Consider the following 112063-nt stretch of genomic DNA (forward strand, 5'->3'; position numbering starts at 1 on the left):
ATCGGCCGAGATCACGGTTGCCAGCTTGGGATAGCCCCCCGTGGTCTGGCAATCGCGCATCAGCACGATCGGTTGCCCGTCGGGCGGCACCTGGATCGAGCCTGGCAGCACCCCGTCTGACACCATGGACCCCGCGCGCGGGATCAGACGGGGCCCGGCCAGAAAGCGGCCCATCCGGTCGGATCGCGCATCGACCTGCCAGTCGGCCCCGGCCAGCAGCTCCAGCGACTCGGGGCTGAACCAGTCGTCCTGCGGGCCGGGCATGAAGCGGATCGGCCCGGTTGCATGGTCCGGCACCCGGTCCAGCGCCAAGGGCGCCAGCGCGCCGCCCGCCACCGGCAGCCGCATGCCCGGGGTCAGCATCGCACCGCCGATGCCCGATCGCAGGTGAAAGGCGCGGCTGCCCATCTCGGGCCGCAGATCGACCCCGCCAGCGACGGCCAGATAGCCATAGACCCCGCCGCGCATGGCGGAAAGCTCGAGCAGATCGCCATCTTCGGCGCGGGCCGACACGCCGGGGGCCAGGGTGCGGCCATCGACGGTCAGCACCACGCCCGGCCCCGAGGCCGCCACCAGCACCGGCCCGCCGACCACCCGGAACCGGGCGCCAGCAAGGGTCAGTTCGACCGCCGCCGCATCGGCCGGATTGCCGACCAGCGCATTCGCCACCGCCAGGGCCAGCCGGTCCATCGCGCCTGCCGTTGCAATGCCATAGCGTCGCCAGCCGACGCGGCCCCCATCTTGCACCGAGGCGCCGGGGGCGCAGCGATCGACCACCAGCGCGCTCATGCGATCCGCTCCGCCACCTGCGCGCCATCTGCGGCAGCCGACGACAGGCTGCGCCATTCGGCATCGGATATGGGCGCAAAGACGATTTCGTCCCCCGCGCCGAACAGGAACACCGGATCGCGGTGCAGCACAAAGGGCAGCGCCGGGGTGCGCCCGATCAGGTGCCAACCGCTTGGCCCCGCGACGCTGCCGATGGCCGTCTGCGCCCCGCCAATGCTGACGGACGAGGCCGGAACCCGCGCGCGCGGGGTATCGCGGCGCGGGCGGGCCAGGCGCGGATCCAGCCCGCCCAGATAGGAAAAGCCGGGCATGAAGCCGATCATCATCACGGTATAGACCGGGGCGGCATGAGCCTCGACAAAGGCGGGCGGTGTCAGCCCGGCAAAGGCGGCGATGTCGTCCAGATCCTCGCCCTGCGCGCCGCCATAGGCCACCGGCACCCGCCAGCGCCGGGGCGCGGCGGGTTCGGCCGCGTCATGGGTCGCAAGGTCCAGCACATGGGCACACAGGGCCTCGACATCGGTCGCAAGCGGGTCGAACAGGATCATCAGCGCGCGATAGGTCGGGACCGTCTCGACCACCCCGGGCACCGGATCGGCGGCCAGAGCACGATCCAGCGCCATCACGCGGCCATTGACGGCTAGGTCGATGACATTGCCGAAATCGACACTGATCGCCGCATCGCCGCACGGCAGGACACGCGGCGGGGCGCTCATCGGCCCAAGGCCTCCAGCACGGCGCGGGCCACGGCCTGTGCGGTCACGGCCAGGGCGCGGCCGGTGTTCCCGCCGACATGTGGCGCAAGGGTCAGGTTGGGGCAGGTCAACAAAGGGCTGTCCATCGGCAAGGGTTCGTCCCGCGTGACATCCAGCGCGGCCGCCCCAAGGTGCCCCGAATGCAGCGCAAGGGCCAGTGCCTGTTCGTCGATCAACGCCCCACGCGCGGTATTGACCAGAATGGCCCCTGGCCGCAGTGCCGCCAGTTCCACCGCGCCGATCACCGGGCGCGGGCCGGGCACGCCGTGCAGCGACAGCACATCGGCCTGCGCCAGCAGATCGGCGGCGTCCACCGCCCGCTCGGCCCCCAGCGCGGCCAGTTCGGCGGGATCGGCATGGGCGGACAGCACCAGAACCCGCATCCCCAGCCCCCGCGCCATCGGCACCAGCGCACGAGAGACATGGCCCCAGCCCCAAAGCCCAAGGCACCTGCCACCCAGGCCCAGACCACGGTTGCGCTGCCGCCAGCCGCCATCGCCCGACCGCACCGAGGCATCGGCCGCCACCAGCTGCCGCGCCGCTGCCAGCATCAGGCCCAGTGCCAGTTCCGCCACATCCGGCGCATTGGCGCCCGGTGTGTTCACCACAGTGATCCCGCGCGCCCGCGCACCGGCAAGGTCCACCCGGTCCATGCCGGTGCCGTGAACGCCGATCACCTTCAGACGCGGTGCCAGCGCCAGTGCGGCGGACGGAAAACCCCAGTTGCGGGTGATCGCCACATCGGCATCGGCCAGCAGCGGCGCCAGCACCTTGTGCCCGGTGTCGGGCGCGGCCAGAACCTCGATCCCGGCGGCTTGCAGGACGGCCACGCCCGAGGCGTCGATCGGCTGGACCAGCAGGCAGCGCGTCATGTCCGGGCGGGCATCTCTTGCAGGCAGAAGGCCGACAGAACCTGTGCGGCGACGGCAAAATCCTCGATTTCCATCGCCTCGTCAGGGTTGTGGCTGCCATTGCGGTTGCGGATGAAGATCATGCCGGTCGGCACCCCCATCTGCGCAAAGACCGCCGCATCGTGGCCGGCGCCGCAGGGCATGATCTCGGCCCCCTGCGCGGCCGCGATTCCTGCCAGATCGGCGATGATCCGGCGATCCATCAGCGCAGGTTCGCTGGTGGTTTCCTTGCCCAGATCAAAGCGGACACGGGAGCGCGATTCCACCTCGGCCAGCGCCTGCCGCAGCTCGGCCCGCATCAGATCCAGCGTCGCATGGCTTTGACTGCGCACATCAAGGGAAAAATCGACCCGGCCCGCGACCTTGGAAAACGCCGCCTCGTTCGGATCGGTTGCCATCTGCCCGAAGGTCACGGTCAGGTCATGGCCCTGCGCGGCCAGCCGTTCCCACGCATCGTCCAGCCGCACGGCCAGCCGGGCGACGGCCATGGCCGCATCCTGACGCACCTCGCGCGGGGTGGCACCGGAATGGGCATAGGCCCCAAGGCAGGCGGCGTGACGGTGGCGAAAGCTGCCGCGAATGCCGGTGACGATGCCGATGGGGCGGTCCCGCGCCACAAGAACCGGCCCCTGTTCGATATGCGGCTCGATGAAACAGGCGATCTGCGCGGGGTCGATCTGCGGCACACCTGCGCGCAGCTGCGCCGACTCGCCCCCAGCCGCGTCGATGGCGCGGCCCAGCGCCACGCGGTCGCCCGCCCGCAACACGCCATCCAGTTCCGCCCCCGACAGCCGGCCAAAGGCCGCGCGGCTGCCGATGTAGGATGCGCTGAACCAGGTGCTTTCCTCGGCCCGGATCGCCACCACGGTCAGATCCTGCGGCGGCAGCACCCCGGCCGCACGATACCCGGCCGCCACGGCCAGCCCGGCCAGCACCCCGGCCGCACCATCGAAATTCCCGCCCATCGGCACCGAATCGAGATGCGAGCCGACCATGACCGCAGGCCCGCGCCGCTGGCCGCGCAGGGTCATGTACAGGTTGCAGCCCGCGTCGATGCGGCAATCCATCCCCAGCTTGCGCGCCTCGCGCCGCACCATGTCATGGGCGATCTGCTCGCCCAGCCCATACGAGGCCCGGGTGATCCCGCGCGCCGCGCCCGTGCGCAACCGCAGTTCCGTGAACAGCCGCACCGCAAGCGCGATGTCGGGCCGGGGATCGCAGGCGACCGGATCAGGCGCGATGGACAGGGCAGGGGTCATAGACGGGCCAATCGGTTGATGATGCTGTCGCGCACGCGGGACAGGTGGGCGGCCATGGCCTGGGCCGCAGCCTCGCCATTCCCGGCCTCGACCGCATCGAGAATTTCCAGATGTTCGCGGCAGGTATCTTCCAGCCGCTCGGGCACGGCGCGCAGGTCGAACATCTGCGTCTGGCGCCGCATGGTGCGGATGATCGACGAAAGCTGCTGGTTTTCCACCGCATCCGAGATGGCGCCGTGCAGCCCTTCGTCGATGTCGCGGACAAGGGCGCGGTCGGCGGGCTGGCCGGGCGCCTGGGCCAGCGCCTCGGCGATCTGCTCGCGCAGCGCGGCGATGGTCGCGGCGGGCAGCTTGCCAGCGGCCATCCGGGCCACCGCAGGCTCCAGCAGCAGACGCACCTGAAGCGCGTCCATGTAATCCTCGATCCGCATCTGCTTGACCTGAAGGCCCCGGCTGCCCTGGCGCAGCAGCAGCCCCTCGCCCTCCAGCATCAGCAGCGCATCGCGCACCGGCGTGCGCGACATGTTCAGCGCATCGGCCAGCCGCCGTTCGTTGACCAGCTCGCCCGGCTTGGCACTGCCACCCAGGATCAGCTCGAGGATCTGCTCATAGGCTTGCAGGGCAAGGCGTTTGTCAGGGGCGTTCAGCATCCGGTCTCCTCTGGGTCCGCAGCCGGGGCGGGGCTTGGGATCGCCTGCATCTTCATCGAACGGAACGTGCAAACACAAGGCCAATCCCAAATGACATGCAGGGTATATTCCGATGGTTGACTGTTGGTATACCAAGTTCTACGGTTGCCGCAACCTTGTCGTGCCGTTGCGCCGCAGCGTAACGCCCGGCCCCAACCGAAAGGACGATGCATGGCGCCTCAACCCGGCTCGATGCTGCCCTTCCCCCGCGTCGAACATATGGCCCGTCAGGCCCGGCTGCGCGCAACGCTGCGCGCCAGGGGCGCCGATGCGATGCTGGTCTTTTCGCAGGAAAGCCTGTTCTGGCTGACCGGCTACGACACCGGCGGGTTCGTGTTCTTCCAATGCGCGGTGGTCACGGCGGATGACCGGCCCATCGTGCTGCTGACCCGCCGCCCCGACCTGTTGCAGGCGCGCACGACATCGACCATCGAGGATATCCGCATCTGGTGGGATGCCGACGATGCGAACCCGGCGCAGGATCTGAAAGGCATCCTCGAGGACCTTGGCCTGAAAGGCAGCCGCCTGCTGATCGAGCTGAACACCCACGGGCTGACCGGCTGGAACCTGTGGCGCTGCCAGACCACATTCGGCGACTGGTGCCGGCTGGAAAACGACGATCACCTGATCCGCAAGCTGCGGGTCGTGAAATCGCCGTCAGAGATCGAGGTGATGCGCAAGGCGGGCGAAATCTGCGACCGCTCGCTGAAGGCCGTGATCGAGGCGGCGCGGCCCGGACTGCTGGATAGCGACCTCAAGGCGGTCTACCTGGCCTCGATCCTTGGCGACGGGGCGGACATGCCGCCGAACGCGCCGCTGTTCAATTCGGGTGAACGCGCGGTCTATGGCCGGGGCGTGACCAACCCGCGGCGGCTGGAAACGCAGGACCAGATCCTGGTGGAATACCCGGTCACCTACCGCCATTACAACGTCAAGACCGAATGGATGATCCTGTTCGGCAAGGTGCCCGACCGCCAGCGCCACATGTATGATGTCGCCGTCGACACGCTGTGGAAGATGACCGACCTGGCCCGCCCCGGCACTACGCTGGGCGAGATCTTCGACTGCTACGCCAATGGCCTTGATGCTGGCGGCTATGCGGCCTCGCGCTATGGCGCCACGGGCTATTCGGTGGGCATTTCCTTTGCGCCCACGTCCATGGACGTGCCGCCGATGATCTATTCCGGCAATGCCACCGTCTGCGAACCCGGCATGACGCTGTTTTATCATGTGATGAACGGCGACGGCGATTCAGGGCTCGCCATGGGGGTGGGCCATACGCTGCTGGTCACCGAAGGCGCGCCCGAGGTGCTGACCTGGTTGCCTGACGAGTTGACCGTCATTTCCTGACCGACCCCGACGACCAAAACCAAAGACAAGGCCCAAGGCCGCACCCAACACGGAGACCTTCTCATGACAGATTTGACCCTCAAACGCCGCCACGTCCTGATGGGCATGGGCGCCATCGGCACGCTGGCGACATTTGGCCTGCCGCAAGGCGCCATGGCGCAGACGCCCAAGGCGGGCGGCACGCTGCGCATCAGCCATTCCACCCGCATCGCCACGCTGAACGTGCTGTCGCTGTCGGGCCCGGCGGAATATCCCTGCATCGACATGATCTATTCCGGCCTGACCCGCATCGGGCTGGACAGCAAGGTTCATCCCGACCTTGCGAAAAGCTGGGATGCTTCGGCCGATGCCAAGGAATTCACCTTTCACCTGCGCGAGGGCGTGAAGTTCCACGACGGCACCCCCTTTACCGCCGAGGATGTGGTCGCGACCTACACCGCCATCCTGAACCCCGACATTCCCAGCTCGGCCCGCTCGGTGCTGACCATGGTGGAAAAGATCGAGGCGGTGGACCCGCTGACGGTGAAATTCACCCTGAAGACGCCCTTTGCCGACCTGCCGGTCTCGACCGCCCATGCCAATGCGCGGATCCTCTCCAAGGCCGCGCTGGCCGGCCCGCTGACCGATCTGGACACCAAGGCGAACGGCACCGGCCCGTTCAAGCTGGATGTCTATGACAGCGCGCGCATGGTGCGGCTGGTCAAGAACCCCGACTATTACCAGCCCGGCAAGCCCTATCTTGACGCGGTCGAGATGATGCTGTTCCCCGATCTGGCCGCCGAAACCGCGAACTTCCTGTCCGGCGCGACCGATGTGATGCTGACCGTGCAGCAGGCCGAATTCGCCCGCATCGCCGCCCAGCCGGGGATCGAGGCCAAGCGCGTTGCATCGGGCCGCTATGTCTGCATCGTGATGCGCCAGGACCAGAAGCCGTGGGACGATGTGCGCGTGCGCCGCGCACTGGCGCTGGCGACCGACCGCGAACTGCTGGTCGACGTGATCCTTGAAGGGCTGGGCCGCCCGGCCGCCGACAGCATCGTGCCGCCGGAACTGGCCTTTGCCACCGACAAGCCGGCGATCCCCTATGATCCCGAAGCCGCGAAAAAGCTGCTGGCCGAAGCGGGCTATCCCGACGGGCTCAAGGCGACGCTGGTTGCCTCGGACCGTCCGGCGATCCGCGCGCAGACCGCCATCGCGCTGAAACAGTCGGCCGCCGCCGGCGGGTTCGACCTGACCATCGAGACCATGCCGCACGATACCTATCTGGCGAATGTCTGGATGAAGGGCGCCTTCTACATCGGCTACTGGGGGATGCAGCCCACCATCGACGCGACCTACCGCCTGCTGCTGACCTCGGATGCGTCCTATCAGGACACCGAGTGGAAGAATGCCGAATTCGACGCCCTGATCGAGGAAGGCCGCGCCACCGTGGACGAGGCGAAGCGCGCCGAAATCTACGCCAAGGCCCAGGCGATGGAGGCCGAGGACGTGCCCTATATCGTCCCGTTCTTCGAAGATGTCCTGACCGCCAGCAGCACCAAGACCGCAAGCTGGGAAGTGGCGCCGATCTCGCGCTATTTCTATGTCGAGGATGTCTGGCTGGACAAGGCCTGAGGACGGCGCATGACCCTTGCCTACCTCCTCCGCAGGCTCGGGGCGATCGTCGTGGTTCTGGCGATCGTCACCGTGGCAGTGTTCGGCATCACCATGGTGTTGCCGGGCAATGCTGCCCTGATGATCCTTGGCGAACATGCCACCCCCGAAAACCTTGTCGCCATGGAGCGTCAGCTGGGTCTCGACCGACCCGTCTGGGTGCAATACGGCACCTGGGTCTGGGGCGTGCTGCATGGCGACTTCGGCATGTCGCTGCGGCTGTCGCTGCCGGTAGCGCAGGTGGTGGGCGAGGCGTTCTGGAATTCGGCCTGGCTGGCGCTGATGGCGCTGGCCGGGGTCACCGTCATCGCGATCCCGCTGGGCGCGCTGGCGGCGCTGAAACGCGGCTCGGTCTGGGATCTGGTGATCGGGCTGTTTTCCTATGTCGGCACGGCGATGCCGGAATTCGTCACCGCCACGCTGCTGCTGATCCTGTTCGCATCCCCGGAATGGCCGGTGATGCCCGCGGGCGGCTATGTCGCCCCGTCCGAGGATTTCCTGGGCTTCTTGCGCCATGCCATTCTGCCTGCGGGCACGCTGGGGCTGATCCTGATGGCGCATATCTCGCGTCAGGTGCGGTCCGAAATGTCCGAGGTGCTGTCGTCCGACTATATCCGCGCCGCCCGGCTGAAGGGGCTGCGCGGGCGCCGGGTGGTCTGGCGCCATGCGCTGCCGAACTCGCTGGCGCCGGCGGTGGCGGTGATTTCGCTGGATGTGGGCTATCTGCTGGGCGGCATCATCGTGGTCGAGGAAATCTTTGCCTGGCCCGGATTGGGCCGGACGCTGATCTATGCGCTGCAAAACCGCGATCTGCCGGTGATCCAGGCGATCACCCTGCTGCTGGCCGTGGTCTATGCGCTGTCGAACCTGATCGCGGACATCATCATCGCCTGGCTGGACCCGCGGGTGCGCCATGCGTGATTTCCTGCGAAACCCGGCCGGGCTGGTCGGCCTGTGCCTTTTGTCCATCGTCATCGGCGCGGCGCTGTTCGGGCCATGGCTTGCCCCCTATGACCCGCAGCAATTTCACCCCAAGACGCGCCTTCAGGGGCCAAGCTGGGATTTCTGGCTGGGCACCGACCAGTATGGCCGCGATCTGCTGTCGCGCATCCTGAACGGCGCGCCTTCGACCGTGTTCTTCGGCATCGGGTCCACCGCCCTTGGGGTCGGGGTCGGATCGGTCATCGGCGTGATCGCGGGCGTCGCGGGCGGGCGCACGGACAGCGTGATCATGCGGGTTCTGGATGGCCTGCTGGCCATGCCCGAGCTGCTGTTCACCCTGCTGATCGTCACCTTTCTGGGCGGCGGCACCACACAGGCGATGCTGGCCGTCGCCGTGACCTTTGCCCCCGGCATGGCGCGGATCGCGCGCAGCTCGGTCCTGTCGGTGCGCACGCGGGAATATGTGATGGCCGCCACCGCGCGCGGCGAATCCCGCGCCTGGATCGTCGGGCGCGAGGTGCTGCCGAACGCCCTGGGCCCGATCATCGTCGAGGCGACGATCCGCGTGTCCTTTGCCATCATGATCGGCGCGACGCTGGGCTTTCTGGGCCTTGGCGCGCAGCCGCCTTCGACCGAATGGGGGCTGATGGTGGCCGAGGCGCGGCAGTTCATGTTCCGCAACCCGTGGTGCGTGGCCGTGCCCGGCCTGGCCATCGCGTTCACCGCCATGGGCTTCAACCTGTTCGGCGACGCGCTGCGCGATGCCTTCGACCCGAAAAGGAGCCGGTGATGACAACGCGCCCCGTGCTCGACGTGCAGGACTATTCCCTGGCCTATGACACGCCCGAAGGCGAGGTCATGGCGCTGAAATCCGTCTCGCTGGCGATCCGCCCGGGCGAGACCCATGCCCTGGTGGGCGAAAGCGGATCGGGCAAGTCGACGCTGGCCTGGGCGATCATGCGCTATCTGCCGGACAATGCGCGCGATGTGTCGGGCCGGATCGCGCTGTCGGGCGAGCCGCTGCTGGGCAAGACCCTGCCGCAGATGGAGGCGCTGCGGGGCAAGCGCATCGCCATGGTGTTCCAGGACCCCAGTTCCTCGCTGAACCCCACGATGCGGATGGGCGAGCAGATCGCCGAGGTGCTGATGCGCCATCGCGGCATGGACAAGGCCGCCGCCTGGACCGAGGCCGAAGCCGCGCTGGCCCGCACCGGCATCCAGCGCCCAGCCGAAATGATGCAGCGCTTCCCGCACGAGGCCTCGGGCGGCGAAAAGCAGCGCGTCGTCATTGCCACCGCCTTTGCCTGCAACCCGGAACTGATCATCTTCGACGAACCCACCACGGCGCTGGACATCCTGACCGCGCAGCAGATCCTCGATCTGTTCCTCCGCCTGCGGCAGGAAACCGGGGTCGCGGCGCTGTATATCTCGCACGATCTGGGGCTGGTGGCACGGATCGCCGATACCGTCTCGGTGATCCATCAGGGCGAGATCGTCGAAAGCGGCCCGGTGCATCAGGTGTTCCGGGCGCCGAAGGATGCCTATACCCGCGCGCTGATGGCCGCCGTGCCGCGCCCGGACGAACGGATCGCGGTGCCCGAACCTGCGCCGGCCCGGCCATTGTTGCAGGTGCAGGGCATTTCCGTCCGCTATGGCGCCGATGGCTGGCTGACCCGCCTGCTGGGCAAGGAAAGCGTGCCATTCTATGGCGCCCGCGATGTGTCGTTCCAGGTGCATCCGGGCGAGTTGCTGGGGCTGGTGGGCGCCAGCGGTTCGGGCAAGTCGACCATGGCGCAGGTGGTGTCGGGCCTGCGCGACTTTACCGGCACCGTGCAGTTCGGCGGGCGCGATTTCACCGCGCGCGGCGATTTTGACCGCGCCTATCGCCGCGATGTGCAGATCGTGTTCCAGCATCCCGATTCCAGCCTGAACCCGCGCCAGACCATCGGCACCATCCTGTCGCGGCCCTTGCGGCTTTACCGCCTGTGCCCGCCCGCCAAGGTGGCGGACCGCGTGCGCGAGCTGCTGGAGATGGTGCTGCTGCCGCCCGAGTTCGCGTCCCGCTATCCGCACCAGCTTTCGGGCGGGCAAAAGCAGCGCGTCGCCATCGCCCGCGCCTTTGCCGCCGAGCCCAGGCTGGTGATCTGCGACGAGATCACCGCGGCGCTGGATGTGTCGGTGCAGGCGGCGGTCGCGCGCCTTCTGACCGATCTGCAACGCAAATCCGGCGCGGCCTGCCTGTTCATCACCCACGATCTGAACCTGATCCGCCAGCTGGCCCACCGCATCGCCGTGATGCAGCGCGGCCAGGTGGTCGACAGTTTCGACGTGGCCGATGCGAACAGCCCCGACCGCCACCCCTATACCCGCGCCCTTCTGGACGCGGTGCCGCTGGCCGAGGAATTTCAGGGAGTGACCGCATGAAAACCCCGCTGCAACTGGCGCAATCCGTCAACGAACAGGCCAGCCTTGATACCCTGGCCGAGATGGTCCGCCACAAAAGCTATTCCGAAACCCCGGGCGAGCGGGTGCTGGCCGAACGCATGGTCGAGATCATGCAGGGCATGGGCCTTGAGACGCAGCTGATGCCGGTCGAGGGCGAGCGGGTGAACGCCATCGGCATCTGGCGCGGAACGGGGGGCGGCAAGAGCCTGATGTTCAACGGCCATCTTGACACTAACCCGGCAACCGAGGGCTGGACGGTCGATCCTTGGGGCGGGCTGGTGGACGACAAGTTCATCTATGGCATCGGCGTGTCCAACATGAAGGCGGGCGATGCGTCCTACCTGTGTGCCGTGCGCACGCTGATCGAAAATGGCGTCCGGCTGAAGGGCGACGTGATCCTGACCTTCGTGATCGGTGAACTGCAGGGCGGCATCGGCACCTACAAGATGGTCGAATCCGGGCTGCGGGCGGATTACTTCATCAACTCGGAACCCTCGGACCTCAAGGCGATCACCATGCACGCCGAGGCCTTCACCTTTGTGATCGAGCTTCAGGGCATCACGCGCCATCTGTCGAAACGCGAAGAGGCGGTCGATGCGATCCGCGCCGCCTGCGATCTGGTGCCGGAACTGACAGAGCTGAAATTCTCGGACGCGCCGGATGACGATCACCGTTCCATCAACCGGGTGCATGTCGGCACCATCCGCGGCGCGCTGGGGCGCGAGTTCCACGAATGGCGCCCGCCGCAGGTGGCTGATGTGGTGCGCCTGACCGGGTCGGGCCGCTATGGCCCCGCCCAGACCGAGGAAAACGCCCTTGCCGATCTGCGCCGGGTGCTGGACGGGCTGATGGCGCGCTGGCCGGGGCTGAAAGCGTCGGTCCATATCCAGAAATCGCCGGGCCGCCCGGTGATGCCGGCCTTTCAGGTCGACCGCAACAGCCGCATCGTCACCGCGATCAACGCCGCCTATGAAGCGATCCGGCACGAGCCGCAGCCGACCGGCCCGATCACACCCACCGGCTTTTACGGCACCGATGCAGGGCATCTTTACAAGCATGGCGGCATGGAGGGCGTCGTCTGCGGCCCCGGCGGGCGCTACAACACCATGCCGGACGAGCGGGTCGATATTCCCGACTATCTGGACATGATCCGCATCTACCTGCTGACCATCTGCGACATCTGCGAGCTGCAATGATCGACCTTGCCCGTGAATACCCTGGCCAGACCCTTTCGGGCCGCACCGTTGCCCTGCGGTTTCCCCAGGCCGAATACCGCGCCCGCCTTGCCCGCACCCGCGCCGTCCTGCGCGAACGGGGGCTGGATGCGCTGCTGGTCTTTGCGCAGGAAAGCCATTTCTATCTGACCGGGTTCGACACGGCGGGCTATGTGTTCTTCCAGGTCGGCATCGTCACCGCCGACGATGGCCCCGTGACCCTGCTGACCCGCACCCCGGACAAGCGGCAGGCGGAAACCAACTCGCTTTACGACGAGGTGCGCATCTGGCTGAACGCCGAGGATGCGAACCCCGCTGTCGATCTGCGCGGCATCCTTGCGGAAAAGGGGCTGGCGGGGGGCAAGATCGGTGTCGAATTCGCCACCTATGGCCTGACCGCCGCCAATGGCCGCATGGTCGAGGCAGCGCTGAGCGGCTTTTGCACGCTGGAAGATGCGTCGGACATCGTGCGCGGGCAGCGGCTGGTGAAATCCCCGGCCGAACTGGAACTGGTTCGCGCCGCCGGCCAGCTGGCCGATGCCGCGACGATGGCAGCCATCGAAACCGCGAAACCGGGGGTGTTCGACACGGCGCTTTCTGGTGCGGCGGTCACGGCGATGCTGGCGGCGGGGGGTGATCTGCCCTCGGGCGGGCCTTTGGTCAATGTCGGCCCGCGCGCGCTGTTCGGGCGCGGCATTGGCGGGGCGCGGCGGATCGAGCCGCAGGACCAGGTGCTGATCGAACTGGCAGGATCGGCCTGCCGCTATCATGTGGTGATCGAACACACCGTCGCCGTCGGCGCCCTGGACCCCCGGCAAGACCGCCAGATGCAGGTTGCCATCGAGGCGCTGGAGCGGATCAAGCAGGCCGCCGTTCCGGGCGAGCGCCTTGGCAAGCTGGACGACATTCACCGCGCCACGCTGGACGGCGCCGGCTTTGCCCATGCCCGCTATGCGGCCTGCGGCTATGCGCTTGGCTGCACCTTCAAGCCGACATGGATGGATGTGCCGCCCATGATCTACACCGGCAACCCGCTGGTGCTGGAACCGGGCATGGTGTTCTTTGTCCATATCATGATCCCTGACGCCACCACCGGGCTGGTGGCCGGCGTCGGCCAGACCTTTGCCGTCGGCGAAAGCGGCGTCGAGACATTCTCGGCCTTGCCCTTGCAACTCTGGAAGGTCTGACGCTACCACCCTCTGGCCGCGTGGCAGACGCACACGAACCGAAAGGAAACCCCTCATGCCGTTGCTGACCGCCGACGCCAAAGGCGTCTATGTCATCTCGGTCACGCCGTTCCACCCCGACGGGCGCATCGACTTTGACAGCCTTGACCGGGTGACGGATTTCTATCTGGAAAAAGGCGCCACCGGCCTGACCATCCTTGGCATCATGGGCGAGGCGAACAAGCTGACCCAGGCAGAATCGCGCGAGGTGGCGCAGCGCGTCATCGCCCGGGCCAATGTGCCGGTCGTGGTCGGCGTGTCGGCCCCGGGTCTGGCCGCGATCACCGAACTTAGCGCCTCGGTCATGGACATGGGCGCGGCGGGCGTGATGATCGCCCCGCCCGGCAATCTGCGCACCGACACCCAGATCGTCACCTATTACACCCAGGCCTGCGCGGCGGCAGGCGAGGGCGTGCCGGTCGTCCTGCAGGATTTCCCGCTGACCACCGGCGTGCAGATCGACCCCGGCACGATCCGCCGCATCGTTGATGCGCTGCCGCAGATCGTCATGCTCAAGCATGAGGATTGGCCGGGGCTGGCCAAGATCACCGCGCTGCGCAAGGCCGAGGCAGCGGGCGGGCGCCGGATTGCCATCCTGTGCGGCAACGGCGGGCTGTTCCTGCCCGAGGAAATGGGCCGGGGCGCCGACGGGGCGATGACCGGCTTTGCCTATCCCGAAATGCTGGCGCAGGTCGTGGGGCTGTGCGCGGCGGGTCAGGCGGAACGGGCGCAGGACATCTTTGATGCCCACCTGCCGCTGGTGCGCTATGAACAGCAGCCGGGTGCGGGGCTGGCGGTGCGCAAATATGTGCTGGCCAAACGTGGAGCCATCGCCTCCGAGGCGCAGCGCAACCCCGGCGCCAATCTGCCTGCCGAGGCCCGGGCCGAGGTGGACCGCATGATCGCCCGTCTGGAGATCCGCCTGAAGGAGCTTGGCTGATGGATTTCGGAATCGCTGGCAAACGCGCCCTTGTGCTGGGCGCCAGCCGTGGCCTTGGCGCCGCCTGTGCCGAGGCGCTGGTGGCCGAGGGTGTGCAGGTCATCGCGCTGTCCCGTTCAGGCAATGTGCCCCCCGCCTTGCAAGGCAAGGTGACGGCCAAGGCGCTGGATCTGTCCGATGCCGCCGCAACGGCTGCCTTTTGCGAGGAATTGCGCGCAGGCCCGGTGGACATTCTGGTCAACAACTGCGGCGGCCCCAAGGCCGGCCCCGCGCGCGGCCAGTCGGCCGAGGCCTGGCGCGCGGCCTTTGACGCCATGGCAACGCCGGTCTTTGCCCTGACCGATGCGGCGCTGGAGGGGATGGCGGCCGCGAAATGGGGCCGGATCGTCACCATCGGCTCGTCGGGCGTTCAGGCGCCGATCCCCGGCCTTGCGCTGTCGAACGGCGTGCGCGGGGCAATGGCGGGCTGGTCCAAGACGCTGGCGGCCGAGGTCGCGCCGCTGGGGATCACCGTCAACATGGTGCTGCCCGGCCGCATCGCCACCGACCGGGTGGCCGAGCTGGACGCGATCAAGGCCAAGGCGACGGGGCAGGAGTTCGAGGCGGTTCAGGCCGCCTCGCGCGCGACGATCCCGGCAGGGCGCTATGGCACCCCGGCGGAATTCGCAGCGATGGTCGCGTTCCTGTGCTCGCAGCAGGCAGGCTATGTCACCGGCGCGATGATGCGCGTCGATGGCGGAATGATCCGCGGACTTTGACCGACCCCGCGCCCCGGTGCCGCTGGCATCGGGGCCCGGCACCTTCGGCGCGCCCTAAAGCCGCGGCACTGCGCCCGGCGTGCGGCGCTGATCCTCGATGGCCATGCGCAACGAACGGGCGATGCGCTCTGCCCGCTCGACCAGATGCGCGGCGCCCGAAGGCGTGCAGACCGCCCGCGCCGTTTCCCCGAACAGGGCCAGCCAGCGATCGAAATGCGCCTGCCCCACCGGCAGCCCCAGATGGGCCGGCACCGGCGCCCCGCTATACCGCCCCGTCATCAACGCGACCGAGGACCAGAAGGCAACCATCCGGTCCAGATGCGGCCCCCAATCCGTGATGCGCGCGGCAAACACCGGGCCCAGCAGCGGATCGGCCCGCACCCGGTCATAGAAGCGGTGGACAAGTTCGGTCAGTCGGGCATCGTCCAGCCCGGTCTTGGCCATCAGCGCCGCCGTCACCTCGGGCCGGACCGAATTGAGCACACGCGGAATATCGGGGGTCATGCCACCCTCCTTTCGCCGGGGTTGCCCCGAAGATAGGCCCGGACCCGGCGGCGCGAAAGCCGCCGCGACCCTGCGCCGCGGTCAGGCGCCGCGCTGAACACCCAGAATGGTCAGCTCGCGCGCCTCGCCAGCGCGGGTCTGCCAGTCAAACCGCGCCCCGGCCTGAAGACCAATCAGCGCAACCCCGATCGGGGTCAGCACCGAAATCCGGCCAGCGGCAATATCGGCATTCTCGGGCAGGACAAGCGTGACATCCTGATCCTTGCCTGTCGCCTCGTCGCGAAACGCCACGCGATCGCCCAAGCCCGCCACATCGGCAGGCAGCGCGCCAGGCGCGACGATCCGGGCGCGGGAAAGTTCGCCCAGCAGCCGGTCGGCCAGATCGGGGTTGCGCGACAGCGCGCCTTCGGCCAGCCGCTCCAGCGTCTCCAGCTGGTCGCGGGCAATCGTCACCTTGGGGCGGGCAGGTTTGCGGGCCATGATCGTATCCTTTGTGAAATGATGTCCAGGCCTTGCCCGGCACATGCGGCCCCCGTCTGTGGCAGGCCATGATGATGGTGATGAAAGGTGACCCCGGACCTCAGGCCAGACGCGGCAAAGCCAGTGCCCGGGGCATCTGGCGCGTCAGCAGCGATCCGGCAGTCATGCGGAACCTGCGCTGGAGGGCGACGTTGGTCATGCACCACAGATAGGGAGCCATCCGAGCAATGTCGAGCCTTGCGGATTTTCCCATATGGACCCTGCGCTGCAGACCGCCCATGGTTGTGCCCGACCGCATCACGAAGGAACGCCCCATGATACCGACCGACCCGCGCAGCGCCGCCCTGGATCTTGCCGGCGGCATGGTCGCCTCGGGCCGGTTCCGGGGCGATCTGGCCGACCTGGTGGCACACCGGACCGAAAGCCAGAACCCCACACAGGCCATCGAGCTGATGCGCTATCTGACCGAGGCGCTGGTGCCCCGGCTGGAGGCGATGGGATTCACCTGCCGGATGCACGCGAACCCCGAGCCGGGCGGCGGCCCCCTGCTGACCGCCACCCGATTCGAAGCCGAGGGCCTTCCTACGGTCCTGGGCTATGGCCATGGCGACGTGATCCACGGGCAGGACGACCAGTGGCGCGACGGGCTGACGCCGTTCCAGCTGACCGAGGATCAGGGCCGCTACTGGGGCCGGGGCGTTGCCGACAACAAGGGCCAGCACCTGATCAACCTGCTGGCGATGGAAGCCGTGATCGCCACCCGCGGCAGCCTTGGGTTCAACGCCAAGCTGCTGTTCGAGATGTCCGAGGAAACCGGCTCGCGCGGGCTGTATGCCTTTTGTCAGGCGAACCGCGATCTGCTGGCGGCGGATGTGCTGATCGCCTCGGACGGGCCAAGGTTGCAGCCGGAAAAGCCCACGCTGTTCATGGGCTCGCGCGGGGCGCTGAATTTCGATCTGGTGGTCGATCTGCGCAAGGGGGCGCATCATTCGGGCAACTGGGGCGGTCTGCTGGCGGATCCGGCGATCCTGCTGGTGCAGGCGATTGCCAGCATCACCGATGCGCGCGGGCAGATCCGCATTCCCGAATGGCGCCCGACCAGCCTGACCCCCGAGGTGCGCGCGGCCCTGGCCGGCCTGCCGCTGGAGGGCGAAGGCCCCGCCATCGACCCCGACTGGGGCGAGGCATCGCTGACGCCGGCCGAACGTGCCTTTGGCTGGAACTCCTTTGCCGTGCTGGCGATGAAATCGGGGGTGCCAGAGGCGCCGGTGAACGCGATCTCGGGCCATGCGCGGGCCACCTGCCAGCTGCGGTTCGTCGTGGGCACCGACAGCGGCGCGCTGATCCCGGCCCTGCGCCGGCATCTGGATGCCCAGGGCCTGCAAGCCGTGCAGATCGTGATGGACGAAGGCATCTTTCCCGCGACCCGCCTTGCCCCAGATCACCCCTGGGTGCGCCGCGTGGCGGCGTCCGTCCAGCGCACGACCGGGGCCGCGCCGCATATCCTGCCAAACCTTGCCGGCAGCCTGCCGAACGACTGCTTTTCCGATGTCCTTGGCCTGCCGACCATCTGGGTGCCGCATTCCTGGCGCGGCTGCTGCCAGCACGCCCCGGACGAGCACATGCCCATCGCGCTGGCCCAGAGTGCATTGCGTGTCATGACAGGGCTTTACTGGGACATCGGATCGGGCAAAGTCTCGGGGATGGCAAAGGGGGAGACCGCGCAATGATGTTCACCAGAACCGCCGTGCTGGGGGCCGGCACCATCGGGGCCAGCTGGGCCGCGTTGTTTGCCGCCAGCGGGCGCGAGGTCACGGTCTATGACCCTGCCCCCGATGCCGAAGCCCGCGTGGCCCGCATGGTCGAGGCAGCCGCCGGCCCGCTGGCCGATCTGGGCTGGGCGGATGCCGGCGACATGTCGCGGCTGCGCTTCACCGCCGATCCGGCGGATGCGGTGGTCGGCGCCGGGTTCATCCAGGAAAGCGTGCCCGAACGGCTGGACATCAAGCACGCGCTTTATGCCCGGATCGAACCCGCGCTTGAACCCGGGGCGATCATCGGCAGCTCGACCTCGGGCCTGATGCTGGGGCAGATGCAGGACGGCTTTGCAAATCCCGGCCGGCTGGTGCTGGCCCATCCGTTCAACCCGCCGCACCTGATCCCGCTGGTCGAGCTGATGGCGAATGCCCGCACCGATGCCGATGTGCTGGATACTGCGCAAAAGTTCTATGAATCGCTCGGCAAGGTCTGCATCCGCCTGAACAAGGAAGTGCCGGGCCACGTTGCCAACCGTCTCCAGGCTGCCCTGTGGCGCGAGGCGATCCACCTCGCCTCCGAAGGCGTCGCCAGCGTCAAGGACATCGACCTTGCCATCGCCCATGGGCCAGGCCTGCGGTGGGCGATCATGGGGCCCAGCCTGCTGTTCCATCTGGCGGGCGGCGATGCCGGCATGCGCGGCCTCTGCGCCCATCTTGGCCCGGCGTTCGAAACCTGGTGGGCCGATCTTGGCACCGCCCATATGACCCCCGACGTCGTTGAGATGCTGGTCAAGGGTGTCGAGGACGAGGCGGCCGGGCAAAGCGTTGCAGATCTTGCCAGCCAGCGCGACAAGCTGCTCATCGGCTATCTCAAGGCCCGCGCCGAACGCGGATAGGCGGCCCCCTTTCGCCTTGACGCAAATATCCTCGGGGGGAGTCTGCCGGGAACCGGCAGACCGGGGGGCAGACAGCCCCCCATGCGACGGCTGCCACGGGGCCTTACGGTCCGCCGATCAGCCCCGCCGCACCGCATGGGCGGTCTCGGCACTGGCGCGCTTGATGACCTTGGTCAGCAACGCCTTAAGCCGGGCCCCCTCGGCCTCGGTCAGGCAGGCGGCGATGAACTCGGCCTCATGCACCCGTGCGCGGGCCACCATGGTATCGGCCAGCTCGCGGCCCGCATCGCTCAGCCAGACATGGACCAGCCGCCGATCCTCGGCGCCCCGCTCGCGCCGGACAAGGCCGCGCGCGTCCATCCGGTCCACCACCTTGGTCAGGCGCGACTGTTCCATCTGCGCCAGCCGGGCGATTTCGGTGATCGTGTTGCCGTCGCGGTCCCACAGACAGGCCAGCACGCGCCATTCCGCCACCGGCAGACCTGCCTCGGCGGCCTGCTGGTGAAAGCCGTGGCTGGCCAGACCGCTGGCCGTGGACAGCAGGAATTGCAGGTAATTCGCAAGAAAGCCGTTGTCGGGCGCAGGAGGCATGTCGAGACTCATGCCCCCTATTCACTACATCGAATTCGGAATGACCAGTGCCAACCACGGCGCCAGCACCAGAAGCGTCAGCCGCACCAGATCCATCACCACAAAGGGCGTGACCCCGGCAAAGATCTGCCCGACCGGCACATCCCGCGCCACCACCCGCAGCACGAAGACATTCATCCCCATCGGCGGCGTGATATAGCTGAGTTCGGCGGCAACAACGATGAAGATGCCGAACCAGATCGCATCGAACCCCAGCTGGGTGACGATCGGGAACAGCACCGGCACCACCAGCATCACCATCGACAGGCTTTCCAGCAGCGCCCCCAGGATCAGCAGCATCACCCCGATCAGCACGATCACGCCCAAAGGCGGCAGATGCAGCCCCAGAATGAACCCGCGCATGTCGGTCGAAAGCCCCGACAGGTTGACGTAGTTCATGAAGTAAAGCGCACCCATCAGGATGAAGAACATCGCCGCCGTCGTCTTGCCGGTGTCGAACAGCGTGGTCAGCGTGGCGCGCAGCGTCAGCTTGCGGCGCAGGGCGGTCAGCACGATGGCACCTGCCGCCCCCATGCCGGCTGCCTCGGTCGCGGTGAAGACGCCCAGATAGATCCCGCCCAGCACAAAGGCGAACAGCACCAGCGCGGGGAACACCCCCCTCAGCGCCGCGATCCGATCGCGCAGCGGCAGGCGCGGCTCGCTGACCAGTTGCTCGGGGCGCATCCACAGCGACAGGCGCACGGCGATCATGTAGCCGATCACCCCCAGCAGGCCGGGGATCAGCCCGGCCAGGAACAGCTTGCCGATGTCCTGCTGGGTCAGGATGCCATAGATCACCAGAATGACCGAGGGCGGAATGATGATCCCCAACGTCCCGCCTGCCGCGATGGATCCGGTCGCCAGACTGTCGGAATAGCCATGCCGGCGCATCGCGGGCAGCGCGATCCGCCCCATGGTGGCTGCCGTCGCCAGCGACGATCCGCAGACCGAACTGAACCCGCCGCAGGCTGCGATGGTCGCCATGGCAAGGCCCCCCTTGCGGTGGCGCAGCCAGGCATAGGCGGCGTCGTAAATCTCGTCCGCCACCCCCGATTGCACGATGAAATTGCCCATCAGCAGGAACAGCGGCACCACCGACAGCGTGTAGCTGCGCGCGGTGTCAAAGAACACCTGACTCAGCATCGCCATGGCGGGGTCAAAGCCGATGATCGCCGTCACGCCCAGCACGCCGACGATGATCAGCGCAAAGCTGATCGGAATGCCCGCGAACAGCAGGACGAACAAAATCACCAGACCGATCGGCCAGTCCATGTTTCCTCCGGGGGTTTGGGTGGGGGCGCGCTATTTCGCGCGCTCGACCCGCATCACGATCATCGCCAGCACCAGCAGCGCCGAGACGCCGCAGATCACGCTGGCGGCCTGCGCCACCGGGCCAAGCGGGACCTTCAGGAACACCGTGGTCTGGCCATAGCCCGCCAGACGCAGCCCGATCTTCCACAGCTGCCAGGCCGCCAGCCCCAGCACCGCCGCCGAGGCCAGCCGCGCCAGGAACAGCTGCACCACCAGCGCCCGCGGCCCCAGCCGCTGGGTGACCAGATCGGCGGTGATATGCCCGTCATCCAGACACAGCGCCGGCAGGCCGCCAAAGACCACGGCCATCACCAGAAGCTCGGTCAGTTCAGGCCCGCCGGGCAGCGGGGCGCTGAACAGATACCGCCCGACAACATCGGTGAAGGTCACCGCGGTCAGCGCCAGCAGCAGAATGCCCAGCACGACCGCGGTTCCCGAATAGCAGGCGGCGCGCAGGCGCCCAAAGGTCATTCGGCCTGCACCTTGGCCAGTTCCGCCTTGTACATTTCCAGCGCCTTGTCGAAGTCGACGCCCTTGGCCTCATACTTCTTGCGCACCTCGGCGTAGATCGACTCGGATGCCTTTTGCAGCGCCGCCATGTCGTCGGGGGTGGCCTGCATGAAGGTCACCTTGCCTTCCAGCGCCTTCATGCCCTTGGCATCGGCCTCGTCCCAGGCCTTGCCGGCCATGCGCGCCAGCGCCTCGCCCGACACCTTGTCGATCGCGGCGCGGTCTGCCTCGGGCAGGGCGTCGAACTTGGCCTGGTTCATGGCGAAGAAGAAGGTGACGTTGTACATGCCGCCATCCACCGCCAGCGCGCTGGTCACGGTATCGGTCAGCTTGAAGAAGGCGATGGATTCGGGCGGGAACACGATGCCATCGGCAATCCCGTTGTGCAGGATTTCATAGGTTTCCGACGACGGCGCCTGAATCGAGGACATGCCAAGGTTCGTCACCAGCTGGTTGGTGATATCGCCCGCGATGCGGATCTTGGACCCTTTCAGATCGGCCAGCGGGCTTGCGGGCTTCTTGCCCATGAACAGCATCCCCGGCCCATGCCCCCACAGGCCCAGCACCTTGACGCCGGCATGTTCGCCCTTTTCCTTGAGCATCGCATCCCAGGTGCGCCAGAAGGCGACCGAGGCGGCGGTGGAATTCGGCGTCAGGAAGGGCAGCTCGCCAATGCCGGTCAGGCCAAAGCGGCCCGGCGTATAGGCATGGGTCGCAAAGCCGATATCGGCGATTCCATTGGCCACCAGATCGAAATGCGCGGGCGGCGGCCCAAGCGGGGCGTCCAGCAGCACAACCTCGACCCGGCCTTCGGTCGCGGCCTTCACATTGTCGGCCCAGGGCAGGATGATGTCCTTGACGATCGGGTGCGACACCGGCAGCCAGTTCGACACCCGCAGGGTCACATCGGCGGCAAAGGACGGCAGGGCAGTCGTGCAGACAAGCGCGGCAGCGGCAGCGAACTGCCTGAAAACATGGCTCATTTCTAGGCTCCCGGTTGATGGATGCGGTCGGTTCAGCCCGACTCGTTTATGTCGAGAATCTGGCATCGGATTTCTCGATCCGTCAAGATAAATATGAAAAGTCATATTTTCGATCTTCAATATTGACAGGTTGATCCATGATAATTCATGCTTCACGGCAAGGAACCGCAGGCCGGGAAACGGCCTGTCATGCGAACAGGAAGGATCACGCGATGTCGCACCCCGGCCAGCCGGGCGATGACGCGCAAGCCATCGCGCTTGAGGTCGTCACCGCCACCGAGATTGCCGATCCCATCCGGGAACTGGTTCTGCGCCCCGTCAACGGCGCGGCTTTGCCTGCCTTCACCCCTGGCGCGCATCTGCGGTTCCAGGTGGCCGATGGCCAGTGGAATGCCTATTCGCTGATCACCCTGCCGGGCGAGGCCGCCACCTGCCGCATCGCCGTGCGGCGCGAGGATGCGGGGGCGGGCGGGTCACGCTTCATGCATGGGTTGAAACCGGGCGACCGGGTATGGGCCCAGCCGCCCCGCAACGATTTCGCGCTGGATGACGGCGCGGGCCCCGCGCTGCTGATCGCAGGCGGAATCGGGCTGACGCCGCTGATCTCCATGGCGACAGACCTTGCGGCGCGGGGGCGTGACTTCCGACTGGTGCTGGCCGCGCGCAACCGGGCGGCGGCGGCCTATGCCGACCGGCTGGCCGACCTGTTCCCCGGCCGCGTCACGCTGCATCTGGACGATGTGGCAGGCGGCCCCCTGCCGGTCGCCGCGCTGATCGCGGATGCTGCGCCCGGCACCCATGTCTATGTCTGCGGCCCCCGCCCGATGATCGAGGCAACCCGCGCCGCCTGGGCCGCCCGCGCCCTGCCCGATGCGCAATTCCACACCGAGCTGTTCGATGCCCCGCAAGCCGAAGCCGGCGATCAGCCCTTCGAGGTCGAAATCGCCTCGACCGGACAGGTGTTCACCGTGCCCCCCGGCAAGACCATCATCGAGGTTCTGGAATCGGGCGGCGTCGATCTGGTCTACGATTGCCAGCGCGGCGATTGCGGGATCTGCCAGACCGGCGTGCTGGAGGGCATCCCCGACCACCGCGACGTGGTGCTGTCACCTGCCGAACGCGAGGCCGGCACGCTGATCCACATCTGCGTCAGCCGCGCGAAAAGCCCGCGCCTGAAACTCGATCTCTGAATCGGAAGGGAGTAGCCCCATGCCTCACGACCCCGACCTTCACGCAACCATCGAGCGCCTGATCCAGCCACAACAGGTGCACCGCGACGTCTATACCAGCCCCGAGATCTACCGGCTGGAAATGAAGCACCTGTTCCGCAACGCCTGGGTCTATATCGGCCATGAAAGCCAGGTGGCGAAACCGGGCGACTACATCACCGCCCAGATCGGCGACCAGCCACTGCTGATGGTTCGCCACAGCGACAACCAGATCAAGGTTCTCTACAACCGCTGCCCGCACAAGGGCACCAAGATCGTGATCGACAGGGCGGGCAACACCGGCAAGTTCTTCCGCTGCCCCTATCATGCCTGGTCGTTCAAGACCGACGGCTGCCTTTTGGCGATCCCGCTGAAAAAGGGCTACGAGGGCACCGGGCTGGACCAGACCGAGGCCGCCCGCGGCCTGGCCCCCGTGGGCGACTGGCACAATTACCGCGGCTTTGTCTTTGCGCGCCTCGCGCCCGAAGGGATCGGGTTTGACGACTTCTTTGGCGATTCGCTGTCGTCCTTTGACAACATGGTCGACCGATCGCCCACCGGCAAGCTGCGGGTGGCAGGGGCGCCGCTGCGCTACATGCACAAGTGCAACTGGAAGATGCTGGTCGAAAACCAGACCGACACCTGCCACCCGATGGTGGCGCACGAATCCAGCGCCGGCACCGCGGTCAAGATCTGGGAATCGATGGACCACCCCGAGGGCGCGCCCAAGCCCCCCGCCATGGAAATCATCGCCCCCTTCATGTCGCCCTATGAATTCTTCGAGGGCATGGGCATCCGCACCTGGCCCAATGGCCACGGCCACACCGGGGTGCATCATTCGATCCACTCGGACTATTCCGCGATCCCCGGCTATTGGGAGGCGATGGTCGCCGCCCATGGCGAAGACCGCGCCCGCGCCATTCTGGGCGAGAACCGGCACAACACCGTCTATTTCCCCAACATCATGATCAAGGGTCCGATCCAGCAGCTGCGCAACTTCATCCCGCTGGGGCCCGACAGGACGCTGGTGGAAAGCTGGATCTTTGCGCTGGACGGCGCGCCCTCGGAACTGACGGCGCGGACAGCGATGTACAACCGCATGATCAACGCGCCCACCTCGATGGTGGGGCATGACGATCTGGAAATGTATGAACGCGCACAAGAAGGGCTGATGGCCGACGGCCTTGAATGGGTCAACATCCAGCGCCTTTATGAAGACGCCGAGGATTTCAGCGCCGAGGCCGTGCTGAACGGCACCACCGAACGCCAGATGCGCAACCAGTTCGACGCCTGGAAACGGTTCATGCTGTGGGGGGCCGCGTGATGCTGACGACCGACGCCATCATCGACTTCATCCATGACGAGGCCTGGATGCTGGATCAGGGCCAGTATCAGGACTGGCTCTCGCTCTGGCTGCCCGAGGCGATCTACTGGATGCCGCTGAACTGGAATCAGCAGGATCCGGTCAATGAAACCTCGCTGCTGTATGAAGACAACTTCATGCTGCGCCTGCGGGTCGAACGGCTGCACGGCGCGCGCACCTTCAGCCAGAAGCCGAAAAGCCGCTGTCACCATGTGCTGAACCGGCCGCGGATCGAAACGCTGACGGCCGATACAGCACAGACCGCGACCCAGATGCATTACGTCGAAACCCGGCTGGATGATCAGATGCTGCTGGCGCTGACCGTGCGGCATCAGCTGCGGCTGGTCGACGGCGCGATCCGCATCGCGGGCAAGCGGGTCGACATCCTCAACTGCGATGCCGCCTTCGGCAACATCCAGCTTTTGCCATAGGGGGCAGCATGGCCGATTATACCGCCGTCATCACCGGGGGCAGCAAGGGCATCGGCGCCGATCTGGCGCAGGCGATGCGCGCGCGCGGCTGGCATGTCATCTCGCTCGCGCGCCAATCCACCGGCGCCGAGGCGGTCGAGGAGATCGAGGTCGATCTGACCGATCCCGCCGCCGTCGCCCGCGTGGCGGCCGATATCGCCGCGCGCCATCAGGTGACCCATCTGGTCCACAATGCCGGGATCATCCGCCCCAATCTGGTCGAACAGGCGCAGGTCGAGGATTTGCAGATGCTGACCCAGCTGCACCTTGGCGCCGCGCTGCAACTGCTTCAGGCCTTTTTGCCCGCAATGAAGGCGCGCGGCTTCGGACGCGTCCTGTTCAACGCCTCACGCGCGGCGCTGGGAGCCAAGACGCGCACCGCCTATTCCGCGACCAAGGCGGGCATGATCGGCATGGCCCGCACCTGGGCGCTGGAGCTGGCGCCGCATGGCATCACCGTCAACGTGGTCGCCCCCGGCCCGATCCTGACCGACAATTTCTGGGGCATCATCCCCAAGGGCAGCGCGCAGGAAACCGATCTGGCCAGCCGCCTGCCGGTCGGCCGCCTTGGCACCTCGGCCGATGTGACGCGGGCCTTCCTGTTCTTTGCCGACCCCGAGGCCGGGTTCGTCACCGGCCAGACCCTCTATGTCTGCGGCGGGGCCAGCATCGGCGGCGTGCCGATCTGACGGCGGGCCACCCCGGCGTTTTCATCTGTCCTCAAATATCCCGGGGGTGAATTGGCGCGGCACGCGCCAAGAGGGGGCTGGCCCCCTCTCGACCCATCCTACCGCTGGAACACATAGCTTCCTGGCGCGTCGCACATCGGCACATAGCCGGCGCCTGCCGCCCCCATCATCGGGGGCTTCACCCGCGCCCCGGAATGCTTGTCCAGCCAGTCGCTCCAGGCTGGCCACCACGACCCCGGCACCGCCTCGTGCGAGGCCAGCCAGTCGCCCGCCGCCTGCAACGGCGCATCATGCGCGCGGGTCCCGATCCGGTAGCGCGCCCGCGGATTGCCCGGCGCACTGACGATCCCCGCATTATGCCCGCCCGAGGCCAGCACAAAGGTGATGCTGGAATCGTTGAACTGCTGCAGCTTGTAGACCGATCTCCACGGCGCCACATGGTCGCGTTCCGTGCCGATCACGAAGAACGGCACATGGATGTTCTGCAAGGCCGCCGGGCGGTCATCGACCATGAACCGCCCTGCCGCAAGTTCGTTGTCCAGATACAGCCGTTGCAGATATTCCGCATGCATCCGCCAGGGCATCCGGGTGCTGTCAGCATTCCAGGCCATCAGGTCGATCATCGGCGCCCGTTCGCCCATCATGTATTCGCGCACCATCCGCGACCAGATCAGATCGTTCGAGCGCAGCATCTGGAACGCCCCCGCCATCTGGTCCGCCGACAGATAGCCCCGGTTCCACATCATGCTGTCCAGCATGTGCATCTGGCTGGGGTCGATGAACAGCGCCAGCTCGCCTGGCTCGGTGAAATCCACCTGCGCGGCCATCAGCGTGATCGAGGCCAGACGCTCGGCCGCCTTTACGCCCATGCCCGCCGCCGCAATGGTCAGCATGGTGCCACCCAGACAATAGCCCGCCGCATGGACCTTTTGCCCCGGCACGATGCTGTTCACCGCGTCCAGCGCCGCCAGCACGCCCTTGCGCCGGTAATCATCCATGGTCAGGTCGCGATCCTCGGCCACCGGATTGTGCCAGGAAATCGCAAAGACCGTGTAGCCCTGCCCGACAAGCCAGCGGATCATCGAATTTTCCGCCGACAGATCAAGGATATAGTATTTCATGATCCAGGCGGGCACGATCAGCACGGGCTCGGGGTGAACCGTCTCTGTGCTGGGCGCATACTGGATCAGCTCGATCAGGTGGTTGCGATAGACCACCTTGCCCGGCGTCACCGCAACGCTTGCGCCCGGCTCGAACGCCTCGGCCCCCACCGGGGGGCGCCCGGTCATCTGGCGCGAGACATCTTCCAGCCAGTTCTGCCAGCCCTGCACGAAATTCATGCCCCCCGTCTCGCGCGTGCGCTCCAGGATCTCGGGGTTCAGGAACGGGTTGTTCGAGGGCGAGAACATGTCCAGCCATTGCCGGGCCGCAAAGGACACCATGTCCTCGGCGTGTTTCGTCACGCCGGGCACCTCGTGGGTGACATTGTGCAGCCACTGCTGACCCAGCAGGAAGGATTGCGCCAGCCAGGAGAACGGCGGCTTCTGCCAGCCCTCGTGCCGGAACCGCGCGTCACCGGGCAGCGGCGCAATCACCGGCGGGGTCTGCGGGTCGATGGCCGAGGCCAGCAGATAGCCCATCAGCCGCCTGCCCTTGCGCGCGCCTTTCCAGACCAGCTCGGCCCGCTTGCCGGGGGCGTTGGCCAGATGCATCCCCCAGTCAAAGGCCGCCAGCGCCGCCGATTCCGGCGAGATGCCGCCGGTCAGCTGGCCGCCCAGCGCCTCGCGCATCCGGTCAATGGCCTGAAAGGCGGCCAGCCCAAGCGCGTCATCCTGGATGCGGGCGGCAGGTGGCAGATGCGGGCGGACGACAGCGGGCAGATGCACAGGTTCGGTCATTGGCGCTCTCCGGAACTGGACGCCCGCCCAGGATACCCCCTGTCGCCGCACCGTCCAAGGGCGGTGCGGCACTGCAGCGCAGTCAGCGCAGCGACAGCGGCAGATCCAGCGCCAGGCTCGGAAACACCAGCACCAGCGCCAGCGCCATCAGTTGCAGCACCACAAAGGGGATCACCCCGCGATAGATGGTCGAAATCGGCAGATCCGGCGCAATCCCGCGCAGATAGAACAGCGCATAGCCAAAAGGCGGCGTCAGAAAGCTGGTCTGCAGGTTCACGGCAAGCGCGATGGCAAACCAGATCAGCACATGTTCGGTCGGCATCCCGAAATCCAGATGGCCCAGGATCGGCGCCACGATCGGCACCACGACCAGCGTGATTTCCACCCATTCCAGAAAGAAGCCCAGCAGGAAAATCAGCGCCATGATGGTCAGCATGACCCCCATCGGGCTGGAGCCTTCGTCCAGGAACAGATCGGCCAGCATGGCATCGCCGCCCAGCCGGCGGAACACCACCGAAAAGATCGACGCGCCGATCATCACGAAAACGATCATCGCCGTGGTCGATGTGGTGTCATACAGCGACTCGCGCAGCGCCTTCATCCGCAGATTGCCCGAGGCCAGCGCCAGAACCATCGCCCCCGCCGCGCCGATGGCGGCGGATTCGGTGGGCGTGGCGATCCCGGCCACGATGGTGCCCAGCACCGAAAAGATCAGGATCATCGGCGCCAGCAGATCGCGCGTCAGCTGCCAAAGGGCGCGGGAAAAGGGCAGCGGATCGGCCTTGGTCGCTGGCGGCATCCGCTGCGGCTGCAAGATCGCCACCGCCAGCAGATAGGCCACATACAGCACGCCAAGCAGCAGCCCCGGCACGATGGCGCCCATGAACAGATCGCCCACCGACAGCCGCAACTGATCGCCCAGGATGATCAGCATGATCGACGGCGGGATCAGAATGCCCAGCGTTCCGCTGGATGCGATCAGCCCCGAGGCCAGCCGCATGTCATAGCGGTTTTCCTTCATCGCCGGCAGCGCCATCATGCCCATCAGCACGACCGAGGCCCCGATGATCCCGGTCGAGGCCGCCATGACCACCCCGATGATCGCCACGGCAAAGGCATAGGCCCCCGGCATACCCCGGAACACCGAGGCAAGGGATCGCAGCAACCGCTCGGCAATGCCGGACCGTTCCAGCATCAGCCCCATGAAGACGAACAGCGGGATCGCCACCAGCAGCCAGTTGGCCAGCACGCCCGAAAAGATGCGCCCGACCCCCAGCGACAGAAAGATGATCGGGATCCCGTTCAGGAACGCGAACAGGATGCCGATGCCTGCCAGCACAAAGGCCACCGGATAGCCGGAAAAGATGCCGGCCATCAGCCCCAGCAGCATCAGGATGGGCCACAGATGTTCCATCTCAGCGCCCCCGAACCAGCGTAATGATGCCGGAAATGCCCCGCACCACGCCCGCAGCCGTCAGCAGCGCAAAGGCCAGCGGCAACATTGCCTTGATCAGCCAGCGATCCATCAGCCCGCCCTGCGTGGATCCCTCGCCCGTGGTATAGGCGGTCATGGCATAGGCATGGCCATACCAGGCGATGATCGCACAGAACGGCGCCAGAAACAGCAGATCGCCCAGCACCCGGATCAGCAGCCGCCCCCGTGGCGGCAGGTTCAGCGCGATGGTTTCCACCGCGACATGGCGATCGTTGCGATAGGCCATGATGCCGCCAAACAGCACCAGCAGCGCAAAGACATACCACTGGATGTCCAGCAGCGAATTCACGGTGATCGCGCGGCCCAGCACCGGCAGGGGCTGCGACCAGGAAACCAGCGTGTTCTGCCCCATCTTGGCCAGAACCACCGCCGCCAGGATCGAGGCGATCAGCGGCAGGGTCAACCAGCTGACCCATTTCGCGGGCAGGCACAAAAGATCAAGAAGGCGATCTGCAAGGCGCATGACGGTCCTATCGTGGTGAAAGGGCGGCCCCTTGCAGGGCCGCCCGTCCGGTCATTCGCGCGGCAGCGCCTGAAGGTGCGCCCACTCGCCCACGCTGTCCATGTAGGCGGTCAGCGAGGCCAGCGCCTCGGCAAAGATCGGATCGTTCTTCGCCTCTTCTGCCAGCACTTCCTTGGAGGTGGCATACATCGCCTTCAGCACGTCATCGGGGAAGCGGCGCACATCGACGCCTGCATCCCGGATGGTCTTGATCGCTGCGGCCTGGGCGTTGACCTGATCGGCCAGGTTCCAGGCGATGTTGGCAAAGCAGGCTTCCTTCATCACCTGCTGGGTATCGGCGCCCAGCCCGTCCCAGACCGCCTTGTTGATGATGATGCTGTCCCAGGACGATGGCTGGTGCCAGCCGGGGAAGTAGTAATACTTCGTCACCCGCTGGAACCCGAGACCCACATCCAGCTGCGGGGCCGAGAATTCCGCCGCGTCGATCCGCCCGGTTTCCAGCGACACGAAAATCTCGCCCGCCGGAACCAGCTGGGTGTTGGCGCCCATCTTGGCCAGCGTCTTGCCGCCCAGCCCCGCGATGCGCATGTTCAGGCCCTTGAGGTCGTCAACCGAGTTGATTTCCTTGTTGAACCAGCCGCCCGCCTCGGCCCCGACCAGATGGCAGGGCAGCACCACGACGTTATGCGGATCATAGGCCTTCTGGATGATCTCCAGCCCGCCGCCCTTGAACATCCAGGCAAGCGTGATGTCGGGTTCCGGGCCGAACGGCATGGACCCCACAAGGTTCGCCACCGGGATCTGGTTCGCCCAATAGCCGATCCAGTCAAAGCCCATCTGCAGCGCGCCCGAGGACACCGCGCCGAACACCTCGAACGGCGGCACGAAATCGCCTGCGCCATGCACGTTGATGTTGACCTTGCCGCCGGTCATCAGCTTGACCCGTTCGGCCCACAGCTTGGGGCTGGGTCCGATCGACGGGGTGTTCAGGCCGAACACCGATTGCAGGTCAAAGGTCTGTGCGCTGGCCGGGGCGACGGCCCCCGCCAGGATGCTGGCAGCCACAAGGGCCGCCGCAAGGCGTTTCTTCATCATGTCCTCCCTGTGCCAACCCTGACCCTTGTTGGTCCGGGCCCTCCTTGGCGCCAAGCGGTTTTCGGCTTGGCATGGGAAAAACGTTAGTTATAGTCAAATCAATTTGCAACACGCAAATTTGGCTGGGAGGAAGCCATGGAGGGGATCACGGGTCAGGTCGCCGTCGTCACCGGCGGCGCGCAGGGCAATGGCCGCGCCATTGCCCTGGGGCTGGCGCAGGCCGGTGCCAGGGTGGCGATTGGCGATGTCAACGCAGCCGGCGCCGACGCCGTCGCGGCCGAGATCACCGCGCAGGGCGGGCAGGCCATCGGGCTGGCGCTGGATGTGACAGACGGCGAGTCGATCCGCGGCTTTGCGGATCAGGTGGCGCGGCGTCTCGGCCCGGCGGCCATTCTGGTGAACAACGCTGGCATCATCCGCCGCACCCCGGCCGATTCCGCCGGGTTCGAAGCCGACTGGTCCGCCATCATGGCGGTCAACGCGACCGGCCCCATGCGGGTCACGCGGGCCTTTCTGGACCAGTTGCGCACAACGCGGGGCCGGGTGGTGAACCTTGGGTCCATCATGTCGGTGTCCTCGGGGCCGGGCCTGTCGGCCTATGCGGCCTCCAAGGGGGCGGTGCTGCAACTGACCCGCGCGCTGGCAAACGAGCTGGCGCCGCAGGGCATTCGCGTCAACGCCATCGCCCCCGGCGTGATCGACACCCCGATGACCGAGGCAACGCGCGCCGATCCGGCCGCCATTGGCCGGTTCATGGCGCATACCCCCATGGGCCGCACGGGCAAACCCGACGAACTGGTGGGGCCGGTGCTGTTCTTGGCCTCTGACATGTCCAGCTACGTCACCGGCACGCTGGTGCCGGTGGACGGTGGCTATCTGACGGCTTGAAAAGGAGAAACGCCATGAGGCGGCACGAGGTCGATGTTCTGGTGGTAGGCTCGGGCGCCGGGGGGCTGGCCACGGCGGTGGCGGCGGCGCATCGGCACCTGACGGTGCTGGTGGCGGAAAAGGAACCCGTCTTCGGCGGCACCACTGCGCGGTCGGGTGGCTGGATGTGGATCCCCTGCAATGGCCCCGCCCGGCGGGCAGGGGTCGAAGACAGCAAGGACAAGGCCCGCACCTACCTGCAACACGAAGCCGGCGCACATTTCGATGCCGACCGGGTCGATGCCTTTCTGGACGCCGGGCCAAGGGCGGTCGACTTCTTTGAACAGAACACCGAGCTGCAATTCGACCTTGGCCCCACCTTTGCCGATTACCACCCCACCGCGCCGGGCGGCATGGATGGCGGCCGGTCCATCGTGGCCCGCCCTTTTGATGCCCGCGCGCTGGGGCCCGAGATCAGGCGCCTGCGCCCGCCGCTGGCGGAAATCACCGTGCTGGGCATGATGATCGGATCCGGCAAGGAATTGCTGCATTTCTTCAATGTGCTGCGCTCGCCCGTCTCGTTCGCCTTTGTGGCGCAACTGTTCGCGAAATACCTGCGCGATGTGGTGCTGCATGGCCGCCCGATGCGGCTGACCAATGGCAATGCGCTGGTCGGGCGGCTGGCGAAATCCGCCTTTGACAAGGGGGTCGAAATCTGGACCGACGCGCCTGTCAAACGCCTGCTGCGCAACGATACGCGCCGGGTGACCGGCGCCATCCTGCACACCCGCACCGGCGAGGTCGAGGTGATCGCGCGCAAGGGCGTCGTGCTGGCCGCAGGCGGCTTTCCGCAAGATGCGCTGCGCCGCAAGGAGCTGATGCCGCATTCCCCCACCGGCCACGAACATGTCACCCCCGCGCCGCCCGGAAATACCGGCGACGGGCTGCGCCTTGGCGAAGGCGTCGGCGCCGATGTCGACACCAGCCTGCCGCATTCCGCCGCCTGGGTGCCGATCTCGCGCCCGCGCAGGAAGGATGGCACGCTGGGCACCTTCCCGCATTTCGTCGACCGATCGAAGCCGGGGGTGATCGCGGTCACCCGGTCTGGGCGGCGCTTTGTCAACGAGGCGCAAAGCTATCATGATTTCTGCCAGGCCATGGTCAAGCGATGCCGCGAGGAAGGCGGGCCGGATGCCGAACTAGCGGCGTGGTTCATTGCCGATCACCGGGCGTTTCGCAAATACGGGCTGGGCTTTGCCAAGCCCGCGCCGGTGCCCTATGGCCATCTGATCAAGAACGGCTACCTGCTGCGCGGCGCGACGATTGCCGACCTCGCCCGCCAGATCGGCGCCGATCCTGCGACGATGGAGGCCGAGGTGGCCGAGTTCAACCGCCACGCCGCGCGGGGCGAGGATCCGGCCTTTGGCAAGGGCTCGACCAGCTACAACCGCAGCCTTGGCGACCCGGATCACAAGCCCAACCCCTGCGTTGCGCCCCTGGCCAAGGGGCCGTTCTACGCCGTGCGGCTGTATGTGGGCGATCTGGGCACCTTTGCCGGGTTGAAAACGAACGGCCGCGCGCAGGTGCTGGACCACGACGGCCGCGCGATCCCCGGCCTTTATGCGGCGGGCAACGATGCGGCCAGCATCATGGGCGGCAATTATCCGGGCGGCGGCATCACCCTTGGCCCGGCGATCACATTTGGCTGGATCGCTGCGCGCGACATGGCGGGCGGCAATGACTGAGGCCCCTTCGCCCGCGCGACTGGCCGCCGGCATCGCGCTTGGCCTGATCGCCGTCACGGGCTGGGGGCTTTTCAACGTGGGAACCGAGATCGGCCAGGCCCAGGGCTTTCGCCCGCAGGATCTGACACTGCTGCGCTATGGCGTGGCAGGGCTGGTGCTGCTGCCCTGGTTCCTGTGGCGCGGCCTGCGACTGGATCAGTGGCGGCTGATCGTGCTGGCGCTGCTGGTCGGCCCGGCGTTTTCGCTGGTATTCAACCTTGGCTTCCGGCTGGCGCCGCTGGCCCATGCGGTGGTGATTGGGCCGGGCATGTCGGTTCTGGTCGCGCTGGCGCTGGTGCGCTTTGTCGACTGCCAGCCGATCAGCGCGCTGCGGATCTTCGGCCTTGCCCTGCTGCTGGCCGGCCTGCTGGTGATCGGCGCCGACCGCGGCGGCAGCCCCAAGGCCACGGGCCTGTGGGCTGTCGCGGGCGATTTGTGCTTCGTGATCTCGGGCTCGCTGTGGGGCACGTTCAGCTGGCTGCTGGGCCGCTGGCGGATGCCCCCGGTGGAAACCACGGCCGGCGTTGCCGTCTATGCCAGCGCGCTGTTCATCCCGGCCTATCTGCTGATCTGGGGCTTTCCCGACGCGCCGGGCCTGCCCTGGCTTGACCAGGCGGTCATTCAGGGCGTCATCGCTGGCAGCGGCGCGCCCGCCGCCTTTGCGGCGGCGGTCATGCTGCTGGGGACGGGACGGGCGTCGGTGTTCAACGCGCTGGTCCCGCCCTCGGCGGTGCTGATGGCGATCCCGGTCGCGGGGATCCTGCCCAATCCCTTGCAATGGCTGGGCGTCGGGCTGGCAACAATTGGCCTGACGCTGTCGATGGCGCTGCCAACCCGCCGTGACCCCGGCTTGCCCCGCGGCCCCCGCCCCGTTACCTGAAAGGCGAACGATGAACGAGGTCCGGGTGACAAAGCCAAGGCAGCAGCGCGGCGTGCAATCGCTGGAAACCGGCGGCGCGATCCTGCGCGAACTGGCGCGGGTCGGCGGGCCGGTCAAGCTGCGCGATCTGGCCGAAGGCGTGGGCGTCGCCCCCTCGCAGCTGCACCCCTACCTTGTCAGCCTGCGCACCATCCGCATGGTCGAACAGACCGACACCGGGCTTTATGCCCTTGGCCCCTTTGCGCTGGAACTGGGCCTTGTGCGCCTGCGCGGGCAGGATGCCTACCGCGAGACGATGCACCGCCTGCCCCAGCTGACCGAGGAAACCGGGCTGATGGTTGCGGTGACGGTCTGGGGCCTGCACGGGCCGGTGATCGTCTACGTTCACGAAGGCCCGCGCATCCATGCCAATGTGCGGGCTGGCGGCATGTTCACCGTGACCGGCACGGCCACGGGCCGGCTGTTTGCCGCCCTGCTGCCGCGCAAGACCACCGAGCCCCTTGTCCGTCAGGAACTGCCTGACCCGGCGCAGCAGCGCGCCTATTGGGCCGATGTCGCCGAAGACGCCCGGCGCGGCTTCACCACCACACTTGATCTGCCGATCCCCGGCGTTTCGGCCGTGTCCGCCCCGGTGTTCGACCATACCGGCGCCATGCAGCTGGCCATCACGGTGATCGGCCCGACCGCCCAGATCGACCTGGACACCGATGGCCGGACCGTCAGGGCAACGCGCGCCTTCACGGACCAGCTCTCGGCGGATCTCGGCTTCACGCCGCGCGATCAGACCGCCTCGGCCTGATCGCCGTTCCTGCGGTTCCACCGGATCGAGGACCAGAGCGAAATCCCGATCAGCGCGGCGCCTCCCAGCCCGGTGATCACCTCGGGAATATGCACCAGCGTCTGGACATACATGATCACCGACAGGATCAGGATGGCATAGAACGCGCCATGTTCCAGAAAGCGGTATTGCGCCAGCGTGCCCTTTTCGACCAGCATGATGGTCATCGACCGCACATACATCGCGCCGACCCCCAGGCCGATCGCAATGACGAACAGGTTGGACGACAGGGCAAAGGCGCCGATCACCCCGTCAAAGCTGAACGAGGCGTCCAGCACCTCCAGATAGAGGAACGCGCCCAGACCACCCCGCGCCGCGCCCTCCATCAACTCCTGGCTGCGGTCCAGGATGCCGCCCAGCACCTCGACCAGCAGAAAGGTCAAAAGTCCCCAGATCGCGGCGTGAAAGAACACCGTGGCCGCCTCGGCGCCCTTGTAGCCCTCGATCACCTCGGAAAAGATCAGCATTATGCCCAGCACAAAGGCGATCTCGATCCCCTTGACCGACGAATATTGCGTGGCCTTTTCCTCGATCCAGCGCACCCAGTGAATGTCCTTCTCGTGATCAAAGAAGAACGACAGCGCCACCATCATCAGGAAGGTGCCACCAAAGGCCGCGATCGGCAGATGCGCATCATGCATGATGCGGCTGTATTCCTCGGGCTGGCTGGCGGCCATGACCAGCGCAGTCCAGGGGCCGACATTGGCGGCAATCACCACGATCAGCAGCGGAAAGATGACCCGCATCCCGAACACCGCGATCAGGATCCCCCAGGTCAGGAACCGCTGCTGCCATTTCGGCGTCATGTCCTTGAGCTTGTTGGCATTGACGATGGCATTGTCGAACGAGAGCGAGATTTCCAGCACCGCCAGCACCGATACGATGAAGAACACCTTCATCGCCCCGGCAAAGGTATGTTCGGTCGAAAAACCCAGCCACAGGCCAAGGCCAAGGCCCAGGGCGGTGACAATGAAAGCCCAGCGGAAATACTGCAACGTCGGGCGGTGCCCGGCGCCGGTCGGAAGGGTGGTCCCAGAGGTCATGACGAAGTGTCCGGCGGCTATGAATGTTGCAGTGCCGACATCACGAAAGCGCCGCCACTTCCGCCAGAGGGGCCCGGTCACCGAACAGCATCCGCGCGTGCATGAACACGGGCGGTTGCGGCTGCATATAGCGGGGCCGCCCGGGCTTTCAACCCCGCAGATCAACGAAACGTGAGCGCGGCGCCCCCTTTCGCCTTGATCCAAATATCCCGGGGGCAGGCGCACCCCCGACACAGGCGCGCCGCGACCCTGGGGGCAGCGCCCCCACCGCGCACCGCGGCCACCCGGCGCTATTCGCGCTCGGCCAGCCGCGCCGCCATGCGCGCGGCAACCTCCTGCAACGGCGCAAGCAGCTTGTCGCGCGCCTCCTGCGGTCCCAGCGCGCTCAGCAGGTGGATGACGTTGACCGCCCCGAACACCCGCCCCCCGGCCATCACGGGAACGCCGATACTGGAAAACCGCCCCTCGTAATTCGCCCGCGAATAGCTGGGGTCCATCGTCGCATAGCCCTGCGCCCGCACCGTCTCCAGCCGCGCCTGCAAGGCCTGCGGATCGCGCGCCAGATCGTTTTGCGGTGCCGGATCGGCGGCGGCCCGGGCCACAAACGCCGCCCGCTCGGCCTCGGAACAATGGGCAAGCCAGGCCAGCCCCAGGCTGGTCACCAGCATCGGCGCGCGAAAACCCGAGGCCCGGATGAAGCTCAGCGGTTCCGGCGGGCGCGACGAGGTGACGACCAGCATCGCATCGTGATCGAACAGCGCCACATCCGAAGGCCAGCCGATGCGCTGGCGAAACCCGGCCAGATCGTCCGAAACGATGGCCCCCACCACCTTGTGCCGGTCATAGCCAGTCGCCAGCGACAGGGTCTTGCCGGTTGGCCGATAGACCGCCTGATCGGGGTCGCGCAGCACATAGCCGGCATGGATCAGCGTCTCCAGCATCCGCACCACGGTTGCCTTGTCGATGCCGGTCGCGCCGTGAATGCCCGCCACCGTCGCCGCAACGCCAGGGCGGTTCAGCGCCGCCAGCACATCCAGCACACGCAGGGCCGCCACCACCGGCTTGTAGGATGTCATCTTGCCCCCCTTTTCACGCGGCTGTTGCGCGGCCCGGGTTCCGTGCTAATCTTGATGAAATCATATTTCATGTGATGAAATATGGCAAGGGAGGAACCATGGCATCGGATCTGATCGCCGACAGCGCGCGGCGCCTGTTCGCGCAGCATGGCGGCTTTGCGGACGGCTGGCCCGCCGCACTGTGGCAAGCCATCGAAGAGGCAGGCTTTGCCCTGTCGCTGCTCACCGAAGACGACGGCGGCTTCGGCCTTGACCCCGACGAGGCGATGGAGCCGCTGCGCATCTCGGCCTCGGTGGCGGCGCCGGTGCCGCTGGCGGAAACCATGCTGGCCAACTGGCTGCTGGCCCGCGCCGGCCTGCCGCTGGCCGAAGGCCCGGCCGCCGTGGTCTTCGCTGCGCCGCGTCAGGTGCCGTTCGGCCGCCACCTCGCCCTTCTGGTCACCTGCACCGCGCAGGGCGAAAGGTGCCGGCTGTCAACTTATGCGGTTGCCGGTGGCGACTGGCAGCACGGCAGTTCCATCGCGGGCGAGCCGCGCGACGATCTGGCCAGCCTGCCCGCCCCGACCGGCAGCGCGACCCTGCACCTGAACCCGCAGGTGCCGCGCGCCATCGCAGCTGCCCTGCGCGCCCAGCAGATCGCCGGCGCGCTGCAATCGGTGCTGGAGATGACAACCCGCTATGCTGGCGAACGGGTGCAGTTCGGCCGCGCGCTTGGCAAGTTTCAGGCGATCCAGCAATACCTTGCGACCATGGCCGCCGAAACCGCCGCCGCCGGGGCCGCGGCCCAGATGGCAGCGCTCGCCCTGCCGCTGGTGGACGATCACCCGGACCGGCTGGTTCTGCTGGCCGCCGCCGCCAAGATCCGCACGGGCGAGGCGGCGGGCAAGGTCGCGGAACTGGCGCATCAGATCCACGGCGCCATCGGCTTCAGCCAGGAATACCCGCTGCACCCGCTGACCCGCCGCCTGTGGACCTGGCGCGACGACCACGGGCACGAGGCTGACTGGGCCGCCACCCTTGGCGCGGCCCTGGCCGCTGGCGGCCCGCTCTGGCCGCAGATCACCGCCCTGCAATCGGACCGCTTCTGATGACCGCGCTGACCTTTCCCCTGCCCGACCAACGCACCGACCACGCCGCCCTGCGCGCCGAGGTCCGCGCCTTTCTGCGCGACACCCTGCCGCCCGACTACCCGGCCGCCGACCGCGCCCGCAGCTGGACCGGCTTTGACGCCGATTTCAGCCGCGCCCTTGGCGCTGCGGGCTATATCGGCATGACCTGGCCCACCGAATACGGCGGCCACGCCCGCAGCCCGGTGGAACGCCATGTGGTGATGGAGGAACTGCTCGCCGCCGGCGCCCCTGTCGCCGCCCACTGGATCGCCGACCGCCAAAGCGCCCCGATGATCCTGCGCAATGGCACCGAGGACCAGCGCCGCACCATCCTGCCCCGCATCGCCGCAGGCGAGTGCTATTTCTGCATCGGCATGAGCGAGCCTGACAGCGGATCCGACCTTGCCTCGGTGCGGATGCGGGCAGAACGCACCGCCACCGGCTGGCGGCTGAGCGGCACCAAACTGTGGACCACCTACGCCCACGAATCGCATTACATGATCTGCTTTTGCCGCACCGGCCCGGCCGAGGATCGTCACGGCGGCACCAGCCAGTTCCTGATCGACATGTCGCTGCCCGGCATCACCGTCCGCCCGGTGCTGGACATCGCGGGCGAACATCACTTCAACGAATGCAGCTTTGACGGCGTGGAACTGCCCGACAGCGCCCTTCTGGGCCGCGAAGGCGACGGCTGGGCGCAGGTCATGTCGGAACTCTCGTTCGAACGCAGCGGGCCGGAACGGTTCCTGTCCTCGTTCGCGCTGCTCGAGGAAATGGCCCGGCTGGGCGCGGGCACCCCGGCGGCCGAGGCTTCGGTCGGCCGCCTTGCCGCCCATACGCTGGTGCTGCGCCACATGTCGCAATCCATCGCCGGCCGGCTGGAGCGCGGCGAAAAGCCCGACCTGCACGCCGCCATCGTCAAGGATCTGGGCGCGCTGCTGGAACAGGAAACCCCCGAACGCGCGCGCGAGGTCATCAACCCCGCCACCGCCGACGCCGCCTATGCCGCGACCTTCGCGCGCATCCGGCAACTGGCGCCCTGCTTTTCCCTGCGCGGTGGCACGCGCGAGGTGCTGCGCGGTATCATCGCCCGCGGCCTAGGCCTGAGATAGGAGACCCCCCATGCCCATCGTCCTTTCCGAAACCGATGCCGATGGCGTCGTCACCATCACCCTGAACGACCCCGAAACCCGCAACGCCATTTCCGGCCTGCCGATGATCGAGGCGCTGCTGGCCGCGCTGGACGCCGCCGAGGCGGACCCGGCATCGCGCGTCATCGTGCTGACTGGCGCCGGCAGTGCGTTTTCCTCGGGCGGCAACATCAAGGCCATGTCGCCCGGACAGGGGCTGGTGGACGATCTGCCCGCCCAGACCCGGCGCAACTACAAGACCGGCATCCAGCGCCTGCCGCTGGCGATGGAGGCGCTGGAGCTTCCGGTGATCGCCGCCGTCAACGGCCCGGCCATCGGCGCAGGCTGCGATCTGACCCTGATGTGCGACATCCGCATCGCCGGCCGCGCGGCGAAATTCGCCGAAAGCTTCGTGCGGCTGGGCATCATTCCCGGCGATGGCGGCGCCTGGCTGCTGCCCCGTGCGGTCGGCTTTGCCAAGGCCAGCGAAATGGCCCTGACCGGCGATCTGGTCGATGCCGACGAGGCGCTGCGCATCGGCCTTGTCTCGCGCGTGGTCGATGACGCCGCCCTGCTGGACGAGGCCCGCGCGATGGCCCGCCGCATCGCCGCCCATTCGCCCCATGCCACGCGCATGACCAAACGTCTGCTGCGTCAGGCCTGGAACAATTCCCTGCCTGCGGTGCTGGACATGTCCGCCGCGATGCAGGCCGTCGCCCACCATACCGATGATTACCACGCCGCCCTGGCGCGCATGGTCTCGGGCGCCGCGCGGGTCAATCGCTAGGCGAGCCCCGCGCCTTTTCATCTGTCCGAAAATATCCCGGGGGGTGAATTGGCGCGGCACGCGCCAAGAGGGGGGCTGGCCCCCCTCGCTACCCCCGTCCGGTCAGCCGCGCCACCAGTTCGGCGGCCTTGCCCACATCCAGCTTGCGCATGATGGCCGACCGATGCACCTCGACCGTCCGGGGGGAAATCCCCAGCGCCTGGCCGATTTCCTTGCTGGTGAACCCGTTCACCACATAGCGCGCGACCTCACGTTCGCGCAGCGTCAGAACCTCGGTCCCGCTCATCCGCTCGGGCACCGGGTCAAAGGCCCAGAGCGTCAGCCGAAACGGCTCGTCCGGCGTCAGGGTCCGCCCGCGCGCCCGCATCCACAGCGTCCGGCCGCTGCGGCAGCGCATGAAGCGTTCGTCCTCGTGCCGCTGCTGGCCCGCCAGACGCCGCGCCCAGCGGCTGCCGGTCTTTTCATAATCGACGCTGGACGGATACAGCAGCCGAACCGACTGCCCTTCGATCTCGGCCTGCGGCCAGCCGAACAGCGCCTCGAATTCCGCATTCACCAGCAGAACCCGCCGATGCGACAGGATCGACAGCGCAACTGGCGCCTCGTGAAAGCCAAGCGGGGCAAGGTCGGGGTCGGGCATCCGGGGCCTGCTACGTATTTTCTACGCATCTTTCTAGGTGAAACTGCGTATTCCGCCAAGCCCCGCGCCGCGCGATGCTGCCCCGAATGGAGGACGGATCATGCAAGACATCCACATCATCGGCAGCGGGCACACCCGCTTTGGCCGGCTGAGCGAGACGCTGGAACAGCTGATCGTCGAGGCTGCGCAAGAGGCGATCGCCGAATCCGGCCTTGACCCCGCAGACATCGACGCGGTGTTTCTGGGGCATTTCAACTCGGGCCTGGTGGCCGATGGCTTTGCCTCGTCGCTGATCCATCAGGCGCATCCGGCGCTGCGGTTCAAGCCGGCGGCGCGCTGTGAAAACGCCTGCGCATCGGGCGCGGCGGCGATCCATGCCGGGATCAACCAGATCCTTTCCGGCAAGGCACGGCATGTGCTGGTGGTGGGCGCCGAAAAGATGACCCACCGGTCCACCCCCGACGTGACGGCCGCGCTGGCAGGCGCCGGCTATCAGAACGACCCGGCCGAGGCCGCGCTCAGCTTTCCGCAGGTCTTTGCCATTGCCGCCCAGACCTATGCCGACCGCCACAGCGACCCGATGGACGCCATGGCCCGCATCGCCGCCAAGAACCACGCCAATGCGATGAAGAACCCGCTGGCGCAGATGCACAAGCCCTTTACCTATGACTTCTGCCGCGAGGTCAGCGACAAGAACCCGCTGATCGCGCCGCCCTTGCGGCTGTCGGATTGCTCGCTGGTGACCGATGGCGCGGCGGCCATCGTGCTGTCTGGCGATGCGGCCTCGGCCGGGCGCCGGGTGCGGATCGCGGCGGCGGAACATGTGTCGGACTATCTGCCGATGTCGCGGCGCGATTTCGTCGCATTCGAGGGGCCAGAGCGCGCGATTGCCGCCGCCTATGCCAAGGCGGGCATCGGCGTCGACGATCTGGACTTTGCCGAGGTGCATGACTGCTTCACCTCGGCCGAGCTGCTGACCTACGAGGCGATGGGCCTTGCCCCCAAGGGCCAGGGCGCCCGCGCCATCGAGGAAGGCCGCGTGATGGCCGACGGCAAGACCCCGGTGAACCTGTCGGGCGGGCTGAAGGCCAAGGGGCACCCGGTGGGCGCGACCGGCGTTTCCATGCATGCCATTGCCTTCCGCCAGCTGACCGGACAGGCCGGCGATATGCAGCGCCAGGGCGCCGAATGGGGCCTGACCTTCAACATGGGCGGGGCGGCGGTGGCGAACTATGCCACCGTCCTTCAGGCCGACCGCGCCTGAGGCTGCGATGAGCATCGCCAACTGGCTGTACCAGACCGCGCGGTCCTGGCCGTCGAACCCTGCGATCCATGATGGCGATGTGCTGCTGCACGATTATGCCGGGCTGTTGCAGGCGGTCTGCGACCGCGCCGCCGATCTGGCGGCGCGGGGCATCGGGGCGGGCGATCGGGTCGCGATCTTTGCCAGGAACGCCCCCGACTATATTGCCGCGCTGCACGCCATCTGGTGGCTGGGCGCGGTGACCGTGCCGGTGAACCACAAGCTGCACCCGCGCGAAGCGGAATGGATCCTGGATCATTCCGGCGCCGCGCTGATCTATACCGACACGGGCGATCTGTTCCCCGGCCGGGCGGAACTGGCGCTTGGCGCCCCGGTTCCGGGCGGCGCGCCGGTGACGCCCCCCGCCCCGCGCGATGGCAGCGACCTGGCCTGGCTGTTCTATACCTCGGGCACCACGGGGCGGCCGAAGGGCGTGATGCTCAGCCATGACAATCTGGTGCAGGCCTCGCTGTCCTATGCGACCGATGTGGACCGGCCGCAGCCGGGCGACCACATGCTGTATGCCGCGCCGATGTCACATGGCGCGGGGCTTTACATGTTCGCCCAGATCCGGGCCGCCGGGGCGCATCTGATCCCGCCCTCGCGCGGGTTCGACAGCGCCGAAATCATCGCGCTGGCCGAAAGCCGCGGCGGGCTGGTGATGTTCGCGGCCCCCACCATGGTCAAGCGCCTGATCGCCCTTGCGCGCGAAACCGGCTGGACGGGCGAGGGGCTGCGCACGATTATCTATGGCGGCGGCCCGATGTATGCCGCCGACATCGACGAGGCGCTGGAACAGCTCGGCCCCCGGTTTGTTCAGATATATGGACAGGGTGAAAGCCCGATGACCATATCCTATCTGTCGCGGGACCTGGTCGCCGATACCTCGCACCCGAACTGGCGGGGGCGCCGCGCTTCGGTGGGCGTGGCGCAGGCAGCGGTAACACTGGCGATCCTGGGACCGGACGATGCGCCGCTGCCGGCTGGCGAGACGGGCGAGATCTGCCTGAAGGCACCGACCGTCATGCAGGGCTACTGGCAGAACCCCGAGGCCAGCGCCGAAACGCTGCGGAACGGCTGGCTGCATACTGGCGATCTGGGGCATCTGGACGGCGACGGCTTTCTGCACCTGACCGACCGCAGCAAGGATGTGATCATCTCGGGCGGCACCAACATCTACCCGCGCGAGGTCGAAGAGGTGCTGCTGCGCCACCCTGCGGTGTTCGAGGTTGCCGTGGTGGGCGAGCCCGAGCCCGAATGGGGCGAACAGGTGGTGGCCTTTGTCGTCTTCGTGCCCGGCCAGTCGGTGGACAGCGCCGTGCTGGACCGCTGGTGCCGCGACAATATCGCGGCGTTCAAGCGGCCGAAACGCTATGAATTCCCCGAGGCGCTGCCCAAGAATAGCTATGGCAAGGTTCTGAAAACAGACCTTCGCAGCCAGTTGAAACCGCGATGAAGCCCTGGTCAGATCGTGTCGCGCGGCGGCACGGTCAGGCCCTTGATCCGCGTCTTGAGGTAGTCGGGGCCGAACTGGCGCCCGATCGCCTCGTGCATCTGGCGGGCGATTTCGGGCATCACCGCTTCCATCCGGTTCAGCGGCCCGGCCACGGTCAACGCATAGACCCGGTCGGATTCAACGATGGGCAACGAGACCCCGCCCAGATCGATACTATAGTTGGACGCACTGCGGAACCAGCCCCGGTGAAGGCCAGCGCGGATCTGATCCTCGACCGCCTCGACGCTCATGGGGGTGCCAGAACCATAGCGCTCGAACTCGACCTTGCGCAGCAGGGCGGCGCGCTGGTTTTCCGGCCACTGGCTGATGATCGAATGCCCCGAGGCGGTGGCGTGAATCGGGATGCGCTGCCCGACCTCGGCCGCATAGCGGACCCGCGCGGCCGAGTGGATCACCTCGAGAAACACCACGCTGGTCCCGGCGGCGGCGCCCACGCAAACCGTCTCGCCCGTGCGCTCGGCAAGGTCGCGCGCGATGCGCAGCAGCGATTCCGGCAGCGGCTCGGCCGCGACGATGGCCTGCGCGAGCGACAGCCAGCGCGGGGTCGGATAGAACCGTCCGCGCCCTTCGGGTTCGAACAGAAAGCCCCGCCCGCTCAGCGTGGACAGCAGGTTGAACGTGGACGACCGCGGCCAGCCGAAATGCTGCGACACCTCTGCCAGACTGGCGGGCTTGCCGCGATCTGCAAAGAACTCCAGCAAATCCAGCACGTTGGCAACCTGCCTGACAAGCATGATTGGTCCTTTCGTGGCGTTCGGGGGCACGGCGCGCGCAACCTGATTGTCTAGATATAAGGACAAAACATACAGTCGCAACTGACTTCTGCGAACCCCCGTCGGCATTGACCTGCGCAAACGCCCGGATCCGCCCCCAAACATCGGCATTGTTTGTTGACATGACCGCCCCAGTCGCATTCATTCACATATAAGAACCATCTGTATAAATAGACGAACACTGCCAGCCCGCGCCACGGGCCCAAGGCAGAAGGGGAGGACAATGCAGACACAGGAATTGCCCGCCGGTGGTGGGGTCTTGGCGCGCATCGAAACGGCGATGATGTCGATCTCGGCCACCGCGATGATGGCCATCATGCTGATCGTGGTGATCGACGTCTGCGGACGCTACCTGTTCGCCTCGCCGCTGTCGTGGTCCTATGACATGATCGGCCTTTATCTGATGGTCGCGGTGTTCTTTCTGGCGCTGCCCGACACGCTGACGCACCACAGCCACATCGCGGTGGACGTGTTCCAGCCCTTGCTTCCCGCACGGGTCCGGCATCTGGCGCTGGCCCTCGGCTATGCGGCGGCAGTTGTCGTGGTGGCGCTGATCGGGGTCGGCGGCTGGCAACGCTTTGTCTCGGCCTGGGTCAATGACGACCGGATCGCCGCGACCGTCGCCCTGCCGACCTGGGTTCCCTATGCGATGGTGGTGATCGGATCGGCCACGATGACGCTGCGCTGCGGGGTGCGCGTCATCGGCCATGTGTCCGCGATGATGACCGGCACCGCACCGGCCGGGCTGGAGCCCGCCGCCCATCACACCGACGAAGAGGGCGGCGTCTGATGCTGGTCGCGACTGTTCTGATCTCGCTTGTCGTCTTGCTGGTCATTGGGCTTCCGGTTGCGCTGGCCATGGCGGTTTCGGGGGCGCTTGGCCTTTACCTGTATGGCGGCGTTCCGATCCTGATGGGCATTCTGGGCACGACGCCGCTGTCGACGGCCAATTCCTATGAACTGATCACCATTCCGATGTTCATCCTGATGGCGGAATTCGTGATCATCTCGGGGATCGCCACCGATCTGTTCAAATCCGCGACCATCTGGGTCGGCCGCCTGCGCGGCGGGGTGGCGATGGCCACCGCGATTGCCGGGGCAGGGTTCGGGGCGATCTCGGGGTCCAGCACGGCGGCGGCGGCAACGCTGGCCTCGACCTCGCTGCCCGAGATGATGCGTCAGGGGTATGAACCCAAGCTGGCCGGCGGCGTGGTGGCGATTTCCGGCACGCTGGCCATGCTGATCCCGCCTTCGGTGGCGCTGATCCTGTATGGCATTCTGGCCGATGTCTCGATCTCGCGGCTGATGATCGCAGGGATCGTGCCGGGGCTGATCGTGACGCTGGCAATCATCCTGACGGTGGCGCTGCTGGTTGCGATCTGGCCAGGTGCCGCCCCGCCCGGGCAGCGCTACAGCCTGAAAGACAAGATCGTCTCGCTGCGCCGAATCTGGCCGATGCTGGTGCTGTTCCTGTCGGTCACCGGCACGATCTATTCCGGCATCGCCACCCCGACCGAGGCCGCAGGCATCGCCGCCTTTGCCGCCATGCTGCTGGCGATGATGGAACGCAAGCTGACGCTGCCCGCGCTGTGGGGCGCGCTGCGCCGGTCGACCCACACCACCTGCATGATCCTGTTCATCATCCTGGGCGCCCATGTGTTCGGCTATTTCTTCACCATCACGCGGGTGACCAACGATCTGGCGAACTGGGTGGGGGCGCTGCCGCTGCCGGCGCTGGCGATCATGGCGGTGATCTTGCTGGGCTATATCGTGCTTGGCTTCTTCATGGACCAGATCGCCATTCTGATCCTGACGGTGCCGGTCGTGCTGCCCATCGTGCTGAAGCTGGGGTTCGATCCCATCTGGTTCGGGGTCATCGTCGTCGTGACGGCCGAGATCGGCATGGTGACGCCGCCCTTGGGCATGAATGTGTTCGTTGTCGCCCGCTACACCCGCCGCCCGCTGGGCGAGCTGTTCCGGGGCGTCATGCCCCATGTCTGGGCGCATCTTCTGGTGGTCGTGCTGCTGACGCTGTTCCCGGCGCTGGTGCTGTGGCTGCCGTCGCAAATGAACTGAAAACCGATCGGCATCCAGTGGAGGAGATGGAGATGATCAAGAAGACAATGGGCGCGGCGCTTGCCGCCCTGATGGCCACTGCGGCCGTTCCGGCGATGGCGGAAACCATCCGCGTGGGCGACAGCTTTCCGGTGGGCCACTACATCGCCGAGAACATGACCAAGGTCTGGATGGACATGGTCAGCAAGCAATCGAACGGTGGCGTGACCTTTGAATATTTCCCGGCCGAGCAGATGGGCAAGGCCAAGGACATGCTGCAACTGACGCAAAGCGGCGTGCTGGACGTGGGCTATGTCGGCGCCTCGTATGTGGCGGACAAGCTGCCGCTGTCCTCGGTGGGCGAGCTGCCCGAGGCCTTCACCACCTCATGCGCCGGGACCAAGGCGTTCTGGCAGATCGCCAAGCCGGGCGGCGTGCTGGACAAGGCGGAATTCGCGCCAAACGGGGTGCGCGTGCTGATGGTGATGGTGCTGCCGCCCTATCAGATCTTCACCAAGTCGCAGGAAATCACCGGGATCGACAGCTTCAAGGGGCTGAAACTGCGCTCGACCGGCGGGTCCAAGGAAATCGCCGTGCGCCTGGTGGGCGGTGTGCCGGTCAGCATTCCGGCCCCCGAAGCGCGCGAGGCGCTGTCGCGCGGCACGCTGGACGGGATCTTGTTCCCGCATTCCTCGATGATCCCCTACGAGATGCACCCGCTGGTGAAATATGCCACGCAGAACACCAACTTCGGCTCGTTCGTTGTGACCTACACGATCAGCCAGTCGCGCTGGGACAAGCTGGCCCCCGATGTCCAGAAGGTGCTGGCCGAGGCTGGCGAGGCCGCCACGATGCACGGCTGCGAGGTTGCCGACCAGCTGGACGGCAAGGACAAGCAGACCATTGCCGATTCGGGCGTCAAGTTCGTCGACCTGCCCCCCGCCGATGCCCAGAAGGTGGCCGAGATGATGGCAACCGTGGGTGACCAGTGGGCCAATGCGCTGGAAGGCCGCGGCAAGCCGGCCAAGGAAATCCTGGCCGCCTTCCGCGCTGCGGTGAAGAACTGATCCTGCGGCCGGGCGCCCCGGTGCCCGGCCACCCCTTCGGAGGTTTGCCATGAAACTTGTGGGTCAGGGCTATTACTGGACCGATCTTCCCGTCGGTGCGCGCTTTCGCACCTTTGGCCGCACGATCACCGAAACCGACATCGTGAACTTCGTCTCGGTTGCCGGGATGCTGGAATCGCTGTTCGTCGATGCCGAATTCCGCGCCGCGCATTCCGCGATCCCCGGCCGCCCCGCACCCGCCGCGCTGGTGCTGTCGCTGTGCGAAGGGCTGGTGCTGAACGCGACCGGCCAAGGAACGGGGCTGGCCTTTCTGGGGATGGAGCTGACGGTCAAGGCCCCGGTCGTTCAGGGCGACACCATCCATGTCGAGCTGGAAGTGATCGAACAGCGCGCAGCCTCGAAACACGGGCGCGGGCTGGTGCGGACCCGCAACGAGGTGATCAACCAGCGCGGCGAGGTGGTCATGGTCTACACGCCCCTGCGCCTGATGGCCGGGCCGCCCGTAGACTGATCGACATATTTGTTCCGATATCTGAACAACATTGGGGGCCCCGGTTGGGGCCCCCGTTTTATATTGTCAGAAAACGATATTATCGCGGGATTTTCCGGCAATCCTTTGGCACGGGCCTTGCCCTGATGATCCAAAATTATGCATGATACGTCTACATAACGGAACCAGCAGCGAGGCACCCGAGTCATGGGACCATTGGCAGGACTGAAGGTAATCGACCTGACATCCGTGGTGATGGGCCCCTATGCGACCCAGTTCCTTGGCGATTTCGGGGCTGACGTCATCAAGGTCGAGGCTCCGGCCGGCGATCTGGTGCGTGGGATCGGCCCGGCCCTTCACGATGGCATGGGGCCGATGTTCCTGAACTCGAACCGCTCCAAGCGATCCATCGCCATCAACCTGAAGGCCCCCGAGGGACGCGCGCTGTTGTTGCGGCTGTGCAAGGATGCCGATGTTCTGGTCTACAACGTGCGCCCGGCCGCGATGAACCGCCTTGGCCTGTCCTGGGACGAGGTGTCGGCGGTCAATCCACGTCTGATCTATGCCGGGCTTTATGGCTATGGCCAGGACGGGCCCTATGCCGCCCGCCCCGCCTATGACGACCTGATCCAGGGGGGCGCCACGGTCGCGCATCTGTTCCAGGTCTCTGGCAGCCCCGAGCCGCGCTATATTCCCACGGCCGTGGCGGACCGCGTGGTCGGGCTGATGGCGCTGTCCGCCATTCTGGCCGCCGTCGTTGCGCGGCAAACCACCGGCAAGGGCCAGCGCGTCGATGTGCCGATGTTCGAATCCATGGTGGGCTTCGTGCTGTCCGACCATCTGAGCGGGCTGACCTATGATCCGCCGCTGGATCGCGGCGGCTATCCGCGCCAGCTGGCGCCCAACCGCCGCCCGCTGAAAACGGCCGACGGCCATGTCTGTGCGCTGATCTATACCGATGACCACTGGCGCCGCTTTCTGACCGCGATTGGCGAACCCGAACGCATGGACGATCCGCGCTTTGGCACCTTTTCCGGGCGGAACCGCAACTATGACATGGTCTATGGCTGGCTGCTGGAAAAGTTCGAAAGCCGCACATCAGAGCAATGGATCGCGCTCCTGGACAGCATCGACGTGCCGGTGATGGCCATGCACACCTTTGAAAGCGTGCTGGAAGATCCGCATCTCAAGGCGGTCAACTTCTTTCAGCATGTCACGCACCCGACCGAAGGGCCGCTGGTCAGCATGGCGAACCCGGTGCGCATGTCCGCAACGCCCGTCGAGCCGCCACGGCTGGCGCCGAACTTTGCCGAACACACGCAGGATGTGCTGCGCGAGGCTGGCCTGACCCAGCCGGAAATCGACGCGCTGCTGCGCGACAAGGTCGTGATGGCGCGCTGAGGCGCCGCCAAGGAGGGAACCGATGGATTTTGCACTGACCCCGGACCAAGAGGCGATCCGCGACGCAATCGCCCGGATCTGCGAGAAATTCGACGATGCCTATTGGCTCAAGCGCGACCGCGAGGGCGGCTTTCCACAGGATTTCTACGATGCCCTGTCGCGTGAGGGGTGGCTGGGCATCTGCACCGCCGAGGCGCAGGGCGGCGCCGGGCTGGGGGTCACCGAAGCTGCGATCATGATGCGCACCATCGCGGAATCCGGTGCGGGCCTGTCGGGCGCCTCGGCGGTGCATATCAACATCTTCGGGCTGAAGCCGGTGGATGTGTTCGGCACCCAGGACCAGAAGGACCGCATGATCCGCCCGATGGCCGAGGGGCGCGAAAAGGCCTGTTTCGGCGTGACAGAGCCGAATACCGGCCTGAACACCACGCAACTTAAGCTTCGCGCGGTGCGCAGGGGCGATACCTATCATGTCACCGGGCAAAAGGTCTGGATCTCGACCGCGCAGGTGGCCGACAACATCCTGCTGCTGGCCCGCACCACCCCGCTGGAAGAGGTGACAAAGCCCACCCACGGCCTGAGCCTGTTCTATACGAAATTCGACCGCGAACGCATCAAGGTGCGCGAGATCGAGAAGATGGGCCGCAAATGCGTCGATTCGAACGAGCTGTTCTTTGAGGATTTCCAGATCCCTGCGAGCGATCTGATCGGCGAGGAAGGGCGCGGCTTTGAATACATCCTTCAGGGCATGAACCCCGAACGGATCCTGATCGCCGCCGAAGCGGTCGGCCTGGGCATGGCCGCGCTGCGCAAGGCGACGCAATATGCCAAGGAACGCGTGGTCTTCAACCGACCCATCGGCCAGAACCAGGCGATCCAGCACCCCCTGGCCAAGAACTGGTGCGAGCTGGAAGCCGCCTGGATGATGGTGCTGAAAGCGGCTTGGCTTTACGACGCGGGCAAGCCCTGCGGGGCCGAGGCAAATGCCGCCAAATACCTGGCCGGCGAAGCCGGGTTCAACGCCTGCCAACAGGCGGTGATGACCCATGGCGGGTTCGGCTATGCCAAGGAATATCATGTGGAACGCTACATGCGCGAGGTGATGATCCCCCGCATCGCCCCCATCAGCCCGCAGCTGGTGCTGTCCTACATCGCCGAGCGTGTGCTGGGCCTGCCGAAGTCCTACTGATGCAGGCGATCGCGGCAGACCGGCTGGATTATGGCGCCCTGCTGCGCGCAGGGGGCCGGGTGCTGGTCGGTCAGGGCACGGCGGAACCGCTGACCCTGACCCGGCGGCTGGTGGCGGCCCCGCCGCCCGCCGATCTGCCGGTGTTCCTGGGGCCGATGTGGTCCGATGTGTGGAACGGCGATGTGCCCCCGGCCCTGCGGCTGGAATGCTATGGCGCCTTCGGGGCCGGTGCCCGGCTGGCGCGGGCGGGGCGGCTGGCGATCTACCCGATGCATGTCTCGGCGCTGGCGGCGGCCATGGGCGGGTCGCGGATGCCCGTGGATGCGGTGCTGTTGCAGCTGCGCCCCTCGGCCAGTGGCAAAGGCTGGAACCTTGGCCTTGGTCGCGATTTCGTGGCGCATGTCGCCCGAACCGCCCGCGTTGTAGTGGCAGAGCTGAACCCGCATCTGCCCGCCTGCCATGGCGGCGACATCGACGATCTGCCCCTGACCGCGCTGGTCGAGGCAGCAGAGCCGCCGGTGACCTTGCCCACCCCGCCCCTGTCGGACACCGACCGCCAGGTTGCCGCCCATGTTGCCGCGCTGATCCCCGATGGCGCGGTGATCCAGCTGGGCGTGGGCACCATCCCCGCCGCCGTTCTGGCCGCCCTGTCCGGGCACCGCGACCTGGGGCTGCATTCCGGCGCCGTGCCGGACGGGGCCGCCGATCTGATCGAGACCGGCGTTCTGACCAACGCCCGCAAGGAACGCGACTGCGGCGTTTCGGTGTTCGGAATGCTGATCGGCACCCCGCGGCTTTATGCGCTGGCCGACCGCAACCCTGCCATGCGGCTTGCCGGGCAAGAGGAAACCCACAACCCCGCCATCATCGCCGGCCTGTCGCGCTTTCACGCGATCAATTCCGCGCTGGAGGTCGATCTGACCGGACAGGTCGGGTCCGAGGAGGTCGGCGGGCGATACCTTGGCGCCGTGGGCGGGCAGGTGGATTTCGTCCGCGCCGCGCAACTGTCGCAAGGGGGGCGGTCGATCATCGCGCTGCCCTCGGTCACGCCCAGGGGGATCAGCCGCATCGTGCCGCGCGTCGCCGCCGCCACCTGCGGGCGGGCCGATGCCGATACCTTTGTCTCCGAACATGGCGTGGCCGAGCTGCGCGGCCAGCCGCTGACCGAACGCGCCCGCCGGATGATCGCCATTGCCGCCCCCGAACACCGCGACGCGCTGGAACGCAGTTGGCGCGAGGGGGGCCTGGGATGAGCGGACCTCTGGCCGGGCTGAAGTTCATCGAGATGGTCGGCATCGGCCCCGGCCCCTTTGCCGCCATGGTGCTGGCCGATCTGGGCGCCGATGTGCTGCGGATCGACCGGATCCAGCCGTCCGGCAACGGGATCGAGCGGCCGGTGGATTGCGATTTCGCCGCGCGGGGCCGGGCCTCGGTCGCGCTGGATCTCAAGCAGCCACAGGCGGTGCAGCTGGTGCTGGATCTGATCGCCCGCGCCGACGGGCTGATCGAGGGGTTCCGCCCCGGCGTGATGGAACGGCTGGGGCTTGGCCCCGCCCCCTGCCTGGCCCGCAACCCGCGCCTTGCCTATGGCCGGCTGACCGGCTGGGGCCAGACCGGGCCATTGGCCCATACGGCCGGGCACGATCTGACCTATCTGGCACAGACCGGCGTTCTGGACGCCCTGGGCCGCGCCGGTGCAGCCCCCACCCCACCCGCCAACCTGCTGGGCGATTATGCCGGTGGCAGCCTGATGATGGTCATCGGCCTTCTGGCCGCCATCCAGTCCGGGCGCGGGCAGGTGGTGGACGCGGCCATCGTCGATGGCGTCTCGCTGCTGGCGGCGCCGCTTCTGGGGCTGATGGCGGCCGGCATTCATTCGGGCGGACGGGGCGAGAACCTGCTCGATACCGGGGCACCGCAGTATGACAGCTATATCTGTGCCTGCGGTGGCTATCTGGCGGTCGCGCCCATCGAGGCAAAGTTCCGCGCCGATCTGCTGCGCGGGCTGGGGTTTGACCCGGCGACATTCCCCGATGTGACTGACCGCGCCAACTGGCCCGCCGCCCGCCGCCTGATAGCAGACCGCATCGCCAGCCGCACGCGCGATGACTGGGCCGCCGTGTTCGATGGCTCGGACGCCTGTGCAACCCCGATCCTCAACTTTGCCGAGGCACAGGCCCACCCCGCAACACAGGAACGCGCGGCCTGGATCACGGTGGCCGGCCACCCGCAACCCGCCCCCGCGCCCCGCTTTTCCGCCACACCGACCGCCACCCCCACCCCACCGCAACCGCGCGGCGCCGGGGCAGATGCGCTGGACGGCTGGGGCATCACCGACACCCGCCGCCAGGCGCTGCGCGCCGCCGGCATCATGCTCTGACAGGGAGGACAGAATGGCAGGGCTCTACTTCGAGGAATTCGAGGTCGATCGCGTCTTCGATCACGATCTCAGCCGCACGGTGACCGAGTATGACAACATCTCGTTCAGCCTGATGACGATGAACACCCAGCCGCTGCACATCGACCATCACTTTGCGGAACAGACCGAATGGGGCAAGCCGCTGTTCAACAGCCTTTACACGCTGGCGATCATGATCGGCATGGCGGTCAGCGATACCACGCAGGGCACCACCATCGCCAATCTGGGCATGACCGATGTGCGCTTCCCCAAGCCGGTCTTTGCCGGCGACACGCTGCGCGCCCGCACCAGGATCATCTCCAAGCGCGAAAGCAGCTCGCGCCCCAACGCGGGGATTGTCGAATTCGAACACACCTGCCTTAACCAGAAGGGCGAGGTCGTGGCGATCTGCCGCCGCGCCGGTCTGATGCGCAAACGCGAGGTTGCCTGATGCGGTCCTTTCTGTTCGTTCCGGGCGATAGCCCGCGCAAATTTGCCAAGGCGATGGGCACTGCTGCCGACGCGCTGGTGCTGGATCTGGAAGACTCGGTCGCCACCCCGGCCAAGGCCGCCGCGCGCGGCACCGTGGCCGACATGCTGGGCACTGACCGGGCTGGCAAGCAGCTGATCGTGCGGGTCAACGCCTTTGACACCGGGCTGACGCTGGACGATCTGGCCGCTGTCATGCCGCACCGGCCCGACGGGATCTTGCTGCCCAAATCGCGCGGCGGGCAGGACATTGCCGAACTTGGCCACTACCTGTCCGCCTTCGAGGCGGCATCGGGGCTGAAACAGGGATCCACCTGGATCATGGCGGTGGCGACCGAAACCGCCGAGGCAATGCTGGGCATGGCCAGCTATACCCCCGCCCATCCCCGCCTGCGCGGCCTGCTGTGGGGGGCCGAGGATCTGTCGGCCTCGCTGGGGGCGACCTCGAACCGCGATGGCGCGGGCTATTCCGGCCCCTTTGTGCTGGCGCGCAACATGTGCCTGTTCGCGGCTGCCTCGGCCGGGGTCATGGCCATCGACACGGTCTGCACCGCCATCGGCGATCTGGACTATGTGACCGAGGAATCCCGCGCCGCCCGCCGCGACGGCTTTGCCGCCAAGATGGTGATCCACCCCAGCCATGTCGGTCCGGTCAACGCCGCCTTCACCCCGACCGAGACCGAGATCGCCTGGGCCGAGACCGTCATCCGCACCTTCGAGGAAAACCCCGGTCTTGGCGTCGTCTCCATCGACGGCAAGATGATCGACAAGCCGCATGAACGCGCGGCGCGCAAGATCTTGGCAGCGGCAGGACGGGGCTGAACCGACATGGAAACGGCAGGCAGGCGGGTCATCGGGCCAACGGCGCTCGCAATCATCGTGGTCGTGATCGGTTTTGCCTGCAACTTCCTCGCGCGCGGGATCGTGGACACGTTCATGGTGTTCATGCAGCCGCTGGAACATGAATTCGGCTGGGATCATGCGCGGCTGACCCAGGTCTATTCGGTCTATCTGATCACGCTGGGCGCCATGTCGCCCTTTACGGGAACGCTGCTGGACACCTGGGGACCGCGCGTATCCTACCTGACCGGGGCGGCACTGCTGGCGGCGGCCATGTTTGTGGCGGGCAACACCACGTCGATCTGGCACCTGTATCTGGCGCCGGGCGTTCTGTGCGGCATGGCGGCCTCGATGATGGGCATGGTCCCGGCCGCGGCGCTGATCGGGCGCTGGTTCGACCGGCAGATGAGCCTGATGGTCGCCATCGCCTATGCCGGCTTCGGGTCGGGAATGCTGCTGGTCGTTCCGCTGGCACAGGCCGGGATCGACGCTTTCGGCTGGCGCGAGACCTATCGGATCCTCTTCTGGTGCTGCGCCGGGCTGCTGCCGCTGCTGGTGCTGCTGCCCTGGGGGCGCATTGCCGAAGGCGCCGCCGGCAACACCCGCGCCGCCGCAGCACGCGACAGGGGGCCGCGCCGCAACATATCCACATCCGAGCCGCAATGGACGGTGCGCGGCGCCATCGGCACGGCGGAATTCTGGCTGCTGGTGCAGGCGTTCTTCTTTACCGCAGTCGCGGCCTATCTGACGACGGTTCAGGTGATCGCCTTCCTGATCTCGCGCGATTACCCCCCGATTGCGGCGGCGCTGGCCTTCGGCATCGCCGGAATGCTGTCGATCTTTGGCGTCATCGTGTCGGGCTGGGCCACGGTGCGCTTCGGGATCCGGCGGGCAACGCTGGTGTCCTATGCCGGAACGCTGATCGGCGTGCTGGCACTGATGGGGTTTGCGTATTGGCCGAATCCCGTTCTGGTCTGGGTCTTCATCCTGACCTTTGGAACCAGCCAGGGCGCGCGCGGCCCGGTGATCTCGGCCCTGAATGCCCGCATTTTCGCGCGCGGGCGGGTAAGTTCGATCTATGGCCTGATCTTCATGCTGATGTCCTTCGGCGCGGCGGTCGGGGCCTGGCTGTCCGGCCAGCTCTACAGCTGGACCGGAGACTATTCCGCAGCCTTCCTGACGGCAGCCGTGGCTGTCTTTTTCGCAGCCGCCCCGTTCTTCCTGACGCGCCGCCTGAGCGAAGCACAAGAGCTGCCGCCACCTGCAACCCGACCCTGACCGGCGCGCGGGCCGGCCGATGTCGGCTGCCTCCGGCGGGGATATTTGAACAAGGCGAAACACAGCCCGCTTGCAACAGCGTCCACGATGCGCGGGCGGCCTGCATGTCTTCGCCTTGATCCAAATATCCCGGGGGCAGGCGCGTCGCCAGCCAGAGGCGCAGCCGTCGCCCGGGGGCAGGGCCCCCGCCGCGCGGCACTGGCCACAGGCAAAGGAAAGGCCGGCCCCAGAGGGACCGGCCAGTTGTCTTGGCGGCGGTGCCGCGATTACTTGCCGTCGCGCAGCCGGGCCAACTCGTCGAGCATCGCCTGGGCATCGGCGCCATTGTCCTTGACGAACGCCTCCCAGACCGGCTTGGTCAGATCGCGCCAGCGCGCGGTTTCCTCGGCCGAGAAATACGACACCTCGGCCCCCCCGGCTTTCAGATCCTCTAGCGCCTTGGTGGCGTTTTCCTCGACGATCTTCAGAGCGCGGTCCCGCAGTTCGGCGCCGACCTCCAGCATGATCTTCTGGTTCGCGGGCGAGAGGCTGTTGAACACCTGAAGCGACATGATGATCGGCGTGGTGGCCGGCCAGGCGTGCGGGCCGACCATCAGCCCCTTGAGCGGCAGCTTGTTGTCCAGCGTGTAGATCGGCGGCAGGATGCCCCCGTTGACCACGCCTTGCGACAGCGCCGGCACCAGTTCTGCGCCTGCGATGGCGACCGGCGAATAGCCCAGAGCCTCGCCGGTCAGCTGGGCGATGCGGCCGCCGGTGATGCGGATCTTCAGGCCCTTGACGTCTTCCAGCGTCTTGGGCGCGGCCTGCCTGGTCAGGTAGATCGAGCTGGGATAGTCGGTCGGGGCAATGGTGATCAGCTTGAAGCCGCGCTTTTCCATGGCGGCCGCCAGAACGCCGCCGCCCTTTTCGCTGGCAAAGAAGCGGGCAGCATGGCCCATGTCGTTCAGCTTGACGTCGAAGGCGAAGGGCAGATCGAACACGCCCCACAGCGGCTCGACGCTGGAGACCACGGGGGCGACCGAATAGGTCATCGCCACCTGACCCGACAGGATGCCTGGCAGTTCCTGGTTGATCGGCATGATCTGCGCCGAGGGGAACACACGGAACTTGACCTCGCCCTTGGTGCGCTCGGTCACCTGCTGGGTGAACCATTCGACGTTGCGGTGGTGCTGCGAGGCGACCGGATAGGCGTGGACGAACCGCAGCTCTTGCGCCAGCGCGGGAAGCGCCAGCGTGCCGGCCGCCAGCACACCCAGGACGGCGCGCTTGAGCGGCGCGGCGAGTGATCTTGCAAACATGACTTCTCTCCCTTGGGGTTGCCCGGCCTCTCCTCTGGCCGGGGCTGATCGCGGCCTGGCCGCGTCATTCGAAGACGGTGGAAATCCCCGGCACCCACCACAGCACCAGCAGCGCCAGCACCAGCGTGGCCAGATAGGGCAGCGCCCCGCGCATCACCGTGCCGATGGGCACGTTGAAGACGCCAGACAGGGCAAAGAGGCTCATACCGACGGGCGGGGTCACCTGGGCCACCATCATGCAGGCGATGGTCAGGATGGCGAAATGGGTCGGCGCATAGCCCAGCGCCACCACGACCGGAAAGACGATGGGGATGGTGATGTAAAGGATTGGCACCGGATCGAGCACCGTGCCCAGCACGATGAAGATCAGCAAGATCAGCCCCATCGTCACATGCACGTTCACCGGCAGCGAGGTCATGAACCGCGTGAAGGATTGCGGCACGTCGGCAAAGGTCAGCGCATTGGCGAACACCGTGGCCCCGCCAAGGATGATGAAGATGATCGTGCTGGTGACCACCGCGCTTTCGGCTGCCTTGAAGATGCGCTTCAGCGTAAAGGCCTTGCGCTCGAAGATCGCGCTTGCAGCCAGCACATAGACGACGGCGACGGCGGCGGCCTCGGTCGGGGTGAAGATGCCGGCATAGATGCCGCCCAGCACCACCACCGGCATGATCAGCGCCGGCAGCGCCTCGAGAAAGCTGCGGCGGATCGCGGCGGCACTGGCGCGGGGGCGCAGCTCCTGCCCGCCGAAGATGTTCAGCGCGACGGCGGTGACGACCAGCAGCACGGTGATCACCAGTCCTGGCACGATGCCGGCCAGGAACAGCTTGGACACATCCATCTGCACCAGCGAGGCGAAGAGGATCATGTAGACGCTGGGCGGGATCATCTGCCCCAGCGTGCCGGAAACCGCGATGATGCCCAGCGCGTCTTGCTGCTTGTATCCGGCGCGGATCATGTAAGGCAGCAGCATCGACCCCACCGCGACCACGGTTGCAGTGGACGAGCCCGACAGCGCCCCGAAGATCGCGCAGGTGACGACACCCGTGGCGGGCAATCCGCCGCGCATGTGGCCCAGAAGGTTTTCGATAAAGCGGAACAGCCGGCCAGCAAGGCCAAGATCGGTCATCAGGTTGCCGGCGAACAGGAAGTAGGGCACCGCCAGCAGCAGCCAGCTGTCCACCGCGATGTATAGCTGCGAGACGACCATCTGCGCGGGCAGCCCGATATCGAGCACCGCGATGACCCCGCCCGAGACCAGCATCGCCGCCCAGATCGGCGCGCCCAGCACCAGCAGGGCGAAGAAGACGACAAAGGCAAGTGCGGTCATTCACCCGCCCCCGCAGTCTGGGTCAAGGGCACGCCCGCAATGCGGTAAGCCGCCCGCAGCAGCGCATAGACCAGCGCGATTCCAACGCCGATGGGCAGCGCGGCCGAAGGGATCCAGGCTTTCATCTCGCCCGACATGGTGGTCAGGCCCATGGCGATCAGACCGGATTCCCATTGCCAGGCCGCCTGGAACAGCCCGGCCAGCAGCACGACCAGCAGCAGATGCAAGGCCAGATCGAACAGCCGGTAGACCTGTGGCGGCAACATGTCGGTCACGATCGACATGGTCAGATGCGCATTGCGGGTGATTAGCGGGCCGAAATACAGCAGCGCCGAATAGACGATGAAGAACCGGCACAATTCCTCGATGATCGCCCAGGAACTGCCAAAGACGTAGCGCAGCACGACACTGACGAAAGCCAGCGCCACGCTGAGCGTCAGAAGCGTGACCGTGACCCCGGCCAGCACGCGGTTCAGCAAGGTTTCGGCCGCCCGCAGACCTGCGACCAGGCCGGTATCGGGCCGGTCATTCATAGCTGATGACCCCGCGGGTCAGGATGCCCGAATGCAGATCGTGAAAGGCATCGTTGATCTGGTCCAGCCGGTAGCGGCGCGAGATCAGCTCGTCCAGCCGCAGCCGGTTGGAGCGGTAGAGATCGACCAGCCGTTCCACATCCAGCCGGGGCCGGTAGCTGCCATAGAACGACCCGGTCAGGATTTTCTCGGTCATCGGCAGGCTGATCGCCTCGACCTCGCAGCAGGTGCCGACCTCGGCGATGCCGACGACCACGGCCTTGCCGCCCGGACGGACCGCGTCATAGCACTGGCGGATCGTGTGCTTGTTGCCGATCGCCTCGAAGGCATGATCGACCCCGCGGCCCTGCGTCAGGTTGCGGGCCGCCGCGATGGGATCCTCGGTGCGCGCGTCGATCAGATGGGTGGCGCCGAACTCGCGCGCGGTGGCCAGCTTGTCGGGGTTCAGGTCCGACACGGCGATGACCGAGGCACCGGCGATCTTTGCCCCCTGCACCACATTCAGCCCGATCCCCCCGGTGCCGACCACCAGCACGGAATCGCCGGGGCGCACCGCGGCGGTGTTGAACACCGCGCCCGTCCCGGTCAGCACGCCGCAACCGATCAGGGCGGCGGCTTCCAGCGGCACCTCGTCGGGGATCTTCACGGCGCAGCGCGCCGGCACGACGCCCTTTTCGGCAAAGGAGGATACCACCATGTGATGGATTTCCTCGTCACCCTTGCGCAGGCGCGTGGTGCCGTTCGGCATGGTGCCACCGCGCAGGATGCCGCGCCCGACCTCGCACAGGTTGGGCCGGCCCGAGCAGCAATAATAGCATTGCCCGCAATCATAGAGGAACGACAGCACGACCCGATCCCCCGGCACCAGATGGGTGACGCCCGGCCCGACCTGTTCGACATGGCCCGCCGCCTCGTGGCCAAGCACGATGGGCAGGGCCGACGGGCGCTTGCCCTCGATCCGGGTCATGTCGCTGTGACAGACACCGCTGGCCGCAAAGCGCACCAGAACCTCACCGTCCTGAGGCGGCAGCAGGTCAAGATCCTCAAGGCTCAACGGCGCGCCATACTGGCGCAGAACGGCTGCTTTCATGGTTTGCTCCTCCCAGTCGGCCAGCCATCACTGTTCATGATCGTGAATTACTGGACTATTCCTTATTCAGAACAGATTGGTCACATATATGATCGTTGCGTCAAGGATCATTCGCGATCAGGCTTGTTTTCTTTGGAAAAGCTGCGAAATCCTTGCTGCGCGCGCAACGCCGCGGCGCAGAGATGGCGCGCACACAGGCGCAATATGATGCACATATATGCACTTGATAGTTATTATCGTGGACACTAAAACCATCACCCCCTAGTGTCGGGCCAGATCGGGGGACGGCCCCTCGATGGGCACGACTCCGGGAACTGGCCTTGATGCGCGATCTGCGTCGCCCGGCCGGGGCGGCTGCCATGCCCATGCGACCTGAACGGGAGGAAACCATGCGACTTCAGGGAAAACTTGCCATCATCACCGCTGCCGCATCCGGCATGGGCCGCGCCGGGGTCGAGCTGTTCAGCCGCGAGGGTGCAACCGTCTGCGCCGTCGATGTGAACGCCGAGGCGCTGGCCAGCATGGCGGCCGACATGGCGGCCAGGGGCACACCGATCCAGACGGTCCAGGCCAATCTGTCCACGGTGGACGGCGCAAAGGGCAGCATCCACGCGGCGGCGGACAAGCTGGGCGGGGTCGATATCCTGTGGGCCCATGCCGGGATCCCCGGGCCAGGCGGGATCGAGGATCTGGACATTGACGCCTATCGCATGGCCATGGCGCTGAACATCGACTCGGCCGTTCTGGGCGCGGGCGAGGTGGTGCGCCACATGCGCAAGCGCGGCGGCGGGGCGATCGTTTTTACCGCCTCGGTGTCGGGGCTGGTCGGCTCGCGCTTCTCACCGATCTATTCGGCGGGCAAGTTCGCGGTGGTCGGGCTGACAAAATCGCTGGCCCAGACCTATGCCCCCGACAAGGTGCGGGTGAATGTCGTCTGCCCCGGCCTGGCGGATACGCCGATGATGACCAGGTTCACCAGCCGCAAGGGCGATCCCGTCGAGGCCGAGGCGAATGCCAATGCCATGATCGCGCAGGTGCCGCTGGGCCGGCTGGTGCGGGCCGAGGAAGTGGCCCATGCAGCGCTGTGGCTGGCCTCGGACGATGCAGGCTTTGTCACAGGGATCGAGCTGCCGGTGGATGGCGGGTTTGTCTGCCGCTGACGCTGCGCACCCCGGCAAGCATGCGCCCGCATCCGGCGCTGGAGGGGTTTCACACCCCTCCAGACCTCCCCGTGGGATATTTATGGACAGATGAAAGGGCGGCGCGGCCGTCGTCAGGACGGATCGGGGGCAGAAAACCAGCGCAGCCTTGACTTTTTGGCGCGTCAGGCCCATCTGGCGATCATCTGCCCGCGCCCCGTGCCGCGTGAGCACCGAAAGGGCGCAGGCAGTTCAGGTTCCCACCATCACGCAGGGGCACCGATCCGGCAGGCGCAAGGACAAGAGGTCCGTGCGGGTTTCTGCCGGTGGCCCTTTTGCAACCCCCGCGCGGGGTGGAGCCAACATATGACAACCTTTTCCGATCTCGGGCTGACGCCCAACCTGCTCAAGGCGCTGGACCGCTTGGGCTTTGACAAACCCACACCGATCCAGGCGCAGGCAATTCCGCAGGTGCTGGCGGGGCGCGACCTGATGGGGCTGGCACAGACCGGCACCGGCAAGACGGCGGCCTTTGGCCTGCCGCTGCTGAACCGCATCCTGGATATTGGCCATCCGCCGGCCCCGCGCACCGTGCGTGCGCTGATCCTGGCCCCGACGCGCGAGCTGGTGGCGCAGATCGCCGACCATCTGATGCTGTTCACCAAGGGCACCCCGGTCAAGGTGCAGAAGGTGATCGGCGGCGCATCTTTGCACAAGCAGGCCGAAGCGCTGGCGCGCGGCGCCGATGTGCTGGTCGCGACGCCGGGCCGGCTGATCGACCTGCTGGAGCGGCGGGCGCTGACCCTTGATGCCACGGGCTATCTGGTGCTGGACGAGGCTGACCAGATGCTTGACATGGGCTTCATCCATCTGCTGCGCCAGATCGCCCGCTATCTGCCGCACAAGCGCCAGACGCTGATGTTTTCCGCCACCATGCCCAAGCTGATCGACGAGATCGCCGAGACCTATCTGCGCGATCCGGTCAAGGTGGCCGTCAACCCGCCCGGCAAGACCGCCGACCGCATCGACCAGGCCGTGCATTTCGTCAATCAGGGCGACAAGGCGAAGTTGCTGGAAGATTACCTGCTGAAACACCCCGGCGAGGCGGCGCTGGTCTTCAACCGCACCAAGCATGGTGCCGAAAAGCTGATGAAGCTGCTGGTCAGCTGGGGGTTTTCGGCCGGCTCGATCCACGGCAACAAGAGCCAGAACAACCGCGAGCGCACCCTTGCGGCCTTCCGCGCGGGCGAGCTGGATGTGCTGGTGGCCACGGATGTGGCCGCGCGCGGGATCGACATTCCGCTAGTGCGCCACGTCTACAACTATGACCTGCCGAATGTGCCGGACAACTATGTCCACCGCATCGGGCGGACGGCGCGGGCGGGTGCCTCGGGCAAGGCGGTGGCCTTCTGCGCGCCCGCAGAACAGGACGAGCTGAAGGCGATCGAAAAGGTCACGGGCCAGCCGCTGCCGGTGATCGGTGGCACGCCCTATGACGGCCCGGTGGCCAAGCCCGCGCATGCCCCGCGCCGCCCCGGCCAGCAAAAGCCACAAGGCGCCCGCAAGGCACGCCCGCAGGGGGATCGCCCGCAAGGCGGCAAGCCTCAGGGCGACCGTCCGCAGGGTGGCAAGCCGCAAGGCGCGAAGCCGCAGGGCAAGCCGGGCCAGCGGGGCGATGGCAAGCCGCAGGGCCAACGGCCCGCCCAGCCGAAGGTTGCCGCATCGGGCAACCGCCCGCCGCGCAGGCAGCCGCGCTGACGTCGCGCAGCAAGGCATGAGGGTGGCGGCGGGGTGAACCCCGCCCCACGACCTGTTGCGCCATGATGGCAATCCATCGGGCGGGGCTCACCCCGCCGCGCTTGCACGTCGCGCCAGGTCTCATGCACATGCGGCTTGCCCCGGATCACTTCAGGCCGGGATGCGCCGCGCCTAGCTGCCGGTCGCTTCCTGTTCCAGGTTCAGCTTCATGTCCAGCAGCACCTGTTGCAGGGCCAGCGTCTCGCGCAACAGGCGCTTGGCCTCGTTCACCGAGATGACCCCGTCACCGATGGCGGTGTGATATTCGCCCATCAGCATGGCGAAGCGCTGCGACAGCATGACGACATCGTTGTTCACCCCGCCCGAGGCCGCATTGCGGCGTTCCTGATCGTAGGACAGAGTGATCCCTTGCAGGTCGGCCAGCGCCTCGGTCACATGGGGAAACTTCGCCGCCGCCTCCAGCTGGGCAACGACGTCGATGGGCATGAAGCGGTCGTCGTGTTCGGCGCTGTCGGAATAATACCGGCCAAGCGTTGCCTTGGATTTCCCGGTGATGGTGCAGGCCGCCTCGATCCCGACGTCCTTGACCAGGGCCTCGGTGTGTTTCTTCAGATAACTTCCAAGCGACATCGGGCCCCCGGCGCACACCCCCGCACGGGTCGGGGAAATTCCACTGCGATTTCCCATTAATCCGATCACGGATGGTTGTCATGTAAAAGACGCTGCGGAACGTGCCGTGGCCGTAACGAGTGGCCGGTGTCCCCAGCATCGGCATGTGTGGGGGGGGTCGCTGCGTCACGGTCCCGGCGGGACCAGCCGCGCGGCGGCCCCGGCCAAGGGCCAGGGATGAGCCATGCAGGCGCGCCCCCGCCCAGGTGGAATTGCCGGGTATGCGATGGCGATCCCGGGGCCGGGCGCAAGCTGCATCACCACGGAATGCTGCGCCCGATCTATTGCCGTGCCGGGCGGCAGCCGGTATCGCTCGGGCATGGCCAAGCTCTATTTCCACTATTCCACCATGAACGCCGGCAAGTCGACGCTGCTGTTGCAGGCCGCCTACAACTACCGTGAACGCGGCATGGCGCCATGGCTGTTGACCGCCCGGCTGGACACCCGCGCCGGCGAAGGGCGGATCGCCAGCCGTATCGGCATTTCGGAACCCGCCGATACCTTCACCCCCGAGGACGACATGTATGCGCTGGTGGCTGCGCGGCTGGGGCGCGGCCATGTCGATTGCGCCTTTGTGGACGAGGCACAGTTCCTGACGCGCGATCAGGTCTGGCAACTGGCGCAGGCGGTCGATGATCTGCGCGTGCCGGTGATGTGCTATGGCCTGCGGGTCGATTTCCGGGGCGAGCTGTTCCCCGGATCCGCCGCACTGCTGGCGCTGGCCGATGAAATGCGCGAGGTTCGCACCATCTGCCATTGCGGCAAGAAGGCCACCATGGTCGTGCGCACCGGCCCCGACGGCAAGCCGTTGAAGGAAGGCGCGCAGGTCATGGTGGGCGGAAACGAGCGATATGTCAGCCTGTGCCGCCGCCATTGGCGCGAGGCGATGGGCGACAGCCCGGCCGCGACCGGGGAGTGAGGAGGACTTGCCATGCTGACCAATTCCGACATTGTGGAACTGACTGCCTTTCGCCGCCACCTGCACCAGCACCCCGAGGTTTCGGGGGACGAGGCCTGGACGGCCGCCGAAGTGGTCAAGGCCCTGCGCGAGATGGGCGCGCCGCAAGTGCTGACCGGGCTGGGCGGGCATGGTGTCGCCGCCATCTGGCACGGGGCCGAGCCGGGACCGACCGTGATGTTCCGGTCCGAGCTGGACGCGCTGCCGATCGAGGAGCTGACGGGCAATCCCTGGGCCTCGACGATCCCCGGCAAGGGGCACCAGTGCGGCCATGACGGGCATACGACGATCCTGCTGGGGCTGGGCCGTCTGCTGTCGCGCCGCCCGCCGGCGCGGGGCCGCGCGGTGCTGATGTTCCAGCCTGCCGAGGAAAACGGCGCAGGCGCCGCTGCAGTGCTGGACGACCCGGCCTTTGCCGAGATCCGGCCCGACTGGGCGTTTTCGCTGCACAACTTCCCGGGCCTCGAGCATGGCGCCATGGCGCTGGAGGCGGGGCCGGCGAACTGTGCCTCGCGCGGGCTGAGGGTGGTGCTGACGGGGCATACCTCGCATGCCTCGACGCCGGAACATGCGCTGTCGCCCGCGCTGTCGCTGGCGCGGCTGATCCCGGCGGTGATGGCCGAAGGGCCGGGGGGCGATCTGGGCGACGCGTTCCGGCTGGTCACCGTGACCCATGCCCGGATGGGAGAGCCGGCATTCGGCATCACGCCGGGCCGGGCCGAGCTGTGGATGACGCTGCGCACCGTGCATGATCGCGACATGGCCGACCTGCTGGCGCGCGTCACCGCACTGGTCGAGACCGAGGCCAAGGCGACGGGGCTGAAGGTGGACTATTCGCACCACGACATCTTTCACGCCTGCACCAACGATGCCGAGGCGACGCAGCGCCTGCTGAATGCTGCCGAGGCGGTTGGGATCACGCGCGAAAACAGTCAGTTCCCGATGCGCGGATCCGAGGATTTCGGCCTGTTCGGATCGCGTGGCGGGGCGAAATCGGCGATGTTCCGGCTGGGGTCGGGCTACCGCACGCCGAACCTGCACAACCCCGACTATGATTTCCCCGACGAGATCATCGAGCCGGGCGTGCGGGTGTTCGAGCGGGTTGCCCGCGATCTTCTGGGCGGCTGAGTCTGGCGGCGCCTTGGCGGCTGGGGTAGGCTGCGGGGCGCCGACCCCACCTCTTGGCTGATGACAAGGACCACGCCATGACCCTGACCCCTGAAATCCGCGCACAGCTGGAACAGGTGACGACTGCCACGCTGACCACCGTTCTGCTGAAAAAGGGCCTGCGCAACTGCTGGATCCGGGGCGCGATGCCGCTGACGGGCGCCGCGCAAACCGGCAGCCGTGCCGTGGGCGAGGCGTTTACCCTGCGCTTCATTCCGATGCGCGAGGATCTGGCAACGCCCGCCAGCTGGGGCAACCCGATTTCGACCCGCGCCGCCATCGAGGCAATGCCCGAAGGCGTGATCGCGGTGGCCGATGCGATGGGCGTGACGGATGCCGGGATCTTTGGCGATATCCTGTGTGCCCGCATGGCGGTGCGCAAGGTGCGCGCGCTGGTGACCGATGGCGTGATGCGCGATCTGGCCGGGGTGCAGACCACCGGCATTCCGGTCTGGGCGCAGGGCACGGCGGCACCGGCCTCGATCGCCGGGCTGACCTTTGTGGGCTGGAACGAGCCGATCGCTTGCGGCGGGGTTGCCGTCTTTGCCGGTGACGTGATCGTGGCCGATACCGATGGCGCGGTGGTGATCCCCAAGGATGTGGCGGCCGATGTCGCCGCTGCCGCGGTCGAACAGGAAGAGATGGAAGGCTGGATCATGGACCAGGCCAAGGGCGGCGCCGCGCTGCCGGGGCTCTATCCGATGAACGCCGAGACGAAAGCGCGGTTCGAGGCCTGGAAGGCATCGAAGGGCTGAGACTGCGGGACCGGGGGCCAGCCCCCGGACCCCCGGGGTATTTGAGAAAAGGCAAAGCAGCCCGCGCCGGGTTGCCAAGGAGGCGTCGATGGCATTCGGCAAGGGGCATCATCTGCATCTGATCGACGGATCGGCCTATATCTTTCGGGCCTATCACGCATTGCCGCCGCTGACGCGCAAATCGGACGGGTTGCCGGTGGGGGCGGTTGCAGGGTTTTGCAACATGATCTCGCGCTATGTGGACGGGAACGGGTCCAGCAAGGATGCGCCAACGCATGTCGCGGTGATCTTTGACTATTCGTCCAAGACCTTTCGCAACGAGATTTTCCCCGACTACAAGGCCAACCGCCCGCCGCCGCCCGAGGATCTGCGCCCGCAGTTTCCCCTGACGCGCGAGGCGACGCGGGCCTTCAACCTGCCGGCCATCGAGGTGAAGGACTTTGAGGCCGACGACATCATCGCCACGCTGGCCCGTCAGGCGCGCGAGGCGGGGGGGCGGTGCACGATCATTTCCTCGGACAAGGATCTGATGCAGCTGGTGGGCGGCGGGGTCGAGATGTTCGATCCGATGAAGAACCGCGCCATGGGGCTGGCCGAGGTCGAGGAAAAGTTCGGTGTCGGCCCCGACCGCGTGGTCGATGTGCAATCGCTGGCCGGGGATTCGGTCGACAATGTGCCTGGCGCGCCGGGGATCGGGCTGAAGACCGCAGCGCTGCTTATTCAGGAGTATGGCGATCTGGACAGCCTGCTGGCCCGCGCGGCCGAGATCAAGCAGCCCAAGCGGCGGCAGACGCTGATCGACTTTGCCGACCAGATTCGCATCTCGCGCGAGCTGGTGCGGCTGAAGGATGACACGCCCTTGCCGGTGACGCTGGATGATCTGGAAGTGCGCGAGCCGGTGGCCGAGGAATTGATGGAATTCCTGACCCGGATGGAGTTCCGCAGCCTGACCAAGCGGATCGCCGAGCGGCTGAAGATCGAGGCCCCGGCGATTTCCGCCGACATGGCGGCCAGCGACGACCATGCCCCGCCGCCCGAAGCCGCGCCCTCGGTGCCGTTTGATCAAGGCGCCTATGTCACCATCCGCGACGAGGCCACGCTGTCGCAATGGCTGGCGGCTGCGGTGGAGCAGGGCTTTGTTGCGGTGGATACCGAGACCACCAGCCTTGACGAGATGCGGGCAGAGCTGGTTGGCGTTTCGCTGGCGCTGGCACCGGGGCGGGCGGCCTATATCCCGCTGGGTCATGTGACCGGGGGCGGGGATCTGTTCGGGGCGGCCACGCGGACCGAGGGGCAGATGGACATGGGCCGCGCGCTGGCGCTGTTGCGGCCGGTGCTGGAGGATGGGTCTGTCCTGAAGATCGGGCAGAACATGAAATACGACATGAAGATCTTCGCCCGGCATGGCATTCGTGTTGCGCCGATCGAGGATACCATGTTGCAAAGCTATGCGATGCATGCGGGCCTGCACGGGCATGGCATGGATCTGCTGTCCGAGCAGTATCTGGGCCATATTCCGATTCCGATCAAATCCTTGCTGGGGGGCGGCAAATCGGCCGTGACCTTTGACAAGGTGGATGTGGCCGAAGCGTCGAAATACGCCGCCGAGGATGCCGACATCACCTTGCGGCTCTGGCAGAAGTTCCGCCCCCAGCTGCATCTGGCGCATGTGACCACGGTCTACGAGACGCTGGAGCGCCCGCTGGTGCCCGTGCTGGCCGACATGGAAATGGCCGGGATCCGGGTGGATCGCGATGTTCTGGCCCGCATGTCCAATGCATTCGCGCAAAAGCTGGTGCAGCTGGAAGAAGAAATCCACGAGATCGCCGGCGAGAAGTTCAACGTGGGTTCCCCCAAGCAGTTGGGCGAGGTGCTGTTCGACCGCATGGGCGTGCCGGGCGGCGAAAAGGGCAAGACCGGCGCCTATGCCACCGGCGCCGATGTGCTGGAGGATGTGACGACGCTGGAGGACAGCCACCCGCAGGGCGCGCGGCTGGCGGCGCGGGTGCTGGACTGGCGCCAGATCGCCAAGCTGAAATCCACCTACACCGACACGCTGCAAGAGGCGATCAACCCCGAGACGGGGCGGGTGCACACCAGCTATTCCATCGCGGGGGCGAACACAGGGCGGCTGGCCTCGACCGATCCGAACTTGCAGAACATTCCCGTGCGAACCGAGGAAGGGCGGCGGATCCGCCAAGCCTTTGTCGCGCCCGAGGGGAAGGTGCTGCTCAGCCTGGACTATAGCCAGATCGAGCTGCGCATCCTGGCGCATATCGCGGATATTCCGGCGCTGAAACAGGCGTTCCGCGATGGCCTCGACATTCACGCGATGACAGCATCCGAGATGTTCAGCGTGCCGATCGAGGGGATGGATCCGATGATCCGCCGGCAGGCCAAGGCGATCAACTTTGGCGTGATCTACGGGATCTCGGGCTTTGGGCTGGCGCGCAACCTGCGGATCCCGCGGGCCGAGGCGCAGGGGTTCATCGACCGCTATTTCGAGCGCTTTCCGGGGATCCGCGAATACATGGACCACACCATCGCCTTTGCGAAGGAACATGGCCATGTGCGCACCCTGTTCGGCCGGCGCATCCACACGCCCGAGATCAATGCGCGCGGCCCCGGCGCCGGCTTTGCCCGCCGCGCGGCGATCAACGCGCCGATCCAGGGGACAGCGGCCGACATCATCCGCCGCGCCATGGTGCGGATGCCCGAGGCAATCGCCGGCCTGCCTGCGACCATGCTGTTGCAGGTCCATGACGAATTGCTGTTCGAAGTCGAGGCCGCAGCGGTCGATGACACCATCGCCCGCGTCAAGGCGGTGATGGAGGGCGCGGCCGCCCCTGCCGTGCATCTGGACGTGCCGCTGGTGGTCGATGCCGGGCGCGGCGCCAACTGGGCCGAGGCGCATTGATGATCCGCGACTGGCCAGAGCTGAAGGCGCTGGCCCTGTCGCTGGATCTGCCGCGCGTGACGGTCGAACATCCCTGGGGCCACGAGGCGCTGAAGGCGCATGGCAAGATGTGGTGCTGGTGGTCGCCGCTGGAAGATGCGGCGGTGTTCCGGGCGGATCGGGACGAGCGAGAGATGTTGATGGCGGCCGATCCGGAGACGTTCTTTCTGCACCCGCATTACGCCGCCCATGCGCTGGTGCTGGTGCGGGGCGGGCGGATCGACCCTGGCTGGGCGCGGGCACGGCTGCTGCGGGAATGGCAGGCGGCGGCGCCGAAGCGCTGGCTCAGGGAGTGGACGGCGCAGAACCCGGATCATATCGGCGCCGGCGCCTAGGGGGGCGCTGCCCCCATGGCCGGTGATGCGCGGGCTGGCGCCGGACCCGCGGCCCCCCGGGATATTTGGATCAAGGCGAAAGACAATCAGCCTTGCGCATCCAGCAATGCCAGCAGCTCGGCCGCGGCGGCGCGCAGGTGGCCGCGCATCAGGTCGGCGGCATGGTCAGCCTGGCGGTTGCAGATCGCGGCGACCAGGGCGCGGTGTTCGTCCAGCGAGCGGCGCATCCGGTCGGGGCGGCGCAACTGGGCGCGGCGGATGATTTCCAGCCGCGTGCGCAGGCTTTGGGTCATGCGCATCAGTTCGGCGTTTCCGGCCAGGGTGCCGATCAGGTCGTGCAGTTCGGCATTGAGCTGGCGATAGGCATCGGGATCGGCCTCTGCCATCCGCCCAAGGCAATCGTCGAGCTGCAGCGCGCCTTCGAGCGTGATGCGATGGGCGGCAAGGCGGGCGCACAGGGCCTCGACCTCGGCCAGCGCCTCGAACCGGTCCAGCAGGGCGGCTCGGTCGGGGGCCACCACCTCGACGCCGCGATAGGGGCGGCGGTCGGCAAGGCCGCGGGCGCAGACCTCGGCCAGTGCCTCGCGCACGGGGGTGCGCGACAGGCCATAGCGGGCGGCAAGGGCGGCCTCTTCCAGCCGGGTGCCGGGGGGGAATTCGCCGTTCAGGATCGCCTCGCTGATCTGGTCGGCCAGCCGCAGGGCAGTTGTTTCGGACATCCGGGAATTCCAGTTGGATTGCATACGGAATGATGATATGTGCGCGGCGAAGTATACATCGCATGTGAACCCATTCGCAAGGAGCGCCCATGTCGCTTGCCACCGTCGAAGCCAACCTGAGGCGTTTCGGGCTGGATCGCTACATGATGCTGCTGATCCTGACCGTGCTGCTGGCAACCTTTGCCCCGGCGCGGGGGGATTTCGCGGCGGCGCTGAAGCCGGTGACCTATTGGGTCGTGGCGCTGCTGTTCTTTCTGTATGGCGCCAAGCTGTCGACCAAGACCATCGTGTCGGGCTTTGCCAACTGGCGGCTGCAGATCGGCGTGCTGCTGTGCACCTTTGCGCTGTTTCCGCTGCTGGGGCTGGCGATCAAGCCGGTGGTGATCCAGTGGTTGCCGACGGCCATCGGGGTCGGGTTCCTGTATATCGGCTGCCTGCCGTCGACGGTGCAAAGTTCGATCGCCTTTACCTCGGTCTCGGGGGGGAATGTGGCGGGGGCGGTCTGTGCGGCGTCGATCTCGAACCTTGTGGGCGTGATCTTGTCGCCCCTGCTGTTTGCGGTGCTGATCCCGTCGGGGACGGGCTATGGCGTCGATCCTTCGGCGGTGTGGAAGATCGTGCAGCAGATCCTGTTGCCCTTTGCCGTCGGGCAGCTGTGCCGGCCGCTGCTGGCCGATTTCCTGCACCGCTACAAGTTTCCGACGATGATCGTGGATCGCGGCTCGATCCTGCTGATCGTCTATTCGGCGTTTTCGGCCGGGGTGGTCAACGGCATCTGGCAGGTGGTCTCGCCCGGCGCGCTGCTGACGATCATCGCGGTCTGCGCCGTCATGCTGGCGATTGCCATGGGCATTTCGCTGGGCGCGGGCCGGGCCGCCGGAATGCCGCGCGAGGATCTGGTGTCGCTGTTCTATTGCGGATCGACGAAAAGCCTGGCGACCGGCCTGCCGATGGCCGGGATCCTGTTCGCCGGTCAGGATATCTCGTTGGTGGTGCTGCCGCTGATGGTGTTCCACCTGCTGCAACTGGTGGTCTGCGCGATCATCTCGCAGCGGCTGGCGGCGCGGCTGGCCTAGACCTGCGCCGCGGCAAACCCGGCCATCAGCGCGGGGAATTCGGACATGTCGGGAAAGCCCTGGTAGCTGTGCCGCGCCGGGGTGGTGGCCCATGGCAGACACTCGGCCGTCATCGTCTCGATGAAGGGCTCGAACCATGAGGCATCGTCCAGCATGGTCGGGCGCAGGTTGAGGAAGCTGTTGCCGCCCATCTGGATGCGGGTGAACATCCAGCTGAAGCAATGCGGGCAGAAGTGGTGGTCCTGCCCGGGCGTCTTCAGCCCGCCGATGACGGTGTCCCCCTCGATCACCTCCATCGCGTCGGGCGCGATCATCGCGGTCAGGGAATAGGCGCTGGCCGACATCTTCTGGCAACCGCTGCAGTGGCAGGCGGCCGTCATGAACGGGGCGGCGACAATGCGAATGCGCGTGTGGCCGCAGCGGCATGCGCCGGTCATCGGCAGATCGGGACGATTCATGGCAGGGCTCCCTTTCGGGGTCAGCCTGACACGAAACTCAGACCATCACCAGATGATCCTGCCCCACCTCGCGCCATTCGCGTTTCGGCGGCTGGTAATCCAGCGGGCGGACCGGGCTTTTCAGCTCGTCGATGGGCGTGTTGCGGCGCAGCAGGCGGCGGTCGGGGTCGGGCACCGGAACCGCGGCGATCAGCTTTTGCGTATAGGGGTGCTGGGGGTTGCCGAACACCGCCTCGCGGCTGCCGATCTCGACGATCTCGCCCAGATACATCACGGCGACGCGGTGGCTGATGCGTTCGACGACCGCCATGTCGTGGCTGATGAACAGGAAAGAAATCCCCAGCCGTTCCTGCAAGTCCATCAAAAGGTTGCAGACCTGCGCCTTGATCGACACATCCAGCGCCGAGACGGATTCGTCGGCCACGATCAGCTTGGGCTCCAGCCCCAGAACGCGGGCGATGGCGACGCGCTGGCGCTGGCCACCCGAAAATTCATGCGGGTAGCGGTCCATCATCGCCGGCGACAGGCCGACCTGTTCCAGCAACTCGCCCGCCCTGGCACGGGCGGCCTTGCCGCGGGCAATGCCGTGCTTGACCAGCGGCTCGGCCACCGCCTGCCCAACGGTCATGCGCGGGTTGAGCGAGGAGAAGGGATCCTGGAAGATCATCTGGATGTCGCGCCGCATTGCCTGCATCGGCGCGCCCTTCAGCGCCAGCACGTCCTGACCTTGCAGGGTGATCGCGCCGCCGCGCGGTTCGACCAGCCGCATGATCGACCGTCCGGTCGTCGACTTGCCACAGCCGGATTCGCCGACCAGCGCCAGCGTCTCGCCGGCCCACAGATCGAAGCTGACGCCTTCGACCGCGTGAACGGCGCTGACCGGGCGGTTCAGAAGGCCCGCCTTGACATCGAACCGGGTCACAAGGTTCTGCACCGACAGCAGCGGCGGGACGGAACGGTCCACCGGCCGGGCCATGGGCGGCAAGGGGGCAATGGCGCCGCTGGCCATGTCGACGCGCGGAAAGCGGAGGGGCTGGGCCTGGCCTTCCATCGCGCCAAGGGCGGGCACGGCGGCCAGCAGCGCGCGCGAATAGGGGTGATCGGCGCGGCGGAAGATGTGATCGGTCGTGCCGGTTTCCACCTGATCGCCGCGGAACATCACCACGGTGCGATCCGCGATTTCCGCCACAACGCCCATGTCATGCGTGATGAACAGCACGGCCATGCCGTATTCGGCCTGCAATTCCTTGATCAGATCAAGGATCTGGCCCTGAATGGTCACGTCCAGCGCCGTCGTCGGTTCATCCGCGATCAGCAGTTTCGGCCGCGCCGCCAGCGCCATGGCAATCATCACGCGCTGGCGCATCCCGCCGGAAAATTCGTGCGGATACTGGTCGAACCGGCGATCCGGGTTTGGAATGCGCACGCGTTCCATGATGGCGATGGCGGCGGTGCGGGCCTGCGCGCGGTCCATGCCCTTGTGGCGGGTCAGCACCTCGGCGATCTGGCGGCCCACGGTATAGGCCGGGTTCAGCGAGGTCATCGGTTCCTGGAAGATCATGGCGATCTCGTTGCCGCGAACGTCCTGCATCTGGCCTTCGGTCAGATCCAGCAGGTTGCGCCCGTTGACCAGCACCTGCCCCGAGATGCGGGACTGGTGCGGATCCAGCAGCCGCATGATGGACAACGAGGTCACCGACTTGCCCGAGCCGGATTCCCCCACGACCGCCACCGTCTCGCCGGCGCGGATGTCAAAGCCGATGTTGCGCACGACCTCGCGCCAGCCGTCCTCGGTGCGGAAGGCGGTGGTCAGGTTGCGGACAGACAGGATGGGGGCGGTCACGGGCGCGTCCTTTCGGCTTATCGGCCGGCAGCGTAGGCCTGCATCAGGCGGGGGGTGGCAGCGGCGCGCAGCAGGCCATCGGCATCGCGGCGCGCGGCGGTCAGGCGGCCGATGTCCCAGGACCCGGCAACCACCACCTTGTGACCACGGGCGCGCAGCGCCTCGATGGCGGCTTCACCGATGCGGTCCTCGATCATCATCACGCCGGGATCCATCGTGCGCGGGTGGAACGAGGCCGGGAAGTGCGAGCTGTGGAACAGCGGCATGTCCACCGCCTGTTGCAGGTTCAGCGCGTGGTGGACATAGCGCAGGAAGAAGCTGATCTGCCACTGGTCCTGCTGATCGCCGCCCGGCGTGCCAAAGGCCAGCGTCGGCTTGCCGCCCAGCAGCGCGATCGAGGGCGTCAGCGTAGTGCGCGGCCGCTTGCCCGGCGCCAGCGAGGTGGGCAGCCCCTCTTGCAGCCAGAACATCTGGGCGCGGCTGTTCAGGCAGAACCCAAGGCCCGGAATGATGGGCGAGCTTTGCAGCCAGCCGCCCGAAGGGGTCGCCGCGACCATGTTGCCCCAGCGGTCGATCACATCCAGATGGCAGGTATCGCCGCGCTTTTCCGTGGGCTTGTCGGCGGCATTCGCCAGATGCGCCATGGTGGGTTCATAGACCGCGCCCCCCGTTTGCCCCGACAGCATCGCCATGGTGCGCGCAACCTGATCCTCATAGCCAGGCACGGTGCCGGGGCGCAGCTCCAGCGAGGCGGTGCTGCCGATCAGCTTGGCGCGTTCGCGGTTGTAATCGTCCGACAGCAGGTGATCCACCGGGACCGTGGCAAAGTCGGGGTCGCCGTAATAGACCTCGCGGTCAGCAAAGGCGAGCTTCATCGCCTCGATGACCGTATGGACGAATTCCTCGCCCGTCGGGTCCATCTGCGCGATGTTGGTGTGCTTGAGCAGCGCAAGGGTCTGGGCAAAGACCGGCCCCTGCCCCCACGGACCTTGTTTGCACAGCGTCCAGTCGCCGTAATCATAGGTCAGCGGATCCTCGACATGGGCGGCATAGCCGGCCATGTCGGCCGCGCTCAGCACCGCCTTGTGCTTGCGGCCCGAGGCATCCATCACCTCGGCGGTCTTCAGCCACTGGGCCATCTCTTCGGCCACGAAGCCGCGGTAGAACGCATCGCGCGCGGCGTCGATCTGCGCCTCGCGCCCCGTGGCCTTTTCGGCCGCCTCGACGATGCGGGTCCAGGTGCGGGCCAGATCGGGGTTGCGGAACAGCGCACCGGCCTTGGGCAGCTTGCCCCCCGGCACCCAGGTTTCATACGAGGTCGGCCATTCGTCGCGCATGAAATCCGCCAGATCGCGGATCTGGTTCGCGACGCGCGGCAGCATCGGGTGACCATCGCGGGCATAGCCGATCGCAGGCTCCAGCACCTCGCGCACGGTCATGGTGCCATAGTCGCGCAGCATCAGCATCCAGCCATCGAAGGCGCCGGGAATGACGGTGGCCAGCAGGCCATCGCCCGGAATGATGTCGATCCCTTCGGCTTTGTAATGCGCGATGGTGGCACCGGCAGGCGCCGGGCCCTGGCCGCAGATCACCTGCACCTTGCCCTTGTCGGCCGAATAGATCACCGCCGGCATGTCGCCGCCCAGACCGTTCAGGTGCGGCTCGACCACGATCAGCGTCATGGCGGTGGCAACGGCGGCGTCAAAGGCGTTGCCGCCCTTTTCCAGGATTGCCATGCCGACAGCCGTGGGAATCCAGTGGGTCGAGGTCACGACGCCGAAGGTGCCGGTAATCTCGGGGCGGGTGGTGAAAGTGGTCATGTATGTCGTCCGTCAGTTCTCGCGCGGGTCAAGCGCCTCGCGCAGGCCATCGCCAAGCAGGTTGAAGCCCACGACGACCAGAAAGATCGCAAGGCCGGGAAACAGCGCATAGGTCGGCGCCTGGGTCAGAAAGTTCTTGGCCGTGTTCAGCATGGATCCCCAGCTGGGCGCAGGGGCCTGCTGGCCAAGGCCAAGGAACGAAAGCGATGCCTCGGCAATGATCGCGGTGGCCACGGTCAGCGTGGCCTGCACGATGATCGGCGGCACGATGTTCGGCAGAATATAGCGCCCCATGATTTCCACATGGTTCAGCCCGACGGCCCGGGCGCCTTCGACATAATCCTCGGCCTTGACGGCCAGCACCTGCCCGCGCGTCAGGCGGATGATGATGGGCATGGCCGACAGGCCGATCGCGATCATCGCATTGGTCAGAGACGGGCCCAGAAAGGCCGCCAGCGCGATGGCCATGATCAGGAAGGGCATGGCCAGCAGCGCCTCGGTGATGCGGGAAATCACCATGTCGACCCAGCCGCCGAAATACCCGGCCAGCAGGCCCAGCGGCACCCCCGTCACCAGCGCGATGGCGACCGAGATCACCCCCGCCAGCAACGAGGCACGGGCGCCCCAGATCATGCGCGACAGGATGTCCCGGCCAATCTCGTCGGTGCCCAGCCAGTATTGCGCCGAGGGCGGCAGGCGGATCGCCGTCCAGCTGGTCGCCGTGGGATCGGCAATCGGCAGCAGCGGCGCAAAGACCGCCAGCAAGATGATCGGGATCACGATCACCGCGCCCACGATGGCCGAGGGGTTGCGGCGCAGCGAGCGCCAGGCACGCGAGCCCTTGCGGGCGGGAACGGCGGCATCGGTCATAGCTGCGACCTCAGACGGGGGTTGAGCAGGACATACAGCACATCGGCCACCAGGTTCAGCAAGATGAAGCCGGTCGCGGTGCACAGCACGACGCCCTGGACGACCGCATAATCGCGGGTGAACACGGCATCGACGATCAGCTTGCCGAAACCGGGAATGGTGAAGATCTGTTCGGTCAGCACGGCACCGGCCAGCAATTCACCGAACAGCAGCGCAGTCAGGGTGATGACCGGCAGCACCGCATTGCGGAAGGCATGGCCCAGAACCACGGTGCGGCCTGACAGCCCCTTGGCCCGTGCGGTGCGGATATAGTCGGATTTCAGAACGCCCATCATGGACGACCGGGTATGGCGCAGCAGCGTCGCCGACAGCCCGGTTCCCAGCACCACCGCGGGCATGATCATCGTCTTGAGCGAGAGCCCAAGGTTTTCCCAAGGCGAGACATAGCCCGAGGCCGGCAGCCATTGCAGGTTCACCGACACCAGCAGGATCAGCATGATCCCCAGCCAGAAATTCGGTATTGAAAGCGAAGCCAGCGCAAGGAAGTTGACGGCATGGTCCGCGAACCTTCGCTTGCGCACTGCGGCATAGATCCCGGCCGGAACCCCCAGGCAAAAGGCGATGGCCAGCGCCATGATGGCCAGCTGGATCGTCACCGGCAGCTTTTGCGCGATCAGTTCCAGCACCGGCTGGCCGGTGCGCAGCGAGATGCCCAGATCGCCCTGCGCCGCCGCGACCACCCAGCGCACATATTGCACCGGCAGCGGATCGTTGAAGCCATAGCGCTCGCGCAGTTCAGCCAGAACCACGGGGTCACGTTCCTCGCCTGCCAACGCCATGACCGGATCGCCGGGCAGCAGCTTTTGCAGGAAGAAGACGAAGATGGAAACCAGCAGCAGCGTGGGAATGGCCACCAGCAGCCGCTTGGCGATGAAGATATGCATGGGCGCCGTTCCGCGAAAGGCGCCGCCCCCGAAGGGGCGGCGATCAGATCAGTTGTCCAGCGTCACGCCGCGCAGACGGATCATCGCATCGGGATAGGCCTCGAAGCCCTTCAGCTTGGCGGTGAAGCCATAGAGGAACTTCTGGTGTCCGAAGGTGATGATCGGCAGCTCGTCAGTGACGATCGCGGCAAAGGCGTTGTAGCTGGCCTTGCGGGTCGCCGGATCGGACGAGGCGCGGGCCGCATCCAGCAGCTTGTCGACCTCGGGGTTGGAATACTTCATGTCGTTCAGACCACCCTTGGAATGGTAGAACTGATGCACGTTGCCATCCGGGTCCGCACGGCCCGACCAGTCGGAACGGGTCATCTCGTAATCGCCGGTGGACTGGTTGTTCAGCAGCGTCGCAAATTCGGTCGAGATCAGCGAGACGTCAAAGCCCGCCTCGGCCACCATCGCCTGGATCATCTGCATGGTCTGGGTGACGACCGGGTTGTTGTGGTGCTTGAGCGTCACCGCAACGCGGTCAAAGCCCGCTTCCTTGACCAGCGCCTTGGCCTTTTCGATGTCGCGCGGCTGGACGGGGATGTCCTTGTTGTACCACGGCGAGGTGGGCGGCCAGGGCTGGTTGCCCGCAAGTGCGGTGCCCGAGAACACGACCTGGTTGATCGCCTCGCGGTCGATGGCCATGGAAAACGCCTGACGCAGCGCCTTGGACTGGCCCATCGGCTTCTTGCCGTTCTCGCCGTTGGCCATGTTCACATACATGCCCATGCTGCCCAGACCGACGGCCTCGGCATAGCCAAGGCTTGCATCACCCTGCACGGTGGCAGCATCGGTCGCGGCAATGCGGTCCACCAGCTGCACATCACCCGAACGCAGGTTGGCAAGGCGCACGGTCGAGTCCGGGATCGGCACATAGGTCACGCGGTCGACATGATAGTTGCCGGCATCCCAGTAGTCGGCGAACTTTTCCAGCACGATACGGTCTTGCGCCACGCGCTCGACGAACTTGAACGGGCCGGCGCAGACCGGGTTCGCACCAAAGTTCGCGCCAGCCGCCTCGGCCGCCTTGGGCGAGACGATCATGCCCGCACGGTCCGACAGCTGCGCCACCAGCGAGGCATCGGGCTTTTTCAGCGTGAAGGTCACTTGCAGCGGGCCGGTCGCCTCGACCTTTTCCACCGAGGACAGTTCCGATTTGCGGCGGCTTTCCGGCAGGGTCATGTTGCGGGTGATGGTATAGACCACCGCCTCGGCATTCATCGGCTCGCCGTCGTGGAACTTGACGCCCTCGCGCAGGTTCATCACCAGCTTGAGGCCATCTTCCGAGGTCGACCAGTCGGTCGCCAGCATCGGCACGAATTCGACGTTCTCGTTGATGTCGACCAGCTTGTCGCACAGCGAGGCATAGACGATCCGCCCGACGAAGGACCGCGACTGCGCCGGGTCCAGCATGTCGGGGTCGTCCTGCAGCGCGATGCGCAGATCGGCGGCCTGACCGGCAAAGGCGAACAGGCACCCGGCAAGTGCCGTGGTGGCTAGGGTTTTCCAGCTCATTTCAGGGTATCCTCCGTAGGGACAGGCGATGTGACAGGGTCAAACGAGGTAAGACGGCGCAAAAGCCGCATCTGAAGATCAAGCAGGTGTTCGCGCATGGCAGCCCCCGCGCGGGCCGGATCGCGGGCGTCGATCGCCTCGATGATCGCGACGTGCTGGTTGCTGACGCTGGCAGCGGTCGCGCCACCCTCGCGCGCAAGGTCGCGCACGATCTGCCAGGCCTTTTCCTGCCGCACCCGGTTCATGATGTCGAACAGGGTCAGGAACATCGGATTGCGCGCGGCGACGGCGATCTGACGGTGAAAGGCGCCGTCCCACAGCTCGCAGCTTTCGGGGTCGCTTGCCTCGATGCTGCGGCGGTTCAGCTCGATCATGCGGGCCACGTCGGCATCGTCGGCGCGCAGGGCGGCCAGCTGGGCGATCTGCGGCTCCAGCCTCAGGCGGACCTCCATCACCTCGTCATAGGTCGCGCGCGGGATGGTGGCCGAGATCTGTTCGGCCAGCACCTCTTGCCGGCTGCCGACAAAGGTGCCCGCGCCTTGCTTGCGCCAGATCAGCCCTTCGGCCTCGAGCACCTCCAGCGCGCGGCGCAGGGCGTGGCGGCCAATCCCAAGCCGCTGGGTCAAGGCCCGTTCGGTCGGCAGCTTGCCGCCGTCCTGCGCCCATTCGGGCGACGCGATCAGGTGCCGCAGCTCTTCCAGCGCGGAGTTGGCATCCCTGGATTGCGTGTCAGCCGAGGTGAGCACTGTTGCGAACCATTTTCATATTGGTTCGATCAATCTGAAACCAATCTCAGGCCATGAAAAGCAGAAATTTGCATATGTTCTGTAGAAACACGAAAACGAGGCCTGAAATGGCCCCGTTTTGCACAAAATTTATGCAACCAATCCGGATTTGGTTCAGATCATGTCACAACCAAGGGTCCGATCAGGTCATCAACGTCTCGGTCGAGGCGAAGAACATCGCCTGACTGACCGCCGAACGCACCTGTTCCTCGGAATAGGGCTTGTTGATCAGGAAGGCCGGCTCTGGCCGTTCGCCGGTCAACAGGCGTTCCGGGAAGGCGGTGATGAAGATCACCGGCAGATCGGTGAAGTCGCCCAGAATGTCGTTCACCGCGTCGATCCCCGAGGAATTGTCGGCCAGCTGGATATCGGCCAGGATCAGATCGGGCCGTTCCTGCCCGGCCAGCCGCACCGCCTGAGACCGGGTGCGCGCAATGCCGGTGACCGAATGGCCCATGTCCTCGACGATGGCGGACAGATCCATGGCGATGATCGCCTCGTCCTCGATCACCAGCACCTTGCCGCGGATCGAGCTTTCCATCTCGGCCACCGCCCGGTCGATCAGGGCTGCGGCCTCGTCGGCATCGGACCCGATGATCTGGCCGATTTCGCCGGTCGTGAACCCTTCGAGCGTGTGCAGCAGCAGGGCCTCGCGCGAGTTGGGGGTCAGGCGCGACAGATGGGCCTGCGCGGCGGCGGTGACACCGTTGTCCGCCTCGGCCACCGGAGCGCCAGAGCTGGACCAGACGGCATGCAGCACGCGAAACAGCGCCACCTTGGCGACACCCGCCTCGGGGATCAGCGAGGGGTCGGCCAGAACCGTCTCCAGCGTCGACAGCGCGTAGCGATCGCCGCTGGTCTGGTTGCCGGTCAGCGCACGGGCATAGCGACGCAGATACGGAAGATGGGTGGCCACTGCGGTGGACACCGGGGAATTTCCTGTCAGCGCCATGAAAAACATCTCCAGATTTGCATTTCTTCTGGAACCGAACGCGGGCTGTGGCGTTTGGTTCCCAATGAATGGCAGGAATCTGACTATGAAGCCCGTAAATCCCAAGACCGGCGCGCGGTCGTCGGCGATCAAGACGCAGATCGACGAAAACCTCAAGCGGGTCTACCAGCAGGCCCTGACCGAAGAGGTGCCTGACCGCTTCGTGGAACTTCTGGCGCAGCTGAAGGCCAAGGAGTCGCAGCAATGACAGCTTCAGGGGGCGGCGATCCGCGCGATCAGCTGGTGACACTGGTGCCCAGCCTGCGCGCCTTTGCGCTCAGCCTGTGCCGCAACGGGGCGCAGGCCGACGATCTGGTGCAGGAAACGCTGCTCAAGGCCTGGTCGAACATGGACAAGTTCGACCCTGCGACCAAGCTCGAGGCCTGGCTGTTCACCATCTTGCGCAACACCTTCTATTCGGCGCTGCGCAAGTCGCGCCGCGAGGTCCAGGACAGCGACGGCATTCACGCCGCCAGCCAGTTCGACAAGCCCGATCACGATGGCCGCCTGGCCTTCAAGGATTTCGAGCGCGCCTTTGACCAGCTTTCCCCGGAACACCGCGAGGTTCTGGTTCTGGTCGGCGCCTCGGGCTACAGCTGCGAGGAAGCGGCCGAGATGATGGGCGTGGCCGTCGGCACGGTCAAAAGCCGCACCAGCCGCGCCCGCAAGCGTCTGGCCGAGCTGATGGGCCTTGCCGAAGGCGAAGACATGTTGCCCGATGCCGATGGAGGAACAGCCGCCGTCCTGAGCCGTTCATCCGTCATCGCGGCATGAGCGCAGTCCGCCTTGGAAGGTTTGGCGCCGGACTTGTCCGGCGCCTTGCCATTGTGAACATCGTGGCCCTGCTGCCGCTGGTCATTCTGACCGCAATGCAGACCCGCACGCTGGTCAACGAGGCCAGCGACAGCCTGTCCCGCGCCGCGATGGCCCGAACGGTGCAGGCCGCACAACAGGAAATCCAGCTGATCGGCGCGGCGCGGACACTGGCGCGCACCCTTGCGCAGATGATGCCCGAGACGATTGGCGACACCGACGCCTGCATCCGCAAGATGGACGCCGCCGCCCGCGCCTACCCCGATTTTTCGCTGATCGCCTATGTCCCGCTGTCCGGCCAGATGATCTGTGCCTCGGGCGGGCGCAGCCATGACTTTGGCGGCAACCCGTTCTTTGCCCGCCTGACCGAGGTGCCCGAGCCGCGGCTGGTGCTGAACCCCGGGGGCCCGGTGTCCGGCTATGCGGTTCTGGGCGTCAGCGAGCCGGTCTTCGGGCCGGGGGGCAAGCAGCTGGGCATTGTCAGCATTTCTGTGCCGCATCAGGCGATCGTGGCGCCCGATACGGTGCAACGCGATACGCTGAGCGAGACGCCCGTGGCGCTGATCACCTTTGACAATGACGGCACGATCCTGACCCATACCGTGCCCCTGGACCAGACGTCGGCCTTGCTGCCGGCGGGCCAGACGCTGGCCGGTCTGGCCCGCGCTGGCGCGCATACGCTGAGCAACTTTGGCCCGTCCGGCGAACAGCGGGTCTATGCCGTGGCGCCGATCACGCCAGAGCTGTATCTGCTGGGGATCTGGTCGCCCGCGAACAATGCCGCCATGATCAACCCGTCGGTCGCGCCCTGGCTGCTCGCCGGGCTGATGGTGCTGTCCGGGCTGCTGGCTGCGGCCTTTGCGGCCGAACGCCTGGTGATCCGCCATATTCGCAGCCTGTCTGCCGCGATGACCGCCTTTGCCGCCGGCGCACGGCTGCGCCCGCGGCCCGACCTGGTGGACCCGCCTGCCGAAATCGCCGAACTGGCCGAGGTCTATGGCGCCATGACCGAAACCATCCTGCGCGACGAGGCCGATCTGGAAAACCTGCTGCACCAGAAGGCCGAACTGCTGCGCGAGGTGCATCACCGCACCGGCAACAGCTTGCAGCTCATCGCCTCGATCCTGCGGATGCATCTGCGCGAGAACCCCGACGATGCGGTGCGCCAGGTGCTGGAAAACCTGCTGGAACGGGTGATGAGCCTGTCGACCGTCCACCTTGGCCTTTACCGCATCGCGGGCAGCCCCGAGGTGGCGGTGGACGAGCTGATCGCCGAGGTGATCGCCAAGGTCGACATGCTGCATTCCCGCAGCGGGCGCACCACGACCATCGAGACGGACCTGACCCCCCTGCCACTTGCGACCCATCAGGCGGTTCCGCTGGCGCTGCTGCTGGCCGAGGTGCTGGCGGCCTTTCTGGCCGATGCGGCAGATGCCTCGCCCCTGCGGGTTCGCGTGCGGCTTAGGGCCGAGCCGGGCAAGGCCGCCGTGCTTTGCGTATCCGGCCCGCAATCGGCCGAGGTGCGGCTGACCGGCACCGGCGGCAGCGCGCCCGAGGTGATCGCCGCCCGGCTGATCCGCGGTTTCGTGCGCCAGCTGGACGGCGAGTCGGCATTGGAACGGGATGGCGATCTGCTGGAATTCTCGGTCGGCTTCACGGTGCGGCAAGGCACGATTGATCCGGCAAAGGTCCCCGAGGCGGCCTGAGCGGGGAACCATCCTTGCGCTGATGCGTTAGCCAAGTGTCTGACGCAAAAGCAGAAAGGATATGCCATGAACTGGGATCAGATCGCTGGACGCTGGACCGAGATGAAGGGCAAGGCCCGCGAGATGTGGGGGGACCTGACCGATGACGAACTGGACCGGGTCGCCGGCAAGCGTGACCAGATGGTCGGCCTGATGCAGACGAAATACGGCGACAGCAAGGAAGACGCCGAACGCAAGATCGACGACTGGCTGCGCAGGATGTAAGCCCCCCGGAACGACCCAAGGGCCGCGATGTCGCGGGCCTTTTTCAGTTCAGGACCGGGTCCGTTCCGACACCAGCGCGACGACCGTTCGCGCCAGCAGGACAGCGCTGTTCAGATCATCTGACGCAGCCTGGCGCGCCGCTGCAAGGATCTGGCGTCTGGCATCGCCCAGCACCTGCTCTTCGATGCGGCTGCGCGGCAAAAGCAGGGCAGCCACAGCCCCGACAGCCGCAAGCGCCCCGCCGATCCAGAGCGGGCGGGATCCCCCGTCATCAGGGGGGTCGCCAGAGTCCCGAGCGCCAAGATGTGCAGCATAGGCAGCCTCGCGCGTGGCAAGGGCGCAGGCGCGTTCGGCCTGCGGCAGGTCTTGCAGATCTTGCGTCAGGATGCGGCGCACATCCGCAGCCAACGCTTCAAGAACCTTGGACCGGCGCTGCATCCGTTCATCAGGATCGCCGCCCTGCGCGTCGATCTCTGCCAGCATCCGGACGGCGCGGGCCCGCAGCGCATCTGCGGCGGCCATCCAGTCGGCGGGCCTTGGCGGATCCTCGCGTGACGCAAGGCTGCGATAGGCGGCCACCCCCAACCCGCCCAGGGCAAGCGCGGTCGGCCCCGGATGGGCCCGGGCGGTGTCCACGGCCTGGGCGGCAAGGCCGTGCAATGTCAGGCTTGCCTTCAGATCGGCCAAGGCCGCGCCAAGGGCGCGGCGGGTTTCGCCCAGGTCAGCTTCGATGCGGGCGGAGTCGTCAGGGTTGACCATCTTCGGAGACCTTTTCGTCATGGCCATCCAGCGCGGCCAGCGTGCGGCGCAGGCTGCGCGCGCTGCGCCAGGGGGCAAGGTTGCCTGCCCTTAGTCGCCAGCGCGCCGCCTGCACATGCCCCAAGGCAAGCGCGATCAGGCCGACACCGACCGCCAGCATGGCCCAGGCCGGGTGCATCCCGGTCGCAACAAGGCCCAGAACCGCGGACCCGGCCAGCAAGATCGCACCAACCAGCCCAAGAACCAGCGCAACCGCCAGCAGCCCCACGGCCCGGCGGGTATCGGCTGCGGCCCGCCTTGCCTCGGCCCGCAGCAGCGCAACATGGCTGCCGATCAGGCTGGCAAGCGCGGCGATGACCGCCGAGATGGCGGCGGCGGGCAACGGCCCGCCGTCTTGCGCCGTGCCGGTCACGGCCGGCGCCCCGGCGCGGGCGCCAGCAGCCGCGCCAGAGCAAAGCCTGCAACGGCCGCGCCCAGCATGAACAGGCCCGGATGGCGCTGAGCGCTGCCCCTGACATCGGCTGCAAGATCGCTCAGGCTGCGATCGCGCAGCATATCCGCGGTCGCGGCAACACCAGAACTGACCGCAGCAGACACGCCGTGCTGAATTGCCTTGGGGTCCGCACGTTCGGCCGCGCGGCGCAACGTGTCGGACAGGCGTTCGCCGGATTCGGACAGGGCATCGCGTGCGCCCGACAGCGCGTCCGAGGCGACATCGGCCGCCGAACCTGCCGTGCGCAAGGCGGCCTCGCGCGTGTCATCCAGGTTTTTCTTCAGGGTCCGGGTCGGGGTACTCATGGATCACTCCTCAAGACTAAGGGAATTGGCGCAACGCAAGCATGTGGTCGGGGCTGGGCCCACTGGCCACCTGCGTCGGATCGTGCGGACGCGCGGCACCAACCCAAGGGCAACGCGACGCCGCACAAGCGGTTCCCATGAGGCGATTTCAGGCCCCCGCAGCCAATGCCGGGAACCCGCAGCCCGTTACCGCGTTGTCCAGACACGATGGTTCGGCGCGCTGGTTGCGCCAGGGTACAAGGAGTAAAGTCATGCTTGGATGGGCAATCACCTTTCTGATCGTCGCGCTGATCGCTGGCGTCCTGGGCTTTGGCGGCATCGCCGGCACCTCGGTCGGAATCGCCAAGGTTCTGTTCTTCATTTTCATCATCCTGTTCGTGGTCTCGCTGATCGCCCGTGCGATCCGGGGTCGCCCCCCGGTCTGACCCCAACAGGCCGGTTCCCGCGCAGCCATCCTGTCCCAGATGCGCTGCAAGGGCCGCAGGCACCGCCTGCGGCCCTTTTTTGCTTTCAGGTGCGGCGGCTGCGCGCCCTGCGGCGGTTGGTCGGGGGCAACGGCACCGGGGCAGCATCGGCGAACGCCGCCTCTAGCGCCGGGGCCATGCCCGACACGCAGAAATCGGCACCGATTTCCAGCGCCTCTCTGGCCGGATCGCGATCTTCCCCCGGTGGCGCCTCTTGCCAGATCACGACCCCCACCCGCATGTGCGGCGCCGCGCTCTTGATCCGGCGGACATGCAGCAAGGCAACACGCGGCGGGGTGGCATCCAGCAGGCTGAGAACGACGCAATCCGCCTTGGCGCCGGTCAGGGCGGAAAACCGGCTGGGCGCCAGATCGACATGGCCCAGAACGGCAACCTCGGCGCCTTCGGCACTGGCGGCCTGCGCCAGCATTCGCGCCGCCACATCGTCCAGCCCGGACTGCCCGCCGATGCAGATCAAGCGACGACCGGCACCGCGCAAGGGCGCCTCGTCCGCCTGCGCCTCGGCCAGCTCGTCCGACACCACCGCCTCCAGCTCGTCCAGCAACCGCATCGCGGCAGCGGCGGCGCGCTGTTCCTGATCCCGATCGACGATGCCGCGCTCGTAATCCGACTGCGCCAGCAACAGCGCGGGCAGTCCGACATCACGGTGATAGTCGGCCAGATACTGCTCTTCCAGCGCCTCCTGGGCGCGAAAGGTGCTTTCCACCACATCGCCGACCAGCAGCCGCTGATAGAGCCGCGATTGCGGGGCCAGAACGGGTTCTGAGCCAAAGAGGATGTTGAACACCTCGAACTGCGGGATATGGCGCCCCAGAACCACCAGGCACACGGTCAGCGGCGTCGACAGGACCAGCCCCATCGGCCCCCAGATCCAGGTCCAGAAGATCGCGGCCACAATGATCGCCAGCGGGCTGACACCTGTGCGGCTGCCATAAAGCCAGGGCTCGACGATGTTCGAGGTGATCAGCTCGACCACGATGAACAGCGCGGCGGTCCACAGCACAAGGGACCAGCCGGGCGAGGCCGCAAAGGCCAGCGCCAGCGGAAAGACCGCCGCAAGGATCGAGCCGACATAGGGCACGAACCGCAGCACCAGCGTCAGCGCCCCCCACAGCGCGGCATTGGGCACCCCGATGACCCAAAGCCCGACCCCGATCGGCACGGCATAGATGATGTTCACCGCCAGCTGGATCAGCAGATACCGCGCCACCCGGCTGCCAGCATCTTCCATGACCTGCGTGCTCTTGTGGATGTCATTCGTGCCGACCAGCCGGATCAGGCGGTCGCGCAGCTCGTCGCGTTCGAGCAACATGAAGATCACGACGACGATGACCAGCCCCGCCGCCGCCACCGGACGGATCAGCGGCAAGACCATATCCTGCATCACCGTCAGGGGGTCGCGGCCATCGACGACCTGAACCTCGACCGGCTTGTCCTGTTGCGCCCCCGGCTCGGCGGGCAGTCCGGCGCCAAGGCGTGCACCGATATCGGACACCATGTGGCGCAGGCGGTTCAGAACGCCATTGCCCGACCCGGTTTCCTGCACGCTTTCCAGCTTGGTGACGATATTGGCCTGAAAGGTGGGCAGCTCGCGCGCCAGCGATCCGAATTGCAATGCGACGACCAGCATGAACACCCCGATCACCGCAAAGGCCACGGTCACGACCGACAGCACCGCCAGCAGGTTGGGCAACCCGCGTTTGCGCAGAAAGCTGACCGCAGGGGTCAGGGCAAAGGCGATGATCATCGCAAAGGCCAGCGGCAGGAACACCTCGCGCCCGATGTGCAGGACGGCGGCGATCAGCGTCGCGGCGATCAGCGTGGTCAGGGTCATGCGGCGGCGCGCATGATCATGCGGCAGCTGATCGGCGGGGCGCGGCACCGCATCGAAACCCATTCCAGCATTCCTTCTGGCGGGGAGGTGCCCGCGACCACAAGAAGAAACGCAAGAAGCCCCCGTCGGGTTCCCGCCAAGCGGATTTTCGGACGTTTCCTTGCAAATCAGTCGGTTGCAAGACGAACACCCTTTTCACGCCGCACCGGGGCCGCTAGGGTCGCAAAGGTCGTCATGGCGCAGGGCGATGCGGCCCGAGGTCAGGTCAACACATGCTTCGGAAACTGCACGTTCCAGCCATCGCCTTTCTGGTCGCGGCCGCCGTCGGGGCCGTCACCACCCTGACCGTCCACCGTTTCGAGACCGCAAGGATCACCCAGGCGCTGGAACAGCAGCTGGCCGAGGTGGCGGATCGCGTCGGCGAGCGGATGGGCCAGATTTCGACCGTGCTGATCGCCACGCGGTCCTATCTGGGCACACGAACCGCTGACGATATCCCGCGCGAACGGTTTGCCCGTTATGTGGACGATCTGGCCCGGTCCGGGATGCTGGCAGGCGTTCACGGGCTGGGGCTTGCCCTTGTCGTGGACCACCAGACCGACGCCCGGATCGAAGAGCGGATCCGCCGCGACTATGGCCCCGATCGCGGCATCTGGCCGGCCGAGGCCGACCCCGCGATGCGCACCACAATCGCCCTGCTGGAACCCGCGGATGAACGCAACCTTGCCGCCATCGGCTATGACATGTTTTCCGAACCCGTGCGGCGCGCCGCCATGCGGGCCGCGATGGACAGCGGGGGTCCGACATTGTCGGGGCCGGTCGATCTGGTGCAGGAAATCACCCCCGACCGGCAGACCGGCGCGCTGATGTATCTTTACATGGACGGAACCGGCGGGGGGCAGCCGGGTTTCATCTATGCGCCGCTGCGCATGGGTCGGCTGTTCGAGGCGCTTGGCTATGGCGGCGTGAACGCCCTGGCCATCCGGGTGACCGATGCGGCCAGCCCCGACACCATCCTGTTCCAAAGCGCGGATTTCCCGGCACACGAGGCCGCCGGCACCACCGCCGCCCATCTGGAGACGACGATTGCCGGCCGCCAGTGGCGCTTCAGCGGGCGCCGGCACGAGGCCGCCAACCTGCTGATGCGCCGTCCGCTGACCCTGTTGTCAGCCGCCGCTTCGGTGCTGCTGTCGGTCCTGGTGGCGCTTGCGGTCCAGGGGATCGCCGCCTCGATCCGGCACAACCGCGACTTTGCCCTGGCCCAGCAGCGACGCCTGCAGGAAAAGGATCTGCACCTGCGCGAGATGTCGCACCGGCTGAAGAATTCGCTGGCCAGGGTTTCCGCCATGACACGGCAGGCGGCGCGGCAAGCCGAAAGCACCGAGGCCTTTGTCACCTCGATGACGCAGCGGCTGCATTCCATGGCACAGGCGCAGGATCTGCTGATCCGGTCCGCCACCGACGGGGCGGATCTGCGCAACCTGATTCAGGCCGAGTTGCAGCAGATCTATGGCGATGCCGATGCCATGGCACATATGACAGGCCCCGAAGTGCGGCTGAACGCGACCCAGACCCAGGCCATGGGGCTGACCGTGCACGAGCTGGCCACCAATGCCCTGAAATACGGCGCGGGTGCCGCGCCGGGGGGCACGCTGGCGATCAACTGGGCCATCCAGCGCGTCGGCAAGAGCCAGCGCCTGCGGCTGGTCTGGGCCGAGACGGCGGTCGATCCCGTCACGCCGCCCGAGCGCAAGGGCTTTGGCAGCCAGCTGATCGACAGCTGCATCCGGCTTGAGCTTGAAGGCACCATCGAGCGCAAGTTCGACCCGCATGGCCTGACAGTCACGATAACCTTTCCGCTGTAGCAGCGCACCGCATTGCGGCGTTGACCGCGCCGGGGCGCCTCCCTATCCATGCCCGGCAACAGATCCAACGGAATGCCGCCATGACATCGACCGCCGCCGCCGTCCTGACCATCCAGTGCGAATCCCGCCGCGGCATCGTGGCGGCCGTCTCGGGCTATCTGGCCGAACAGGGCTGCAACATCACGGATTCGGCGCAATACGACGATCCGGCGACTGGCAGGTTCTTTGCCCGCATCTCGTTCCACCCGGAAACCGGCGCCACCCTGCCCCAGCTGCGCGACGGCTTTGCCCCCATTGCCGGACGGTTCGGCATGGACTGGGCGATCCACGATGGCGCCGTTCCGGTCAAGGTGCTGCTGATGGTGTCGAACTTTGGCCACTGCCTGAACGATCTGCTGTATCGCTGGCGCATCGGCGCGCTGCCGGTGGATATCGTGGGGGTGGTGTCGAACCACCTGACCTATCAGAAGCTGGTGGTGAACCATGACATTCCGTTCCACCACATCAAGGTGACCAAGACCAACAAGCCCGAAGCCGAGGCGCGGCTTTTGTCGCTGGTCGAGGAGACCGGAACCGAGCTGGTGGTTCTGGCGCGCTACATGCAGATCCTGTCCGATGACATGTGCCGCATGATGTCGGGGCGCATCATCAACATCCACCATTCCTTCCTGCCCAGCTTCAAAGGGGCCAACCCCTATAAACAGGCCTTTGACCGCGGGGTGAAGCTGATCGGCGCGACCTCGCATTATGTAACCGCCGATCTGGACGAAGGCCCGATCATCGAACAGGACACGGTGCGCGTGACCCATGCGCAATCGCCCGAGGATTATGTCTCGCTGGGGCGCGAGGTGGAATCCTCGGTGCTGGCGCGGGCGGTTCATGCCCATATCCACCACCGGGTGTTCATCAACGGCAACAAGACGGTGGTGTTCCCGGCCTCGCCCGGGTCCTATGCGTCCGAGCGGATGGGCTGACCCTCTGGCCGTGCCGCGCGTGGCAGGCGTCGATTGGGTATTTGGGGCAAGATGATGCCAGGCGCGGCGCGGGATGTCCGGCCGGGAATGGGTATTTGCAGAAAGGTGAAAGGGCGGCCCGGTCAGCCGCCTTGCCGGCGGGCGCGCTGTTTGGCGAACCAGTCGAGGCGCTTGTGCAATTCACGCTCGAACCCGCGTTCGACCGGGGAATACAGCACCGGGCGCTTCATGCCTTCGGGGAAGTAGTCCTGGCCCGAGAACCCGTCTTCGGCATCGTGGTCATAGGCGTAACCGTCGCCATAGCCGAGACCCTTCATCATCTTCGTGGGCGCGTTCAGGATATGCTTGGGCGGCATCAGGCTGCCGCTGTCACGGGCCAGGGCGCGGGCAGCCTTGTAGGCGGCATAGGCTGCGTTCGACTTGGGGGCGAGTGCCAGGTAGATCACCGCATTGGCCAGCGCGAGTTCGCCCTCTGGGCTGCCCAGCCGCTCATAGGTCTGCCAGGCGTCCAGACACAGGCCCTGCGCCTGCGGGTCGGCCATGCCGATGTCTTCGACAGCCATGCGCGTCAGGCGGCGGGCCAGGAACCGCGGATCCTCGCCCCCTTCGAGCATGCGGGCGAACCAGTAAAGCGCCGCATCGGGATCGGATCCGCGCACCGATTTGTGCAGGGCCGAGATCAGGTTGTAATGTTCCTCGCCCGACTTGTCGTATTTCGCGGCGCGGCGCATCAGCCGGGTCGACAGGCCCTGACGGTCGAGCGGCGCGGTTTTCCACGCCGCCACCTGCTCGACAAGGTTGAGCAAGGCCCGGCCATCGCCATCGGCCATGTCCAGCAGGGCCTCGCGCGCCTCGGCCTTGAGAGGTAGGGCGCGGCCGAGTTCCTTTTCGGCCCGCTGCATCAGGCGTTCCAGATCGGCCAGGCTTAGCCGTTCCAGCACGATCACCTGAGCGCGCGAGAGCAGCGCGGCGTTCAGTTCAAAGGACGGGTTTTCGGTCGTGGCACCGACCAGGGTGATCGTGCCGTCTTCCATATGGGGCAAGAACCCGTCCTGCTGCGCCTTGTTGAAGCGGTGGATCTCGTCGACGAACAGCAAGGTGCCCCGGCCCTGGCCGCGGCGCAGGCGCGCGGCCTCGAAGACCTTGCGCAGCTCGGGGACGCCGGTGAAGATCGCGCTGATCTGGACAAAGGCCATCTGGCTGCCTTCGGCCAGCAAGCGCGCGATGGTGGTCTTGCCCACCCCCGGCGGACCCCACAGGATCAGGTTCGACAGGCTGCCCGCCGCCAGCATGGCGCCCAGCGGGCCATCCGGGGCCAGCACCTTTTCCTGACCGATCACCTCGGACAGATGCTTGGGCCGCAGCCTGTCGGCCAAGGGGCGCGGCGCCTCGGCGGATGGGCGGGGGACAGAGTCGAACAGGTCGGTCATGCCGCCAGAGTACGCCTGTGCCGAAGCCGCCGCCAGTGTCGCCGGTATCTACGGCCCGCGTCTTTCGACTTGTGAAAATATCCCTCTGGGGGATGCCGATTGTTCGCCGTTGGTTCAAGAACCAATCGGCACGGGGTGTGCCCCCCGCCATGCACTGACCGCGCGCGCACCGGCTAAGGTTCAGCGCCCCATCCGGCGCGAGATGCGCGCGGCGCGGCGGGCCAGCTTGACCGTCTCGCGCCCCTTACGAGCCATGTCGCGTTCGTGCTGGCTCATCTGGCTGGCCGGCTTGCCCTTGCCTGCCGCCATGTCGATCCCCTTGCGGATACCCCAGTTGGTCGCACGACGCAGGAACATGCGGCTGATCATGTTGATGATGCTGTCGAAATTCATGCCCTACTCCCTAATCCTCGAACATCTCGGCCTGGCCGGTGTCGGGTGTTTCCTCATCCGTCGCGGGCTCGACCCCCGGCATGGCGCGGGCGTCCAGCAGACCGGCGGCCCGCAGCTCGCGCAGCCCCGGCAGATCGCGCGGGGATTCAAGGCCGAAGTGGTCAAGGAACTGATCCGTCACGACAAAGGTGACCGGCCGGCCCGGCGACATGCGGCGCCGACCCAGCCGGATCCATTCCAGCTCCAGCAGCTGATCTATCGTGCCACGAGAGACGGCAACGCCGCGGATCTCCTCGATCTCGGCGCGGGTGACGGGTTGGTGATAGGCGACGATGGCCAGGGTCTCGATCGCTGCACGCGACAGCTTGCGCGTCTCCACCTGTTCCTTTTGCATCAGGTGGCCCAGATCGGGCGCGGTGCGAAAACACCAGCCTTCGCCCACCCGCATCAGGCGCACCCCGCGCCCCTCATAGCGGCGGCGCAGGTGGGCCAGCGCCTCGATCGGGTCGCAGCCGACGGGCATGCGGTTCGCCAGCTCCACCACCGTCACCGGATCGACGGCCGCGAACAGGATCGCCTCGACCATGCGCTCTTGCTCGCCCATGGGCGGGGCGGCGAACAGCGAGGGGGAATCGTCGGAACGGTCGGTCACTGGGGCTTCACCCGGATTCGCAGGGGCGCAAAGGTTTCGGACTGTTGTATCTGCACCGCCCCCTGTTTGGCGAGTTCCAGCGAAGCCGCGAAATGCGCCGCCGTGGCCGACCGGCGCCGCGTCGGATCACCCTTCCAGTCGTCGGGCAGGAATTCCATCAGCGTCACCCATTCGCCCGCATAGCCCAGAAGGCCGCGCAGCCGGTCCAGCGCCTGTTCCATCGTGTAGACGTTCTTGCGATCGAACGCATAGGGGCGGAATTCGTCGCGGGTGCGGATGCGGGCATAGGCCTGCATCAGATCCAGCAAGGTCGCCGTATAACGCACCTTGCGCACATGAGAGAATTTCTCGGGCGCGCCGCGCACGAAGAAATCGCGCCCCAGCTGATCGCGCGCCATCAGGTTGGCCGCCGCCTCGCGCATCGCCTGCAGACGTTCCAGCTGCCAGGCCAGGTGGGCGGCCAGATCCTCGGCGCTGGGGCCTTCTTCCTCGGGGTCGGGGGGCAGCAGCAGGCGGGATTTCAGAAAGGCCAGCCAGGCCGCCATCACCAGATAATCCGCCGCCAGTTCGATCCGAAGCGCGCGGGCATGTTCGACAAAGGCCAGATACTGTTCCGCAAGTTGCAGCACCGAGATGCGGCGCAGGTCCACCTTTTGCGTGCGCGAGAGGGTCAGCAGCAGGTCAAGCGGCCCCTCGAACCCGTCCACATCGACGATCAGCGCCTCGGCCGCCAGCCGTTCGGGCACCGACAGCGCCGGGCCTTCGGGAAAATCAAGCGACGGCTGTTCAGCCATGATGGGTGGCAAGGGGTCCGGTCATGGCGGAAAGGTCGGCGGCAAGGGCGGCAAAGTCAACGCTTTCCGGCATGCGGCGGGCGGCAAGGGCCTGTTCGCATCGGGCCAGCGCCGCCCCGGTCAGCAGACCCGCGCCTTCGGCGGCCTGGGCAAAGCCCTCGATCCCGTCGTTGCAGTGCAGGACCAGATCGCAGCCTGCCGCCACGGCCCCGGCGGCGCGGTCGCGGATCGGCCCGGTCAGCGCGCCCATGCCGATATCGTCGGTCATGATGGCACCGGCAAAGCCCCAGTCCTTACGCATCATCGCAAGCGCTGCGGGGTTCATGGTGGCCGGCAGATCGCCCAGGAACGGCAGGCGGATATGGGCGGTCATGCCAAGTGGCAGATCGGCCAGCGCCTTGAAGGGGGCGAAATCCGTCGTCTCCAGCGCTGCGCGGGGCTGGTCGATCAGCGGGGTTTCAAGGTGGCTGTCCTGGGTTGCCCGGCCATGGCCCGGCATGTGCTTCACCACTGGCAGAACACCGCCCGTCAGCAGCCCGTCGGCAAGCGCGCGGGCGTTCGCCGCAACCTCGGCCACCGTGGTCCCCATGCAGCGGCTGCGCAGAAAGGGGTGCGTTTCCGGCCAGGCCAGATCGGCACAGGGGGCAAAGTTGCCGTCGATCCCCACCGCGCGCAGTTCCGCCGCCAGCATCCGCCCGCGCAGATGAAAACTGGCCGGGCCAAAGCGGGCCTGATCCAGCGGCGGGGCATAGTCGTGCCAATGGGGCGCGCGCAGACGTTGCACCCGCCCGCCTTCCTGATCGACAAAGATCGGCGCATCCCGCCCCACCGCCGCGCGCAGATCGCCGGTCAGGCGGCGCAGCTGGTCCGGTGTTTCGACATTGCGGGCGAACAGCACAAAGCCCCAAGGCGCGGCATCGCGAAAGAACGCCGCCTCGGGGGCCCCAAGTTCAGCCCCCTGAACGCCCAGAATGCAGGCCGAAAGCTGGCTCACCGCACGGTGACCGGGTTGCAGCGCAGATCACCTGCCTCGATGGCGGAACAGAACCGTCGGCTGTCGTCCTCGGAGTCAAAGCCCTGGACGCGCAGGCGGTAGAACTGGCGTCCTGCGGCATTGGCGGGCTGGATGATGCGGTTCTTGCCCTCGAACAAGGCAGGATGCAGGGCGGCGACACGCGCCCATTCCTGACGCGCGCTGGCCATGTCGTCAAACGCGCCGATCTGCGCCAGCCGCGTTCCGGCGGTCAGGCTTGTCGGGTCGATCTCGGTGGCAACCGGCGCCTCGGCGGAAACCCGGGCGGCGTTGGTGATGATCCCGGCCACCTGGCCAGGACGCGGCATCGGGCGGGGCGATCGCTGGACGACATTGCCGGGCAGCGGGGGGCTATCGTCGGCCGCAACCGCATCCTCGGCGGCGATTTCCGCAGCCGCCTGGCGCGCCAGCTCCTCGGCCAGTGCAAGGGTGCGGGCCAAGGTATCGGCCTCGGTCGGCTGTTCGGGGGCAGCGGCGCCAATGCCTGGCGCATCGTCATCTTCCAGCCCCACCGGGGGTTCGGCCAGAACGATCTGGTCCGGCACCTCGCCCGCCGTGCCCTCGGCCGCGATGCGGTTGACCGACAGGCCGACATGCGCGGCGATCTTGCCGCCCGCATCGTCAGGGGCCACGCGCACCGGACCTTCCATCGCGATGATCACCGGCACGCCATTCGCATCGCGCACCGCCAGCCGATAGCCCCAGACCGCAACGCCCGCCACAAGTGCAAGCGTAGAGATCGCCCCGGCAATGTTCAAAAACCGGCTCATCGTCGCGCGGGGCGCATAAGCCCCGGCCACGAATTCATCGAAATTCGCTTCCGCCATGTCCTGCTCCGCCTGCGACGGGGCTGGCCCCGCCGGTCACGGGGTTTCCCCCGCGCTTGCCTGTGTCAGACCGGACGCGGCGCCTGTGATCAGCGCATTTCTTCGACCGGCTTGACGCCCAGAATAGCAAGACCGGCGCGAATGACAACGCCCGTGGCCCGGACAAGGGCGATTTTCGCCTGCGTTTGTGCCGGATCTTCCTGCACGAAACGCAACGAAAGCTCGTCATTGCCGCGATTCCACAGCCCGTGGAAGTCGGATGCCAGTTCATACAGGTAGAAGGCCACGCGGTGCGGTTCATTCGCGCGGGCGGCGATTTCCACCAGACGCGGCCATTCCGCCAGCTTGCCGACCAGCGCCAGCTCTGCCGGATGGGCGATCAGCGACAGATCGACCGCTGCATCATCCACCGCAACGCCCGCCTCGGCCGCCTTGCGCAGCACGGAATTCACCCGGGCATTGGCGTATTGCACATAAAAGACCGGGTTGTCCTTGGACTGTTCCAGCACCTTGTCGAAGTCGAAGTCCAGCGCGACATCGTTCTTGCGGGTCAGCATGATGAAGCGGGTGACATCGGCGCCCGCCAGTTCCACCACATCGCGCAGCGTGACAAAGGTGCCGGCGCGCTTGGACATCTTGAAGGGCTCGCCGTTCTTCCACAGCTTGACCAGCTGGATCAGCTTGATGTCCAGCGGCACCTTGCCCCCGGACAGCGCCGAAACCGCCGCCTTCATCCGTTTGACATAGCCGCCATGGTCGGCGCCGAAAATGTCGATCAGCTCGTCAAAGCCGCGTTTCACCTTGTCGTAGTGATAGGCGATGTCGGGGGCGAAATAGGTCCAGCTGCCATCCGATTTCATCACCGGGCGGTCCACGTCGTCACCATGCAGGGTGCTGCGGAACAGGGTCTGCTCGCGCGGCTCCCAATCCTCGGGGGTCTTGCCCTTGGGCGGCTCCAGCACGCCCTCATAGATCAGGCCCTTGTCGCGCAGTTCGGCCAGGGCGGCTTCGATCTTGCCGGTGCCATACAGCGATTTTTCGCTGGAATAGACATCCATCGCCACGCCCAGCGCCGCCAGATCCTCGCGGATCATCTGCATCATCATGTCGGTGGCAAACTCGCGCACGTCGGCCAGCCAGTCCTGTTCCGGCTTGTCCAGCAGGCTTGCGCCGTATTTCGCCTTCAGCGCCTCGCCCACCGGGATCAGGTAATCGCCGGGATACAGCCCTTCGCGGATCTCGGGCGACAGGCCATTGGCCTCTCGGTAGCGTTCAAAGGCGGATCGGGCCAGAACATCGACCTGCGCGCCGCCATCGTTGATGTAATATTCGCGCGTCACGTCCCAGCCGGCAAAGGCAAGCAGGTTCGACAGCGCATCGCCCACGACCGCCCCGCGCACATGGCCCACATGCATCGGGCCGGTCGGGTTGGCCGAGACGAATTCGACGTTGACCTTGCGGCCCTGCCCGATGGCCGAACGGCCATAATCGCCATCCGCCCTGAGGATCGCCGCGATCTGCGCCTGCCACACGGCGGGCGCCAGGCGCAGGTTCAGAAAGCCGGGGCCGGCCACTTCGGCGCTGGCGATGCGCGGATCGGCGGCCAGCCGGGCGGCCAGCGCATCCGCGATCACGCGGGGGGCCTTGCCAGCCGGTTTCGCCAGCACCATCGCGGCATTGGTGGCCATGTCGCCATGGGCCGGATCGCGCGGCGGTTCCACCGCGATATTGCCGCGGTCGAGACCGGCGGGCAGCGTTCCTTCGGCTTCCAGCGTGTCGAGCGCGGCCAGCACGGCGGCGCGAAATTCTTCGAACAGGTTCATGATCTGCTTCCTCGGGATGTGCGGGGTTTAACCCGAGGCAGGCGTCAGGGCAACGGGGCTTGCCTGCAAAGGCCGCAAGGGCGCCAGCCGACGATTTCCGCCGCCCCTTGGTGACCCGAGGGCAAGTTCACATATGTGATTGTCATTTTCATCGCGAAATCATGTGATTCCAATGACATGAGGGCCAGAGGCCCCTTGGGGGCCAGCCCTGTCGGACCTTGCCACATCACGCACCGCCCCTATCATCAACCGTGGGAGAAGGAGAGGCAGAACCACCCCGACATCGTGGGCCCCCGGCATATTGCCGCAGCGCCGTTCTGCCTGCATCAGTTTGGAGATCAAGATGAAAGCACCGCTTCTGGCGCTTGGCCTTGTCATGGCCGCAGCTGGCCTTGCCAAGGCCGAATATCCCGACCGCCCCGTCACCTGGATCGTGCCGTTCTCGGCCGGCGGCGTGACCGACATTTCCTCGCGCAAGCTGGCCGAGGTGCTGACCGAACAGCTTGGCCAGCCGGTGATCGTGACCAACAAGCCCGGCGCGGGCGGTCTGGTCGGCACCAAAGAGGCGCAAGGCGCGGCCCCCGATGGCTATACGGTGCTTTATGGATCCTCGGGTCCGTTCGGGATCATCCCCGCGCTTAGCCCGGAAAAGCTGACCTATGATCCGCTCAAGGATTTCGAGGTGATCCGGGGCGTCTCGGCCTCGCCGCAGATGATCGTGACCCATGCGGATGCGCCGTTCAGCACCATCGCGGAACTGGTGGATTACGCCAAGGCGAACCCCGGCAAGCTGAACTTCGGCTCGCCCGGCATCGGCACGGCCCAGCATCTGGCGGGCGAGCTGTTCAACAAGGCGACCGGCGCCGACATGACGCATGTGCCCTACAAGGCCGGCACCTCGCAGATGGTCGACCTGGCGTCGGGGGTTCTGGACCTGTCCTTCGAATATTCGCCGATCGTGAAGCCCTATGTCGAAGAGGGCAAGATGAAGATCCTTGGCACCACCGGGCGCGAGCGTATCGCCACCTATCCCGACGCGCAAACGGTGGTCGAGGCAGGCTATCCCGATGCGGTGAACATGGGCTGGACCTTCCTTGGCGTGCCCGCTGGCACCCCGGCCGAAATCCGCGCCAGGCTGGAAACCGCGATGAACGCGGTGATGGCGGATCAGCGTATCGCCGACATGATCCGCACTGGCGGGCAGATCGTCGTGCCCGCCGTGGGCGAGACCGAGGGCAAGGCCTTCATCCAGGCCGAAATCGCCAAGTTCAAGGCCGCCGGCGGCGCGGTTTCGAACTGACGCCCTGAACCGGGGACATGGCCGCGGGCCGATCGGCCCGCCGCCCATCTGATTGCAGGAGGGTGCGCGGTGCGACGCGATACCATCGTTGGCCTGACCTTTCTGGCCATTGCGGCGTTCTTCGCCTTTTTCGGCAGCCAGCTGACCATTGGCACCGCTGCCCGGATGAACGCGGGCTATGTGCCGGTGCTGGGGGCGGTGCTTCTGGGGGCGTTGGGCGCGGTAATCCTGGGGCAGGATCTGCTGCGGCGCACCCCCGAGCCGATCGCCCGCATCAACTGGCGCGGGCTGATCTGCGTGGCGGCGGGCATCCTGGTCTTTGCCTATACGCTGCGCCCGCTTGGCCTGCCGCTGGCGTCGGTGCTGCTGGTGCTGATCGGCTGTCTTGCCGAACGTCCGATTCGCCCAGTGCAGGCGCTGGCGCTGGGGGTGTTCCTGGCCGCCGCCTCCAGCCTGATCTTTGTGGGCGGGATCGGCCTGCAACTGCCGCTCTGGCCAACGCTGTAGGGGGCCGGGCATGGAACTGCTGGACCACGCAATCCTTGGGCTGACCACCGCCCTGACCTTTCAGAACCTGATCTATGCCTTTGTCGGCTGCCTTCTGGGGACGCTGATCGGCATTCTTCCGGGGCTGGGGCCGCTTGCGACCATCTCGATGCTGCTGCCGCTGACCTATTCGCTGGGGCCGACGGCCGCGCTGATCATGCTGGCGGGCATCTACTATGGCGCGCAATACGGCGGGTCGACCACGGCGATCATCGTCAACCTGCCTGGCGAAAGCTCTGCCGTAGTGACTGCGCTGGATGGCTATCAGATGGCCCGGCAAGGCAAGGCGGGGCTGGCGCTGGCGACGGCCGCCATCTCGTCCTTCATCGCGGGCACCTTTGCGACCGTGTTCATCATGCTGGCGGCCCGGCCGCTGGCCAATCTGGCCTTCAGCTTTGGCCCGGCGGAATACTTTGCCATGATGGTCGTCGGCCTGCTTCTGGCAACCGTCCTGTCGAATGCCCGCCTGCTCGAGAGCGTGGCCATGGTGCTGGTCGGCGTTCTGCTGTCCACCGTCGGAACCGATCTGACCTCGGGGGACGAGCGGTTCACCTTTGGCATCACCAAGCTGTTCGACGGCCTCGACTTCATCGTTCTGGCCATGGCCGTCTTCGGCTTTGCCGAGATCGTGCGCAACCTTGGCGAGGATGAGGACACGGTCACCGGCACCGCAAAGATCACCCGCCTGATGCCAACGCGGGCCGAGCTGAAGCAGATGCTGGCACCAGCCACGCGCGGCACAATGCTGGGATCCATCCTTGGCGTTCTGCCGGGGGGCGGGGCGGCGCTGGCCTCGTTCGCGTCGTATGCGCTGGAAAAGAGGGTCTCGCGCAACCCCGAACAGTTCGGCAAGGGCCATATGGCCGGCGTTGCCGGGCCCGAGGCTGCGAACAATGCTGCAGCCCAGACCAGCTTTATCCCGCTGCTGACGCTGGGGATGCCATCGAACGGGGTCATGGCCCTGATGATCGGTGCGATGATGATCCACGACATCACCCCCGGCCCGCGCGTGATGACCAGCGATCCGGCACTGGTCTGGGGCCTGATTGCCAGCATGTGGATCGGCAACCTGATCCTTGTGGTGCTGAACCTGCCGCTGGTCGGGTTGTGGGTGCGGCTGCTGGCCGTGCCCTACCGGCTGCTCTATCCTGCCATCATGCTGCTGTGCTGCATCGGGGCCTATTCGCTCAAGAACGACAGCTTCGAGGTGATGCTCTGCGCCGTCATGCTGCTGGGCGGCTATGCCATCGTGCTGCTGCGCCTGCCGCCTGCCCCGATGCTGATGGGCTTTGTCCTTGGCCCGATGCTGGAGGAAAACCTGCGCCGGGTCCTGCTGATCTCGCGCGGGGATTTCGCGGCGCTGGTCGGATCGCCCATTTCGATCGGGTTCTACCTGCTGGCCGCCGTGGCACTGCTGACGATGGCGCTGCCCAACCTGCGCCGCAAGCGCGAGGTTCTGGACGAGGACTGACTAACCGGCAAAGCGGCGCGCCGGAAGGCCCCGCCGCCCGTGCCCGGTGACGCACAGGACGGCACCGTCTAGCGGACCATCGGCCCTCAGCCGTCCGCTGTCGGAAATCGAGGCGACGAACATCTGGTCCAGCGCCTTGCCCCCAAAGCACAGCGCGGCGGGGTGCCGGACAGGCAGGTCGATCCGCTGGGTGACCCGCCCGTCCGCATCCAGCCGCACGACGGCGCCGGCATGGACAAGCGCAGTCCACAGCCCCCCCTGGTCGTCAAAGCAGCAACCATCGGGGGCCGAACCCAGCGGCGCCAGATCGGCAAAGGGTCGCGGATCCGACAAGGTGCCGTCCTGCGCAATCGCATGGCTGAAGATAAACTTTGCGGCACTATCGGCCAGATAGAGCCTGTTATCGGGCCCCACGCATGGCCCGTTCGCCACGCCGACCGCGGGGGCGACCTTGTGAAACGACAGATCGGGGGCAAGGCGGTAGATGCCGCCCAGCGGCGGCTCGCCCGGCTCGCGGAATATGTGCATCGTGCCGGTCAGAAAGCTGCCATCGGGCAACACCGTGCCATCGTTCAGCCGAAGGTTCGGGTGGCTGTCAGCAATCCGGCCGACGCTGCGACGGCTGCCGTCAGGGTCGATCAGCGCAACCTCTTCCTTCAGCGCGACGACGAACCCGCCCGCTTCGCGCACGGCAAAGGAACCCGCCGGGGCCGGAACCTCGGCCCGGACGGTGGGCGCGCCCTGCCCGTCCAGCGACAGGATCAGCCCCTTGCGGCAATCCATCATCCACAGCGCGCCACCATCCCAGCGCGGACATTCGCCCAGCGCGGCGCGAAAGGGACCAAACGGGGTGATCGTCACGGACATGCGGATTCCTTGCAGTTGTCGGGCTGCACCGGGTCGCATAAAGCAACCGATATCAGCGGTGAAAAGACTTTGGGGCGGGTATGCGGGCCGGGACCAGCGACAAGATCAACCACATTCTGGCGCAGGCTGCGGATCTGTTCGTGCTCAAGGGCTATGACGCGACATCCATGCGTGACATTGCGGAACGCGCGGGGGTGTCGAAATCGCTGCTCTATCACCACTTCACCGACAAGTATCAGATCTTCAGCCAGATCGCCGCCTCCTCGGGCATCGGCCTGAACGAAAGCGTGGCCGAGGCCATCGCAGGCGGCACGACCGCCACTGAAAAGCTGCGGTTGTTCATGGTGACGACGGCTGCCTTCTTCGAGGAAAACCGCCTGTCCTGGATCGCGGCATCGCAGGAATTCTGGTCCTCGAACGAGGCGCGCATGTCGCTCAAGGTCAAGCTGCGGCGGGATTCGTTCGAGCGGATGTTGCGCACGATCCTCGAGGATGGCGTCGCCAGCGGCGAATTCCAGATTGCCGATGTGCGGCTGGCGGGGCGGCTGATCCTGTCGTCGCTGAACTGGATGCATCGCTGGTATAACCCGGCAGGCAAGCGCCGCGCGCCCGAGATTGCCGAGGAATATTGCCGCATGATCGTGCAGGGCATCGGCAGCGGCCATCCGCTGCCGCCCTCGGCCTGAACCGGGCCAGATCGGTTCACCTGGAAAACCAGCGTGAAATGCAGGGCCGCAAGGACTTGGGCGATCCCGGTTTTTCCCCGGGGCCATGACCCGGCCGATCCACCGCGACGGCTGATTTCCCGAAACATGCCGCCCCCACAGCCGAGCGCCACCGGCGCCGAAATCCTGACCAGAAGGTCAGTCTTTTCCGACCGAACACCCTGACATTTCCCAAGGGTCTAGAAAGCTGCCCGCCGGCCCGTCAATTGACCAAGCCGAAGTCCGGCGCGCCAAAGGTCACGGAACAGGCAGGAAATAAACAAATAAATCAATTATATGGCGCATTTCCTGCAAAATGCGCAGGGAAGTTCTGCGCATCATGCAGCACCACGATACTTGCCGCATCCCCCTGCGCAAGGGTAGCCAAGTGTTCACTGACCGATCGGTCAGCCAAGGGGGGATACGCTATGGAAGACCAGTTCGTCCGTCTGGACGTGACCGATCATGTTGCTTTGGTGACGTTGGACCGGCCGCCGGTGAACGCCCTGAACCGCGTGATGCGGCGCCAGCTTGTTGCCACCTTCGACGCCATTTCCGAACGCGAGGACATTCGCTGCGCCGTGCTGACCGGCGCGGGCAAGGTGTTCTGTGCAGGTGCCGACCTGAAGGACCGCCCCAACGCGGATGTTGCGGGCGATTTCCTCGATCACAACCGCATCACGCGGGAAACCGGCAACTCGATCCGCGAATGCACCAAGCCGGTGATCGCCGCGATCAACGGCGCTGCGCTTGGCGCGGGCTTTGGCCTGGCTGCGGCCTGTGACATCCTTTACGCCTCGGAGGAAGCAACCGTCGGGATGCCGGAAATCAACGTCGGCCTTGCCGGTGGGGCCTCGATGCTGAAGACGGTGTTCGGCCGGTCCACCCTGCGGCGGATGTTCTTTACCGGCCAGCGCCTGACCGCCCAGGACCTGCTGAAACGCAATGTCATCGAGGACGTGCTGCCCTCTGACCGCCTGCTGCCGGTCTGCCTGGAGCTGGCGGCTGAAATCGCCTCCAAGGCGCCGCTGGCGATTGCCTATGCCAAGCGGGCGGCCAACATGGTCGACGTGATGCCCCAGCGCGATGCCTATCGGTTCGAGCAGGAATTCACCGTTGCCCTGTCCAGGACCGAAGATGCGCGCGAGGCCCGCATGGCCTTTCTGGAAAAGCGCAAACCCGTGTTCAAGGGGCGCTGACATGCGGCCGGGCCAGGGACTGGAGGCGTTCTTCGCCGCGCAAGGCATCGCCATTGTCGGTGCCTCGGATGACATCACGAAAATCGGCGGGCGGCCGGTCCATCTGCTGAAGAAATACGGCTATGCGGGGCCGATCTATCCGGTCAATCCGCGCGGCGGCACGGTGCAGGGGCTGACGGCCTATGCGTCGGTCCGCGATCTGCCGACGGCGCCCGACATGGCCGTTCTGGCGGTTCCCGCAGCCGCCACCGCCAATGCGCTGCGCGATTGCGCGGCGCGCGGGGTCAAGGCGGCGGTCGTGCTGACCTCGGGGTTTGCCGAAGCCGGGCCCGAAGGCACCGCGATGCAGGACGAGCTGGTCGCGATTGCCCGCGAGGCCGGACTGCGCCTGCTGGGGCCGAACTGCCTGGGCACGGTGTCGGTGACGGATGGCGTGATCGGGTCTTTCACCATCGTGCTTGAAGACAACATGCCCCCGGCCGGCAATGTCGGCATCGTCTCGCAATCGGGGAACATCGGCAGCTTCACCATGCAGGCGGTGTCGCAACGCGGGCTTGGCGTGTCGCGCTTTGTCGCCACCGGCAACGAGGCCGATGTGGACGTGGCCGACGGCATCGCCGCACTGGCGCAGGACAGCGTGACGTGGGTGATCCTGTGCATCATGGAAACCTGCCGCGATGCCGGCCGCCTGATCGAGGCGCTTGGCATGGCGCGTGCCGCCGGCAAGCCGGTGCTGGTGCTGAAGATCGGTGCGACCGAAAGCGGTCAGGCGGCTGCCGCCTCGCATACCGGTGCGCTGGCCGGGTCGGATGCGGTGTTCGACGCCGTGTTCCGCCGCCATGGCGCGCTGCGCGTCGGGTCGGTCGAGGAACTGCTGGATGTGGGCCACGCAGCCTCGCAGCTGATGCCGGGGCGGCTGCCTGCGGGCAACCGGGTAACGTTGGTCGCGGCCTCGGGGGGCTTCGGGATCATGATGGCCGATGCAGCGACCCGCGCCGGGCTGACACTTCCGCCGCTGTCGCCCGCCACTTGCACCCGCATCAACGAGGCCGTGCCGACCGCTGGCACCAACAACCCGGTCGATGCCTCGGCCCAGATGTCCTCGCGCCCCGACATTCTTTACAAGATGCTCTCGGCGCTGATGGAGGAACCGCAGACCGATACGGTCCAGCTGTTCATGTCGTTGTCGCTGTTCAACAAGCGTCTGCGCGGGATTTACATGGAGACGCTGGCCAAGATCCGGGCCGATTATCCGGAACGGCTGCTGGTGATCACCTCGCGCGGGCCGGCGGATGCGGTGGCAGAGATCACCGCGATGGGCATTCCGGTGTTCCCGACGATCGACGCCACGGCCAGCGGCCTTGCGGGTCTGGTGCGCCTTGGCCAGCTGTCGCAGATCGCCCCGGCGCCGACGCACACGGGCGCGACTGCTGCGCTGGACCCGGCCGCCTTCCGCAACGAACACGCCGCCAAGGCTGCGCTGGCGGCGGCCGGCGTGCCGGTGCTGCCCGAGGCCATCGTGACCAGCCCCGGGGCCGCCGTTGCCAAGGCGACCGAGCTGGGCTTTCCGGTCGTGCTCAAGATCGTCTCGGAAGATATCGCCCACAAGACCGAGGCAGGGGGCGTCGCGCTGAACCTGGCCGATGCGGCCGCCGTTCAGGGCGCCTATACCCGGATCATGGCCAATGTGGCACAGCGCGCGCCCGGCGCCCGGATCGAGGGGATCCTTGTCGCCCCGATGGCCACCGGCGGCGTGGGCGAGCTGATCATGGGCATCTCGCGCGATCCCGTCTTTGGTCCGGTGGTCATGGTCGGCATCGGCGGGATCTATGCCGAGGTGCTGAAGGACGTCGCCGTCCAGACCGCCCCCATCACCTTGCCCGAGGCTGAAGCGATGATCCGCGGGCTGAAGCTGTTCCCGATCCTTGATGGCGCGCGTGGCCAACCCAAGGGCGATATTGCCGCCGCCGCTCAGGCCCTCGTGCGGCTGTCGGATTTCGCCTGCCGTCACGCGGGCGATGTCGGCGAAGTCGATCTGAACCCCGTTCTCGTCCGCCCTGCTGGTCAGGGCGTTGTCGCACTCGATGCGCTGATCGTGCCCCTGGGCACAGCGCACCAGACCCACTGAAGGTTTGACATGAGCTTTGACACCAACATCACCCTTCCCGATCCCGCCACGGGCCGGGCCGTCTATCGCCAGCACGCGCGCGACTGGCTGGCGGCAAACCTGCCCGAGCACATGCTGGCCGACAGCCTGAACTGGCGCGCCCCGACGTTGGACGAAAGCATCGACTGGGAAGCCGCCATGCACAAGGCGGGCCTCGCTGGCATGACCTGGCCGGTGCAATACGGCGGCCATGGGCTGACCCTGCGCGAACATCTGGCGGTGAACAAGGAAGTCGGTGCGCTGATGATGCCCGAATCCGTCAGCTCGATCGGCAAGGAACTGGCCGGGCCGATCATCATGGCCGTGGGCACCGAAGAGCAGAAAAGCACCTTCCTGCCCCGCATCCTGGCGATGCAGGACATGTGGTGCCAGGGCTTTTCCGAACCCGAGGCCGGATCGGACCTGGCCCGCCTGCGCACCCGCGCGGTGCAGGAAGGCGACAGCTGGCGCATCAACGGGCAGAAGATCTGGACCTCGGGCGCGGCCAAGGCGCAGTATTGCTTCCTGCTGACCCGCACCGGCACGGTGGCGGACAAGCACCGCGGCATGGTGATGTTCGCCGTGCCGATGAACACCCCCGGCATCCGCGTCGCCCCGATCCGGTCGATCGACGACAAGGAAAGCTTTGCCGAAGTGTTCTTCGACAACGTCGTCGTGCCCGACAGCGCCCGCCTTGGCGCCCCGGACGAAGGCTGGTCGGCCGCAATCCGCGTGCTGTCGATCGAACGGGCGACGAACCGCATGTATCGCCCCTGGCGCGTCGAGGCAGAGCTGACCTTCCTGATCCGCGCCTGCAAATCCGATCCGGCACTGGCCGGGCTGCTGAGCGGCAGCCATGCGCGCAGCCGCATCGGCGCGGCCCAGGCGGAAATCGACGGGCTCAAGGGCCTGATCGAAAGCGCGGTGGACCAGATGGTTGCGGGCGCCCCGATCGGCGCGCGTGGCTCGTTGTCCAAGCTCTACTGGTCGGAAACGCACCAGTCGCTGGTGGCGCTGGCGCTGGACATGCTTGGCGGCGTCGGGCCGAAGTCCAGCCCGCTGGCGCGCCGGGCCCATGACTATTTCAACAACGCCTATCTCTTTGCACGGGCTGAAACGATCTACGCGGGTGCCTCCGAGGTGCAGCGCGACATCATCGCCCAGCGCATCCTCAACCTGCCGACGGAGCTGCAAGCATGAATGCCGCTGACGATCTGAACCCCGAAGATTTCGCCGAAGCTGCTGGCGCCGCGATTTCCGATGCCCAGGGCAAGGCCGATGTGGCTGCGGTTCTGGCCGAGGCCGGGCTGTTTTCCGTCTCGGTGCCCGAACATGCAGGCGGCATGGGGCTGGCGCTGGACTATTCCATTCCGGTGGCACGCGTTGCGGGCGAAAAGCAGCTGCGGTTTCCGCTGGTCGAACAGATCCTGCTGGCCCGCGCCTTTGCGGGCTATGAGATCGGCGCCGCGCTGATGTCCGGCGCGACCATCGGCACAATCGCCTGGCAAGGCGCACTGGATCTTGGCTTTGCCAGCCATGCCACTTTTGCCGGTCAGGCCAGCGTGATGCTGGTTGCCGATGGCGATGGTGCGGCGCTGGTCGATCTGTCCTCGGTCACGCTGACGCTTGAAGACCCGCTGGACCCCGAGTTCCCCCAAGGCGAGGCCCTGCTGGACGGCGCCACAGTCACCGCACGTCTGGATGCGGCCGCCTGGTCGGCCCTGAAGGCCGAGGCCCGGATCCTGCTGACCGCTTATGTCATCGGCGCCGCGCAAGGCGCGCTGAACCGGACCGCGACCTATATGGGCACCCGCGTCCAGTTCGGCCGCCCGCTCAGCGCGAAACAGGCGGTGCGCCACCATCTGGCCCAGATGAAGCTGCTGACCGACGTGTCGGCCGCCGCCCTGCGCCGTGCCACGCTGCCCGACGAATTCGGCCAGTCGCGCGGGGCCGACAGCGCCTTTGTCGGCGCGGTGGCAAACGCGACCTTTGTGGTGGAAAAGGCGATCCAGCTGCATGGCGGCATCGGCTTTACCTGGGAACTGCCGCTGCACCGCTCGCTGCGCGACGTGAAGCGGATTGCCCTGGCCATGCAGGCGGGCGCGGCCGCCCAGGCGCTTGGCGCCGCCTGCATCGACGCAGCATAAGGGGATGGCGATGCAGGACATGCAAGGACTTGTCGCACTGGTCACCGGCGCAGGCAACGGCATCGGGCGGGAAACCGCCCGCCAGCTGGCCGCGCGCGGGGCAACGGTCGGGGTCAACGATCTCAAGCCCGAATTCGTCGATGCTGCGGTCGACATGATCCGCGCCGAAGGCGGTGATGCCTTTGGCGTCGTTGCCAATGTCTCGACCCGCGAGGGTGTGCAGGGCGCCGTGCAGGCTGCTGCCGCGCACAAGGGCCGGTTCGACATTCTGGTCAACAATGCCGCCTGGGTTCGCTATCAGGCCGTGCCGGACATCCAGGCCGACACGATGGACCGCATGCTGGATGTAGGCTTCAAGGGCGTGATCTGGGCAATTCAGGCCGCGACCGAGGCGATGGACCCGGAACGTGGCGGGGCCATCGTCAACGTGGCCTCGACCGCTGCGGTGCGGTCCACGCTGAATTCGGTGGTCTATTCCGGGATCAAGTCGGGGATCCTTGGCATCACCCGCGCCGCCGCGGCCGAACTGGGCGCGCGGCATATCCGGGTGAATGCCGTCTGCCCGTCTGCCGTGCCGACCGAAGGGACGCAGCGCAACCGCAATGCCGACCGGGACGCCAAACGCATCGCGGCAACACCGATGGGCCGGCTGGGCACGGTGACCGATATTGCCCAGGCGATCTGCTATCTGGCCTCGCCGCAGGCGGAATTCGTCACGGCACAGGCGCTGGTGGTCGATGGTGGGGTTACCTTCACCAACATCTAGATCAATCCTGAGGGGGGAGAGGATGACGGAACTGGTTGTACTGACAGGCGCGGCATCGGGCATCGGCCGGGCCGCGGCACAGGCCTTTGCTGCGCGCGGGAACACCTGCCTGCTGCTGGACCGTGACGAAGCCGGGCTGGCAAAGGTGGCAGGCACCCTACCCGGACAGCATCATGTGCTGGCCTGCGATCTGACCGATCCGGCCAGCTTTGGCCATATCGCGGCAACCGTGGCCGGCCTTGGCCGGGTGCAGGTGGTGGCGAACAATGCGGGCATGTCCGACACCTCGGGCATTCCGATGGCCGAACAGACCATGGACCAGCTGGACCGGCTGATCGCGCTGAACCTGCGTGCGCCGGCTGCGCTGATCGGCGCGCTACGCCCGCATCTGGCGCCTGCTGCGCGGGTGGTCAACGTATCGTCCGGCGCGGGTCTGCGTGCCATTCCGTTCCGGGGCGCCTATAGCCCGACCAAGGCGGGCGTCATCGGACTGACCCATGCGCTGGCCGCATCAGACCCCGGCCTGAGCGCAACCGCGCTATGCCCCGGCTATGTCCGCACCGAACTGGTCGAGAGCCTGATTTCCGCAGGTCGGCTGGACCCCGCGCAGGCCGTGACGCGGGTTCCGCTGGCGCGCATGGCCTCGCCCGCCGAGATGGCCGAGGCGCTGGTGTTCCTGGCCTCGCCGGAAGCCGCGCCGCTGAACGGGCAGGCGCTCAGCTATGATGGCGGCTCGTCGGTGTTCGGCGGCTCGATCTCGTTCAACGCGGCCGAGGCAGCGGCGCCGGTGGCGATGGACACGGACACGGCCTTTGCGGTGACGGGCGATGACGGGCTGGCCGGGCTGTTGCCCGCCTCGGGCGGGTATGAGGCACAGGTGGATGCCACCGCCCTGACCGCAGGCAACGCCTTTGCCGCCGTTCATTCCGCGGCCGCCCGCTTTGCCAAGGGCGGCGCCCGCCCTGCCAGCCTGACGCTGCTGCTGCCCCCTGCCCCGACGGACTGGATCGCTGCGGGTGATCACGCGGCGGCGGTGATGGCGACTGCGACGCTGGCCTGCGAATGGGGCCGCTCGGGCCTGCGCATCAACGCGCTGGAGCTGCGCGGGCCGGTTGCCCCGCAAGCTCTGGCGGGTGTCCTGTCCTGGGTCGGCGGCGCACGGGCGCAGTATCTGACCGGACAGGTCATCCCCTTGGGACAGGCGGCATGACCGCCGCACTGACCCCGGAACAACAGGCGATCAAGGATCACTTTGTCGCCGAACGCGGCTACTGGCGCCCCTGGACCGAGACGATCTTGCGGATCAACCCGGATTTCCTGCGCCGGTACGCGACCTATGCGGGCTATCCGGCCCGCAGCGGACCCCTGTCGAAACGGATGGTCGAGCTGATCTATGTCGCGCTCGATGCCTCCTCCACGCATCTGTTTGCGGCAGGGGTCCGCACCCATATCGACCTTGCGATGCAGGCAGGCGCCACGCCGGCCGACATTCTGGACGTGCTGCACCTTGTCACCGCGCAGGGGCTGGAGACGGTATTCCACGCCGTGGGCATTCTGGCAGAGGAATCAGGTCTGCCCGACAAGGTGCATCTGCCATCGGACCAGCGGGCACGGGTGGGCGCGATCTTCCCCGAAGACGCCCCCTTTGTCGCCGCGCTGGCGCAACTGGACCCCGGCTATCTGGACGTTCTGGTCGGGTTCCTGAGCTATGGCGATCCGATGGAAGGGCTGATGCCCACCGAACGCACGATCATCGAGATCGCGCTGAATGCCTGTTTCACCGGCTACAACCCGGCCAGCCTGCGCCGCCTGATCCGCATCGCGCTGGAAGCTGGCGTATCGCGGGCCGAAATCCTGCAAGCCATCCAGCTTGGCGCGCATCTGTCGGTGCATGGCGCGGCGCTGGGGGCGACCATTCTTGAAGAACGCCTGACAGGCACTGCGGCGAAACCGGAGGAGACAGCATGAACGATCACATAAGGCAACGCCTGCCCGATCTGATCGGCGCGGCTCTGGCGATCGGACTGGGCAGCTATGCCTGGATCGCCTCGGGCTCTTATGCGGCGGGCACGCTGCGCGACATGGGGCCGGGCTACTTTCCCCGGCTGGTGGCGGCGGGGCTGGTCTGCCTTGGGCTGCTGCTTGCCGCGACCTCGCTGAAAAGCGGGCCGACCCGCTTTGGCGGCGACCGGCCCGAGCTGTCCTCGGTCCTGCTGATCGGCGCGGGGCTGAGCTCGTTTGCGCTGCTGATCGAACGCAACGGGCTGTTGCCGGCGGTATTCGTCGCGGTGCTGCTGTCGACCTTTGCATCGGACAACCGCAACATCTCGCGTTCGGTGCTGCTGGCGGCGCTGACGGCGGGGGCCTGTGCCGCGGTGTTCGTCTATGGTCTCAACCTGCCGATGAAGGTGTTTGCGCTATGACCGGCTCGCTTCTTGACAACATCGTCCTTGGCTTTGGGGTTGCCCTGTCGTTCGAAGGGCTGCTGTATTGCGCGCTTGGCGTGCTGCTGGGCACCGTGGTTGGCGTGCTGCCCGGTCTGGGCACCATGGCGACGCTCGCCATCCTGATGCCGATCACCTATCACATCGACCCGACCTTTGCGGTCATCATGCTGTCGGGCATCTATTATGGCGCGGCCTATGGCGGCTCGACGGCCTCGATCCTGTTGAACCTGCCGGGCACCGTGACTTCGGTCATCACCACGCTGGATGGCTATCCCATGGCCAAAAGCGGCAAGGCGGGGCTGGCGCTGTTCATCACCGCCGTCGCCTCGTTCGTCGGGTCGATGCTGGGGGCGGTGATGCTGGCGGTGCTGACCGTGCCGCTGGCACGGATCGCGATGCAGTTCGGGCCGCAGGAATATTTCATGCTGATGGCCTTTGGCCTGATCGCGGCCTCCATGCTGTCGACCGGCCAGCCGCTGAAATCGCTGGTCATGGTCTGCACCGGGATGCTGCTGGGCATTGTCGGGCTGGATCTGAACTCGGGCGCGGCGCGGTTCACGTTCGGGATGCCGGAATTCTATGACGGGCTGTCGCTGGTCGCCATTGCCATGGGCCTGTTCGGCCTGCCCGAAATCATCTCGGCCGCCCGCCGCGGCCCCGAAGGGATGGTGACGAACGAGAAGATCTCGATCCGGTCGATGCTGCCCAGCACGGCGGAATGGAAGGCCTCGGCCATGCCCATGATGCGCGGCACCGGGATCGGGGCGTTCTTTGGCGCGCTGCCGGGCACGGGCGGGGTGATCGCGACCTTCATTTCCTATGCGGTGGAAAAGAAGCTCTCGCGCACCCCCGAGCGGTTCGGCAAAGGCGCCATCGAAGGCGTTGCCGCACCCGAGGCCGCGAACAATGCTGCCGTGCAGACCGCCTTCATCCCCACCATGTCGCTGGGCATTCCGGGCGATGCGGTGATGGCGATCATGCTGGGCGTGCTGATGGTGCATGGCATCGTGCCGGGGCCGTCGGTGATTTCCGACAACCCGCAGCTGTTCTGGGGCCTTGTTGCCTCGTTCGTGGTGGGCAACGTCTTTCTGGTCATCCTGAACGTGCCGCTGGTCGGGCTGTGGGTGCGGCTGCTGCGGGTGCCCTATCACCTGCTGTTCCCGGTGATGGTGGCCTGTGTCTGCGTCGGCGTCTATTCGGTCTCCAGCTCGGTCACCGACATCTATGTCCTGCTGGTGTTCGGGCTGATCGGCATCGGCCTGCGGGTGCTGCGGTTTGACGGGGCAACGCTGCTTCTGGGCTTCGTGCTGGGCCCGATGATCGAGGAAAACTT

The 112063-nt window shown here is 66.6% G+C and carries 108 protein-coding genes (2 of these 108 only partly in view); 63 read left to right on the forward strand and 45 right to left on the reverse strand.

Annotated elements, in window-relative coordinates; translation table 11 throughout:
• The 5 genes in view from G481_RS0107240 to G481_RS0107260 are tightly spaced (each overlapping or abutting the next) and all read right to left on the reverse strand, a layout consistent with a single transcriptional unit that may run on beyond the window.
• Nucleotides 1-789: the 5' portion of a 5-oxoprolinase subunit C family protein gene (locus G481_RS0107240; RefSeq protein ID WP_028029432.1), read on the reverse strand. Its footprint begins 210 nt before the window's first position; the window shows 789 of its 999 coding nt (coding positions 1-789); it begins with the start codon at nt 787-789; its stop codon lies off the left edge, out of view.
• Entirely contained in the window at nt 786-1505 is a 720-nt protein-coding gene (gene pxpB, locus G481_RS0107245) for a 5-oxoprolinase subunit PxpB (protein WP_028029433.1), read from the reverse strand. Before pxpB ends, G481_RS0107240 begins: the two co-directional genes overlap by 4 nt.
• Nucleotides 1502-2416, reverse strand: coding sequence for an NAD(P)-dependent oxidoreductase (locus tag G481_RS0107250; RefSeq protein ID WP_028029434.1), 915 nt, complete (start codon nt 2414-2416; stop codon nt 1502-1504). Before G481_RS0107250 ends, pxpB begins: the two co-directional genes overlap by 4 nt.
• Nucleotides 2413-3714 carry a hydantoinase/carbamoylase family amidase gene (locus G481_RS0107255; protein WP_051294367.1) on the reverse strand — a complete coding sequence of 434 codons (1302 nt, stop codon included), beginning with the start codon at nt 3712-3714 and terminating at the stop codon, nt 2413-2415. Before G481_RS0107255 ends, G481_RS0107250 begins: the two co-directional genes overlap by 4 nt.
• Nucleotides 3711-4364 carry a GntR family transcriptional regulator gene (locus G481_RS0107260; protein WP_028029436.1) on the reverse strand — a complete coding sequence of 218 codons (654 nt, stop codon included), beginning with the start codon at nt 4362-4364 and terminating at the stop codon, nt 3711-3713. The genes G481_RS0107255 and G481_RS0107260 overlap by 4 nt, the downstream gene beginning before the upstream one ends.
• A 210-nt stretch (nt 4365-4574) precedes the next feature.
• Between G481_RS0107260 and G481_RS0107265 the strand changes: the two genes are divergently transcribed.
• From G481_RS0107265 to G481_RS0107305, 9 genes are all read left to right on the forward strand, one after another.
• Nucleotides 4575-5753 (forward strand): M24 family metallopeptidase, encoded by a 1179-nt coding sequence (locus G481_RS0107265; RefSeq protein WP_051294368.1) that lies wholly within the window; start codon nt 4575-4577, stop codon nt 5751-5753.
• A 63-nt stretch (nt 5754-5816) separates the two neighbouring features.
• Nucleotides 5817-7367 (forward strand): ABC transporter substrate-binding protein, encoded by a 1551-nt coding sequence (locus tag G481_RS0107270; RefSeq protein ID WP_028029438.1) that lies wholly within the window; start codon nt 5817-5819, stop codon nt 7365-7367.
• A 9-nt stretch (nt 7368-7376) separates the two neighbouring features.
• The gene (locus G481_RS0107275; RefSeq protein WP_028029439.1) at nt 7377-8327 is read left to right on the forward strand and encodes an ABC transporter permease; all 951 of its coding nucleotides are present in this window, start codon (nt 7377-7379) and stop codon (nt 8325-8327) included.
• Nucleotides 8320-9138 carry an ABC transporter permease gene (locus G481_RS0107280; protein ID WP_028029440.1) on the forward strand — a complete coding sequence of 273 codons (819 nt, stop codon included), beginning with the start codon at nt 8320-8322 and terminating at the stop codon, nt 9136-9138. Before G481_RS0107275 ends, G481_RS0107280 begins: the two co-directional genes overlap by 8 nt.
• Nucleotides 9138-10772, forward strand: a complete 1635-nt coding sequence (locus tag G481_RS0107285) for a dipeptide ABC transporter ATP-binding protein (protein ID WP_028029441.1) — start codon at nt 9138-9140, stop codon at nt 10770-10772. Before G481_RS0107280 ends, G481_RS0107285 begins: the two co-directional genes overlap by 1 nt.
• The gene (locus tag G481_RS0107290) at nt 10769-11989 is read left to right on the forward strand and encodes a M20 family metallopeptidase (RefSeq protein ID WP_028029442.1); all 1221 of its coding nucleotides are present in this window, start codon (nt 10769-10771) and stop codon (nt 11987-11989) included. The genes G481_RS0107285 and G481_RS0107290 overlap by 4 nt, the downstream gene beginning before the upstream one ends.
• Nucleotides 11986-13194 carry a M24 family metallopeptidase gene (locus G481_RS0107295; RefSeq protein WP_051294369.1) on the forward strand — a complete coding sequence of 403 codons (1209 nt, stop codon included), beginning with the start codon at nt 11986-11988 and terminating at the stop codon, nt 13192-13194. The genes G481_RS0107290 and G481_RS0107295 overlap by 4 nt, the downstream gene beginning before the upstream one ends.
• A 55-nt stretch (nt 13195-13249) precedes the next feature.
• A complete protein-coding gene (locus G481_RS0107300) occupies nt 13250-14173 on the forward strand; it encodes a dihydrodipicolinate synthase family protein (RefSeq protein WP_028029444.1) in 924 nt (307 codons plus the stop codon).
• Nucleotides 14173-14931, forward strand: coding sequence for an SDR family oxidoreductase (locus G481_RS0107305; RefSeq protein ID WP_028029445.1), 759 nt, complete (start codon nt 14173-14175; stop codon nt 14929-14931). The genes G481_RS0107300 and G481_RS0107305 overlap by 1 nt, the downstream gene beginning before the upstream one ends.
• A gap of 54 nt (nt 14932-14985) precedes the next feature.
• Here G481_RS0107305 and G481_RS0107310 read toward each other — a convergent pair whose 3' ends face one another.
• Nucleotides 14986-15435 (reverse strand): group III truncated hemoglobin, encoded by a 450-nt coding sequence (locus G481_RS0107310; protein WP_028029446.1) that lies wholly within the window; start codon nt 15433-15435, stop codon nt 14986-14988.
• Nucleotides 15436-15516: 81 nt separating this feature from the next.
• Complete coding sequence (rnk, locus tag G481_RS0107315) at nt 15517-15915, reverse strand: nucleoside diphosphate kinase regulator (protein ID WP_028029447.1); 399 nt, start codon at nt 15913-15915, stop codon at nt 15517-15519.
• A 314-nt stretch (nt 15916-16229) separates the two neighbouring features.
• Here rnk and G481_RS23140 point away from each other — a divergent pair, with 314 nt between their 5' ends.
• Nucleotides 16230-17645 carry a M20 family metallopeptidase gene (locus G481_RS23140; RefSeq protein ID WP_051294370.1) on the forward strand — a complete coding sequence of 472 codons (1416 nt, stop codon included), beginning with the start codon at nt 16230-16232 and terminating at the stop codon, nt 17643-17645.
• A complete protein-coding gene (locus tag G481_RS0107330; protein ID WP_028029449.1) occupies nt 17642-18568 on the forward strand; it encodes a 3-hydroxyacyl-CoA dehydrogenase NAD-binding domain-containing protein in 927 nt (308 codons plus the stop codon). The genes G481_RS23140 and G481_RS0107330 overlap by 4 nt, the downstream gene beginning before the upstream one ends.
• Nucleotides 18569-18685: 117 nt before the next feature.
• Here G481_RS0107330 and G481_RS0107335 read toward each other — a convergent pair whose 3' ends face one another.
• The 4 genes from G481_RS0107335 to G481_RS0107350 are packed head-to-tail and all read right to left on the reverse strand — an operon-like array spanning nt 18686 to nt 22002.
• Nucleotides 18686-19159 carry a MarR family winged helix-turn-helix transcriptional regulator gene (locus G481_RS0107335; protein WP_028029450.1) on the reverse strand — a complete coding sequence of 158 codons (474 nt, stop codon included), beginning with the start codon at nt 19157-19159 and terminating at the stop codon, nt 18686-18688.
• Nucleotides 19160-19183: 24 nt separating this feature from the next.
• Nucleotides 19184-20470: a TRAP transporter large permease gene (locus tag G481_RS0107340; RefSeq protein ID WP_028029451.1), complete on the reverse strand. Its 1287-nt coding sequence runs from the start codon at nt 20468-20470 to the stop codon at nt 19184-19186.
• A 30-nt stretch (nt 20471-20500) separates the two neighbouring features.
• Nucleotides 20501-20980, reverse strand: coding sequence for a TRAP transporter small permease (locus G481_RS0107345; RefSeq protein WP_035025400.1), 480 nt, complete (start codon nt 20978-20980; stop codon nt 20501-20503).
• On the reverse strand, nt 20977-22002 hold the full coding sequence (locus G481_RS0107350; protein ID WP_028029453.1) for a TRAP transporter substrate-binding protein: 1026 nt from the start codon (nt 22000-22002) through the stop codon (nt 20977-20979). Before G481_RS0107350 ends, G481_RS0107345 begins: the two co-directional genes overlap by 4 nt.
• 212 nt (nt 22003-22214) lie before the next feature.
• On the opposite strand from G481_RS0107350, the gene G481_RS0107355 reads away from it, so the two are divergent.
• The 4 genes from G481_RS0107355 to G481_RS0107370 are packed head-to-tail and all read left to right on the forward strand — an operon-like array spanning nt 22215 to nt 25732.
• Complete coding sequence (locus tag G481_RS0107355; RefSeq protein WP_035025402.1) at nt 22215-23192, forward strand: PDR/VanB family oxidoreductase; 978 nt, start codon at nt 22215-22217, stop codon at nt 23190-23192.
• A gap of 19 nt (nt 23193-23211) precedes the next feature.
• Nucleotides 23212-24534 (forward strand): aromatic ring-hydroxylating dioxygenase subunit alpha, encoded by a 1323-nt coding sequence (locus tag G481_RS0107360; RefSeq protein ID WP_028029455.1) that lies wholly within the window; start codon nt 23212-23214, stop codon nt 24532-24534.
• Nucleotides 24534-25004 carry an aromatic-ring-hydroxylating dioxygenase subunit beta gene (locus tag G481_RS0107365; protein WP_245594938.1) on the forward strand — a complete coding sequence of 157 codons (471 nt, stop codon included), beginning with the start codon at nt 24534-24536 and terminating at the stop codon, nt 25002-25004. Before G481_RS0107360 ends, G481_RS0107365 begins: the two co-directional genes overlap by 1 nt.
• An 8-nt stretch (nt 25005-25012) precedes the next feature.
• Nucleotides 25013-25732 (forward strand): SDR family oxidoreductase, encoded by a 720-nt coding sequence (locus G481_RS0107370; RefSeq protein ID WP_028029457.1) that lies wholly within the window; start codon nt 25013-25015, stop codon nt 25730-25732.
• Between the two features lie 98 nt (nt 25733-25830).
• Here the strand turns inward: G481_RS0107370 and G481_RS0107375 are convergent, their stop codons facing one another.
• The 4 genes from G481_RS0107375 to G481_RS0107390 all read right to left on the reverse strand — a co-directional run bounded on the left by G481_RS0107375 (nt 25831) and on the right by G481_RS0107390 (nt 30680).
• Entirely contained in the window at nt 25831-27630 is a 1800-nt protein-coding gene (locus G481_RS0107375; RefSeq protein WP_051294371.1) for a PHA/PHB synthase family protein, read from the reverse strand.
• Nucleotides 27631-27712: 82 nt separating this feature from the next.
• Nucleotides 27713-29044 carry a TRAP transporter large permease gene (locus tag G481_RS0107380; protein WP_028029459.1) on the reverse strand — a complete coding sequence of 444 codons (1332 nt, stop codon included), beginning with the start codon at nt 29042-29044 and terminating at the stop codon, nt 27713-27715.
• Between the two features lies 1 nt (nt 29045).
• Nucleotides 29046-29588, reverse strand: a complete 543-nt coding sequence (locus G481_RS0107385) for a TRAP transporter small permease subunit (RefSeq protein WP_028029460.1) — start codon at nt 29586-29588, stop codon at nt 29046-29048.
• Between the two features lie 51 nt (nt 29589-29639).
• Nucleotides 29640-30680, reverse strand: a complete 1041-nt coding sequence (locus G481_RS0107390; protein ID WP_035025404.1) for a TRAP transporter substrate-binding protein — start codon at nt 30678-30680, stop codon at nt 29640-29642.
• A 138-nt stretch (nt 30681-30818) separates the two neighbouring features.
• Here G481_RS0107390 and G481_RS0107395 point away from each other — a divergent pair, with 138 nt between their 5' ends.
• From G481_RS0107395 to G481_RS0107410, 4 genes are read left to right on the forward strand one after another with little or no spacing between them, the layout of a single operon-like run.
• Complete coding sequence (locus tag G481_RS0107395) at nt 30819-31571, forward strand: SDR family NAD(P)-dependent oxidoreductase (protein WP_028029462.1); 753 nt, start codon at nt 30819-30821, stop codon at nt 31569-31571.
• 14 nt (nt 31572-31585) lie between these two features.
• Nucleotides 31586-33295, forward strand: a complete 1710-nt coding sequence (locus G481_RS0107400) for an FAD-dependent oxidoreductase (RefSeq protein WP_028029463.1) — start codon at nt 31586-31588, stop codon at nt 33293-33295.
• Nucleotides 33288-34214, forward strand: coding sequence for a DMT family transporter (locus G481_RS0107405; RefSeq protein WP_028029464.1), 927 nt, complete (start codon nt 33288-33290; stop codon nt 34212-34214). Before G481_RS0107400 ends, G481_RS0107405 begins: the two co-directional genes overlap by 8 nt.
• Nucleotides 34215-34239: 25 nt before the next feature.
• Nucleotides 34240-35013 carry an IclR family transcriptional regulator gene (locus tag G481_RS0107410; protein WP_211235186.1) on the forward strand — a complete coding sequence of 258 codons (774 nt, stop codon included), beginning with the start codon at nt 34240-34242 and terminating at the stop codon, nt 35011-35013.
• Here G481_RS0107410 and G481_RS0107415 read toward each other — a convergent pair.
• Together G481_RS0107415 and G481_RS0107420 are read right to left on the reverse strand one after the other, a co-directional pair.
• Nucleotides 34995-36095: a DUF475 domain-containing protein gene (locus G481_RS0107415; RefSeq protein ID WP_051294372.1), complete on the reverse strand. Its 1101-nt coding sequence runs from the start codon at nt 36093-36095 to the stop codon at nt 34995-34997. The two genes, G481_RS0107410 and G481_RS0107415, sit on opposite strands and share 19 nt — an antisense overlap.
• Nucleotides 36096-36385: 290 nt before the next feature.
• Entirely contained in the window at nt 36386-37171 is a 786-nt protein-coding gene (locus tag G481_RS0107420) for an IclR family transcriptional regulator domain-containing protein (protein WP_028029467.1), read from the reverse strand.
• Between the two features lie 98 nt (nt 37172-37269).
• Here G481_RS0107420 and G481_RS25040 point away from each other — a divergent pair, with 98 nt between their 5' ends.
• From G481_RS25040 to G481_RS23150, 3 genes are read left to right on the forward strand one after another with little or no spacing between them, the layout of a single operon-like run.
• Nucleotides 37270-38259, forward strand: coding sequence for an acyl-CoA dehydrogenase family protein (locus tag G481_RS25040; protein ID WP_051294373.1), 990 nt, complete (start codon nt 37270-37272; stop codon nt 38257-38259).
• On the forward strand, nt 38259-39392 hold the full coding sequence (locus tag G481_RS0107430) for an acyl-CoA dehydrogenase family protein (protein ID WP_028029468.1): 1134 nt from the start codon (nt 38259-38261) through the stop codon (nt 39390-39392). Before G481_RS25040 ends, G481_RS0107430 begins: the two co-directional genes overlap by 1 nt.
• Nucleotides 39393-39402: 10 nt before the next feature.
• The gene (locus tag G481_RS23150; RefSeq protein ID WP_035025407.1) at nt 39403-40197 is read left to right on the forward strand and encodes a crotonase/enoyl-CoA hydratase family protein; all 795 of its coding nucleotides are present in this window, start codon (nt 39403-39405) and stop codon (nt 40195-40197) included.
• An 88-nt stretch (nt 40198-40285) separates the two neighbouring features.
• Here the strand turns inward: G481_RS23150 and G481_RS0107440 are convergent, their stop codons facing one another.
• A complete protein-coding gene (locus G481_RS0107440) occupies nt 40286-40837 on the reverse strand; it encodes a LuxR family transcriptional regulator (protein ID WP_028029469.1) in 552 nt (183 codons plus the stop codon).
• 100 nt (nt 40838-40937) lie between these two features.
• On the opposite strand from G481_RS0107440, the gene G481_RS0107445 reads away from it, so the two are divergent.
• Nucleotides 40938-42101: a thiolase domain-containing protein gene (locus tag G481_RS0107445; RefSeq protein WP_028029470.1), complete on the forward strand. Its 1164-nt coding sequence runs from the start codon at nt 40938-40940 to the stop codon at nt 42099-42101.
• A 7-nt stretch (nt 42102-42108) separates the two neighbouring features.
• Nucleotides 42109-43596, forward strand: coding sequence for a class I adenylate-forming enzyme family protein (locus G481_RS0107450; protein ID WP_028029471.1), 1488 nt, complete (start codon nt 42109-42111; stop codon nt 43594-43596).
• 8 nt (nt 43597-43604) lie between these two features.
• On the opposite strand, the gene G481_RS23155 is transcribed toward G481_RS0107450, so the two are convergent.
• On the reverse strand, nt 43605-44390 hold the full coding sequence (locus G481_RS23155) for an IclR family transcriptional regulator (RefSeq protein ID WP_084450710.1): 786 nt from the start codon (nt 44388-44390) through the stop codon (nt 43605-43607).
• Between the two features lie 262 nt (nt 44391-44652).
• Here G481_RS23155 and G481_RS23160 point away from each other — a divergent pair, with 262 nt between their 5' ends.
• From G481_RS23160 to G481_RS0107510, 11 genes are all read left to right on the forward strand, one after another.
• Nucleotides 44653-45219 carry a TRAP transporter small permease gene (locus tag G481_RS23160; RefSeq protein WP_051294374.1) on the forward strand — a complete coding sequence of 189 codons (567 nt, stop codon included), beginning with the start codon at nt 44653-44655 and terminating at the stop codon, nt 45217-45219.
• Nucleotides 45219-46505, forward strand: coding sequence for a TRAP transporter large permease (locus G481_RS0107465; RefSeq protein ID WP_028029472.1), 1287 nt, complete (start codon nt 45219-45221; stop codon nt 46503-46505). Before G481_RS23160 ends, G481_RS0107465 begins: the two co-directional genes overlap by 1 nt.
• A 32-nt stretch (nt 46506-46537) precedes the next feature.
• Nucleotides 46538-47551 carry a TRAP transporter substrate-binding protein gene (locus G481_RS0107470; RefSeq protein ID WP_035025512.1) on the forward strand — a complete coding sequence of 338 codons (1014 nt, stop codon included), beginning with the start codon at nt 46538-46540 and terminating at the stop codon, nt 47549-47551.
• A gap of 49 nt (nt 47552-47600) precedes the next feature.
• Nucleotides 47601-48062, forward strand: coding sequence for a MaoC family dehydratase (locus G481_RS0107475; protein ID WP_028029474.1), 462 nt, complete (start codon nt 47601-47603; stop codon nt 48060-48062).
• 186 nt (nt 48063-48248) lie between these two features.
• Entirely contained in the window at nt 48249-49442 is a 1194-nt protein-coding gene (locus tag G481_RS0107480; RefSeq protein WP_028029475.1) for a CaiB/BaiF CoA transferase family protein, read from the forward strand.
• A 22-nt stretch (nt 49443-49464) separates the two neighbouring features.
• On the forward strand, nt 49465-50631 hold the full coding sequence (locus G481_RS0107485; RefSeq protein ID WP_028029476.1) for an acyl-CoA dehydrogenase family protein: 1167 nt from the start codon (nt 49465-49467) through the stop codon (nt 50629-50631).
• Nucleotides 50631-51884, forward strand: a complete 1254-nt coding sequence (locus G481_RS0107490; protein ID WP_028029477.1) for an acetyl-CoA hydrolase/transferase family protein — start codon at nt 50631-50633, stop codon at nt 51882-51884. Before G481_RS0107485 ends, G481_RS0107490 begins: the two co-directional genes overlap by 1 nt.
• Nucleotides 51881-53011: a CaiB/BaiF CoA transferase family protein gene (locus tag G481_RS0107495; RefSeq protein WP_028029478.1), complete on the forward strand. Its 1131-nt coding sequence runs from the start codon at nt 51881-51883 to the stop codon at nt 53009-53011. The genes G481_RS0107490 and G481_RS0107495 overlap by 4 nt, the downstream gene beginning before the upstream one ends.
• Before the next feature lie 13 nt (nt 53012-53024).
• The gene (locus tag G481_RS0107500; RefSeq protein ID WP_028029479.1) at nt 53025-53480 is read left to right on the forward strand and encodes a MaoC family dehydratase; all 456 of its coding nucleotides are present in this window, start codon (nt 53025-53027) and stop codon (nt 53478-53480) included.
• Nucleotides 53480-54340 (forward strand): HpcH/HpaI aldolase/citrate lyase family protein, encoded by an 861-nt coding sequence (locus G481_RS0107505; protein ID WP_028029480.1) that lies wholly within the window; start codon nt 53480-53482, stop codon nt 54338-54340. Before G481_RS0107500 ends, G481_RS0107505 begins: the two co-directional genes overlap by 1 nt.
• Before the next feature lie 6 nt (nt 54341-54346).
• Nucleotides 54347-55636 (forward strand): MFS transporter, encoded by a 1290-nt coding sequence (locus tag G481_RS0107510; protein WP_028029481.1) that lies wholly within the window; start codon nt 54347-54349, stop codon nt 55634-55636.
• A gap of 266 nt (nt 55637-55902) precedes the next feature.
• Here the strand turns inward: G481_RS0107510 and G481_RS0107515 are convergent, their stop codons facing one another.
• From G481_RS0107515 to G481_RS0107530, 4 genes are all read right to left on the reverse strand, one after another.
• Complete coding sequence (locus G481_RS0107515) at nt 55903-56934, reverse strand: TRAP transporter substrate-binding protein (protein WP_028029482.1); 1032 nt, start codon at nt 56932-56934, stop codon at nt 55903-55905.
• A gap of 64 nt (nt 56935-56998) precedes the next feature.
• Nucleotides 56999-58264: a TRAP transporter large permease gene (locus G481_RS0107520; RefSeq protein WP_028029483.1), complete on the reverse strand. Its 1266-nt coding sequence runs from the start codon at nt 58262-58264 to the stop codon at nt 56999-57001.
• Entirely contained in the window at nt 58261-58797 is a 537-nt protein-coding gene (locus G481_RS0107525) for a TRAP transporter small permease (protein WP_028029484.1), read from the reverse strand. The genes G481_RS0107520 and G481_RS0107525 overlap by 4 nt, the downstream gene beginning before the upstream one ends.
• Nucleotides 58790-59887, reverse strand: a complete 1098-nt coding sequence (locus G481_RS0107530) for a Zn-dependent alcohol dehydrogenase (RefSeq protein WP_028029485.1) — start codon at nt 59885-59887, stop codon at nt 58790-58792. Before G481_RS0107530 ends, G481_RS0107525 begins: the two co-directional genes overlap by 8 nt.
• Nucleotides 59888-60276: 389 nt before the next feature.
• Between G481_RS0107530 and G481_RS0107535 the strand changes: the two genes are divergently transcribed.
• On the forward strand, nt 60277-61047 hold the full coding sequence (locus G481_RS0107535; RefSeq protein WP_028029486.1) for an SDR family NAD(P)-dependent oxidoreductase: 771 nt from the start codon (nt 60277-60279) through the stop codon (nt 61045-61047).
• 345 nt (nt 61048-61392) lie between these two features.
• Nucleotides 61393-62784 carry a DEAD/DEAH box helicase gene (locus tag G481_RS23165; protein WP_035025410.1) on the forward strand — a complete coding sequence of 464 codons (1392 nt, stop codon included), beginning with the start codon at nt 61393-61395 and terminating at the stop codon, nt 62782-62784.
• A 171-nt stretch (nt 62785-62955) separates the two neighbouring features.
• Here the strand turns inward: G481_RS23165 and G481_RS0107545 are convergent, their stop codons facing one another.
• Nucleotides 62956-63414, reverse strand: coding sequence for a hypothetical protein (locus G481_RS0107545; RefSeq protein WP_028029487.1), 459 nt, complete (start codon nt 63412-63414; stop codon nt 62956-62958).
• Nucleotides 63415-63772: 358 nt separating this feature from the next.
• Between G481_RS0107545 and G481_RS0107550 the strand changes: the two genes are divergently transcribed.
• The 5 genes from G481_RS0107550 (at nt 63773) to G481_RS23170 (ending at nt 69624) form a co-directional block, all read left to right on the forward strand.
• Entirely contained in the window at nt 63773-64372 is a 600-nt protein-coding gene (locus tag G481_RS0107550; RefSeq protein WP_028029488.1) for a thymidine kinase, read from the forward strand.
• 12 nt (nt 64373-64384) lie between these two features.
• Nucleotides 64385-65539 (forward strand): amidohydrolase, encoded by a 1155-nt coding sequence (locus G481_RS0107555; RefSeq protein ID WP_028029489.1) that lies wholly within the window; start codon nt 64385-64387, stop codon nt 65537-65539.
• Nucleotides 65540-65616: 77 nt separating this feature from the next.
• On the forward strand, nt 65617-66333 hold the full coding sequence (locus G481_RS0107560) for a ribonuclease activity regulator RraA (protein WP_028029490.1): 717 nt from the start codon (nt 65617-65619) through the stop codon (nt 66331-66333).
• An 88-nt stretch (nt 66334-66421) separates the two neighbouring features.
• Nucleotides 66422-69250, forward strand: a complete 2829-nt coding sequence (gene polA / locus G481_RS0107565) for a DNA polymerase I (RefSeq protein WP_028029491.1) — start codon at nt 66422-66424, stop codon at nt 69248-69250.
• On the forward strand, nt 69250-69624 hold the full coding sequence (locus G481_RS23170; RefSeq protein WP_051294376.1) for an MmcQ/YjbR family DNA-binding protein: 375 nt from the start codon (nt 69250-69252) through the stop codon (nt 69622-69624). The genes polA and G481_RS23170 overlap by 1 nt, the downstream gene beginning before the upstream one ends.
• An 86-nt stretch (nt 69625-69710) precedes the next feature.
• Here the strand turns inward: G481_RS23170 and G481_RS0107575 are convergent, their stop codons facing one another.
• Complete coding sequence (locus G481_RS0107575) at nt 69711-70343, reverse strand: GntR family transcriptional regulator (RefSeq protein WP_028029492.1); 633 nt, start codon at nt 70341-70343, stop codon at nt 69711-69713.
• A gap of 89 nt (nt 70344-70432) precedes the next feature.
• Here G481_RS0107575 and G481_RS0107580 point away from each other — a divergent pair, with 89 nt between their 5' ends.
• Nucleotides 70433-71419 carry a bile acid:sodium symporter family protein gene (locus tag G481_RS0107580; RefSeq protein ID WP_028029493.1) on the forward strand — a complete coding sequence of 329 codons (987 nt, stop codon included), beginning with the start codon at nt 70433-70435 and terminating at the stop codon, nt 71417-71419.
• Here the strand turns inward: G481_RS0107580 and G481_RS0107585 are convergent.
• The 8 genes from G481_RS0107585 to G481_RS0107620 form a co-directional block, all read right to left on the reverse strand.
• The gene (locus G481_RS0107585) at nt 71416-71877 is read right to left on the reverse strand and encodes a GFA family protein (RefSeq protein WP_028029494.1); all 462 of its coding nucleotides are present in this window, start codon (nt 71875-71877) and stop codon (nt 71416-71418) included. The genes G481_RS0107580 and G481_RS0107585 overlap by 4 nt on opposite strands.
• A gap of 37 nt (nt 71878-71914) precedes the next feature.
• Nucleotides 71915-73720, reverse strand: coding sequence for an ABC transporter ATP-binding protein (locus G481_RS0107590; protein WP_211235187.1), 1806 nt, complete (start codon nt 73718-73720; stop codon nt 71915-71917).
• A gap of 17 nt (nt 73721-73737) precedes the next feature.
• Nucleotides 73738-75540, reverse strand: coding sequence for a gamma-glutamyltransferase family protein (locus G481_RS0107595; protein WP_028029496.1), 1803 nt, complete (start codon nt 75538-75540; stop codon nt 73738-73740).
• A gap of 12 nt (nt 75541-75552) precedes the next feature.
• A complete protein-coding gene (locus G481_RS0107600; protein ID WP_028029497.1) occupies nt 75553-76410 on the reverse strand; it encodes an ABC transporter permease in 858 nt (285 codons plus the stop codon).
• The gene (locus G481_RS0107605) at nt 76407-77354 is read right to left on the reverse strand and encodes an ABC transporter permease (RefSeq protein WP_028029498.1); all 948 of its coding nucleotides are present in this window, start codon (nt 77352-77354) and stop codon (nt 76407-76409) included. The genes G481_RS0107600 and G481_RS0107605 overlap by 4 nt, the downstream gene beginning before the upstream one ends.
• Nucleotides 77355-77402: 48 nt before the next feature.
• Entirely contained in the window at nt 77403-78911 is a 1509-nt protein-coding gene (locus tag G481_RS0107610; RefSeq protein ID WP_028029499.1) for an ABC transporter substrate-binding protein, read from the reverse strand.
• Nucleotides 78908-79657: a FadR/GntR family transcriptional regulator gene (locus G481_RS0107615; RefSeq protein WP_028029500.1), complete on the reverse strand. Its 750-nt coding sequence runs from the start codon at nt 79655-79657 to the stop codon at nt 78908-78910. The genes G481_RS0107610 and G481_RS0107615 overlap by 4 nt, the downstream gene beginning before the upstream one ends.
• A gap of 181 nt (nt 79658-79838) precedes the next feature.
• On the reverse strand, nt 79839-80648 hold the full coding sequence (locus G481_RS0107620; protein WP_028029501.1) for a response regulator: 810 nt from the start codon (nt 80646-80648) through the stop codon (nt 79839-79841).
• Between the two features lie 85 nt (nt 80649-80733).
• Here G481_RS0107620 and G481_RS25825 point away from each other — a divergent pair, with 85 nt between their 5' ends.
• From G481_RS25825 to G481_RS0107640, 4 genes are all read left to right on the forward strand, one after another.
• Nucleotides 80734-80895, forward strand: coding sequence for a NepR family anti-sigma factor (locus G481_RS25825; protein WP_154664547.1), 162 nt, complete (start codon nt 80734-80736; stop codon nt 80893-80895).
• Nucleotides 80892-81461, forward strand: a complete 570-nt coding sequence (locus G481_RS0107630; RefSeq protein WP_028029502.1) for an RNA polymerase sigma factor — start codon at nt 80892-80894, stop codon at nt 81459-81461. The genes G481_RS25825 and G481_RS0107630 overlap by 4 nt, the downstream gene beginning before the upstream one ends.
• Nucleotides 81458-83206: a sensor histidine kinase gene (locus tag G481_RS0107635; protein ID WP_028029503.1), complete on the forward strand. Its 1749-nt coding sequence runs from the start codon at nt 81458-81460 to the stop codon at nt 83204-83206. The genes G481_RS0107630 and G481_RS0107635 overlap by 4 nt, the downstream gene beginning before the upstream one ends.
• 66 nt (nt 83207-83272) lie before the next feature.
• Nucleotides 83273-83470: a CsbD family protein gene (locus G481_RS0107640; protein ID WP_028029504.1), complete on the forward strand. Its 198-nt coding sequence runs from the start codon at nt 83273-83275 to the stop codon at nt 83468-83470.
• A gap of 48 nt (nt 83471-83518) precedes the next feature.
• Here the strand turns inward: G481_RS0107640 and G481_RS0107645 are convergent, their stop codons facing one another.
• Genes G481_RS0107645 through G481_RS26225 form a run of 3 tightly spaced genes read right to left on the reverse strand, consistent with a single transcriptional unit; the run spans nt 83519 to nt 85027 of the window.
• A complete protein-coding gene (locus G481_RS0107645) occupies nt 83519-84229 on the reverse strand; it encodes a hypothetical protein (RefSeq protein ID WP_028029505.1) in 711 nt (236 codons plus the stop codon).
• Nucleotides 84216-84641, reverse strand: coding sequence for a phage holin family protein (locus G481_RS26220; RefSeq protein WP_035025415.1), 426 nt, complete (start codon nt 84639-84641; stop codon nt 84216-84218). The genes G481_RS0107645 and G481_RS26220 overlap by 14 nt, the downstream gene beginning before the upstream one ends.
• Nucleotides 84638-85027, reverse strand: coding sequence for a hypothetical protein (locus G481_RS26225; RefSeq protein ID WP_028029506.1), 390 nt, complete (start codon nt 85025-85027; stop codon nt 84638-84640). The genes G481_RS26220 and G481_RS26225 overlap by 4 nt, the downstream gene beginning before the upstream one ends.
• A gap of 251 nt (nt 85028-85278) precedes the next feature.
• On the opposite strand from G481_RS26225, the gene G481_RS25390 reads away from it, so the two are divergent.
• Nucleotides 85279-85452, forward strand: a complete 174-nt coding sequence (locus G481_RS25390) for a DUF1328 domain-containing protein (RefSeq protein ID WP_028029507.1) — start codon at nt 85279-85281, stop codon at nt 85450-85452.
• An 85-nt stretch (nt 85453-85537) separates the two neighbouring features.
• Here the strand turns inward: G481_RS25390 and G481_RS23190 are convergent, their stop codons facing one another.
• A complete protein-coding gene (locus tag G481_RS23190; RefSeq protein ID WP_211235188.1) occupies nt 85538-87409 on the reverse strand; it encodes an AI-2E family transporter in 1872 nt (623 codons plus the stop codon).
• 209 nt (nt 87410-87618) lie between these two features.
• Here G481_RS23190 and G481_RS0107670 point away from each other — a divergent pair, with 209 nt between their 5' ends.
• A complete protein-coding gene (locus G481_RS0107670; RefSeq protein ID WP_028029508.1) occupies nt 87619-89211 on the forward strand; it encodes a CHASE domain-containing protein in 1593 nt (530 codons plus the stop codon).
• 80 nt (nt 89212-89291) lie between these two features.
• Nucleotides 89292-90185, forward strand: coding sequence for a formyltetrahydrofolate deformylase (gene purU, locus G481_RS0107675; protein ID WP_028029509.1), 894 nt, complete (start codon nt 89292-89294; stop codon nt 90183-90185).
• 122 nt (nt 90186-90307) lie between these two features.
• Here the strand turns inward: purU and G481_RS0107680 are convergent, their stop codons facing one another.
• From G481_RS0107680 to argS, 7 genes are all read right to left on the reverse strand, one after another.
• Nucleotides 90308-91615: a replication-associated recombination protein A gene (locus tag G481_RS0107680; RefSeq protein ID WP_028029510.1), complete on the reverse strand. Its 1308-nt coding sequence runs from the start codon at nt 91613-91615 to the stop codon at nt 90308-90310.
• 180 nt (nt 91616-91795) lie between these two features.
• Nucleotides 91796-92008 (reverse strand): hypothetical protein, encoded by a 213-nt coding sequence (locus G481_RS0107685; RefSeq protein WP_028029511.1) that lies wholly within the window; start codon nt 92006-92008, stop codon nt 91796-91798.
• A gap of 10 nt (nt 92009-92018) precedes the next feature.
• Nucleotides 92019-92612 carry an SMC-Scp complex subunit ScpB gene (gene scpB, locus G481_RS0107690; protein WP_154664553.1) on the reverse strand — a complete coding sequence of 198 codons (594 nt, stop codon included), beginning with the start codon at nt 92610-92612 and terminating at the stop codon, nt 92019-92021.
• 44 nt (nt 92613-92656) lie between these two features.
• Nucleotides 92657-93454, reverse strand: coding sequence for a segregation and condensation protein A (locus G481_RS0107695; protein WP_028029513.1), 798 nt, complete (start codon nt 93452-93454; stop codon nt 92657-92659).
• Complete coding sequence (locus G481_RS0107700) at nt 93447-94448, reverse strand: glycoside hydrolase family 3 N-terminal domain-containing protein (protein WP_028029514.1); 1002 nt, start codon at nt 94446-94448, stop codon at nt 93447-93449. The genes G481_RS0107695 and G481_RS0107700 overlap by 8 nt, the downstream gene beginning before the upstream one ends.
• On the reverse strand, nt 94445-95314 hold the full coding sequence (locus tag G481_RS0107705; protein WP_028029515.1) for an SPOR domain-containing protein: 870 nt from the start codon (nt 95312-95314) through the stop codon (nt 94445-94447). The genes G481_RS0107700 and G481_RS0107705 overlap by 4 nt, the downstream gene beginning before the upstream one ends.
• Before the next feature lie 89 nt (nt 95315-95403).
• On the reverse strand, nt 95404-97137 hold the full coding sequence (gene argS, locus G481_RS0107710) for an arginine--tRNA ligase (protein ID WP_028029516.1): 1734 nt from the start codon (nt 97135-97137) through the stop codon (nt 95404-95406).
• A gap of 343 nt (nt 97138-97480) precedes the next feature.
• On the opposite strand from argS, the gene G481_RS0107715 reads away from it, so the two are divergent.
• From G481_RS0107715 to G481_RS0107725, 3 genes are all read left to right on the forward strand, one after another.
• Nucleotides 97481-98437 (forward strand): Bug family tripartite tricarboxylate transporter substrate binding protein, encoded by a 957-nt coding sequence (locus tag G481_RS0107715; RefSeq protein ID WP_154664548.1) that lies wholly within the window; start codon nt 97481-97483, stop codon nt 98435-98437.
• Between the two features lie 69 nt (nt 98438-98506).
• Complete coding sequence (locus G481_RS0107720) at nt 98507-98944, forward strand: tripartite tricarboxylate transporter TctB family protein (protein ID WP_051294378.1); 438 nt, start codon at nt 98507-98509, stop codon at nt 98942-98944.
• A gap of 10 nt (nt 98945-98954) precedes the next feature.
• Nucleotides 98955-100454: a tripartite tricarboxylate transporter permease gene (locus G481_RS0107725; RefSeq protein WP_028029519.1), complete on the forward strand. Its 1500-nt coding sequence runs from the start codon at nt 98955-98957 to the stop codon at nt 100452-100454.
• Here the strand turns inward: G481_RS0107725 and G481_RS0107730 are convergent, their stop codons facing one another.
• Nucleotides 100455-101321 (reverse strand): SMP-30/gluconolactonase/LRE family protein, encoded by an 867-nt coding sequence (locus G481_RS0107730; RefSeq protein ID WP_035025418.1) that lies wholly within the window; start codon nt 101319-101321, stop codon nt 100455-100457.
• 80 nt (nt 101322-101401) lie between these two features.
• Between G481_RS0107730 and G481_RS0107735 the strand changes: the two genes are divergently transcribed.
• The 10 genes from G481_RS0107735 to G481_RS23205 form a co-directional block, all read left to right on the forward strand.
• Nucleotides 101402-102007 carry a TetR/AcrR family transcriptional regulator gene (locus G481_RS0107735; protein WP_028029521.1) on the forward strand — a complete coding sequence of 202 codons (606 nt, stop codon included), beginning with the start codon at nt 101402-101404 and terminating at the stop codon, nt 102005-102007.
• Between the two features lie 446 nt (nt 102008-102453).
• On the forward strand, nt 102454-103224 hold the full coding sequence (locus G481_RS0107740) for an enoyl-CoA hydratase/isomerase family protein (RefSeq protein ID WP_028029522.1): 771 nt from the start codon (nt 102454-102456) through the stop codon (nt 103222-103224).
• A 1-nt stretch (nt 103225) separates the two neighbouring features.
• On the forward strand, nt 103226-105352 hold the full coding sequence (locus G481_RS0107745) for an acetate--CoA ligase family protein (RefSeq protein WP_028029523.1): 2127 nt from the start codon (nt 103226-103228) through the stop codon (nt 105350-105352).
• 9 nt (nt 105353-105361) lie between these two features.
• Nucleotides 105362-106570, forward strand: a complete 1209-nt coding sequence (locus G481_RS0107750; RefSeq protein WP_028029524.1) for an acyl-CoA dehydrogenase family protein — start codon at nt 105362-105364, stop codon at nt 106568-106570.
• Nucleotides 106567-107517 carry an acyl-CoA dehydrogenase family protein gene (locus tag G481_RS0107755; RefSeq protein WP_028029525.1) on the forward strand — a complete coding sequence of 317 codons (951 nt, stop codon included), beginning with the start codon at nt 106567-106569 and terminating at the stop codon, nt 107515-107517. The genes G481_RS0107750 and G481_RS0107755 overlap by 4 nt, the downstream gene beginning before the upstream one ends.
• Nucleotides 107518-107527: 10 nt before the next feature.
• A complete protein-coding gene (locus G481_RS0107760) occupies nt 107528-108283 on the forward strand; it encodes an SDR family NAD(P)-dependent oxidoreductase (RefSeq protein ID WP_245594939.1) in 756 nt (251 codons plus the stop codon).
• Nucleotides 108284-108305: 22 nt separating this feature from the next.
• Complete coding sequence (locus tag G481_RS0107765; protein WP_035025419.1) at nt 108306-109493, forward strand: SDR family NAD(P)-dependent oxidoreductase; 1188 nt, start codon at nt 108306-108308, stop codon at nt 109491-109493.
• Complete coding sequence (locus G481_RS23195) at nt 109490-110251, forward strand: carboxymuconolactone decarboxylase family protein (protein ID WP_035025420.1); 762 nt, start codon at nt 109490-109492, stop codon at nt 110249-110251. The genes G481_RS0107765 and G481_RS23195 overlap by 4 nt, the downstream gene beginning before the upstream one ends.
• Nucleotides 110248-110706 carry a tripartite tricarboxylate transporter TctB family protein gene (locus tag G481_RS23200; protein ID WP_051294379.1) on the forward strand — a complete coding sequence of 153 codons (459 nt, stop codon included), beginning with the start codon at nt 110248-110250 and terminating at the stop codon, nt 110704-110706. Before G481_RS23195 ends, G481_RS23200 begins: the two co-directional genes overlap by 4 nt.
• A protein-coding gene (locus tag G481_RS23205; RefSeq protein WP_035025423.1) for a tripartite tricarboxylate transporter permease crosses the window boundary here: on the forward strand, nt 110703-112063 show its 5' portion. The gene runs 139 nt beyond the window's last position; only the first 1361 of its 1500 coding nucleotides appear in the window; its start codon is at nt 110703-110705; its stop codon lies beyond the right edge, outside the window. Before G481_RS23200 ends, G481_RS23205 begins: the two co-directional genes overlap by 4 nt.

The sequence above is a fragment of the Gemmobacter nectariphilus DSM 15620 genome (genome assembly GCF_000429765.1).
Taxonomy (GTDB): domain Bacteria; phylum Pseudomonadota; class Alphaproteobacteria; order Rhodobacterales; family Rhodobacteraceae; genus Wagnerdoeblera; species Wagnerdoeblera nectariphila.

What these genes read in the sequence shown, in the direction of transcription:
- pxpB (WP_028029433.1), bottom strand. Translation starts at nt 1,505, where the DNA reads ATGAGCGCCCCGCCGCGTGTCCTGCCGTGCGGCGATGCGGCGATCAGT.
- G481_RS0107250 (WP_028029434.1), bottom strand. Translation starts at nt 2,416, where the DNA reads ATGACGCGCTGCCTGCTGGTCCAGCCGATCGACGCCTCGGGCGTGGCC.
- G481_RS0107255 (WP_051294367.1), bottom strand. Translation starts at nt 3,714, where the DNA reads ATGACCCCTGCCCTGTCCATCGCGCCTGATCCGGTCGCCTGCGATCCC.
- G481_RS0107260 (WP_028029436.1), bottom strand. Translation starts at nt 4,364, where the DNA reads ATGCTGAACGCCCCTGACAAACGCCTTGCCCTGCAAGCCTATGAGCAG.
- G481_RS0107265 (WP_051294368.1), top strand. Translation starts at nt 4,575, where the DNA reads ATGGCGCCTCAACCCGGCTCGATGCTGCCCTTCCCCCGCGTCGAACAT.
- G481_RS0107270 (WP_028029438.1), top strand. Translation starts at nt 5,817, where the DNA reads ATGACAGATTTGACCCTCAAACGCCGCCACGTCCTGATGGGCATGGGC.
- G481_RS0107275 (WP_028029439.1), top strand. Translation starts at nt 7,377, where the DNA reads ATGACCCTTGCCTACCTCCTCCGCAGGCTCGGGGCGATCGTCGTGGTT.
- G481_RS0107280 (WP_028029440.1), top strand. Translation starts at nt 8,320, where the DNA reads ATGCGTGATTTCCTGCGAAACCCGGCCGGGCTGGTCGGCCTGTGCCTT.
- G481_RS0107285 (WP_028029441.1), top strand. Translation starts at nt 9,138, where the DNA reads ATGACAACGCGCCCCGTGCTCGACGTGCAGGACTATTCCCTGGCCTAT.
- G481_RS0107290 (WP_028029442.1), top strand. Translation starts at nt 10,769, where the DNA reads ATGAAAACCCCGCTGCAACTGGCGCAATCCGTCAACGAACAGGCCAGC.
- G481_RS0107295 (WP_051294369.1), top strand. Translation starts at nt 11,986, where the DNA reads ATGATCGACCTTGCCCGTGAATACCCTGGCCAGACCCTTTCGGGCCGC.
- G481_RS0107300 (WP_028029444.1), top strand. Translation starts at nt 13,250, where the DNA reads ATGCCGTTGCTGACCGCCGACGCCAAAGGCGTCTATGTCATCTCGGTC.
- G481_RS0107305 (WP_028029445.1), top strand. Translation starts at nt 14,173, where the DNA reads ATGGATTTCGGAATCGCTGGCAAACGCGCCCTTGTGCTGGGCGCCAGC.
- G481_RS0107310 (WP_028029446.1), bottom strand. Translation starts at nt 15,435, where the DNA reads ATGACCCCCGATATTCCGCGTGTGCTCAATTCGGTCCGGCCCGAGGTG.
- rnk (WP_028029447.1), bottom strand. Translation starts at nt 15,915, where the DNA reads ATGGCCCGCAAACCTGCCCGCCCCAAGGTGACGATTGCCCGCGACCAG.
- G481_RS23140 (WP_051294370.1), top strand. Translation starts at nt 16,230, where the DNA reads ATGATACCGACCGACCCGCGCAGCGCCGCCCTGGATCTTGCCGGCGGC.
- G481_RS0107330 (WP_028029449.1), top strand. Translation starts at nt 17,642, where the DNA reads ATGATGTTCACCAGAACCGCCGTGCTGGGGGCCGGCACCATCGGGGCC.
- G481_RS0107335 (WP_028029450.1), bottom strand. Translation starts at nt 19,159, where the DNA reads ATGCCTCCTGCGCCCGACAACGGCTTTCTTGCGAATTACCTGCAATTC.
- G481_RS0107340 (WP_028029451.1), bottom strand. Translation starts at nt 20,470, where the DNA reads ATGGACTGGCCGATCGGTCTGGTGATTTTGTTCGTCCTGCTGTTCGCG.
- G481_RS0107345 (WP_035025400.1), bottom strand. Translation starts at nt 20,980, where the DNA reads ATGACCTTTGGGCGCCTGCGCGCCGCCTGCTATTCGGGAACCGCGGTC.
- G481_RS0107350 (WP_028029453.1), bottom strand. Translation starts at nt 22,002, where the DNA reads ATGAGCCATGTTTTCAGGCAGTTCGCTGCCGCTGCCGCGCTTGTCTGC.
- G481_RS0107355 (WP_035025402.1), top strand. Translation starts at nt 22,215, where the DNA reads ATGTCGCACCCCGGCCAGCCGGGCGATGACGCGCAAGCCATCGCGCTT.
- G481_RS0107360 (WP_028029455.1), top strand. Translation starts at nt 23,212, where the DNA reads ATGCCTCACGACCCCGACCTTCACGCAACCATCGAGCGCCTGATCCAG.
- G481_RS0107365 (WP_245594938.1), top strand. Translation starts at nt 24,534, where the DNA reads ATGCTGACGACCGACGCCATCATCGACTTCATCCATGACGAGGCCTGG.
- G481_RS0107370 (WP_028029457.1), top strand. Translation starts at nt 25,013, where the DNA reads ATGGCCGATTATACCGCCGTCATCACCGGGGGCAGCAAGGGCATCGGC.
- G481_RS0107375 (WP_051294371.1), bottom strand. Translation starts at nt 27,630, where the DNA reads ATGACCGAACCTGTGCATCTGCCCGCTGTCGTCCGCCCGCATCTGCCA.
- G481_RS0107380 (WP_028029459.1), bottom strand. Translation starts at nt 29,044, where the DNA reads ATGGAACATCTGTGGCCCATCCTGATGCTGCTGGGGCTGATGGCCGGC.
- G481_RS0107385 (WP_028029460.1), bottom strand. Translation starts at nt 29,588, where the DNA reads ATGCGCCTTGCAGATCGCCTTCTTGATCTTTTGTGCCTGCCCGCGAAA.
- G481_RS0107390 (WP_035025404.1), bottom strand. Translation starts at nt 30,680, where the DNA reads ATGAAGAAACGCCTTGCGGCGGCCCTTGTGGCTGCCAGCATCCTGGCG.
- G481_RS0107395 (WP_028029462.1), top strand. Translation starts at nt 30,819, where the DNA reads ATGGAGGGGATCACGGGTCAGGTCGCCGTCGTCACCGGCGGCGCGCAG.
- G481_RS0107400 (WP_028029463.1), top strand. Translation starts at nt 31,586, where the DNA reads ATGAGGCGGCACGAGGTCGATGTTCTGGTGGTAGGCTCGGGCGCCGGG.
- G481_RS0107405 (WP_028029464.1), top strand. Translation starts at nt 33,288, where the DNA reads ATGACTGAGGCCCCTTCGCCCGCGCGACTGGCCGCCGGCATCGCGCTT.
- G481_RS0107415 (WP_051294372.1), bottom strand. Translation starts at nt 36,095, where the DNA reads ATGACCTCTGGGACCACCCTTCCGACCGGCGCCGGGCACCGCCCGACG.
- G481_RS0107420 (WP_028029467.1), bottom strand. Translation starts at nt 37,171, where the DNA reads ATGACATCCTACAAGCCGGTGGTGGCGGCCCTGCGTGTGCTGGATGTG.
- G481_RS25040 (WP_051294373.1), top strand. Translation starts at nt 37,270, where the DNA reads ATGGCATCGGATCTGATCGCCGACAGCGCGCGGCGCCTGTTCGCGCAG.
- G481_RS0107430 (WP_028029468.1), top strand. Translation starts at nt 38,259, where the DNA reads ATGACCGCGCTGACCTTTCCCCTGCCCGACCAACGCACCGACCACGCC.
- G481_RS23150 (WP_035025407.1), top strand. Translation starts at nt 39,403, where the DNA reads ATGCCCATCGTCCTTTCCGAAACCGATGCCGATGGCGTCGTCACCATC.
- G481_RS0107440 (WP_028029469.1), bottom strand. Translation starts at nt 40,837, where the DNA reads ATGCCCGACCCCGACCTTGCCCCGCTTGGCTTTCACGAGGCGCCAGTT.
- G481_RS0107445 (WP_028029470.1), top strand. Translation starts at nt 40,938, where the DNA reads ATGCAAGACATCCACATCATCGGCAGCGGGCACACCCGCTTTGGCCGG.
- G481_RS0107450 (WP_028029471.1), top strand. Translation starts at nt 42,109, where the DNA reads ATGAGCATCGCCAACTGGCTGTACCAGACCGCGCGGTCCTGGCCGTCG.
- G481_RS23155 (WP_084450710.1), bottom strand. Translation starts at nt 44,390, where the DNA reads ATGCTTGTCAGGCAGGTTGCCAACGTGCTGGATTTGCTGGAGTTCTTT.
- G481_RS23160 (WP_051294374.1), top strand. Translation starts at nt 44,653, where the DNA reads ATGCAGACACAGGAATTGCCCGCCGGTGGTGGGGTCTTGGCGCGCATC.
- G481_RS0107465 (WP_028029472.1), top strand. Translation starts at nt 45,219, where the DNA reads ATGCTGGTCGCGACTGTTCTGATCTCGCTTGTCGTCTTGCTGGTCATT.
- G481_RS0107470 (WP_035025512.1), top strand. Translation starts at nt 46,538, where the DNA reads ATGATCAAGAAGACAATGGGCGCGGCGCTTGCCGCCCTGATGGCCACT.
- G481_RS0107475 (WP_028029474.1), top strand. Translation starts at nt 47,601, where the DNA reads ATGAAACTTGTGGGTCAGGGCTATTACTGGACCGATCTTCCCGTCGGT.
- G481_RS0107480 (WP_028029475.1), top strand. Translation starts at nt 48,249, where the DNA reads ATGGGACCATTGGCAGGACTGAAGGTAATCGACCTGACATCCGTGGTG.
- G481_RS0107485 (WP_028029476.1), top strand. Translation starts at nt 49,465, where the DNA reads ATGGATTTTGCACTGACCCCGGACCAAGAGGCGATCCGCGACGCAATC.
- G481_RS0107490 (WP_028029477.1), top strand. Translation starts at nt 50,631, where the DNA reads ATGCAGGCGATCGCGGCAGACCGGCTGGATTATGGCGCCCTGCTGCGC.
- G481_RS0107495 (WP_028029478.1), top strand. Translation starts at nt 51,881, where the DNA reads ATGAGCGGACCTCTGGCCGGGCTGAAGTTCATCGAGATGGTCGGCATC.
- G481_RS0107500 (WP_028029479.1), top strand. Translation starts at nt 53,025, where the DNA reads ATGGCAGGGCTCTACTTCGAGGAATTCGAGGTCGATCGCGTCTTCGAT.
- G481_RS0107505 (WP_028029480.1), top strand. Translation starts at nt 53,480, where the DNA reads ATGCGGTCCTTTCTGTTCGTTCCGGGCGATAGCCCGCGCAAATTTGCC.
- G481_RS0107510 (WP_028029481.1), top strand. Translation starts at nt 54,347, where the DNA reads ATGGAAACGGCAGGCAGGCGGGTCATCGGGCCAACGGCGCTCGCAATC.
- G481_RS0107515 (WP_028029482.1), bottom strand. Translation starts at nt 56,934, where the DNA reads ATGTTTGCAAGATCACTCGCCGCGCCGCTCAAGCGCGCCGTCCTGGGT.
- G481_RS0107520 (WP_028029483.1), bottom strand. Translation starts at nt 58,264, where the DNA reads ATGACCGCACTTGCCTTTGTCGTCTTCTTCGCCCTGCTGGTGCTGGGC.
- G481_RS0107525 (WP_028029484.1), bottom strand. Translation starts at nt 58,797, where the DNA reads ATGAATGACCGGCCCGATACCGGCCTGGTCGCAGGTCTGCGGGCGGCC.
- G481_RS0107530 (WP_028029485.1), bottom strand. Translation starts at nt 59,887, where the DNA reads ATGAAAGCAGCCGTTCTGCGCCAGTATGGCGCGCCGTTGAGCCTTGAG.
- G481_RS0107535 (WP_028029486.1), top strand. Translation starts at nt 60,277, where the DNA reads ATGCGACTTCAGGGAAAACTTGCCATCATCACCGCTGCCGCATCCGGC.
- G481_RS23165 (WP_035025410.1), top strand. Translation starts at nt 61,393, where the DNA reads ATGACAACCTTTTCCGATCTCGGGCTGACGCCCAACCTGCTCAAGGCG.
- G481_RS0107545 (WP_028029487.1), bottom strand. Translation starts at nt 63,414, where the DNA reads ATGTCGCTTGGAAGTTATCTGAAGAAACACACCGAGGCCCTGGTCAAG.
- G481_RS0107550 (WP_028029488.1), top strand. Translation starts at nt 63,773, where the DNA reads ATGGCCAAGCTCTATTTCCACTATTCCACCATGAACGCCGGCAAGTCG.
- G481_RS0107555 (WP_028029489.1), top strand. Translation starts at nt 64,385, where the DNA reads ATGCTGACCAATTCCGACATTGTGGAACTGACTGCCTTTCGCCGCCAC.
- G481_RS0107560 (WP_028029490.1), top strand. Translation starts at nt 65,617, where the DNA reads ATGACCCTGACCCCTGAAATCCGCGCACAGCTGGAACAGGTGACGACT.
- polA (WP_028029491.1), top strand. Translation starts at nt 66,422, where the DNA reads ATGGCATTCGGCAAGGGGCATCATCTGCATCTGATCGACGGATCGGCC.
- G481_RS23170 (WP_051294376.1), top strand. Translation starts at nt 69,250, where the DNA reads ATGATCCGCGACTGGCCAGAGCTGAAGGCGCTGGCCCTGTCGCTGGAT.
- G481_RS0107575 (WP_028029492.1), bottom strand. Translation starts at nt 70,343, where the DNA reads ATGTCCGAAACAACTGCCCTGCGGCTGGCCGACCAGATCAGCGAGGCG.
- G481_RS0107580 (WP_028029493.1), top strand. Translation starts at nt 70,433, where the DNA reads ATGTCGCTTGCCACCGTCGAAGCCAACCTGAGGCGTTTCGGGCTGGAT.
- G481_RS0107585 (WP_028029494.1), bottom strand. Translation starts at nt 71,877, where the DNA reads ATGAATCGTCCCGATCTGCCGATGACCGGCGCATGCCGCTGCGGCCAC.
- G481_RS0107595 (WP_028029496.1), bottom strand. Translation starts at nt 75,540, where the DNA reads ATGACCACTTTCACCACCCGCCCCGAGATTACCGGCACCTTCGGCGTC.
- G481_RS0107600 (WP_028029497.1), bottom strand. Translation starts at nt 76,410, where the DNA reads ATGACCGATGCCGCCGTTCCCGCCCGCAAGGGCTCGCGTGCCTGGCGC.
- G481_RS0107605 (WP_028029498.1), bottom strand. Translation starts at nt 77,354, where the DNA reads ATGCATATCTTCATCGCCAAGCGGCTGCTGGTGGCCATTCCCACGCTG.
- G481_RS0107610 (WP_028029499.1), bottom strand. Translation starts at nt 78,911, where the DNA reads ATGAGCTGGAAAACCCTAGCCACCACGGCACTTGCCGGGTGCCTGTTC.
- G481_RS0107620 (WP_028029501.1), bottom strand. Translation starts at nt 80,648, where the DNA reads ATGGCGCTGACAGGAAATTCCCCGGTGTCCACCGCAGTGGCCACCCAT.
- G481_RS25825 (WP_154664547.1), top strand. Translation starts at nt 80,734, where the DNA reads ATGAAGCCCGTAAATCCCAAGACCGGCGCGCGGTCGTCGGCGATCAAG.
- G481_RS0107630 (WP_028029502.1), top strand. Translation starts at nt 80,892, where the DNA reads ATGACAGCTTCAGGGGGCGGCGATCCGCGCGATCAGCTGGTGACACTG.
- G481_RS0107635 (WP_028029503.1), top strand. Translation starts at nt 81,458, where the DNA reads ATGAGCGCAGTCCGCCTTGGAAGGTTTGGCGCCGGACTTGTCCGGCGC.
- G481_RS0107640 (WP_028029504.1), top strand. Translation starts at nt 83,273, where the DNA reads ATGAACTGGGATCAGATCGCTGGACGCTGGACCGAGATGAAGGGCAAG.
- G481_RS0107645 (WP_028029505.1), bottom strand. Translation starts at nt 84,229, where the DNA reads ATGGTCAACCCTGACGACTCCGCCCGCATCGAAGCTGACCTGGGCGAA.
- G481_RS26225 (WP_028029506.1), bottom strand. Translation starts at nt 85,027, where the DNA reads ATGAGTACCCCGACCCGGACCCTGAAGAAAAACCTGGATGACACGCGC.
- G481_RS25390 (WP_028029507.1), top strand. Translation starts at nt 85,279, where the DNA reads ATGCTTGGATGGGCAATCACCTTTCTGATCGTCGCGCTGATCGCTGGC.
- G481_RS23190 (WP_211235188.1), bottom strand. Translation starts at nt 87,409, where the DNA reads ATGGGTTTCGATGCGGTGCCGCGCCCCGCCGATCAGCTGCCGCATGAT.
- G481_RS0107670 (WP_028029508.1), top strand. Translation starts at nt 87,619, where the DNA reads ATGCTTCGGAAACTGCACGTTCCAGCCATCGCCTTTCTGGTCGCGGCC.
- purU (WP_028029509.1), top strand. Translation starts at nt 89,292, where the DNA reads ATGACATCGACCGCCGCCGCCGTCCTGACCATCCAGTGCGAATCCCGC.
- G481_RS0107680 (WP_028029510.1), bottom strand. Translation starts at nt 91,615, where the DNA reads ATGACCGACCTGTTCGACTCTGTCCCCCGCCCATCCGCCGAGGCGCCG.
- G481_RS0107685 (WP_028029511.1), bottom strand. Translation starts at nt 92,008, where the DNA reads ATGAATTTCGACAGCATCATCAACATGATCAGCCGCATGTTCCTGCGT.
- scpB (WP_154664553.1), bottom strand. Translation starts at nt 92,612, where the DNA reads ATGGGCGAGCAAGAGCGCATGGTCGAGGCGATCCTGTTCGCGGCCGTC.
- G481_RS0107695 (WP_028029513.1), bottom strand. Translation starts at nt 93,454, where the DNA reads ATGGCTGAACAGCCGTCGCTTGATTTTCCCGAAGGCCCGGCGCTGTCG.
- G481_RS0107705 (WP_028029515.1), bottom strand. Translation starts at nt 95,314, where the DNA reads ATGGCGGAAGCGAATTTCGATGAATTCGTGGCCGGGGCTTATGCGCCC.
- argS (WP_028029516.1), bottom strand. Translation starts at nt 97,137, where the DNA reads ATGAACCTGTTCGAAGAATTTCGCGCCGCCGTGCTGGCCGCGCTCGAC.
- G481_RS0107715 (WP_154664548.1), top strand. Translation starts at nt 97,481, where the DNA reads ATGAAAGCACCGCTTCTGGCGCTTGGCCTTGTCATGGCCGCAGCTGGC.
- G481_RS0107725 (WP_028029519.1), top strand. Translation starts at nt 98,955, where the DNA reads ATGGAACTGCTGGACCACGCAATCCTTGGGCTGACCACCGCCCTGACC.
- G481_RS0107730 (WP_035025418.1), bottom strand. Translation starts at nt 101,321, where the DNA reads ATGTCCGTGACGATCACCCCGTTTGGTCCCTTTCGCGCCGCGCTGGGC.
- G481_RS0107735 (WP_028029521.1), top strand. Translation starts at nt 101,402, where the DNA reads ATGCGGGCCGGGACCAGCGACAAGATCAACCACATTCTGGCGCAGGCT.
- G481_RS0107740 (WP_028029522.1), top strand. Translation starts at nt 102,454, where the DNA reads ATGGAAGACCAGTTCGTCCGTCTGGACGTGACCGATCATGTTGCTTTG.
- G481_RS0107745 (WP_028029523.1), top strand. Translation starts at nt 103,226, where the DNA reads ATGCGGCCGGGCCAGGGACTGGAGGCGTTCTTCGCCGCGCAAGGCATC.
- G481_RS0107750 (WP_028029524.1), top strand. Translation starts at nt 105,362, where the DNA reads ATGAGCTTTGACACCAACATCACCCTTCCCGATCCCGCCACGGGCCGG.
- G481_RS0107755 (WP_028029525.1), top strand. Translation starts at nt 106,567, where the DNA reads ATGAATGCCGCTGACGATCTGAACCCCGAAGATTTCGCCGAAGCTGCT.
- G481_RS0107760 (WP_245594939.1), top strand. Translation starts at nt 107,528, where the DNA reads ATGCAGGACATGCAAGGACTTGTCGCACTGGTCACCGGCGCAGGCAAC.
- G481_RS0107765 (WP_035025419.1), top strand. Translation starts at nt 108,306, where the DNA reads ATGACGGAACTGGTTGTACTGACAGGCGCGGCATCGGGCATCGGCCGG.
- G481_RS23195 (WP_035025420.1), top strand. Translation starts at nt 109,490, where the DNA reads ATGACCGCCGCACTGACCCCGGAACAACAGGCGATCAAGGATCACTTT.
- G481_RS23200 (WP_051294379.1), top strand. Translation starts at nt 110,248, where the DNA reads ATGAACGATCACATAAGGCAACGCCTGCCCGATCTGATCGGCGCGGCT.